We start from the raw sequence: 111,304 nt of genomic DNA, 5'->3' as shown, positions 1-111,304 counted from the left end.
TGCTTCACCGCTGAGACTGCGAACGTCGACGCCATCGAACGTGATCGTGCCGGTGACCTGCGATCCCTCTGGTTCGATGTGCAAGATGGAGCGTAGGGTCATGGACTTGCCACTGCCCGATTCGCCAACAAGGCCGACTGCTTCGCCCGCAGCGACAGCGAGCGACACTTCGCGCAGAATCTGCAGATCAGGGCCAATCGTGAGCGAGAGGTTGTCAATGTTAAGCATCAGGCTTTCCTCCCTGCGGCGGCACGGCCACCGAGTCGTTCTCCGACGTAACCGAAGGCGGCCACGGTGATGACGATGCTGAGTCCCGCGAGAACGCTTTCTGCGGGGTAGCCGTTCAAGAGTGATTGCTGTCCACTCGACACCATGAGTCCCCAGTCGGCTGCCGGCGGTTGCACGCCGAGGCCAAGGAACGAGAGTGCCGCGAGCTCGATCATCGCGAACCCGAAGTTGATGGTGGCGCCGGTCACGATGAGCGGTGCGACGTTCGGCAGTAGGTGCCGCGCGGTAATCACAATTCCGGGGATGCCCTGCAATTCAGGAGAGCGGATGTAGGGCAGGTTGCGCTCCCGCATCGCCATACTGCGAACCACGCGAGCGGAATACGGAATGTAGGCCACCGACAGCGCCAGTGCTGCTGTAGTGAGGCTGGGACCGAAGACCGCGATAGCGAGCATGGCGAGCAACAGGTTGGGGAAAGCGAAGAGAAGGTCGAGTACGCGGCTGAGGAACGAGTCAACGATGCCGCCCCACCAGACGGCGGTGAGAGCGATCAAGGTTCCGAACACCGCAGTGACAGCGACGACGATGAGTGGCCCGGTGAGGCTTGACCGTGCTCCCCAGAGCAGGCGCGAGAAGATGTCGCGGCCGGCCTGGTCGGTTCCGAACAGGTGCTCGAAAGACATTCCCTGGTAGCGCTGGGTGACAGATCCGATGGTCGGGTCGTAGGGCGCAATGAGAGGGGCAAAGAGCGCACCGAGGACGACTACGGCGATAACTCCACACGCAATGAGGCCTAGTGTGCCCATTCGTTCAGCGAATTGTTTCATCGGTTCGTCTCCACTTTCACTCGCGGGTCGATGGAGGCGTAGAAGAGGTCAACGAGAAGGTTGATGATGCCGAACGCAGCGACCAGCACGATGGCGATGGCTTGCACGACGGCGAAGTCTTTTCGCTGCACGGCGTGAACCAGCAGCGTGCCGATTCCGTCGAGGGTGAAGGCGTATTCGACAACGAATGACCCGGCAATCAGCCCGGCGATGTGAACGCCGACGATGGTGCTCACGGGAAGCATCGAGTTGCGGATGACGTGGCGTCTCATGACGAGACGTTCGGCTACTCCACGAGCTCGAGCCATTACCGAATGCTCGGAGTCGCGTTCCTCACGAATAGAGGTGCGAGTGATGCGCGCCACGACGGCAGACGAGGGGAGGGCGAGGGCGAAGGCGGGCAAGGTGAGATGCCACACCCGGTCGATGAAGCCGTCTCCAGATCCGAAGACAGGGAACCAGCCGAGGCCAACGCTGAAGATGCTCATGAGGATGAGGGCGGCGAAGAAGGTGGGAACGGCGAAGCCCAAGTTGGAGCCGAGGAGGATGATCTTGTCGACGATGCCACCGCGGGTTCCGGCCAGAATACCGAGGCCGACGCCGAGCACGATGATGATGAGGGCGGCCAGTGTGACCAGCATCAGTGTGGTGGGCAGTCGGGCGGCCAAGAGATCGCCCACATCCTGCTGGTTGGCAAGCGAGCGACCGAAGTCGCCATGAAGCACGTTGGTGAGCCAGTTCCAGAATCGCACTAGGAACGGGTCATCGAGGGAGTACTGCGCTCGAATGGCTTCGAGCACTTCTGGGCTTACCGTTCGTCCTTGAACGAGAAAGTTTTCTGGGCTTCCCGGCGCCGCATACATAGCGGAAAAGACCAGGAAGCTGGATGCGATGAGGACGCCGATGAGCGCCGCCAGTCGTCGAAGTATGAAGGTCACGGAACGAGCCTTTTCATTGGAGCCGAACCCCGGGGGCCGCGCGCGTTAGCCACGCGACCCCCGGGCGTGTGAACTATTCGCCCGAAGCGCCGAGGTCGGCAGCCCAGGGGTAGTACAGGTAAACGAAGGATGCGGGAGCACCCGTTACGCGGTCATTCATGAACAGTCGAACGGCAGGGTCGACGATCGGGATCCAGGTCAGATCCTCCATCACGAGCACTTGGGCTTCGTTCACGAGTTCAGCGCGCTCGCTGTCATCGGCGGTTGCAGCGGCCTCGTCCAGCAACGCGTCGATGGAGGAGTTGCTGTAGTCGTTGTAGTTCTGCGATCCACCGGTTCCGGCGATTGCGCGGAGGAACGCGAGCGGGTCAGGAACGTCCATGTAGTTGTAGGTCACGAACGCGTCGTGTCCTTCGCGGGCTGCAGGGTCAGAGAAGAATGCACCAAACTGGGCGCTGGGCACACCTGCCGGCTCAACGGTCAGGCCAATGGCGCGGGCGCCGTTGGAGATCTCGGAGATGATGTCGGCGTAGTAGGTGCGCTCTGACGGGTACACGATCTTGATCGGCTCGGTGAGGTCGACCTCGGCGTCCTTCAGAACTTCCTTGGCACCTTCGATGTCGATTTCTGTCGGGGCGAGTTCGTCGCGGCCAGCAGTGAACTCAGCGTCGCCGTATGACCAGCCGTTGTCGGGAACGAGAGAGCGTGACGCGCTCGCCGTGCCTTCAAAGACTGTCGCGGCAATGGCATCCCGGTCGGTCGCCATCATGAGTGCCTGGCGTACGGCGGGGTCGGCGAAGATGCCGTTTCCGGTGCCGATGATGCCGACGATCTGCAACGAGTTGCCGAGGTAAAGGGATCCCTCGGTCGAGCTCTGTAGCGACTTGAGCGCACCGAGCGGCACGTCGTACGAACCGTCGATCGCGCCCGTGTCGAGTGCGGTGGCGATAGCGGCGGCGTCAACGATGAAGTTGATGTCGACCTGAGCCGTCTGAGCCTGCTTGTCACTGTTCCAGTAGTTGTCGTTCTTGATCAGCGAGATCGACTGGCCCTGGTCCCAGTCTCCAACGGAGAAGGGACCGGTGCACATGACCTTGCCGGTCGGGTTACCGAAGGTGTCGCCAGCTGCTTCGCGGAAGTCCTGCTCCACGATCGTGCCGACGGGGGTCACCATGTAGGAGTTGAAGGCGGCATCAGGCTTCGAGAGCGAAACGGTAACTTCCCAGTCAGCGGTCTTCTCGATCGAAGCGATGTTGCCGACGAGGCCGCCGGCCCAGTAGCTTCCTTCGTCAGCATCCAGGTGACGACCGAGGCTGTACACGACGTCATCGGCGGTCATTTCCTGGCCATCCCAGAATTCGACGCCCTCGCGAATTGTGTAGATGTAGGTGAGATCGTCGGGGGTTTCGACCTTTTCGGCCAACCCGGGTTCGATCGTGAAGTCGGGCTGCAACTGCATGAGTCCTTCACACAGGTTGGCCACAACGGTGTTCTCGGCGTAGTTGAACGACTTGATCGGGTCGAGCGATGCTGGCTCGCCGAAGGGAAGGTTCCACGTCACCAAATCGAGCTCGCCGGTGGCGGCAGGAGTGAGGGTGAGGAGGTCGTTGTTGTCAACGCTGGATGAGGTGTCGCTGCTGGTGCCTGCTGCGCACCCGGTCAGTGCGAGGGCAAGAATGCTGCCGATCGCTATTGCTTTTTTCTTCATTGAATTGCTCCTAGGTAGATCGAACCTGAACGCTAAGACGCTTGATGTGTGTGAAAACCTAGTTGACCAAAACGTTTTGGGGGAAAAATACCCAAAACGTTTTACATGCCGGAAACTCAGGTAGCCTGCCAGAGTGACCAATAACCAGCCACGCAGACGAGCGACAATTCACGACGTCGCCAAGCGGGCCGGGGTCTCGATCACCACCGTTTCTCACGCCCTCAATGGCAAGGGAGTCATTGCGGATGCCACTAGGCAACGAGTCGTCGAAACGGCCGCTGATCTGGGATATAGCCCCGATGCGATCGCTCGCGGACTCCGCAGCCGTCGCCTCGGAATCCTGGGACTCGTCATCCGCCCGCTCGACACTCTGGGCTCCTACCAGCCGGAGGGTGTTGACTACTTTTTGCGGTTTGCGGGAGCCGCCGCAGTCGAAGCATTGGATCGCGGTTACGGGCTTGCGTTAATGCGGGACCCCACCGTTGGTAATGCCCCCGGCATCGCTCTGGCCGCCGATGGTTTCATCATTTCTGACCCGGTGGCCAGCGATCCGGTTATCGAATTGCTCACTCGAAACGGAATCGCGGTCGTCGCGGTCGGGCGTGATATTGAGCGACCGGAATTCAGCGCCTGGCTCGGCGCAGGCACTCACACCAACACGGATGCTGTTATCCAGCACTTTCTCGAACGCGGTGCCATGCGCATCGCGATTGTTACTGGCGAGGACAACAACTCGTGGAACGCCGATAGCGAGTTGACGTACCGGGCGTGGGCTGCAGAATGCGGGCAAACCCCGCTCGTGTTCCACCAAGATGAGGGCTTGGGTGAGGCGGGTGGTCGCGCACTGGCTGAACAGCTGCTGGCCTCAGGCGAGCCGCTTCCGGATGCCATCTATTGCCTGACCGGGCGGCACGCTGCGGGCATGCAAGCTGGGCTGCAAGCGGCCGGCTATCTGGTTCCCGACGACATCATGATTGCCTCAGGGTCTGACTCGGAGCAAACCAGAAACAGCGCTCCGCCCATAACTTCGATCGATTTGGCGCCCGAGGCAACGGCGAAGGCTGCGGTCACGTTCTTGGTCGAATTGCTCGATGGCGTGCCCGATGCCGATCCGGGCGCCGACCCTGACAGCGACGGCGGTGGCGACCCGGTTCCTCCGGAGGTGGACTACCGGATCAGAGACCGTGCATCGACTCGCTCAATCGGCTGAATGACAGCTCGTGCCCGAGGATGTTCTCGGCCGCACGATGACCGGAGCGTAGCGCCGCGGTGACGGTGGCTGGATCATCCGTCCACGTCGCTTCGCCCGCAAAGTGCAGCACGTTCTCGACCGGTGTGGCCATCAGGTCGTGGTCGTCGGGCGTGGACCCCGGGCGCATGTAGGCGTACGACCCGTACGAGTAGGGGTCGTCTTGCCAGCGCGTCACGAGCACTTCGTCGGGGTGCTCGACGCGCTCGCCGTAGAGCCCGCGCAGAGCATCGAGAACGGACGAGCTGATCTGTTCGTCGCTCCAGTCGCGCGCTTCGATGGCGCTGGGGCCGGCAGCGAACGTGAGCAGGGCGGGAACGCCGTGCAGATCGGTGAGGTCGTACCAGGAATGCCACCACTTGCCCGCCTCGCCCTGCTGGCGAATCGCGTAGACGCTCTCATCCCAGAAGCGAGTGGGGAAGCGCAGAAAGACCTTCTCGAAGTTGTTCATCTCGAAGCCGTCAATGGCGTGGGTGAGCCATTCGGGCAGCGCCGGCTCGAACGCGAGATCGCCGCTCTTGAGCACCCCAATCGGCACCGTTACGACCACGCGATCCGCGGTGAAATCGCCCTGCGCGGTGGCGACCGTTGCGCCCTGCTTTGACCAACGGATGCCGGTGACCACATGCTCGAGGCGAACGTCGAGTCCCTGTGCGAGATTCGTTGCCAGCTCGTCATAGCCGTCGGGGAACACCACCTCGTCGCCCTCGACCGTGTCATCGTCGAGACCGTGCGCATCGAGCAGCCCGGCGTGCACGCCGTACTGCTCCTCGGAGCGGTGCAGCACGAACTCGCGCACGCGCTCTGCCCGATCGGGGTTCCAGCCGAGCGTGGAAAGCGCGACGCCCATCGCCTGCTCATAGCTTGTGCCGAGAGTGGAAGCCTGCACCGCCGTCGCAAGGTGCGCGTCGAACGTGCGTACGTCATCCGCGAACTGGGCGACAGCGTCGTCGCTGAGGCGCTCGCCGGTGGGGCTGTAATAGGCGATGGGGCGGCCGGTGGGCTGGTAGCTGCCAACCGTGAACTCGACCGTGCGCATGCCGAAGGCGTTGACGATATCGGTGAGGGGGTTGTCGTCGACGCCGTGGATCCAGGATGCTCCGCGGTCGGTGGCGACGTCGCCGGAGCGCTCGGTGAAGGTGCGACCACCCGTGCGGTCGCGGGCTTCGAGCACGAGCACGCGCTGGCCGGACTGGGCAAGAAAGCGTGCCGCCGTGAGCCCGGAGACTCCGGCGCCGACAACGATCGTGTCGAAGGGTGTCGCAGTCAGGTCGGCGGTAGGCGCGCTAGCGATGTCGGTCATGAGGTCACAGTAGCAACGCGGTGCCGGGTGCGGCTCACCCTGACGTTTATTTAGGGTGTACCCCACGTGGACGGTTCGCGACCGCGACCGCCCGTAAGCGGAACCTATTACGGTCGGTAGTCGTCGCGGTCTTCGTAGAGTGAGCGAGCGCTGGGATCCGCGCTTCGGCCACCGTTGGCCGCTCCGCCTAACTGGGTAAACACGAATGCCAGGCGTTTAGCGACCCGACCCATCACATTGAGAAAGCGTTTAAACATCGTTGGACCCTTCTCGGTTAGCTCAACTATATTCAGCAACGCAGTTCGACTGCAATGCTCGCCTCCGCATCCTGGAGTGCGAACGGTGTCACGAGCGGAGCGCCGAATGCGCTGATGTCATCACACACGCTTCGGCCACTCACCACGAGACGCCGATGCCGATGCCGAAGTCAGGTGTATCGCACTTCTTCTGACTCAACCGTGCAGAAGCGCCTAACGTCCCGCTTCTAACTCTGCGACGTTAGTCAGGGTGTACTGGGGAAGCGCAAGAAATATGGCGGGGTTGCATGTCTCATCCGACACTACAAAGTCGCTACCCGTTTGGGCGTCGAAGTTCAGAGACCAGCACAAGCTGTACACGCGGGTTTGGGCGGACAGCCCGGAGTCGGCTCGTCCAAAACTGGTCGTGAACACAGCCACCTTTATGCGGTCCTCGGCGATGGAGCTCGACGTGAGCCAACTAGCGTCACCGCTTCTGAACCCGGACACGATCTCGTCATCTGTCCACCCGTAGATATTCAGGCTCACACAGCCGTCGATGCTTTCCGCAAATACTTCCGGGTCAGTCACCGGAGCAGACTCTTCAGCACGGAGTTGAATGCAATTGCGAGCATCTTCGAAAATAAAGGCGGTGCGGCTGAAAGCTGCGTCATCCGCTTGGGCCGGCATGTCATTGATGGAAGTGACGTCGCTGCACCCAGCCAGCGTCGAGATGGTCAAACCGAATGCCGCTAGGTAAGCGGCTGCCTTAGTGAAGCGCAAGTTCTGCCTCCAGTACGTCTGAATGCGAACCCGTTTTTTCTTCGAAAGCGGGGATGGATGCATCGGGTGTCCAGACGTAAGTGGCGTTCCGATACGCGCCGAAAACGCTTAGTTCGCTCTGCCCCGAAGTTGCGACAGGGGAAACCTGATCGTCAGTGATCGCGCCGTCAGCAGGCCAACACAAGTGAGCTCTCACTTTCAAAATCCGAATATTCTTCGCTTAGGGCGAGGCTACCGCTTGTCTTGCTCTTCGGGCAATAGCGCAGGTGTATGGCCGGGGCCGCCCGAGTTGGTGTCCGTCGCCCTCTCTGTTTCGACTCGCGAGCTAATGCCGGGAAGATAGACAGGCCGGCAAAATATGAGACATTATTGATTTCAGTACGTCTCGGCTCGGCAAACCGGTGCTTGAGAAAACCTGGCGCCTGTGCGCCTACTCGAACGGTACGTGGGGACCGCAACTAACTAAGGAGCCTTATGAGACATCTTCTGTCCGCGGCCGTATGTGTCGGAATGCTGATCTCTGTTTCTGCATGCACCGAAGTCGAGCCGCCGCCGCCCGCCGAACCTTCGTCAAGCGCAGCCGCGACTTCGTTGGAGGAGGGCAACGTTGGGCTGTGCCATTCGCTCTCGATCGAACTCATGACGGTGAACGGCGTGGTCTCGGGGTATGAGGCCGGCGAGTTGAATAGGGAATCGTTCGATTACATGATTGCCACTATTGCCGACGGCTTCCCGATCCTTGGAATCTTGCACAAGGACGCGCTTTTGAGCAGCCAAGTCGACGACCTACGTTCGGCAATCACGGAGCTAGGCGCCGACGGTGCCGAACCGGCCGTAGGGGACGCGTCAGCGTTGGGAGAAGCGACGACGGCGCTCGCTGTCGAATGCGATGCAGTCGGCGCACCTTTGAGCTTTTACCAGTAGCCACAGGCGAGTCGCCCTCGCGATGCCGATGCCGATGCCGATGCCAGGCGTGAGGTCACAGTAGTAGTGCGCCACCGCATTCGGCTGACCCGCTCGCGATAAAGTGGCGATCACATGAAGAGCTCAGTGAGTCAGTTGCGCGGTCGTGGATTCTTGCGCGACGAAGACCTCGATGCGTCCCGCCATCTGTCGGCGGCCGAACTGACGCGACAGTTGGATTCCACTGACGCTGTCGAGCGATCAGCCGCAGTGCGGTTGCTTTCCCGTCCTGCGGGACCGGATGTTGCGTTGGATCAGCTTTTTGTGGAGCGACTCACACGAGAGACCAAGCTCTATACCAAGCTCGAACTGTGCGAAGCGCTCCAAGCGGGCGGCCAAGAAACCGCCCAGCTGCTCATTCCGCTGCTCGGTGCTATCGGGCGGAATCAGCACACCCAGCCCGCTGTCGAAGCGTTCAAGAAGACTAGTTACCCGCTTCCGCGAGACATCGTGGCGCGAGTTCTCGCCCGGATGGAACCGGTGGTGTTGCCGTCGTTGATCGCGGCCGTTGTCGACGGATCACGGACGCAGGCAGTTGAGGCGATTGATGCCGTTGGCTTCCTGTGTTTCTACTCAGTGGTGACAACGCCGGATCGGCTGGCAGCGCTGAACGCACTCACCGAGAAGCTTCGGGGCAGCCCCGATGACGAGCTCATGCAGTGGAAGATTGTGCGTGCGCTGGAGAGTTTCAATCATCCCAATGCCACGCTCATCCTCGAGCGAATCGTCGCGGGAAACGCCAATCCGGTGATAGTCCAGGAAGCCCAGCGGTCACTCGCATTGGTTGTCGAACAGCCAGCGCTGCGTGCTTCGTTCGACACCGAGCTGCGCTGATTGCGACGTCGAATGGCGAGGTCGACAGTGCGCCAATCCTGAGGCACGAAAGAACCGCGACTCTTGCTATCCGGCGAATTTTCTAGAAACTACGTCTAGACGTAGTTTCTTAAAGAGGCTCTCCCAACATAGGATCAGAACATGGGAATGAGAGCAGCAACAGGTCGCACGCACACCGCACGCACGACGATGATCGCGGCTGCAGCATCCGCCCTTCTGCTCGGTCTCGCTGGCTGCACTGCGGTGTCGGATGCGGGCGCCACGACTGACCCGAACGACGACCGCCCTGTCGTGCTCACGACCTTTACGGTGCTCGCCGATATCGCCGAGAACGTGGCCGGCGACAACCTGCGGGTGGAATCCATCACCAAGGTGGGGGCCGAGATCCACGGCTACGAGCCCACGCCCGGCGACATTGCCAAGGCGGCCGAAGCCGACCTGATTCTCGACAACGGGCTCAACCTTGAAGCCTGGTTCGCGCAGTTCGTCGACGGTCTCGACGTGCCGCACGTGGTGGTCTCTGACGGCGTCGACACCATCAACATTGCGGAGGATGCCTATGAAGGGCTGCCCAATCCGCACGCGTGGATGAGCCCCCTCAACGCACAGATTTACGTCGACAATATGGAGGCTGCGTTCGCTGAACTAGACCCCGAAAACGCTGCCGACTACGCCGCCAATGCCGAAGCGTACAAGGCCGAGCTGCAGCTTGTGAACGACGAGCTCACGGCCGAACTTGCCGAGTTGCCGACGTCACAGCGCGCTCTCGTCTCGTGTGAAGGAGCATTCTCGTACCTGGCACGCGACGCTGGGCTGAGCGAGCATTACCTGTGGGCGGTCAATGCCGAGCAGCAGTCGACGCCGCGCCAGATCGCGTCGGTGATCGAGTTCGTGCGAGACAACGACGTGCCCGCCGTGTTCTGCGAATCCACAGTCTCCGATCGCGCGATGCAGCAAGTGGTCGAGGCCACTGACACGACCTTCGGTGGAACCCTCTACGTCGACTCGCTGTCGGAAGAAGGTGGCCCGGTGCCGACCTACCTCGAGTTGCTGCGCCACGACGCCGAAACCATCATCGCTGGATTGACCGGGGCCACGGAATGAGTGTGCCCGCCATCGACGTGCGTAACGTCACCGTTCACTACGGCGACGTGCTCGCGCTCGACAACGTGAGCCTCAGCCTCTCGCCCGGCCGCATTTATGGCCTTATCGGAATGAACGGCTCGGGCAAGTCCACGCTCTTCAAGACGATTACCGGGATGCTGCGCCCCGACCACGGAACAGTCACGTTGGCCGGTCGGCAGCCTGCACTCGCTCGCAAGGCCGGAGCCGTCGGCTACGTTCCGCAGAGCGAAGACGTGGACTGGGCGTTCCCGCTCTCGGTGCGCGATGTGGTGATGATGGGCCGCTATGGCCACATGGGTTTCTCGCGTCGCCCCAAGGCCGCCGACAAGGCCGCCGTCGCCGAGGCTCTCGAGCGCGTTGAGCTGACTGATCTCGCCGACCGCCAAATTGGCCAACTCTCGGGCGGCCAGAAGAAGCGCGCGTTTGTGGCCCGCGGAATCGCTCAGGGCGCGACGATCCTGCTTCTCGACGAGCCCTTTGCCGGCGTCGACAAGCGCTCCGAGGGAACGATCACGACACTCTTGCGCGAGCTCGCCGCCGAGGGTGCCACGGTTCTCGTTTCGACCCACGACCTCAATGCGCTGCCGAAACTCGCCGACGAAGCAATCTTGCTGATGCGCACGGTGCTGCTGCAATCCACTCCGGCTGAGGTGCTGAAGCCCGAGAATCTTGCACGGGCCTTTGGTCTCGATGTCACGGCGGGAGACGCAGAATGAACCCCCTCGATTTCCTTCTCGAACCCCTGAGCTATGACTTCATGGTGCGGGCGCTCGCCACGAGCGTGACCGCCGCGATCGTGTGCGCGGTGCTGTCGTGCTGGCTCGTCCTCATCGGCTGGTCGCTCATGGGTGATGCTGTTTCGCACGCCGTGCTCCCGGGTGTGGTGCTCGCCTACGTCGTCGGCGCCCCCTTTGCCCTTGGTGCGGTCATCTTTGGTTTCCTTGCCGTCGCCCTCATCGGCATCGTGAGAAACACGAGCCGCATCAAAGAGGATGCCGCGATCGGCATTGTCTTCACGACACTGTTCGCCCTGGGAATCGTGCTCATCTCGGTGACCCCGTCGCAGACCGACCTCAACCACATTATCTTCGGCAACCTCCTCGGAGTCTCCTGGGCCGACCTCACCCAAGTGCTCATCCTCGGCGCGATCACACTCACGATCCTGCTCGTGAAGCGCCGCGACTTCACCCTCTACGCCTTCGACGCCACCCACGCCCACGCGATCGGCCTTAACCCCAAGGTGCTCGGCGCTGCGCTTCTCGGGCTCCTCGCCCTTACCGCTGTCGTCGCGCTTCAGGCTGTCGGCGTCGTTCTCGTCGTGGCACTGCTCATCATCCCCGGCGCCACCGCGTACCTGCTCACCGATCGCTTCTCGCGCATGCTCGTGATCGCCCCAGTGATGTCGGCGCTCGCGGCAGTCACCGGGCTCTACCTCAGCTACTACTTAGACACGGCATCCGGCGGCATGATTGTGCTCGTCGAAGGCTGCATCTTCGCGCTCGTTTACCTGTTCAGCCCCACGCAGGGCGTGATCGGCAAGCGACTCGGTGCGATGAAGCGGCAGCGGATGCTCGCCGCCCAGTAGCTCGGAAGACACCGCCAGCGCACCGAACCCGCGCGGTGCGCCTCAAGTCATTCGGCGAGGGTGCCGCCCGATACGTAGAGTGCGTCGGTCGCGCTCCGGCCCAGGCTAATCGGCGCAGCGGATTGGCCTGCAGCCTCACCGCTCGCGCCGCCAGCATCACCAACCACAACAACCTCGAGCGCATCCGAATACGGTGCCCCGGCATTCACGCTGAGCTTCGCTTCGAATCCGATGCCGCGCTCTTCGAAGAACTTGAGTAGCTCGGGGTCGTCGTCGGAGATGCGTTCGACGACGACGGTGCTGCCGGGGGCGACGCGGGTGAGCTGCACGGCATCCGGGATCGTAATCACGCCGTCGGCGCTGGGGATGGGATCGCCGTGCGGGTCACGGGTGGGGTGTTCGAGAAACTCATCGATGCGTTCGACCATGAAGTCAGAGACGGCGTGCTCAAGGTTTTCGGCTTCGTCGTGCACTTGATCCCAGGTGTAGCCGAGCACGCTGACGAGAAACGATTCGATGAGGCGGTGGCGGCGAACCATCGCCACGGCGTGCGCGCGACCCACGTCGGTGAGTGCAATGGAACCGTAGCGGGCATGATCCAGAAAGCCTTGATCGGTGAGGCGACGCACGGCATCCGAGACGCTCGACAGCGTGTAGCCGGTGCGTTCGGCGATCACGGTGGCGGTGACGGGGGCATCTGACCATTCGGAAAGGCTCCACACGGTCTTCAGGTAGTTCTGGGTGCTGACCGAGAGCTCTGTGACCGACATGCGCCCAGTCTAAAGCCGAAGATTGAAGTACGGGCAGACGTAGTTAACGAAACTTGCCCCCGCCCGGAGAACATCAGGCGGGGGCAAGCGGGTGAAGAAAGTTAGTTGAAGATTCCGTTCAGGCCGAGGTCACCGGTGATGTCACCGACGATGTCGTCTGCGTCAACAACATCGTCGAGAATGTCGTCGACATCAACAATGTCAGTGACGTCGGTCACTACGTCAGTCGCGTTGTCTACAACGTCGGTTACCTGCGTTGCGTTGTCGACGACGTCAGAGACGTTGGCGTCGTTCGCTACGTCAGACACGTTCGCGGAGTCGCTCACGTTGCCGACTGCGGTGTCGTTGCCCGAAGCTACGGGGGCGTTGACCTCGTTGCCTGAAGCAACAGCGTTGCCGTTGAGAAGGTCGCCGTTGAGGATGCCGCCACCGAGGATGTCTCCACCCAGAAGGTCAACGTCGCCGACCTCGGGTGCTACAACGACGGGAATGTCGGTCTGCTTGGGGGAGGAGTAGGAGTATGACTTCGTCGAGGTGTAGCTGTCGCCGGTGGCTGCCATGGCGGGAGCTGCTGCTCCTACCGCGATGAGGGCTACTGCGGTAGCGGTTGCGCCGAGCGTTGTCTTCTTCGTAAATGCGTTCATGACTGAACTCCTTCTTACGTGGTCGGCCTCCGTAGAGGCTCTGCGTCTCGAGGCTTTCCCGAGGCGCAATGAGTACTCCGGAGTGCGGCCGTAACCGGTTTGGGGGTCATGTCAAAAAAGTTGAAATTCGAGCAATCTGGGGTGCGGATGCGGGCTGCCAGGGGCCTCGGATCCGCATGTTTCTGGGGCTGTTGGCGCAAGCTGGCAGTCGACTGAGTGGATTCTGGTGAAGTGCCCAGTGGTGCATCCAACGGCTGATTCGAGCTCGCCGGGCGCGCCAAAAACAGCCGCCGCATAGGCCGCCGGGAGTTCTTACTCCGCCGCCGCGGCCTTCACGGCCGTGTACGCCTCGAGGGCTTCGCGGCGGGTTTCGGCAAGATCCACGATCGGTTCGGGATACGCGTCGGTGCCGAGTTCGGGGATCCAGTACGAGACGTAGTCACCCGTGGGGTCGAACTTTTTCTGCTGCAAGACGGGGTTGAACACACGGAAGTAGGGGGCGGCATCCGCACCGGATCCGGCAACCCACTGCCAGTTGGCGGGGTTGCTGGCTTCGTCGGCGTCGACGAGGGTGTCCCAGAACCACTGTTCGCCGGCCCGCCAGTCGATGAGCAAGTTCTTGATGAGGAAGCTCGCGACGACCATGCGTACGCGGTTGTGCATCGTGCCGGTGTGCCAGAGCTCGCGCATCCCGGCATCGACGAGGGGGATGCCGGTGCGGCCGCGGCGCCACGCGTCGACTTCGCTGACACCGGCGGGTTCGTTCACGTCGCCGAGTTGGTCGACGGTGTAGCCCCAGGGAAAGGCGTTGTAGGCGGGCCGGTAGCTGTCGGTCGCGAGGCGCGGGTTGTCGAAGAGCAAGGCGGTGGAGAATTCGCGCCAGCCAATTTCGCTGAGGAACTTGGCGACGTTCTTGCGGGCGGCGGCGGGCACGTCGGCGGAGCCGTCACCGGCGCCGCTACCGTTGCCGCGCAGCCGGTTCCAGACCTGAGTGGGGCTGATCTCGCCGAACCGCAGGTGCGGGCTGAGGCCACTCGTGGCATCCACGGCAGGTTCATCGCGGCGGTGATAGTCGGCGAGGCGTTCGGCGACGAAACTCTCAAGGCGAGCGTGGGCGCCGTCTTCGCCGGGAGTCCAGGTCTCGCGCAGTCCTTCGGCCCAGTCGGGGCGGGTGGGCAGCAGATTCCAGTCGGCGAGGTCGTCGCTCGCGGGGGAGTCGGCAGGCCAACTCAGCTCGGCTGCGGTCGGCGCCGACAGTGCATCCCGCACCGGACGATCTTGCGCCGCACGCCAATACGGAGTGAAAACCTTGTACGGCTCGCCCTGCCCATTGCGGATATGCCACGGCTCGTTCAACAGATTGCCCTGATGGCTTTCGACCGAGAGCCCCTGCTCGCGCAGGCTAGTTTTGAGGCCAGCGTCAATATCCCGGGCGGCCGTGTAGCGGCGGTTCCAGTGCACCGAGGCGGCGCCGAGCTCGTCCACGAGCGCCGGCAGCACCTGCGCGGCAGGGCCGTGACGCAGGGTCAGCTGGCCGCCTAGATTCTGCAGGGCGGCATCCAGAGCAGTGAGGCTGTGATGCAGCCACCACTTGCTTGCCGCACCCAGCGGGCGGATGCCGTCGCCGGTTTCATCATGAATGTAGACGACAACAAGCGGTCGGCCTTCGCTCGCGGCCGCAGTTAGCGCAGGGTTGTCGGCTAGTCGCAGGTCGTTACGCAGCCACACGATGGAGGGCTGATTCTGGTTTCCGCTCACGGCTCAACTCTAGGGTCGGCGGCTGACTATTTAGCTGAGCAGGTGAAAGTGCTCACATTGCCACTGCTGGGTGTTCTGGGCTTGGCGATTGCGGGTGTCGGCCCAGGGCGGGTACACGCGAAAACCGCGCTTGCCGCCGCGGCCGCCATCCGAAACGATGCCGCGGACGATCAGGACGCTGAGCGGAAAGACGAACGCACCAAAGCCGTTGCTGTCGCGGGTGGCGACGACGAGGTGCTGGGTGCCATCGTCGCTGGGGAATGGTTGCGTGGTGCCGTCAGTGTCTCGCCGCCAAACGGTGACGAAGAAACCCGGCTTAGTGGGGGTCAGTTTTGCGACCCGAAACCGGGTTGCAGCAGGAAGCGTGGTGACGGCCCCGTACTCGGCGTTGTCGGGCTCGGCCACGAGTTGATCGTGCTCGGGCAGTACGTCACCGAGAGCATGGATGGCGCGGGCTACATCCGGTTGCAGCGGGGCAGTGGTCACGGTCATCCGTTCGATTCGGCGGTCGTGTCAGCCTAGGCCGAAGCGCGCGCGATCGCCGCACGTGTGGGCTGGTGGAGCAACGCTTTCTGGGTAATACTCTGGGAATGACCGCACGCACGGCAGGCCCGCTGAATGAACGACATGAGGTGCTGGGCATTCTGCTATTCGTCTTTGCGGGGTGTGGATTTGTGGTGCTGAGCGCTCTGGCGGGCACTGCGACCATCATGGCGAGTGGGGTGCCCGCTGTGGTCCCTGTGGCCTGGAACGGTCAGTCGTTGGTTGTTGCTGGTGCCGCGTGGTGGATGGGGTTGGCGGCCGCTCTGGCGGGGCTGGCGATCTGGATTATCCGAGCCAAGGCAAAAAGGACACTGTTACCGTGGGCGATTGTTGACTGTGCCCTGATGGCCGTTCTTATAGTGGTGGTGTGGCTTTTTGCCCTGTAGCGGTGCCCGTTAAATGAGGTGGTTGACGCCTGCGGGGTGGTGTTGCTGGGGGCGTAGACTCGCGCAAAACAGTCGTCGGTGTCGATGGCGGCGTTTCGACTGAGGGGTTACCGTGCGATGACAGGATCTGGTTTTCGGCAGGAGTCGGTCGATTTCGGCGATGTGATTGAGCGTGTGGAGAACATTTTCTCCTCCCTATTTCTTTCCCTCCCCAATGTGATCATCGGCATTGTGGTCTTCCTCATTTTTTGGGCCCTGTCGTGGGTCGTAGCCAAGCTCGTGGGGCTGGCTATGCAGCGGGCCGGCCGGCCGCGCGGGCTCCAGATGGTGCTGAGCCGCCTTACTGCTTGGAGCATTCTCACGTTTGGGCTGCTTGTCGCGCTCACGGTGATCTTTCCGACCATCACCCCGGCGTCATTGTTCGGAGCTCTGGGCGTTGGCGGTGTCGTAATTGGCTTCGCCTTCCGCGACATCTTTCAGAATCTGCTTGCCGGCATCCTGATTCTGTTTACTCGACCATTTCGCATCGGTGACCAGATCGTGTCGGAGAATCATGAGGGCGAAGTTGTGGACATTTTGGTGCGTGCAACGCTGCTGCGCACCTATGACAACCGGGTGGTGGTGATTCCCAACAGCGAGCTCTACACGAAGCGGGTCGTCGTGAACACGGCGTATGAGAACCGCCGGCTCAGTGTGGAGGTGGGGATTGGCTATGACGAAAGCATTGCGGATGCTCGTGCCGCCATCCTTGAGGCGATTGCGACCTTGCCGGGCATCGTCACAGACCCGACGCCGGAGGTTCTCGTGAATCTGCTCGGCGACTTCAGCGTGATTCTTGAGGTTCGCTTCTGGATTAGCCCACCGGATCGTCGCGAAGCGGTTGAGGCACAAGATCAGGTTCTTGAGGCGATCAAACGGGCACTCACGGCGGCCGACATTGAGATGCCGTTCCCGATCCAGAAGATCATGCTCGATCCGCGGGAGCCCCGCAGCGAGGACAGTCTCTAGCCGCAGGCGTCGTGACGAGGTTCGCGGTCAATTGCTTGATTGTGGAAGTTTGCTGGGGTGCCCGCTAAATAGTTCGAGGGCCGGTTTCAGAGGCATGAAACCGACCCTCTCCCTTTGCACCAAGAGTGTCCTGCAATCACATTCCGCAGTAGCTGCCACAGCAAACAACTTCTGCTCTATGAATGTATAACGGAAACATAACGCTGTCTAGTTACCATTCCGTTATTTTTGGCAAATTTCCAGAAAAGTCTGTCTACCCCCTACGTTTCTGGGCAAAATGGGCCGAAATCGGATGTTTCCGCGCAGATGAGCAGCGACGTTCGGTTGCCGCTCGATGTGCCGCTCGCTCCGGCAGGAAAGCTAATTCAGCGCCACGATCTGGCCGACCGCGGTGTCGAGCTGCACCATGCTGCCAAAGGTTGCACCCTTAAGCGTCATGACGTAATTGGAGCCATCTGCCGAGGGGGCATAGTTGACCACGGTGCCTTCGGGCAAGATCGTGAGCGCGTGCCCGTCCGGTGTCGAGAGGGTGCCGCCGGGGGTGGCAAGGCTGAGGCTGGCGGGCTTGCTCTGCGGCGCGATCTGCTTCAGCACGAACTGCACGGTGCCAAGATGTTGAATGAGCGCCATCCGTTCTTCGGCGGCGGACGCGAATGACGCAGGCGCGGCGACCGGCGCTGGTGTGATGATCTCGGTGGTCGGGCCGGTCCCGCCGTTAGCCGCGCTTTCGGCGGGCGTCGACAGGGCTAAGCCTTCCGAATCAAACGTGAATTCTGTCTGCGCGACCTGAAATGTCAGGGGAGAGTTGAGGGCCGACCCGTTGAGATAGAAGTTGGCGACAAGTGCGGTCATCAGAAGCGTTCCGAAAGCTCCCAGAAGGATGCCAATGATTGGACTTAGCCGGGCGGTGGCCTCCCGGTAGTGGCGAAGTCTGAGGGCGTAGAAACCGTAGGCGATCGCGGTGATTCCCGCCGTGGAGGCAATGTATCCGTTCCCTGCTCCCGCCGAGGCGACGGGGAACAGGGCAAGCCCGGCAGCGATGATGCCGAAGAGCAGCGAGATTCGTCCGGGCCCGTTGCGCACCAACTTCCGCGGGGCGAATGTGGTCGTCGACTTATTCGACGGGTAACGGTAGCTATCTGCCGGACGATAGTTGTTGTTCTCGGGCGGCGACCAATCCCGTGGTCCAGCTTGCTTCATCAATTCCCCTCGACTCGCACCCCCGCGCGAGCATCACTCAATTCTGGCAGCCTAGTGTCAGGCGGGGACAACCCCAGAAGGGGTGGTCGACTCGGCCGGTTGCGACGGCCGACAGGTGTTCCTTGCCCCACGTTTCCTGCGCAAAGCGGGGAGGCGGCTGACCCCGACCGCGGGTCAATACCGCGAACGCTTCAGAACGCCAGCCCGCCAGCCCGCGACCCACCCTCATTCGCGGGCTGGCGGGAGTGCGCAAAGTGACGCATGCTCGACAGATGATCCTCGGCGCTGGCACTGATAAGTACGCGGCGTTATTCGCTTACGTGGGTGCCACTGCGGTCATGCTCTCCGGTGCCTATCTCAGCTCGCCCGCCGGCGACGAATTCGTTGTGTTCTTTGGCTTAGCTATCTTCTTTGTGCTGGGCCCTCTCGGTGTCATTACGTTTTCCACGCTCGCGCTTCCGATTGTCTTCGTCCTCTGGAACGCCGCGTTACCTTCTGTGCTGGGTCTCGCCATTGTCATCCCTCTATCCATGGGCACCGCACTGCTCAATGTTGTTGTGGTCTTCGGCTGGATTGCCCACCTGCGCAGCGGGGTGCGAGTCGCCGACCGGCGTGCCGGTGACACCGTGTTGGGTCGAGTAGCCGCGGCAGTCTTGTTCGTCGTCGCGGGGTTTGTGTTCATCGTGCTGTGTGTAGTGGCGGGATACCTGGCTCTGAGCTCTGGCCAGGGAACAGCCCAACCCGGTGCCGGACCTTACCTGGCATCGTTCTTGTTCGCTGTCTGGTTGGTGGGGCTCGCCGCAGCGCTCGGCGGTCTTGTGCTGTGGGTGCTGAACGAGGTCCGAGGGAGGGGCAGCCTGTCTTGGGCGCTTGCCGACGCCCTTCTCCAGCTCGCACTCCTGGCGACGCTGTTGTTCGGGTCGGCTGGAGTCTCGCATCTCGGATAGGAGAAACCGCTCAAGCCGTCGTGGGCTACCCGCGGCGCGACATGAGCCACCCTCATTCGCGGGCTGGCGGGCTGCGGCCGTGTGCCCCATGATCAACTAATGACTCTGATCGACAATGCCACGCGCACACCGAAGAAGCGCAAATACATTGTTGGCGCCGGGGTGATGACCGTGGTGGCATTCTCGCTAGCAGGCCCAGGCGTTGTGTTCTCGCCGATCGCCGAGTTGGCCCTAGCGATCTATTTGGGTCCTCTAGGACTTGTCGCGCTCTTCTTGGGAGCGCTCCGTCTTCCCGAGGTGTACGGGATTTACGAGTGGATCACTGCTCTGTTTAGCCTAGTAATGGCGGTCGGCATTGCGTTCGTCAATGTCGAAATTCTTGCGCGGTGGCGCAGGCCTGCACCTCCGCTGGAGAGGCCGTTTGAAGCGGAGGAGCGTCGGCACGGTTGGCGCCAGCAGCTCGCCGCCGTTCTGTTCGTGGCGGCTGGGCTCGCGTTTATCTTTCTCTGCTTCTTCGCCGGGGGTACGGCGGGAACCGCCGGCGGGATTACGGTTCGTGTGCCGGTCGAACGGGCGAACCATCTGATCTTCCTGTCGGCGATCGTGTGGGTGCCGGGTCTTGTCGTGGCGATTGCAGGCCTGCGGCTGTGGATTGTGAATACCCGTCGCGGGGAGCCCGTGCTGCGGTGGGCGATCGCGGACCTCGCGATCATGCTGACGCTCATCGGCATTCTGTGGGCCGACGTCACGCAGGGCGCTGCGCCCTAATTCTGCGCCCTCGGTGCACACTGCGCGCCGCGAGGGGCGGATCGGGCTGAGCCTGCCGCAAGGGTATGTTGGGTTACGCTCACTATATGACTCTCAGTGCCGTCGTCGATCGCTGGGCTATTCAGCTTGAGAGGTGGCCTGTCACGGTCGGCTATATCGCCGGGGCCGGGGTGCTGAGTGCACTGCTCATCTGGATCTCTCAGTTCGACCTGCGAACTCTTCCGCTGCTGATGATCCTTTACCTTGGACCGCTGGGGCTTGCGGCCGCTGCCCTTCTGGCATTCCCCGTCACCGCGGTGTTTGCTCTAGCGAACTCTGCTTCAGACGTGGCGATCGCGGTCGCGATGGGAGCCGCGGTCGCGATGGCTACCGCGTCACTCAACGTGATCATCGTGAAGGGCAGACGTCGCCGACGAATCGCCGCTGCCACGCCTTCCTCTGAGGGGCTGAGTGGGGACGAGCCGGACGTGGCGCGGAGGTATGGGCTAGCGTTCAGCAAGCTGCTCTTCGCGCTTGCCGGTTGGGCCTTCATCGCGCTCTCAGTGATCGCGGGAGGCGTCATCCTGCTGGCGGATGGAATGTCGTCCGGCGTCTCGGTAGACGAGGCCGACCCGGTGAAATGTGCAGCTGCCGTCATCTGGTGGCCGGGTTTACTGATTGCTGTCGCCGGTCTTGTGACGTGGATTATTCGCGTCGATAAAGGAAGACCCGCTACCGCGTGGGCAGCGATCGATCTCGTGGCAATGCTCGTGCTCATCAGCGTTCTCTTAGACGTCAGTTCCCGCTAGTGGGCGGCGATTCGCGGCACATTATTGATCGTCGGCCCGCGCAGATCGGCTACATCGTCGGCGTGGGTGTCGTCGCGGTGATTGCTTCATCCCTCGGCCTCGCCGGCATCCTTCAGGGCTGGATGCTCGTTCTTCTCGTGGTGGTCTGCTTGGGGCCGCTCGGTCTCGCTATTTTTATCGTGGCCAGTTCGATCGCTCTTTTTGTGACGGCGGTTCCTGGTTGGGCGATTATTGGTCTCGCCGCTGTCGTTTCCCTCGGCGTCGCATCCGTCAATGTCGTCAGCACCCGCCAATGGAGGGCCAGGCGGCTAATCGAACCCGATGCCCTCGCTCCCCGACACTTTCCGCGTGGCTGGGACCAACTCTATGGAGGCATCCTCTTTGTGTTGGCGGGCGGCGCGTTCATCGTGCTCTCCATCGTCGCAGGCTACGCGGCAGGTACCGCGGGTTATAACGTCCTCGCGTCCAATCTTGCGGATCGTGCTGACGAAGTGAAGTTTGTCGCCTCGGTCGCGTGGTGGCCCGGACTGCTCATCGCAGTAGTGGGTCTCTTGTGGTGGAGAATGCGCGTGGGGCAACGGCGGCGAATCTTCTCGTGGGGGGCCCTCGACTTGGCCGCAATGCTGGGGTTAATCGCCGCGGTCGTGCACGCCTCGCGCTAGCCCTCTGCGCTGTGTCGGGGCGGCGGCAGGCGACCGCTAGTGGGCCGTGTCGACGAGCTTGAGCCCGACAATGCAGCCGATGAGTCCCGTAATGAGCAGCACCTTGATCCACGAGATGGGTTCGCCGCCGAAGACCATGGCGTAGGTCACGGTCAGCGCAGCGCCGATGCCGACCCAGATCGCGTAGGCGGTGCCGATGGGGATCTCGCGCATGGCGTAGCCGAGACCGCCCATGCTTACGAGAATGGCAACGCCGAAAATCACGGTCGGCCAGAGCTTCGTGAAGCCCTCCGACTTGCCGAGGGCGGTGGCCCAGACGGCTTCGAGCACGCCAGAAAGAATCAAAACAAGCCAATACACAAGAGTCTCCTTGGCCAGTCTTTTCGCGTACCCGGTACTGATCCGTCGTCGGGAGCCGACTATTGCGGCTACAGATTCAGCGTATCAAACGGGGCATGACTTGGCGGGGCAGCGCTTATTCGAACGCCCGAACAGACTCAGGCACGCGGATGCCGGAGCGTAGGTCAGGCGTGGCAACAACCTCCACGGCTCGAGCCCCAAACCGCACCTGCCCGCCCCACGCGTCACCGGCGATATCGTCGTCGGTGTCATCGGGCCAGTCGTCGGAGGTGCGCAACGACCATTCCGCGATCGGCAGCGCAAGCACGAGGGTGGCGGCGAGTTCCTTCTTGCTGTTGGGGCGCACTTCGGCCAGACGACCGGGAATCATCTTCTCGGTGATGGCGTTGACGGCGGCAGCTTTTTCCTCGCCCTCGAGCACGCGAAAGGAGCCGAACAGTACGGCGCTGCTGTAGATGAGCGACGACTCGAAGGCGGAGCGCGCCACCACGATGCCGCCGACTGCCGTGACCGAGACTGCGACGGGCGCTCCGGAAACCAACCGCATCCAGCGCGAACCGCTCGACCCGTGCACGATCAACTCATCGCCGAGGCGAGCAACCGCGGTCGGCAAAACGCCGGGGGTTCCGTCGTCGTGAACATAGGCGACGTTCCCGACGATCTCCGAGTCGAGCAGCGCGTCGAGGGCTTCTCGATCCCGTGACATCTTCTCGGGCATCCGGGTGGCATCAGTCGTTGTCATCCGGTCAGTGTGACACGCGCCAGCGCTGAACCTCTACGTCGAGCGAGAGTGGTTCTCTGCACCCGCAGCGACGGCGCGAAGAGCCGCTAGATGAAGTCGGGGCTGGGGGTCGAGGCGAAGCGCACCGAGACATCCGGATGACGGTCGTAGCGGTACCCGATGCCACGAACCGTACGAACAACATCTTCGTACGCGCCGAGCTTGGAGCGCAGGCGACGAATGTGCACGTCGATGGTGCGTTCGTTGGGCGCTTCGTCGTCTTCTGCTGACCACAGGGTGGAGATGAGCTGCGCGCGGTCGATGGTCTGCGATTCGCGCAGGATGAGGAACTGCAGTAGTTCGAACTCTTTGTAGGTGAGGGCTGCGGGCGCGTCATCGATGAGCACGCGCTTGCGGGAGAGGTCAACGACCACACCGCTCGCGGGCTTCTCTTCGGGCTCTTCAACCTGGCGGTGCTTGGCGAGAGCGGAAGGGTCCTGCAGGGCGAGGCGCACGACGTCGACGTCGCGTCCACCAGCGCCCACGGGGGCGAGGGCAACGGCGGCGTGAGTTTCGGCGTTCGGTACGAGCTGCTGCGTGAGGAGCTTGAGCTGTTCGACGATCGCGCTCAGGTCGGTGCCGGCTGCGGCGGCCTTGAGCTCGTCGATGCCGACGTAGAGCACGAAGCCACGAGCTTCGGTTCCCTGCGGAACAGCGCGCAAGTGCGGTGCGTCAGCGGCTGGCGCGGCGGGTGCCGGTGTCGGCGTTGCGGGGCGCACGCTGCGAGCGGGCTGCACGGCAATCGACAGGTCGCGGGCCGGCGGAGTGTAGGTCGGTGCCAACGCGGGAGCCGCAGAAGCGAAAGAGGTGCGAGTGGTGCGTTCGATTGTTGCAAGTGACATGGGTCCAGAAATCCTTGGATAAGGGGTGAAGGGCCTCTGATGATGAGGGTGTGATCCTTCGGAAAAAAATAGTGTGTCGAGCTAGATAGTCGCCGTTATGAGGACGAAGATCTGAGGGGCATCCCATCTGGTGAGAATGCCCGGCGCAGGTAGGCCGACTAGGCACACATTCGACAACACGAAACGTCGCCCGCCACCGCAGTGCTCGTAAGCATCGCGCTAGCGGTCCTGGAAGCCACGAGGGCGGTCAGGTCGCGAGTTTGTACAGTCATGGTTGCAATGATGTTTCATGCAGCGCGCCTCTGTCAAGTTGCGCGCGACAATTGTGCTGCTAGACGAGACCGTACAGTCGGTCGCCAGCATCGCCCAGGCCGGGCACGATGTAGCCGTTCTCGTTGAGGCGTTCGTCGAGCGCGCCGAGCACGATCGTGACGTTTTGGCCTTCCATGGCCTTTTCAACAGCGGCGAGACCTTCGGGGGCTCCGAGGATGCAGACGGCCGTGACATCCGTAGCACCGCGGTCAAGCAGGTACTGGATGGCCGCAATGAGCGAGCCACCGGTGGCCAGCATGGGGTCGAGAACGAAGCACTGGCGGTTCGACAGATCGTCGGGCAGGCGTTCGGCGTAGGTGTCTGGCTTCAGCGTTTCTTCGTTGCGCACCATGCCCAAGAATCCGACTTCAGCGGTCGGAACGAGCTTGACCATTCCTTCAAGCATTCCGAGTCCGGCGCGAAGAATTGGCACCACGAGCGGCTTGGGCGAGCTGATTGCCACACCCTTCGTCGCGGTAACGGGGGTCTCAATGTCGACCTCTTCGACGCGCACCGAACGGGTCGCTTCGTACGCCAAAAGCGTGACTAGCTCCTCCGTCAGCGCCCGAAATGTGGGGGCGGCGGTGTTCTTGTCGCGCAGCACGGTGAGCTTGTGCGTGATGAGCGGGTGGTCGGCAACGTGAACTCGCATAGGCTAAATCTACTTGAGGTACGGACCACTTGGAGAACCGATCGTGACAAAGTTCGATCAATGGATGACGCTGGCCATCGCTGAGGCCAAGCTCACAGCCAACTCTGCCGACGTTCCTGTCGCCGCTCTCGTCTTTGATCAGAACGACAATCTCGTCTCCGTTGGGCGCAATGAGCGGGAGCTCACGGGCGACCCTACGGCGCACGCCGAGGTTGTGGCAATCCGGGCAGCGGCCGCGGCCACCGGTTCGTGGCGCCTCGACGAGATGACTCTCGTGGTCACCCTTGAGCCGTGCACGATGTGCGCTGGCGCGATTCTGCAGGCCCGCATCCCGCGCGTGGTGTTTGGGGCGTGGGACGAAAAAGCCGGCGCATCAGGCAGCGTTAATGATTTGCTGCGTGACCGCCGGCTTCCGCACAAGGTCGAGGTTGTGGCGGGCATCCAAGAGGCTGAATGCGCCGCACTGCTGACGGACTTCTTCGAAGCTCGCCGCTAGCGCGCTAGGCCGTGCTTAGTGCCAGAGCACCGCAACGAACACGTTGATGAGGGCGCCCATGCCCGCAAGGTGCAGGAACGGCAGGGTGGCTTTCTTTTCGCTGGTGCCAGCGCTGAGGGCCTTGGCCTGGCGTGAGCGCGCGATCATGACGGCGACGAGCACAACGATCGCGAAGATCAGCTTCACGGCGATCTTGGCGTTGTTGACGTCTTCGTCGTTCATCTGCACGAGGCCAACAAGGATGAGTCCGGTGACGAGCTGCGTGATGGCACCGATCAGCATGGTGCCCAGTTCGAAGCCTTCTTTGCGGCGCAGCTGGAGCGCGAACGAGCCAATGATCAGAGCGAGTCCCAGAATGTGTAGCGCGAGCACGGTGTGAATGATTGGTTCGAAGTTCATGGTTTCGGGTTCCTTCGTTAATCGTTGCCCACGATGACGATGGCATCGGTGGGTGGGGCAGCTTCGGGAGGGCGACGGTAGACATCGGGCTCGATATAGATGACGCGGGCCATCGGCTCGGCCTCACGAATCTCTCGTTCGACACTATCGATACTGGCAGCCACGTCGCTCACCCGGGTCTGCGCTCCGAAGTCGATCTTGGCCGCAACCATGAGTTCTTCTGGCCCGAGGTAGAGCGTCTTCATGTGGATGAGCGAGCGAACGTCGGGGTGGGCGTTGATCGTGTCGCGGATGAGGTTGCGCTGCTTCGTGGTTGCACCTTCGCCGACGAGCAGGCTCTTCGTCTCGATGCCGAGAACGACAGCGACCAAAATGAGCAGGATACCGATGGCGATCGTGCCGATGGCATCCCACATTGAGTCGCCAGTAACGATCGTGAGACCGACACCGAAGAGGGCGAGAACGAGGCCGAGGAGAGCAGCGACATCTTCGAGCAGCACGACGGGCAGTTCGGGGGCTTTGGCGTGGCGCACGAAGGCAATCCAGCTCTGCTTGCCTCGCACGAGGTTCGACTCTCTTACCGCGGTACGCAGCGAGAAACCTTCCAGCACGATGGCAATCAACAGCACTGTGATCGGCAACCACGCTTGCTCAAGAGGGTGCGGGTCTTGCAGTTTGTTGATGCCCTCGTAGAGCGAGAACACGCCACCGACCGAGAACAGAATGATCGAAACAACAAAGGCGTACACGTAGCGCTCGCGACCGTAGCCGAACGGATGCTCGGCATCCGCCTGCTTCTTCGCCTTCTTGCCGCCGAGCAAGAGCAACGCCTGATTGCTGGTGTCCGCTACCGAGTGCACGCTCTCAGCGAGCATCGCACTGGACCCCGAAATCAGAAACGCAATGAATTTAGTGACAGCGATTCCGCCGTTCGCCACCATTGCAGCGATGATTGCCTTAGTTCCGCCTGACGCGCTCATGGCATCAATCCTAGGATGTTCACGTGACTACTTCTCTTCCTAGCATTGCAATTGTCGGCGCCGGATCAATGGGGGGTGCCATCCTGCAGGGTTTGCTTGACCCCTCGGTGACTGTAAGCGGGGGCATCCGCGTCACAAATCGCACCGAGGCTAAGGCCGCTGTGGTGCGTTCTGAGGGCGTGGAGTCCTTTGCGCTGGAGAATACTCCTGATGGCAATGCGCGCGCTGTGAAGGGGGCAAAGGTCGTGATGCTGGGCGTCAAGCCCGCCATGATCCCCGACACCCTTACCGCCCTCGCCCCATTCTTGGAACCCGATGCGATCATCATCAGCGTTGCTGCGGGTGTGACAACCGCGCGCATGGAGGGCATCGTCGACAACGTCGTGTTGCGTGCCATGCCCAACACTCCCGCTATCGTCGGCAAGGCCGTGACCGGACTCAGCGCCGGATCGCGCGCCACCGCGGATGACCTCGCGCTCGGCCGCGCCGTGTTCGAAACGGTCGGCACCGTCGTCGAAACGCCGGAATCGCAGATTGATGCGCTCAGCACCATCTCGGGTTCCGGCCCGGCCTACGTGTTCTTGATTCTCGAAGAGTTTTCTCGCACTGCGGTCGACATGGGGTTCACGCCCGAGCAGGCACTGACCTTGGTGGCGGGAACGTTCGAGGGATCGCTCGCCCTGCTGGCGTCATCCGATAGTTCTCCGGCGCAACTGCGTAAGCAGGTTACGAGCCCCAAGGGCACGACCGAGCGTGCGGTTGAACAGCTGCAGGCTGCCGACCTGAAGGCTATTTTCGACAAGGCGACCGCTGCGGCGCTCGCTCGGGCCACGGAGCTCGCTGCGGGCTAACGCCACCACCGGTTCACGCGGCCTCGTTTATGCGGCTGCGCGACCGCTTTTAGAAGCGGCCGTGCAGCGCGCGCGAACGACGAGACATCGAGTCGATGATCACGGCGAGCAGCAACACTGCTCCCGTGACCATGTAGCGCACCGATGAATCAAGGCTCAGCAGTGTGAGGCCGCTCGAGATCGACTGAATCACGACAATGCCCAGCAGGGCAGACCAGGCGCTTCCGCGACCGCCAAAGAGGCTTGCGCCGCCGATCACGGCTGCCGCAATGGCGGTGAGGTTGGTGTCGCCTCCGCCGCTGCTCTGGTTGGCAGCGGCAAGCCGTGATGCGGCCAAAACACCACCAAGAGTGGCGAGCATTGCGCTCACCATAAACACCGAAATGTAGACGCGATCCACTCGGATTCCGGCACGCCTGGCTGCTTCAACGTTGCCTCCGATGGCATAAATTGAGCGCCCCCACCGCGTGCGCTTGAGCGCAAAGTTGACGGCCATCACGAGCACGACAAAGAGCAGGAACATGAGGCCGATGCCGCGGTCGGTGTTGAGGTACCAGGTTCCCAACAGGAGCGCGACGAGCATGAGCCCGCCGCGAAGCAGGATCGCGGTGCGTGACTCGGGCAGCAAGCCAGCGCGGATGCGGCGGTTGGCCAGCGAGAGATGCGTGCCAACGTAGGCGAGGCTTGCGAGCGCGGCGAGCAGGTAGGAGAGCCACGCAGGCAAAAACATGAGCTGGGCGAATTGCACGATCCATGAATCAAACGGAATATTGATCGAGCCGAGCTTGCCAAGCACCCACAGTTGGAGCCCAAGCACGCCGAGGAGGCCCGCGAGGGTGATGACGAAGCTGGGAACGCCAAAGCGGGTCAGCAAGAAGCCATAGAACCATCCGAACAGTGCTCCGGCGGCGAGCGCGGCGAGGATGGCGAACGGCAGCGGCCAGTTCAGCTGGGTAAACGTGACCGCCAGAATCGCGGCCGCGAGCCCGGAGAGCGACCCAACCGAGAGGTCGATTTGAGCGAGCAGCAATACGAGCACTACACCGAGCGCGATCGTGCCGAGCGCGGCGGACTGCATCGCAAGGTTCACGAGGTTCGCACTCGACAGGAATGTCGGGTTCAAGATTTGGAACACGGTCCAGATGAGGGCAAGACCCACGACAACGGGAATCGCCCCGAGATCGCCGCCTTTCACGCGTGACCGAAACCCGGCCCAGGACTCTGCGAGACCTGACGCGGGCGGCAACTCGACGGCTGGCGAGTTGTTCGTGGGCGGTTGCGGGTCGGAGGTGCTCATGAGCTGAGTCCTTCCTTGATGCGGGTGAAGGTCGCGCCGGTCAATCCAGCACGGCGACTCACCGCGTTGTCCGTTGCGCCCGTAATCGCCGCGATGATGTCTTCGTACGTCACGTCGGCCACCGCGAAGTCACCGTTATTGCGGCCGAGCCGCAACACCACAACGCGGTCAGCCACGGCCTGCACGTCAGCCATGTTGTGACTCACCAAGACGATGCCGTGACCGCGCTCGCGGAGGTGCTCAATAAGGTTCAGCACCTCAGCAGTTTGAGCGACGCCGAGGGCGGCGGTGGGCTCATCCAACACCACAATCGACGGATTGCCGATGAGCGAACGCGCAATGGCGACGGTCTGGCGTTGCCCGCCCGAGAGCCCGGCAACGGGAGTGCGCACGGAAGGAATCTTGGCCGAGAGCTGCCGCAAGAGCGCCCAGGTCTGTTGCTCCATCTCGACCTCATCGAGCGCTCGAGTGCCGAGTTCGCGACCCAAGAACAGGTTCGACACCACATCGAGGTTGTCGCACAGTGCTAGATCTTGAAACACCGTCGCGATGCCCAAATCGCGGGCATCCGTGGGGTTCGCCAACGACACTTCGTCGCCGCGATAGGTAATAGTGCCCGAAGTGGCCGGATGCACGCCAGCGAGCACCTTCACGAGGGTCGACTTTCCCGCACCGTTGTCGCCAACGATCGCTACGACCTCGCCGGGATAGATGTCGAGCGACACATCGCTCAGTGCCTCAATCGCACCGAACTGCTTGCTGATTCCCCGCAGCGAAAGGATTGGCTCATCGTCTGAGTTGGCCGGAGTGACATTAGTCATTGTGGCTCTCTTCCTTGAGTTCGTTGACCGTGCTGGTGTCGTGGGGCATTACTGAATCCCCGCCGCCGCACACGCTTGGGCATATTCGGTCGTGCAAATTTGCTCGACGGTGTAGAAACCATCAGCGACGACGGTCTCCATAATGTTGTCGATCGTCACGATTACGGGAGTGAGCAGTGTTGTCGGAACGCCGTTGGTTTCCTCGCTCTGTCCCACGAGTTGCTTGCCGTCGAGCAGGGCCACCGCGTGTGTCGCCGCGATCTCAGCCTCGCGCTTCAGATCCTTGTAGACGGTCATGTACTGGTCGCCGCTCACAATGCGTTGGATGGCGGTGAGTTCGGCATCCTGACCGGTGACGGGTGGCAGCGGGGTCACCCCGCCAGCCTTGAGCGCAGCGATAGCTCCGCCAGCCGTTGCGTCGTTAGCGGCATAGACGCCAATGAGACTGTCGCCGAACTGGGTGACCTGGCTCGCCATCCACTCCTGGGCTTTGTCTGGGCTCCAGTCGGGAGTGTCGAATTCGGCAACGACCGTATAGGCGCTGCCATCGATCACACTGTGCGCGCCCTTCTTGAACAGGCGCGAATTGTTGTCGGTGGGGGAGCCGTTGATCATCACAATGTTGCCCTCAGAGAGGCCCTGATCGGCGAGACGCTCGACGAGCGCTTTGCCCTGCAACGAACCCACTTTTTCGTTATCGAACGACACCCAAAATGCGAGTTCGGGGCTGCCAATCAGGCGGTCGTACGAAATCACGGGAACCTTGTAGGACTGGGCCGTCGCCACGATCGTCACCGCCGCTGACGAGTCGACGGGGTCGAGCACGAGCACGCTAATGCCCTGCGCAAAAGCAGACTCGGCCTGCTGTTGCTGCTTCGCCGGGTCCTGATCGGCATTCGCATAAATCACGTCGCACTCAGGGCACAGCTCGGCAACCTTCGCCTCAAAGAACGGGCGATCATAGGCCTCGTAACGCGCCGTCTTCGATTCGGGCAGCAGCAGCGCGATCGTGCGGGAGTTATCTGCCGACGCGTTAGGGGAGATCATCGCGCAGCCGCCGAGGGCGAGAACCGTCACGAGCGCGGTCGCCAGCAGTCGCACAATTCGAGAACGGGCGGATGTCACGAGGCCTCCGTTATCGAAGGCTCGGCGCTCAGCGTGGCGTCGGCTCCAATCGTGAGCTGATCAATCGCAAAGGCGATCGACCCCAACAGCTCGCTGCGCGGCCCCAGCTGGCTCTGCACAAGATCAGCAGCCTGCCCAGAGCCCACAATGACCGAACGTTCCATCGCGTGCCGCATCGGGCCCAACAGCAGCTCACCCGCCTGCGAGAGTTCGCCGCCCACAGCGATGCGCTCGGGATCAAAGACGTTACTCAGATTGCCGGCGGCGATGCCGAGATGGCGTCCCGCATCGGCAATGGCCCGGATGCACGCGTTATCCCCGGCGATTGCGCGCACCACCACATCGTGAAGCTTGAGACCGCGACGGCCAGTGCGCACCGACTCAACGATGGCTTGGCCACCGGCGAGGGTTTCGAGACATCCACGATTGCCGCAGCGGCAGAGCGCGCCATCTTCGTCGAGAACCATGTGGCCAAATTCACCGGCAGTGCCGTGGTGTCCACGGAACACCGCGCCGTTCAGGATGAGGCCAGCGCCAATACCGTCATCGATGCTGACGTAGAGAGAATTGGGCTTGCCGCGCAGCGCGCCCGAGCGGTACTCGGCGAGCGCCCCCATGTTGGCGTTGTTGTCGACATACACCGGGCTATTGAGGCGGATGCCGAGAGATTCTGCGACGGGAACGCCGTCCCAGCCGCGCATGATCCCCGTGCGCGAAATGATGCCCGTCGATTGATCCATGGGGGCGGGCATCGCGAGGCCAACCGCCAGGATCTCATCGTGCGTGGCATCGACCGATTCGAGCATGTCGGTGATGAGTTGGGCAGCCCGATTGAGCTCGTTGTCGGCGCGGTGGTCTTTCGCGAGCGGCATGTGGTGCTCGGCGACTACCGTGTGGGCGACATCCGAGAGCGCTACGCGCATGTGGCGTTCCGAGAAGTGAACGCCAGCGACGAGGCCGAGGGCGCGAGCAAGCGTGATCTGGTGGGCGCGACGACCACTGCGCGTGCTCATGGTGGTCGCGAGCACTCCGGAGGTGACGAGCTCTTTGACAATGTTGGAGACGGTGGCTGGCGAAAGACCGGTAACCCCGGCCAATTCGATCTGTGTGAGCCCACCATGGTGCTTGACCGCGTCGACAATGCGAGCGCGGTTAGCTTCGCGGAGCGAAGTTTGCGACCCCGGGGTCGCCCGTTTTTTGCTCACGGAATCAAGATACAGGTAGCCGGTGCGCGCAGATCAGTCCACGAACGGGGCTACGTTGCGAGTGTCGCGAACTTTTCGATGTCAACGGAGTTGCCGCTGACGATCACGAGGTCGTGATTCGAGATCACCGTCTCGGGAGTGGCGTAGGTAAATTCCTTACCGGGCGACTTCACCCCGACCACCGTGATGCCGTACTTGCGGCGAACTTGCGATTCGCTCAGCGGAAGGCCGCGGATGGGCTTCGGCGGGTACATCTTGACGATGGCGAAGTCGTCATCGAACTCGATGAAGTCGATCATCCGGCCAGACACGAGGTGCGCGACGCGCTCGCCGGCCTCAGCTTCGGGGTAGATCACGTGGTTGGCGCCGATGCGGTTGAGGATCTTGCCGTGGGAGCGGCTGATGGCCTTGGCCCAGATCTGCGGAATCTTGAGGTCGACAAGGTTGGCCGTGATGAGCACGCTGGCTTCGATCGACGAGCCGACAGCCACAACAGCGATCGAGAAGTCTTGCGCGCCGATCTGCTGCAGAGCGTCGAGGCTGCGAGCGTCAGTTTGCACGGCGTGAGTGACGCGCTCCGACCATTTTTGCACGAGGCTGAGGTCAGCATCGATCGCAAGAACTTCGCGGTCGAGGCGCTGAAGTTGACCGGCAGTGGCCGCACCGAAGCGACCAAGCCCGATTACTAGCACCGGGGCATTGTGGGCGATCTTGTCAACCAACGATGGGCCTCTCTTCTGCTCTCGTGAACAATTGACGGCGCTGACTGGCCGCAAGGGCTGCCGCCAGCGTAACCGTTCCCACTCGCCCGGCCCACATTGTGGCGGCGAGGATGTACTTGCCGCCATCGGGCAGGTTCTCGGTCAGTCCCGTGGAGAGTCCACAGGTGGCAAAGGCAGAAATGACATCAAAGAGCACCCGGTCGAGCGGTTCTTTGGTTATCTGCAATATTGCGATGGTGGAGATGGCGACGATCGTTGCGCCCCACAGCGTGACGCTGACGGCGAGGCGAAGCACGTCGGTGGGGATGCGGCGCTCGAAGGCGTGCATGTCGTTGTCGCCGCGCGCTTCGGCGAGGGCGGCCAAGAACAGCACGGCCAGAGTCGTGACTTTGATGCCACCCGCAGTGGAAGCGGAGCCGCCGCCCACAAACATCAGCATGTCGAAGACAAGCAGCGTCGACCCATTGAGCTCGTTGATATCGATGGTGGAGAACCCACCCGAGCGCGTCATGGTCGATAAGAAGGTGGATGTCAGGGGTCTCGAAATCAGGCTTTGCCCACCAATGGTGTTGGTGTTGTTCCATTCGAGAATCAGCACCGCTAGCGCCCCGGCAAAGATCAACAACACCGTCGTGAAGAGGGTGAGACGGGCGTGCACCGAGAGACGAGCGCCGCTCTTGAGGTTGCGAACCACCGCGAAGATCACGGGAAACCCGAGGCTGCCGAGGAAGACGCCGACACCGATCGCTCCGAGCATCCACGGGTCTTGAGCGAAGGCTTCCATGCCGCTGACCGCGGGCACAAAGCCGGTGTTGGTGAATGCGGATGCCGCGAAGTAGAAGCCCTGCCAAATGGCGGGCCACACGTCGTAACCCTCCACGAGCAATCGCGGGATGATCACGAGGGAGAGCACGATTTCAATGGCGAGCGCGCTGATCGCGACCGTCGCGAGAAGACCACCGATCTCGCCAAGCCGGATCGCTTGTGATTCAGAAACCGGCCCGACGTGGATGCGCGAGGGGTTGGTGTCGCTCGCGGCGATGAGTCGTTGGCGAAGGCCTAGGCGACGCGACACAACGAGGCCGAGCATGCTCGCCAGGGTGAGAACGCCGATTCCGCCCACTTGAAGACCAATGAGAATTGCGGAGTTGCCGAAGGCTGACCAGTGCGTCGACATATCGACGGTGGTGAGGCCGGTGACGCAAATCGCGGATACCGCGGTGAAGAGCGCGTCAACGAGGGGAGTTGCCTGACCGTCCCGAGCCGAGATCGGCAACACAAGAATCGTCGTGAGAACGACTACGAGCGCCGAAAAGATGGCGATAGCGAAGCGCGCGGGGGTTGCCGCAGCGAAACGATCGATCACATCACGAACGCGGGCGAGGATGCTGCGTTCACGAGGGTGCGCACGCATAGGTGCCCAAGAACTCATAAAATTATCTCCCCACGCACAGGAGGCCATGGTACTCCTCAGAAACCCCCGGTACCCTATTGCAATGGCCGACATCTTTGACGTAGTAGCCGATTCAACCCGGCGTAGCCTTCTGACCGTGCTGCTTGAGCAGTACATCGCCTCGGATTCTCCGAGTGGCGAGCTGAGCGTAAGTGAGATTGTCGAGAAGCTCGATTTGAGTCAGCCGACCGTCTCTAAGCACCTCAAGGTGCTGCGCGATCACGGGTTGGTGTCGGTGCGTGAAGACGGCCAGCACCGCTATTACCGTCTCGACTCTTCTCCTCTTGAAGAGGTTGAAGACTGGCTGATTCCGTTCTTGAGTGCGGACTTCCAGGAAGACTTCGATGAAGAGCTGCTCGCGTCGACCGGCGCTTTCTCGGCCTGGTCGGGAGCGGATGTCGGAGACAACTTGGGTCGCCAAGTCGCCGATCGTGCTTACCAAGCTCGCACCGCACTTCACGATGTTGCGGAGGCTGCAAAGCACCTCCCGGGCACCGTGCGCTCTCGCATCTTCCGCAAGGATTAAGCGCGAGGCGCGCCGGGGGAGCGCGTTTAGGGGTGGACAGCGAGTCACACCAGCCCCTATTGTTACCGATTAGCACTTCAGTCACATGCTGGGTGCTTTGTGCAGTCGCTTTGTGCGTTCTGCAGTTGGTGAAACTAAAGGGGCTGGTCCGATGTCACGGGATCTATCTGAGATGCGCTTTCTCACCGTCGCTGAGGTGGCGGACATGATGCGCGTCTCAAACATGACCGTGTATCGTCTCGTTCACTCCGGTGAACTCCCGGCTGTTCGTTTTGGTCGCTCATTCCGCATCCCGGAATCGGCTGTAGCGAGCGCCGTTGCGCCCCCAATCTCCGAGGTTGGATAGCGGCGAATCGTCGCTGAGGGTTCATTCCCAGTTCATCGAGACTTTTAAACCCGCCCGGTGCGGTAAACTCTTCCGGTATGTCTTTCCGCGGTTCTGAATCGGACCGGGTCGGTTCGTTCAGAAATCAGTGAGGTTCCTATGGGTTCAGTCATCAAAAAGCGTCGCAAGCGTATGGCAAAGAAGAAGCACCGCAAGCTGCTTCGTAAGACACGCCACCAGCGTCGCAACAAGAAGTAACTAGTCCCAATGACTAGCGGCCGTCTTTCGAGACGGTCATAACTCGAACACCCGAACGTTCATCTGAACGATCGGGTGTTCGGCGTTAACGAGCGTTTTTGCGCACGATCTTGGCTTGCCGCTTCACGCGGCGCCGGGCTTCTTTGAGGCCGGCGCGGCTCAGCGGCAGTACTGGCCAACCCATTTTTTGGGCATAGTGCGTGAGTTTCACATCCGCGTTCACGGCAACACGATTACCCACTGCACTCAGTAGAGGGATGTCGTTGCTGGAATCGGAGTACGCCCAGCAGTCAGCGAGGTCGGCGCCCAGTCGCCCAGCTAGCTCTGTGGCGACGGCAGCCTTTTCTGGGCCGTGAAGCACGTGCCCGTCGAGTTCTCCCGTGAGAAAGCCGTCTTCGGCGCGCACGCGGGTGCCGAGGGCCCCGGTGAGGCCGAGTCGTTCGGCAATCACTTGTGCCACGAACTGTGGCGTCGCAGTGATGAGCCACACTTCGTGGCCCTTCGCGAGGTGCTCTTTGGCCAAGTCGACGGTTTCGGGCCACAGGTTGGGCAGAATGTCACGCTCATAGATGGTCTCAGCCAGCTCAATGAGGGTCTGCAGGGAATGTCCGCCCACGATCTCAAGCGCCCGCTCGCGCGCGGATGTCATGTGTTTGTGGTTTTCTCCCACAGCGACGAACCGAAACTGGTGCCACGCAAAGCGACCAATATCTCGCCAGCCCACGATTCCACGCCGCCAGGCTTCCTTGCTCAGATAGAAGGCACTGGCCCCTCGCATGAGCGTGTTGTCCACGTCAAAGAAAGCCACAACGGCGTTCTGGCTGGGTGGGGGCGACGTTACCTCGTGCATTCGCATTATTCTAGGGTCGTGCCCACGAAACGTCTCACTTTAATCGGCAAGCCGGGATGTCATCTTTGTGACGATGCCCGCGAAACGATCAATCAGGTCATCGCGGCACTGCCCTCAACCATCGAGATCGAACTCACTGAGCAGTCGATTCTCGAGGATGAGCAGTTGAATGCGAAGTACTGGGACGAGATTCCTGTTGTGCTCATCAACGACCGCGTACACACCATTTGGCGTGTCGAACCCGAGCGCCTCAGCGCTGCCCTTCTGGAGGAAACAGAATGATCCGTCACGTTGTTATGTGGAAGCTCATCGCCGAAGATCCGGCAGACCAGAAGATCGCTGCGGATGCCATGGCGGCGGCGCTCGAACCTCTCGTCGGCAAGATCGATGGTCTCGAAGCGCTAACAGTGCGCCCGGACGTGGCAACAGTCGCCGGAAATTGGGACGTCATCCTCGTGTCTGACCACACCTCGGTTGAGGCCCTAGCGGCCTACGGAACTCATCCACTGCACGTGGAAGCAGGCGCCGTGGTGAAAGCAAACACGCGCGAACGCGCCTGCGTCGACTTCGAACTCTAAACCGGGGAGCGACACCGCCTCTTGCGGGCTGCTCATACCTCCGCATTAGGATGTGGGGCACTTACCGCGCTCTCGCGTGGTCCCGAAACGAGGATCGAAAGAGGAAACTATGAAGTTTCAAATCGTCAAAGGCAAGAGCGAGACGCAGCCATTCTTTTGGCGCATCGTTGCCAGCAACGGCCAGACTCTTGCGGTGAGTGAGAATTATGTCGCGAAGGCATCAGCCAAGAGTGCTGTGGAGTCCGTCATCAAGAATGCCGGCGGGGCCAGCATCGAAGATCTTTCGTAAAACAGGGTGTCAGTGCTCGCGGGGCATCCTCGCGAGCACGACCGTTGTGATTGCTACTTGCTGACTTCGATCGGACCAGTCATGTGGTCCTTGATGGAGTCGCGCTCGGCAGCCAATGACGCGAGCGTTCCGCTGTCGAGTCCTGGCTGCAGCATGTCGTCGAAGGGATTGCCCATTCCACTCTTGGAGTGCACTACTTCGGCATAAGCCGTTGCTGCTGCCGCTACCTTGGCGCTCGCACGCTGGGCCTTCTTCAGCGAGACAGCACTGCTGCCTACGACCTCAGCATGCTTGTTGAGTGCCTTCTTCAGATCTTTGAGTGCGGAATCAATTTTCTTTGACATGGGGTCATCCTGCCTTAGTGAGCTATGCGCTGGCTATGGGTTCGGTGTGTCGAACTGTGAGGCCCTCGCGAGCCCCACAAGGCGGCTACGGAGTGAGGCGGGTTGGTCCCCGGAAAAGATAGGTGGCTTCCCGCAAGTTCGGAAGGCCGAGCAACAGCATCAGGACTCGACCGAGGCCCATGCCGAAGCCTCCGTGCGGCGGTACGCCGTAGCGGAAGAAGTCGAGATAGAAGTCGAGCTCTGCAGGGTCCATGCCCTTGTCGCGGATCTGCGCCTCCAACACATCAACGCGGTGCTCGCGCTGGGCGCCAGTGGAGATCTCGACGCCGTTGAACACGAGGTCGTAGCTGTTCGTGAGGCCTGCATCATCCGCGTGACGCATGTGGTAAAACGGGCGGATGCTGGCGGCGTAGTCGGTCAAGAACACGAAGTCGTGATCGAAAGTTTCTTTCACGTAGGCGGCGATCTGGCGCTCGCCCTCAGGGTCCATGTCGGCGTCGGCGCGCGGCACCGTGTAGCCGCGGTCGCTGACGATCTGCTTAGCCTCGGCGAGCGGGATGCGGGGGAAGGGGCGAGTCGGCACCGTCATCTCGATGCCGAATAGCTTCTCGATCTCTTCGCCGTGCTTGTCTTTGACGGCCTGGAAGCCGGCAACCATGAGCTCTTCGTGCAGGTTCATGACGTCTTCGTGGCTGGAGATCCAGCTGATCTCGCTGTCGACCATGGTGAACTCGGTGGCGTGACGCGAGGTGAAGCTCGGGTCGGCACGGAAGCTCGGTGCGATCTCGAAGATCTTGCCGAAGCCAGCGGACTGAGCCATCTGCTTGAAGAACTGGGGGCTCTGCGCGAGGTAGGCCTTGGTGTCGAAGTAGTCGACTTCAAACAGCTCAGCCTTCGATTCGCTCGCGCTGGCCATGAGCTTGGGGGTGTGAATTTCGATGAAGTCGTTCTCAACCCAGTAGGTGCGCCAGGCGTGCTCAAGCGTGGTCTGGATGCGGAAGATCAGGTTGTTGCGCGGTACGCGAAGGTCGAGGAAGCGCCAGTCCATGCGCTTGTCAACACTGGTGTCTTCTGCAATTGGCGTCTCAGGGATGGCCTCGGCGGCGATCTCGATATCGGCAAGCTTGATCTCAACGCCGCCGAGCTTCACGCGCTCGTCGTGCTTCAACTCACCGGTTGCGGTGAGGAAGGTGCCCTGAGCGAGCCCGGAAATGATCTCGGCGAGGGGATCCTCTGCCGGGGTGCCGTCTTCGTTGAACGAGCGGGGGTGAACAAGCTGCACCGCACCCGACTCGTCGCGCAGCACAACGAACTGCACCTTCTTTTGATCTCGAACAGTGTCGACCCAACCCGAAACGGAGGTCTCTCCATCGCTAGCGGCGGCCAGGTTCTTAATGAGGGTGCGTGTAGTCACAGCGCCGAGTTTACAAGGGATCACGGGAGAGAAAGTGCGGGAGGGCTGCCGACGTAGACTGAATACCGTGCCAGCAGACCTCATCCATCTTGTCCGCCATGGTGAAGTGCACAATCCTGACCGCATTCTCTATGGCCGTCTTCCCGGGTATCACCTCAGTGAACTCGGTCATAAAATGGCGGATGTCGCCGCCGCAAGCTTCGCGGATCGACCCCTCACTGCCCTCTACGCGAGCCCGCTGCAGCGCGCCCAAGAGTCGGCGCAGCCCTGGTCGGAGCGCTATAGCTTCCCCATCACGACCGAAGAGCGCATCATCGAGCCGTCCAATTGGTTCGAGGGAGGTCGACTGCGCTTTCCGCAGGTTCTCGGCCAGCCGCGCGCGTGGCCGCACCTGATCAATCCGTTCAAGCCCAGTTGGGGTGAGGCGTACGTGAGCATTGAAGCCCGGATGCTCGCTGCCATTGACGAGGCATGGTCCGCGGCAGACGGCGGCGAAATCGTCATGGTCAGCCATCAGCTGCCCATCGTTGTTGTAGCCCGTTCCGTGAAGAAAATGCGGCTCGCCCACGACCCCCGCCACCGCCGCTGCACCCTGTCTAGCATCACGACGCTCGCCCGCGAGGGAGACCATTTCGTCGAGGTTGACTATCAGGAACCTGCGGGAGACTTGCTGGCAGCATCCATCGATTTAGGAGCCGTGTGAATCGCCGTCTCATCGCCGCTGTTGTGGCGAGCCTTGCTCTGTTTACCGTGTCGTGCTCCGGCGCCACTGAAAGTCTCGCGCAGCAGTACGAGAACGGATCAGAAGAGGGCTACATCTCGGGTGACGGTTCGACCGTTGAGATTCCGGCCGACAGCCGCGATGAACCCATCACGTACGACGCAACCCTCGACACGGGCGACTCCGTCTCAAGCAATGACTTCGTCGGCTCCGTTTACGTCGTGAATTTCTGGTACTCGAGCTGCCCGCCGTGCCGCCTCGAAGCGCCTGACCTCGCCTCCCTGAGTGAGGAATACCCCGAGGTGCCGTTCTTGGGCGTCAACGTGTCTGACACTGCCGAAACGTCGCTCACCTTCGCTGACGAGTTCGGCATTCCGTACGCCTCCGTTGTGGATGCCAGGACCGCGGGCGTGCAGCTGGCGTTCGCGGGCTCCGTGCCTCCGAATGCGGTGCCCACCACTCTCGTGGTCGACCGCGAAGGGCGCGTTGCCGCACGCATCAGCGGTCTGGTGCGCGACCCCAGCATCCTCGCCGCGATGATCGACTCCGTCATCGCCGAGGAACAGTAGTGTCGAACCCGGTCGGGGAGCTCATTCTCGGCGGCAACCTCCTTCTGGCGATTCCGATTGCGCTGCTCGCGGGCCTCGTCTCGTTCGCTTCACCGTGTGTACTGCCTCTCGTGCCCGGCTACCTCGGCTACATCGGCGGGTTCACGAACAGTGAGGAGAAGGGGAGCACGAAGCGCCTCGTTCTCGGCGTGAGTCTCTTTATCCTTGGTTTCACTGTGGTCTTCGTGGCCTTCACGGTGCTGTTCGGCACAGCCGGGTTGTTGCTGCGCCCGTGGCTCGATCTGATTACCCGCATCGCCGGGGCGCTCGTGATCGTGATGGGCGTCGTGTTCATCGGGCAAGTTACCTTCGCCCAGCGCACGATCAAGCCGAAGTTCAAGGTGGCGACCGGTCTTGCTGGCGCGCCGTTGCTCGGCATTGTCTTCGCCTTGGGCTGGACGCCCTGCGTAGGCCCCACCCTCATCGCCGTCGGAAGCATGGTGCTGGATGGCGGAGACCCCGGCCGTGCCGCCATCGTCGGCATCGCCTACAGTCTCGGTCTCGGCATCCCGTTCCTCTTGGTGGCGCTTGGACTCAACTGGGCAACCGGTTCGGTGGCGTGGATGCGCCGCCACATCCGTCTTATTAATCTGATCGGCGGAGCGCTGCTCGTGCTGATCGGTCTACTCATGGTCACCGGTGTGTGGCGTGCAATCGTGACAAGTTTGGGGGCGGTGATCGGTGGCTTCGACACACTCCTCTGATTCAGAAGCTGGCGATTCGGTAACTGGCGGGGATGCCACGCGTCCCAGCGACCACATGGACGCGCCGACGCCTGCGCCGGAAAGCAAGATCACGCAGCCGAAGCTCGGCTTTGTGGGCTACGCGCGGTTCTTCTGGCGCCAACTCACGAGCATGCGCACCGCACTGTTCTTGTTGCTTCTCTTGGCCGTGGCGGCGATTCCGGGTTCTCTCGTGCCGCAAATCACATCGGACCCCAACGGTGTCATTGCCTACCGCAACAATTATCCCGACACTGCAGCGGTGCTCGACTTCTTCCAAGTCTTCAACACCTACTCCTCGGTGTGGTTCTCGTCGATTTATCTTCTGCTCTTCATTTCACTCATCGGCTGTGTGCTGCCGCGCACCAAACACCACTTCGATGCGCTGCGCGCTCGCCCACCCAAAACCCCCGCCCGCCTTTCGCGGTTGCAGGGCTTCACGACCCGCACGACCGAGGCGGATGCCACAGCCACGATCGACTCGGCTCGCCGCCTGCTGCGCTCGCAGCGGTACCGCACCGAACTGTATGGCGATTCGGTCAGCGCCGAACGTGGCTACCTGCGGGAGACCGGAAACCTCGTCTTTCACGCCGCGCTCGTCGGCGTGCTCGTCACGGTGGGGATCGGCGGCGGCTTCGGCTACACGGGCCAGCGCGTCGTTGTTGAGGGGTATGCGTTTAGCAACTCTCTCGCCAGTTACGACTCCTTCAACCCGGGGCGCTTCTTCACGGATGACTCGCTCGATCCGTACACCGTTGCGCTCGACTCGTTCGAGCCGGTCTACGAAATCGAGAACCAACAAGCGATCGGTCAAGCGATTGACTTCACTGCGAATGTCACCACTACGGTGCGTGGCAGCGAACCGCAGCAGTCCCAGATCAAGGTCAACGCGCCTCTGAGCCTGAGCGGCACCAATCTGTATCTTCTCGGCAACGGCTATGCCCCGATCATCACGGTGCGTGACGCGGACGACAAGGTCATCTGGTCGCAACCCACTCCGTGCCTCCCGTTCGACGCCAACCTCGGCAGCACCTGCATCATTAAGGTTCCCGACGGACTCGATCAGCAGATTGGGATGCTCGGGTTCCTGTACCCGACCACGGGAACCCTCAGCTCTGGCGCACTTGCTTCCGTGTATCCCGACCTGGTCTCACCCGTGCTCACACTGGAGGTGTACGAGGGTGACCTCGGCCTCGATAACGGGCAGGGCACCAATGCCTATTCGCTCAACACCGACTCGCTCGATCAGATCGCGGGTCGAAACTCTGAAGCTGAAACCTTGCGGCTCACTCCCGGCGACAGGCTTGAACTGCCCGACGGTTTGGGCAGCGTTGAGTTGACGAGCATCCCGCGATTCGTCTCCATTGATGTGCACCATGACCCGTCGCAGCTGCCCGTGCTCTTGTTCTCGATGTTGCTGTTCGGCGGGCTCATCACGAGTCTCTTTGTGCCGCGCCGTCGCATGTGGGTAGCAGCCACAACCGACCCGTCGGGTGTGACAACGATTGAATACGCCGCCCTAGCCCGCGGCGACGACCCCAACCTCGAGTCAGCGGTCGCTGACTTCGCCGATAAGCATTCCCAGCAACTGAGAGTTAGGGTGGAATCGTGACTGAGACCTTCGTGTCGTATTCGCTGATTGCGGTCTATTCAGCGATGGCGATCTATACCTTTGCGTTCGTAATGTTCGCCGTCGACTTGGCGCGCCGCTCGGCGGAGTCGAGCGATGCTTCCGCAGCGAGTGCAACCGGGTTGGCTACGGCATCCGCCCAGCAGGCATCTGTATTGCAGGCGGCGGGTTCTGGCCGTACGGCAACGCTGACCGCAGGCCCCGCTTCAACGGGTGATGCTGCTGTTGCGCACTCGCCTAAGTCGTTGCGAATCGCCATGGCGCTGACCGTCATCGCCTGGGTGCTGCACGTGAGTGCCGTCATTTTCCGTGGAGTTGCCGCTGGCCGCGTTCCGTGGGCGAACATGTTTGAGTTCACGCTCACCGCAACAGCCCTGATCGTCGGCGTCTTCTTACTGGTGCAGTTCTGGCAAGACTTGCGCTTCCTCGGCTCGTTTATCACCGGGTTTGCATTGCTCGCGCTCGGCGTCGGCACCTCAAGCTTCTATGTGGATGTCGTGCCGCTGCCGCCAGCGTTGCAGTCGGCCTGGTTGGTCATCCACGTCTTCGTCGCCAGCCTCAGCACCGGGTTCTTTGCCCTCGCCGCCGGGCTCTCGATTGTGCAGCTCATGCAGTCGCGTCGCGAAGCGGGCAAGGCACTCAAGCTGCGCTTTCTCGACACCCTGCCGGCCGCTGACCGTCTCGAAACTCTTGCGTACCGACTGACGGTCGTTGGCTTCGTCATGTGGACCTTCACTCTCATCGCCGGAGCTGTCTGGGCCGAGCGGGCTTGGGGCCGTTACTGGGGCTGGGACACCAAGGAAGTCTGGACGTTCATCATCTGGACCATCTATGCCGGTTACATTCATGCCCGGGCAACCCGCGGATGGCGCGGCTCGCGTTCAGCGTGGCTCGCCATAGTTGGATTCGCCGCCATCATCTTCAACTTCACCGTCGTGAACCTCTTCTTCAAGGGACTTCACTCCTACTCAGGCCTGTAGAACTAGGCTCAGCGAGGCGCGTCATCAGCGCCTCTGTTTCGCCGTGCCCAGAGGGCTGGGCGCCCGACGTCCTGGCGGAAGAAAAACGCTGGGGCCGCACCGAGCTGAACCCCAGCGTTTGATCGAGGAGAGCCCCAAGGGCTCAGTGTGGTGCGCCGCGTTAGCCTGCTGCAGTGAGCTGAATTGGCACAGTGGGCTTTCCCTCGCCGGTGCTGAACTGCAACAGCGGACCTTCGGCGCCGCATTCATACGGTGCCGAGTTGATGGGCGCGCTGGATAGGAAACTATTCGTGAGGTCGGCGCCATCCATCGTGACGCCAGACACAGTCACCGTGACGGCAATATCGCTCACTTCTTGAGAGGTCGTAATCACTGACTCGGTGGCGCTGTATTCCCCGCTGATGCCGCCGGTGATAGCGCCGGTTCCTTCGGTGCCTGCGACCTGCAACAGGATCGCAAAGTCGGGAGTGTAGGTGTAGCTCGTGGCGGTGAAAGCGAGCCCGGTGCCGCCCTCCACCGTGATGTCGAGTCCTTCGTTGGTGCCGCTGACTGCGGAGTAGAAGCGCTGCATCTGATCCTCGGCAATGTACCAGTCACCGATGAGGCACTCGGGGCCGGTGGCGGCTTCTTCTTCCACTTCCTCGGGGGCCGTGGCATCCACTGCGGCATCGGTCGCGGTCGGCTCGTCGGACGGTGACGCGCAGGCCGTGAGGGTGGCGAGGCTGAGCAGGCTGACGGCGGCTAAGGCACGCAAACGGCGCGACTCAATACTCATTCTTGCTCCTCGGATGTGCTTGCCGGTGGCGGCAACCAGTGATTCCACCCTACTGAGCGTCCGCGTTACTGAGGTGAGTAGTTTTTACCTAGTTCGTGGCAGCGAACGACGCGATCGCGCCACCACTGCGTGCGTTCAGGGTTTGCGGCCCAGCGCGTGAGCAGCGCCTCATCGGCCTCGATGCGACGCACTTCGAGGTGGCCGTCGCGAGCGCGCAGGGGGGCGGCGGTGACATCGGCGGCGAGCAGGGATGCCGTGGCAAGTCCACAGTCGTAGTCAAGGGGGTCGATGGCGGCGGCGAGATGCGCGCCCATCGCAAGCCCCACGGAGGTCTCCAGGGCGCTCGAGACCACGACGGGCAGCCCGGCATCCTTTACGATTGCCAGGGCTCGAGAGACGCCTCCCAGCGGCTGAGCTTTGATGACGAGCAGGTCGGCGGCACCCGCCCGAGCAACCGCAAGCGGGTCGGCGGCTTTGCGCACACTCTCGTCAGCCGCCACAGGAATCCCCATGTACGCGATGCGGGTGCGCAGCTCGCCCAGCTCGTCGACGGTCGCGCACGGCTGCTCGACATATTCGAGGTCAAATTTGGCGAGGGCATGCACGGCACGTTCGGCCTCATCGACTGTCCACGCGCCGTTGGCATCAATGCGGATGCGGCCGGTCGGCCCCATGACGCGACGCACTTCGGCGACGCGAGCAATGTCATCCTCAAGGGTCTGATCAGGCTCGGCGACCTTTATCTTGGCAGTGCGGCAACCATGGAAACGTTCGAGAACCGCTTCGACAAGGTCGGCGGGAACAGCGGGCACGGTGGCGTTAACCCAGATGCGGTCGCGCACGAGCGGCGGCATCTCATTCCAGGCGTAGTCAATTGCGGCCAGCAGCCACGGGGTCGCTTCGGCATCGTCGTATTCCACGAATGGTGAGAACTCGCTCCACCCCTGAGGGCCGCGAAAGAGGAGCGCTTCACGCTGATCGATGCCGCGAAAGCGTGAGGTCATGGGCAGAGACACCACGTGCGCGGTGTCGAGAATGTCGTTCACTGAAGGGAACATGTTCCCAGTCTGACAAGTTCCTCTGTCAGTTAGGGTAATTGCGTGACTAATCCGGGGGATATCGAGCGCGTAGCGACCAAAGTCGTGCCGTACTACGTCGTGGGCGTCGTCGACGACGAAGAAACTGAGCTGCCCACCGACGGCGAGCAGGAGCCAGCCCCCGACGCCGAAGAGGGTCCGGTTGCGCGGCGATCACGCCCGCGGTGGCTGGGGTTTATTGCCGCAGCACTGGGCATCGCCACGCTTGTGTTGTTCATCATCGCGATGATCGTCTCTGCTGGCGGGGACTACCCGAACGGCACCGCTCTGGCGTATGCCGCAATCGTGGTCTCGATCTCGGCCGTAATTACCGCCATGCTGTGTCTCATTTTCGGCCTGCAGCGCCGCTGGGCAGCCTTTGGGCTTGCCGTCGCTGTTCTCGCAAACCCGCTCATCGTTTTGTACGTCTTCCGCTTCTTCGGCAGCTAAAGGGTTCGTCGCGACGAACGAAAGCCGAACATCCCCGGTTCGGCATCAGCCCGCTCTGCACCCCGATGGTTAGGGTGGAGCCATGGCGCCTGTTTCTGAAATTTTTGACGAGAAGTTGTGGCGATCGGTCGCCGGGTTCGATGACCTCACCGACATCACGTACCACCACGATGTGACGGGCACGATTGCGCGCATTGCGTTCGATCGCCCCGAAGTGCGCAACGCCTTCCGGCCGCACACCGTCGACGAGCTGTATCAAACCCTGGACGACGTGCGTCAGAATCCACGCATCGGCGTCGTGCTTCTCACCGGCAACGGCCCGAGCGAGAAAGATGGCGGCTGGGCGTTCTGTTCGGGCGGCGATCAGCGCATCCGTGGCCGTGCCGGTTACGAGTACGAAGGCCAAGAGGGGGCGACGAACCCCACGGCGGCCGGTGTTGCCGCTGCGAATGCTGATGCCCAGCTCACTGAAGCAGACGCTGCTGCTGCCGCAGGAAAGCGCCGTGCCGCCGCCGGTCGCCTGCACATTCTCGAAGTGCAGCGCCTCATCCGCTTCATGCCCAAGGTCGTTATCGCTGTCGTGCCCGGTTGGGCAGCGGGCGGAGGCCACTCGCTGCACGTCGTCTGCGATCTGACGATTGCCAGCGCCGAGCATGCCCGCTTCAAGCAGACGGATGTCGACGTCGGTTCGTTCGACGCCGGTTACGGCAGCGCCTACTTCGCTCGCCAAGTCGGCCAAAAGTTTGCACGTGAAGTGTTCTTCCTCGCCCGCGAGTACGACGCGCAACGCGCCCTCGACGCGGGAGCGATCAACGCTGCCGTGCCCCACGCCGAACTTGAAGCAACCGCCTATGAGTGGGCGCAAACCATCATGACGAAGTCGCCGACCGCGATCCGCATGGTCAAGTTTGCCCTCAACGCGGTTGACGATGGCCTTGTTGGCCAGCAAGTTTTCGCGGGCGAAGCGACCCGCCTCGCCTACGGCACCGACGAAGCTGTCGAAGGCCGCGACTCATTCCTGCAGAAGCGCGAACCCGATTGGTCGCCTTTCCCCTGGCAATACTAGGCAACGGAGCCATAGCAATGACACGAGAACTCTGGTCAATTGACGCGCGCGATCCCCGCAAAGTGTGGGCGGCGCTGAAGCCAGCACTCGATGGTTTGGGAGCCGCGATTCTGCCGCACCCGGCCTCCCCCTCTGGACTGCCAGAAACAGTGCCCGCGAACGTTGCGGTGATCGTAGAAACGAGCGGATCGACCGGCCGACCAAAGCGCGTGATGCTGAGTGCTGCCGCGCTGAAGGCGAGTGCTGCGGCATCCGATGAGCTTCTGGGTGGCCCGGGGCAGTGGCTTCTTGCTGTGCCTGCGCACTACATCGCCGGAATCAATGTGTTGGCGCGTTCGCACTGTGCGGGTACCGAGCCGGTCATGATGGCGACTCGAGACTTTAGCGCCACCACGTTTGTCGAGGCAGCAGCGCAGCTCACGGGGGAGCGTCGCTTTGTGTCGCTCGTGCCCGTGCAATTGGCGCGACTGCTCGAGTCAGAAGAGGCCGTTGCGGCGCTTTCCACCTTCCAGCGGATTCTGGTCGGCGGCCAGTCGATCCCGGTAGCGTTATTGGCGACGGCCCGCGCTCGCGGTCTTGCCGTATCGACCACCTACGGGTCGAGCGAAACCGGCGGCGGCGCTGTCTGGGACGGCAAGCCGCTACCCACCGCCCAGGTGCGTCTCGTGGATGACCGCATTGAACTAGCTGGCCCCATGCTTGCCGAGGGATACCTTGACGACCCACGCCGCAGTGCCTTCTCTTTTCGGGTGCAGGATGGCGTGCGCTGGTACCGCACCGACGACGTCGGTGAACTCGTGGATGGCGTGCTGCGCGTACGCGGTCGCGCCGATGACATGATCATTTCCGGCGGAGTGAAAGTCTCGATCGCGGAGGTTGAGAACGCAGTGCGCTCGTTGCCCGGCCAGGATGCTGCTGTCGTTGTCGCCGCTCCCCACCCCGAGTGGGGTGAAGCCCCCGTGGTGATCACGACACGGGCGATCGACCTCGACGTGGTGCGTCAATCGGTGTCGGCCCAGCTGGCTTCGGCCGCGGCAGCGCCCGCGCGGATCATGCTGATCGATGAGATTCCGCTGCTGTCGACGGGCAAACCCGACAGACTCGCCTTAGCCACAGTCGTGCTTAAGTAGAATCCCTCCGTGGCCTCTCCTAAAAAGCAACGCATCGACCCCGCAACCGTTTCCGCCTCCGCGGCGAAGAAAAAGGGCGGACGCCCAGGTCCTCGACCGCCGAAAGCACCCAAGATTGCCAAAGCCACCGCGCGCGATTGGATCAGCGGTGCCCGCATCCAAACGTTGCCTTTGGCTTTTGCCCCCGTTGCGCTGGGTACAGCGGCGGCCTACGTGCTTCCTCACGAAGAGGATGGCACCGGCTGGCACTGGGCCCGCGCACTGCTCTGCCTGATCGTTGCGGTCTCGCTCCAAATCGGCGTCAACTTCGCCAACGACTACTCCGACGGAGTGCGGGGAACAGATGACCACCGCGTTGGTCCTCGTCGCCTCACTGCCTCTGGCGCTGCCCGCCCGCGCACCGTCATCACTGTCGCGTTCGTCTGGTTTGGCATCGCCGCCATCGCCGGACTCATCATCGTCGTGCGAAGCGGACACTGGTGGATGCTCGCCGTCGGTGCTGCGGCCATCATCGCCGCCTACTTCTACACGGGAGGCAAACGCCCCTACGGCTACCTCGGCCTCGGTGAAGTGTTCGTCTTCATCTTCTTCGGCCTCGTCGCGACCGCCGGCACCACGTTCGTGCTCGCCGGCACCGTGAATCTTGAGTCGTGGTTGGCGGCCGTTGCTGTCGGGTTGTTCGCCGTTGCAACGCTCATGGTCAACAACATCCGCGATATCGCCCAAGACAAGATCGCCGGAAAGCGCACCCTGGCCGTGCGGATGGGCAACCTGCCATCGCGCATCTTCTACGTCGTAGCGATGCTCGTGCCGTTCGGCATCTTGGGCGTCTACTCGTTGCTGTACTTCAACGCCTACCTGGTGAACTTCGTACTGCTCGTGGCGCTGCCCGCCTGCGTGATCGTGCTCACCGCAAAGACGCCAGCCGAGCTGATCTTGGCGCTGCGCCTCACCGGGCTTACCGCCCTGTTGTTTGGGCTAGGGCTCGCGGCAGCGATCGTGTTCTAGACGTCGTTACGGGGAGTCGTTGCGAGGCGTAGGCGTCGTGCCCTGCTCGGTGGGTGACGCGCTGGCTTCCGTTTCGGACTCCGTGTCTGCCTCAGCGTCTGCTTCGGCAGCGTCGTAGTCGGCGGCGGCATCCTCAGCGTCACGATCAGGATCGTGGGCGGGGCGTCCGCGACGGGAAGCAAGGTCGAGAGCCACGGCATCCCGCAGCTTGGAGAAAAACACATACGAAATGGCGAATCCCAGAATTGCGGCGATGAGGGCGGCGATCCACGGCTCGACGTTCGCGATCATCAGCACGGTAAAGGCTGCGGCGAAGACTCCGACGCGGAGAAGAGAGTAGGCGATCCAAGGTTTCACGGCAACAGTCTAGGCTCGCAACCCGCGTGCAGACTGCGAGCGGTAGAATGGTGGCATGCCTCGCCTATTGGTCGTCCTCGCTTTCGCGATCGTCGCGGTAGACGTGTTCTCCATTGTGGATGTGATCCTTACCGAACGCAGCCGGGTTCGCGCTATGCCGAAGGTGTTGTGGATCATCGTGATCCTGCTGCTGCCGGTTATCGGAGTGGTGCTCTGGTTCATGCTCGGCAAGGCACGTAGTGCCAATTCTGGCCAGACGCGCACTGTTGCACCCGACGATGATCCTGACTTCTTGCGCAAGATGCGCCGTCAGGAAGAACAAGATGAGCGCATTCGCCGCCTCGAACAGGAACTTGCAGATCTCGACGATGACGATAAGACCAACTAACTCTCCAGCCACCAACTTCTCGGTAGCCCTTCTCGAAGAGTTCGTTCGTCTCGGCGTTCGAGACGTTGTGCTGAGCCCAGGCTCGCGCTCGCAGGCTCTCGCGCTGGCTGCTGCCGAATTCGAGAAGCAGGGCTTGTTGCGGTTGCGCGTGCGCATCGATGAGCGCGTTGGTGCCTTCCTCGCCTTGGGGCTTGCCGTCGAAACAGGCTCGCCCGTGCTCGTCGTCACCACCTCTGGCACCGCCGTCGCCAACCTGCACCCTGCCGTTCTTGAAGCGCACCACTCGGCAGTTCCTCTGATCATCATTAGCGCCGACCGTCCCGACTCCTTGCGCGGTATTGGCTCCAACCAGACCACGCAGCAGCCGGGTATTTTTGGCACCGCGGTGCACCAGACGTGGGATGTTGAAGCGCCGACCGGCGCTGATGGTGAGATGGATGCCGCAGCGCAACTCGCTCGCGATGCTGTCGCCGCGGTCAATGGCCCCGTTCACCTCAATCTGTCTTTCGATGATCCGCTGTCTGCGCCCTTCGTGTGGGAACCCGGTGACAGAGATGTCGCCCCCGAACCGGCGGGCACCCGCGAGCCCGTCTTTCCCGATCTCTTCAGCGACCTCGATCCTGTGATTGAAACCACCACGCATCAGTCGCCGGGCGCTCCCACAAATCTCGCCATCTCACCGTCGCCCGCCACCGTCGTTATTGCGGGCACCGGCGCTGGCCCTCGCGCCGAGCAAGTAGCCCGCGAGCTCGGCGCACCGCTCATCGCGGAGGTCGCGAGTGGAGCCCATTTCGGGCCCAACCTCGTGGTCGCCTACCGCGAGCTGCTGAATGCCGCCAACTTCGGTGACCGGGTGGCACGCGTGATCGTGTTCGGGCATCCGACTCTCAGCCGAGAGATTCCCGCGCTCATTCAGCGTCGTGGGGTGCAAACCATTGTGGTGCGGCATCCGTCGGCCGACGATTACAACCCCGGTCGGTGCGTTCGACTCTTTGTCGATGAGGTTTCAGTCTCGGGCGAAGCCACCGATCGCGCGTGGTTGGGTCGCTGGGTGATGTCGAGCCGCCAGTTGCTCGAAACTGAGAGCATCGCCCCTGACATCGAAGCGGATGCCGGAACCCACGCTAAGTCAGAACTCGCGATCGTGCGCACCCCCGTTGACCGGCGGATGCTCGCCGAAGCCGTCTGGCGTGCCACGTGGCCGCACGATCGTCTCGTCCTTGGCGCGTCACGACTGATCCGCGAGGTCGATCGTGTGGTGCCGGGCAAGAAGATTTCGGTGCACTCCAATCGTGGCCTCGCCGGTATTGACGGCACGATCTCGACCGCTCTCGGAATCGCGCTCGCGAGCCAAGCCGAAGCTGGCAACGAGGGAGTCACTCGTGTGCTCCTTGGTGATCTTGCGATCTTCCACGATGTGGGCGCGCTGATGTTTGGCGTTGGCGAACCTCGACCGCGCATCCAAGTGATTGTCGGCAACGACAACGGCGGCACCATCTTCGACGGACTCGAGGTGGCGAGCCAGGCTGGCGACAGTTTCGACCGGGTGCTGCTCACGCAACAGAACGCCTCCATCGAGGCGCTCGCTGTCGCGTACGGCTGGCGGTATGTTTCTGCGGCAACGCGGGGCGAACTCGATCAAGCATTGTCTGCACACCCCGAGCCGACCATCATCGAGGTTCCGCTCGGCCGCTAATGTCGATGCCGTGGCCGCAATCGGGCCCGGTACCCCTAGCGCTGAGAAGCGTGCCGAGTAGCCTTGAGGCATGAGCACACTCACGCCTGTCACCGCTGATTTCGAGCTTGCCAGCATCGATCCGTCATCCACTCCTGAGTTCGATGGCAACAAGAAGGATGCCGAAAAAGCTCTCGAGAAAAACGGCGAACGTCTCGCTGCGCTTCAAGAGCGGCTCTTCGCCGAGAGCAAGTTCGGTGGCGAGCGCCGCGTTTTGCTCGTGTTGCAGGCGATGGATACCGCGGGCAAGGGCGGCATCCTGCGGCACGTGATTGGCGGGGTTGATCCGCAGGGCGTGCAGATTCATGCCTTCAAGGCACCGACCGATGAGGAGAAGTCACACGACTTCTTGTGGCGCATCCGCAAGGAGCTCCCAGGCCCCGGCTTCATCGGAGTCTTTGACCGTTCGCACTATGAGGACGTGCTGATCCACCGCGTGCGGGGGTTCTCGACGCCTGAGACGGTCGAAGAGCGCTACGGCATCATTCAGGAGTTCGAAAACGAATTGATCGCGCAGGGCACGACGATCATCAAGGTCATGCTGCACATCGGCGCTGACGAGCAGAAAGACCGCCTGCAAGAGCGACTTGATCGCCCCGAGAAGCACTGGAAGTACAACCCGGGCGATGTCGACGAGCGACTGCTGTGGGATGACTATCAAGAGGCTTACGAGATCGCGCTGCGCCGCACGACGACCGAGAACGCTCCCTGGTACGTGATTCCGGCGAACCACAAGTGGTACGCGCGCTGGGCTGTTCAGCAGCTTCTGCTCGAAGCGTTGGAGAGCCTTGACCTGCAGTGGCCGAGCGCCGACTACGACGTCGAGGCTGAGAAAGTGCGACTCGCGAACAGCTAGTCGGCTGGTGCGGGCTGGCCGTTCGTGAACGGAAAATGAATCTGCTCGCTAACACTCGAAAATACATAGACGTTCATCTATGCTTTGAGTGTTCAAGCGAAACGAGGAATCATGCGCACCCCATCTTCTGGTCAACTGCCGCTTACTGACCCCAACGACGTTCTTCGCCGCGGCGCTGAACGTCTTGCGGTGCAGTACGACGGCCTCGTGAGCGAGGAAACCATCGAGAGAGTTCTCTTCGAGTCCTACGCTGCGCTTGCGCGCACCGCGAAAGTTTCGACGCACCTAGCGAGCCTCGCCTACCGCTTTGCGCACGACCGCCTCGCTGCTCTCGCTCAGGCGAAGGGCGTGATTCCGAAGACGGTGCCTGAGGTGCTCTTTGTCTGTGTGCAGAACTCCGGGCGCTCGCAGATGGCCGCAGCGTGGCTTCGCGAGCTCGGCAAGGGGCGCGTTCACGTGCGCTCCGCCGGATCAGAGCCGGGCGCGAGCATCCTGTCTCTCGTCGTCGACGCGATGGCAGAAGAGGGCATCGCCCTCACCGACGACTTTCCCAAACCGCTCACCGACGACGTCGTGCGTGCTGCGGATGCCGTGATCACGATGGGCTGCGGCGACGCCTGCCCGATTTATCCGGGCAAGCGCTACCTCGATTGGCAGCTCACTGACCCTGCCGACCTCGACATCGACGGAGTTCGACGGGTGCGCGATGAGATCCGCGCACGTGTGGAAGAACTACTGCGCGAGATCGCGCCCTAGCTTCCGGCGACGGCAGCAGAGGAGGCGGCAGCGGCGGCTTGCCCGCGTCGCTACCCGAAAGCTTCGACGATGGGGCGGAACTTCAGTTCGGTCTCGGCGAGTTCCTTCTTGGCGTCAGAGCCCGCCACGATTCCCGCTCCGGCGTAGGCCGTGATGCGCGTGCCGGTCACTTGGGCGCAGCGCAACGCAACAGCCCATTCGCCGTTGCCGTGGGCATCCACCCAGCCAACCGGGCCGGCGTAGCGTCCGCGATCGAAGCCTTCGAGTTCATCGATGATGCGGATGGCATCGGGCGTTGGGGTGCCTGCGACGGCCGCGGTCGGATGCAGAATCTCGATCAGGTCGAGCGCACTCGCGTGCTCCCGGAGCCGGCCATCGATGTCAGTCGCGAGGTGCCACAGGTTGGGCAGCTGAAGCGTGAAGGGTGCGGATGCCGCATGCAGTTCACTGCTGAGCGGTGCGAGGGCATCCATGACGCTGGCAAGCGCGAGCGCATGTTCTTTCTGATCTTTGGGGGAGTTCATGAGGCTTCCGGCGGCTCGCCCGTCGGAGATGCGGTCTCCGCCGCGCGCGGCACTGCCGGCAAGCACGCGGGCGCTGACGGCACCGTTGTGCACTCGCACGAGCGTTTCGGGGCTCGATCCGATGAGGCCGTCGACGGCAAACGTAAAGGTGTCGGGGTAGCGCGCAGCAAGGGCGCTGAGGGGGATGCGCAGATCGGCGTTCTCGGGCAGGTCAGCGTGTTGGTCCCGCGCGATAACGATCTTGGCTGCCGCACCGTGGGAGATTTCGCGCAGGGCCGCTTTGACGGTCTTGGTGAAGCCTTTTGCGCTCATCTCACCGGGGGTGAAAACGATGTGTACGGGGTCCCCGGCGGCTTCTCGAGGGTCAGCGGGAAGGCCATCGGAGGTGACAGGCAGGCCGCTGGCTTCTCCGGCGGTAATGGTGGTGACCCACTGGATGCCGTCGCGGCTCCCGACAACAATGCGGGGAACGATCAGCACACTCACGGCATCCGAAGAATCGGCGAACGCGAAGCTGCCGAGGGCGATCAGGCCGGTGCCAGCGCGCTTCACGCTGTCGTGGATGATTGCGGTGCGCGAGAGTTCGTTCCAGGCGGCCGCGGCGTCGGTGAATCGGGTGGCACCTCGGAACTCGAGTCGCAGCAATTCGCCAATACCAACAAGGCCTTCGCCGTCGCGAATGAAGCCGAGAGGATGCTGCGGGGTGATCCAGTCGAGTAGTCGATCGACGGCTGCGGTTGGGCGCGTAACACTGCTCAGGACGGCATGGGTGCTAGCCATGGCACCTTCTCCGATTCTGCCCGTGACCGGACGGCTTTTGCCCCAACAATGTCTCCCAAGTATCAGAGTACCTGTCAGTTGCGGGCAGGAAAGTGAGCATCCGCTCTGAGCGCCCTAGACTAGTGATGTGGGTAAGGCTGACATGAACAAGCGACCGGAAGACGTAGCCGGAATGTTCGATGGTGTCGCAAAACACTACGACCGCACAAATAACGTCCTTTCCGCCGGCAATGCGGTGCTGTGGCGCGCTGCAACAGTGCGCGCGGTGGCCCCAGAAGCGGGCGAACGCATCCTCGATATTGCGGCTGGCACGGGCACAAGCTCGGCAGCTTTGCACCGCAACGGTGCCCGCGTTGTCGGTCTCGATTTTTCGACAGGGATGGTCGAACAGGCTCGCAAGCGTCACAAGAAGATCGAGTTCATTCAGGGCGACGCTCAGCAGTTGCCGTTTGGCGACAATGAGTTCGACGCCGTCACGATCAGCTTCGGTCTGCGCAACATCAACGATCCGCGCGCAGCGCTGTCGGAGATGTACCGCGTTCTCAAGCCCGGTGGCCGTCTGGTGATCACCGAGTTCTCCAAGCCCCCCGTCGCGATTGTTCGCGCCGGATACTTCACGTACTTGAACCGTGTCATGCCGATCATTGCTGATCGTTCAAGCTCTAACCCTGAGGCATACACCTACCTCGCCGAGTCGATTCGCGAGTGGCCAGACCAAGGCGAACTCAGCCAGTGGATTCGGGCTGCCGGGTTCACTCGCGTCGCGTACCGCAATCTCACCGCAGGCATCGTTGCCATGCACCGTGGCCACAAGCCTGTTGATGAAACAGTGCTGGCCTCCGTCGCTAAGCGCAAGGGCAATGCCACTCGTCCGATCAAGACGATCACTATGCCCAAGACGCCCAAGACCTCTTCTGACAGCACACCGAAGCCGTAGCGCTTCGCAAAAGAAACCGGTTGATAGTGAACCCGAGTGTTCCGTCTGCTCGCCGCAGCAACACCCTGAGCTCCTCACTGGGCTTGGGCGAGAAGCTCTTTGCCTCGAGTGATGAGCGTCGTTTTGCTGCCGCGATTGAGGAAGGTCTCGACCAGGTCGAGGCCGGACTCCTGGCCCACATGGCCTTCGCTGACGACGTTGCGGATGCCACGAGTCGCTACTTGCTCGAAGCGGGCGGCAAGCGCGTGCGTCCGGTGCTTGCGCTGCTCACGGCTCAGCTCGGTGAGGGCAATAACGCTGAGGTGGTGACGGCGGCTCAAGCCGTAGAGATCACTCACCTCGCGTCGCTCTACCACGACGATGTCATGGACGAAGCGCAGTTGCGCCGCGGAGTTCCGAGCGCTCAAAACGTGTGGGGCAACTCGGTCGCGATCCTCACGGGCGACCTGTTGTTCGCGCGGGCAAGCAAGCTTGTCGCGGGTCTCGGCGAAGAGGCCCTGATGTTGCAAGCGAACACGTTCGAACGGTTGTGCCTCGGCCAATTGCACGAAACTTTGGGCCCGAAGCCGGGCGAAAACCCAGTTGAGCACTACTTGCAGGTGCTGGCCGACAAGACGGGGTCGCTCATTGCGACCGCCGCCGAGGTTGGCGTGATGTTCTCGAATGCGCCGGTGGAGTACACGAAGCCGGTTCGCGAGTTCGGCGAAAAGGTCGGCATCGCCTTCCAGCTCATCGATGACGTGATTGATCTGTCTGATGAGACCGGCAAGACGGGCAAGCAGGCGGGAACCGATCTGCGCAGTGGCGTTGCCACGCTGCCGCTGCTGTACTTGCGCGAGCTCGCCGTCACCAACAGCGATGCTGCCGAGTTGTTGACCCGCATTGAGCGCGACGTGAATGCCAACTTCTATGGTGAAGGCGACGACGAAGCTCTCGATGCTGCCGTGACCGAGCTCCGCGAGCATCCCGTCACGAAGAAAACGTTGGACGAAGCCCGTCGTTGGGGTCGCGAAGCTGTTGACGCTCTTGCGCCGCTGCCCGATGGTCCCGTCAAGAAGGCACTCACGCGCTTCGCCGAAAACGTCGTCGAACGCTCGAACTAACTACTCCATACTCGCCCGCGCCCCGGGCGCCCCGAGATGAACGGAAACGACAACTGATGAGCAAACTGCGACTCGCCATTGTTGGTGCTGGCCCCGCCGGAATCTATGCTGCCGACATCCTGCTGAAGGCGGAGCGACAGTTCGAAGTGTCGATCGACCTGTTCGAGCAACTGCCGGCACCATACGGTCTTGTTCGCTACGGTGTTGCGCCCGATCATCCACGCATCAAAGGCATCGTGAATGCGCTGCGCGACGTGCTCGACACCGGCAACATCCGCCTCTTCGGCAATGTCACGTACGGTCGCGACATCACGCTCGACGACCTCAAGAAGCACTACAACGCCGTGATCTTCTCGACCGGTGCTGTGCGGGATGCCCCGCTGCCGATTCCCGGAATCGAGCTGCCAGGCAGCCACGGTGCCGCCGACTTCGTCAGCTGGTACGACGGTCACCCCGACGTTCCGCGCGAGTGGACTCTCGACGCGAAAGAGACCGCCGTCATCGGCAATGGAAACGTCGCCCTTGACGTCGCCAGAATGCTCGCTAAGCACGCGGATGACCTGCTGCCGACAGAGATCCCCGCCAACGTCTACGAGGGCCTTAAATCGAGCCCCGTGACCGACGTGCACGTCTTCGGCCGCCGTGGACCGATGCAAGTGAAGTTCACGCCGCTCGAACTGCGGGAACTCGGCGAACTCAACGACGTCGACCTCGTCGTCTACGAAGAAGACTTCGACTACGACGCTGCCTCGAAAGCGGCCATCGAATCCAACAAACAGATCATGGTGCTCGACCGCATCTTCACGAAGTGGCGTGGCGAAGAAAAGGGCACGGCATCCCGCCGCTTGCACTTGCACTTCTATGCTGGCCCCGTTGAGGTGCTCGGCACCGATCGCGTTGAAGGCTTCCGTTACGAACGTACGAAGCCCGATGGTGAAGGTGGAGTGGTCGGCACCGGCGAGTTCCGTGAGGTTGCGGTTCAGAGCCTGTATCGCGCTGTTGGCTACTTTGGATCGCCGCTCGACGGCATCCCGTTCGACGACCGCCGTGGTGTGATCCCCAACCGTGAGGGTCAAGTCATCGACGACAACGACGAACAGGTCAATGGCGTTTATGCGACCGGGTGGATCAAGCGTGGGCCAGTCGGTCTCATCGGCCACACCAAGTCTGACGCGATGGAAACCATCAGCCACGTCATGAATGATCAGGCCAACTGGTGGGCTCCCGAGCATCCCGATGAGCAGTCCGTCATCGACCTCCTCACGAGCCGTGGTGTCGAGTACACGAACCTGCAGGGGTGGCAGTCGCTGGATGCCCACGAGATCGCTCTCGGTGAGCCTGAGGGCCGCGCGCGCATCAAGCTCGTCGACCGCGACGAGATGATTGCGGCATCCAGAGCCACTGACTCGGAATAGCAGTTCAAGGCCGATCGCCCACGGAAAGCCGAATGCGGCGTGACGTGCCGCTGTCGTTACTGAACGGCGGCGGTGAGCCGCGCGAGGTTATCGAGCACCTTTGACCGTCGTGGTCGTTCCATCCACTCCTCAAGGGTGAGTTCGCGGCTGACACCGCGATACTCGGACTCGAGCTCGCGCATCTCAGCGATGAACTCCGGCCCGCGAACCATCACCGAGATTTCAAGGTTGAGGCTGAACGAGCGCATGTCCATGTTGCTTGAGCCAATCACCGCGACTTGATCGTCGATGGTGAAGTGCTTGGCGTGCAGCACCGTTGGGGTGGGGTAGAGCCAGATTCTTACCCCGGCACGAAGCAGCGTCTCGTAGTAGCTGCGTTGCGCGTGATAAACCAAAGCCTGGTCGCCCACCTCCGAGACGAAGAGCTGCACATCGAGACCGCTCTGCGCGGCAGTAGTGATGGCGTAGAGCATCGAATCGTCGGGCACAAAGTACGGGCTCGTGATGATCACGCGCTCTTGAGCGGCATAGAGCAACGAGTTGAACAGCCGCAGGTTGTTCTCTCCCTCAAAGCCAGGGCCGCTCGGCACAACCTGAGCATCGAGGCTCGCTGTGGATGCGGTGGGAGGTGCCAGCGACGCCTCACGCACTAAGAGTTCGTTCGTTTCGCTGTACCAGTCGGTGATGAAGAGTGCATGGATTCCCGCAACGATCGGTCCCTCAAAACGCACCATGAGGTCTTTCCACTGCAACCCGCGCTTTTTGTTCACACGCTTGTTGTAGGTGGAATCGACCATGTTCTGAGAACCCGTGAACGCAAGCTTGTTGTCGATGACGAGCAGCTTGCGGTGATTGCGCAGATCGGGGCGCTGGAACTTCCACTTGAGCGGCTGGAGGGGGAGCATGACCTCCCACTGCAAACCGATTTTCTTGAGGCGACGGATGGTGGTGAGGTATCCGGGAGCGCGAAGCGATGCCAGATGATCGAGCAGAACGCGCACCCGAACACCGCGGTTGTGGGCGGCTTCCAACGCGTCAAAGAATGGCGCAGTGGTGGGGTCGAGACTCAGAATGTAGAACTCAACATGAACGTAGTTGTTGGCATCGTTGACCGCTGCAGTCATCGCCTCCAACGATTCTTGATAGTCGGAGTAGAGCGTTGCAGAGTTGCCGCCCACGAGAGGCATCGCGCCAAGCGTGCGATTGAGCTCCACCACGGGAGCAAGCCATAGCGGCCATGGTTGATCCTGTTTGACCTGGTCCATGCCCTCCGTGGACTCGAGGATGAACTGGTTGATTTCGGACTGCTTATCGCGTCGCCCCTTGGGGAGCTTGCGGCTGCCGAAAATCAAGAACAACAGGATGCCGACATAGGGAATGAAGAAGATAGCCAGCAGCCACGCCATGGCGGTTTGCGGTCGGCGATTGCGAGGAACGTAGATGAGCGACAGCACCCGAATCGCGAAGTCGAGAAGCACAAGAAAGGCAGCTAATACCGCTGTAAAGCTGAAGTCGATGCCGCTCAGGTCCATGGGCGAAGTCTACCGAGTTCTCGCCAGTAACCGACTGCCTGGTCGCGGCGACGCGGCGGCTACCAGCGCGGGGGAGGGCCCTGCCAAGCGGGGGTCTCATCGGGCGTGACGAACGATCGAGCCACCACGACATCCGTTGACGAATGGGCGACGATCGACATCGCAATCGTGAGCGCCACGATGTGGAAAATAAGGTCGCCGGCCGGGATGTCGGCCGAGACCACGACGAGCACGTACACGACCGACGCGAACCCCTTGGGCCCGAACCACATGGCGGCAACCTGTTCACGCATGGAGAGGCCGGAGCCGAGGAACGAGAAGTACAGCGCGATCGGGCGAGCAGCGATCAGCGCGAGCACGGCGAAGAGCCAGCCCGTCCACGCGATTTCGCCCAAGAACTTGAACGACAAGAGAGCGCCAAAGACCATGAGCGCCAAGAGTTTCAGAAGCTCGGAAATGATCTCGCCGAACTCCTCGAAGGCTTCGCGCTCCTTTTGCCCCACCGTTGCCACCATCACACCAGCGGCAAACGCAGCCAAGAAGAGGTTCGCGTGGGTATAGCTTGCCAGCGCGAACACCAAGAGGCCGATAGCAATCGGCACGATCGGCTCGAAGACGCCGGCAGCAGCAAACAGCCGAGTGTGGAGGGCCTTGATGACGATCCACGGCACCGCAATACCGATGGCGGTGCCCGCGAGAAGTTCTATTCCCAGCTCGCCCAAGTGCAAATCTTCTGAGCCCGAGCTGACAGCCAAGAACACGACCACAAAGGGCAGCGCCAAACCGTCGTTGACGCCCGACTCCACATTCAGCAGCTGACGCAACCGCTCCGGCACCTGTTTGTTGCCGACAAGGGCGGCCGCGAACACCGGGTCTGTGGGGGCAAGGATCGCGCCGATCAGTAACGCTTCAGGCCAATCCAGCCCCAGCATGAAATGCGCCAATACCGCTGTGATGCCGAGAGTGAGAGGCAACCCCCACCCGAGAGCGCGACCGGGAAGTCGCCACGCCTTGCGCAAGTCACCCCAGCCCATCTTCATGCCATCCGTGAAGAGCACTACAAAGAGTGCGATCTCGGCGATTGTCGAGACCTCGGTCGACGACGAATCGATATCGAGGATGCCCGTTGTCTCCGAGCCGATCACAAAGCCGACAACCAAAAACAGCACAGCGGCCGACAGTACCGTTCGCCCCGCGAGCGCAGAGAACAGCACCGCAACCAGCAGGGTCGCAGCAAAGATCAGCAGGAAAACATCCATGCTGGGGGAGTCTTAGCGGAAGTTCACAAACTGGAGAGCGACTTCGATGTCTTTGCCCTTCAGCAGTGCCATCGTGGCCTGAAGGTCGTCGCGGCTCTTCGACTGCACGCGCAGTTCGTCGCCCTGAATCTGCGACTTGACGCTCTTGGGAGCTTCGTCGCGGATGATCTTCGAAATCTTCTTGGCGTCTTCTGACGAGATGCCGTTCTTGAGGCTGATCTCGATGCGGTATTCCTTGCCGCTGGGGAAAGGCTCGCCGGCGTCGAGGCTGCGCAACGAGATGCCGCGCTTGATGAACTTGGCCTCGAGCACCTCGAGAACCGCTTTCACGCGCTCTTCAGCGCTTGCCTTGAGGAGGAGGCTTTCGCCAGTCCACTCCACCGAGGCGCCTACGCCCTTGAAATCGTAACGCTGAGCAAGCTCTTTTTGCGCCTGGTTGACGGCGTTTTCCGCCTCCATTTGGTCAACTTTGCTCACAATGTCAAACGAAGAATCAGCCATGCGCCCATGCTACCCGCGGTCGGCCGAGAACTCCCACCGACCAGTTTTCGGGAAGTGGTCACGTGAAGCCCAGATTCCTTGTATTCTGGTTCAGCGCGTTCGGTCAGATGAATACATGTGGCCGGAGGCGTCTCGGCGAGTTACCCAAGTGGCCAAAGGGATCTGACTGTAAATCAGACTGCATCGCATTCGAGGGTTCGAATCCCCCACTCGCCACCGAGATACCGAAAGGCCCCGCGCGCACAGTGTGGGGCCTTTCGTGAATAATAGGCGCGTGACTCTAACTTCTTCTCCCGAGAGCCCGTCTTTTCGTCATCGGTTAGCGCAGTTCGTTGACTCAGCCCCAGTGCAGAACTTCGTTCTCGCCGTCATCATCGTGAACGCCGTGGTGATTGCCCTCGCTACCGCGGCCGAGGAGGGAACGACCACCTACAGCGTGCTTCATGCCCTCGACAGCATTGCGCTCGTGGTGTTCGTTATTGAGTTGCTGCTCAAGCTCGTCTCCTACGGTCCGAAGCGCTTCTTCACCGACGGCTGGACCGTTTTCGACTTCATCGTTGTTGCGATCGCCCTTGTTCCGAGTTCTGGGCCGCTTTCGGTGCTGCGGGCATTGCGCGTGCTGCGAATCCTGCGCGTCGTGAAGTTCCTGCCTCAAGTGCGCATGGTCGTGGAAGCGCTACTGCGCTCATTCCCCGGCATCGGCGCCATCGCACTGTTGATGTCCCTCGTCTTCTTCGTCGCATCCGTCATGTCAACAGAACTGTTCGGCGATGCGTTCCCCGAATGGTTCGGAGACATTGGAAAGTCGACCTACTCGCTCTTTCAGATCATGACGCTGGAAAGTTGGTCGATGGGAATCGTTCGCCCCATCATGGAAGTGATGCCGCTAGCGTGGCTCTTCTTTGTGCCGTTCATCCTGATCGCAGCCTTCATTACGCTCAACCTCTTTATTGCCGTCATCGTCGACACCATGCAATCGCTGCGTGTGGAGCGCGAAGAGGCAGCAGGTGCTGAGGCGGAAAAAGAGAGTCCGCGCCTGGCCTTGGAACTGGACGACGACGAGCTCGCCCTGCTATCCACCGGCCTAGCTCGATTGTCGACGACAGACTCTGCTCCGGACGAAGTTCTTCAGGTGTGGGGTATCGAAACTTCCGCAGCGTTGAAAGAGGAAGCGCAGCGACTGCACGAGGCGCTCGCCGGGCACAAAGAGCTATCGCACGCAGACTGGGCGCGAACGTTGTTCGCCGCCGATATGGCACTAATTAGGGGTCTCTCTGATGGGGCTGCTGAACAGCGCGCCGCCGACGATCAGGCTGCCCTCGCTCTCTCTCGTTCCATTCGCGCTCGGATCAATGCGCACGGTGCGCTGACTTCACCTGCGATCGGATGACATCTCGCCGCTTGTAGGCGCGGCACTGTTGCCGGGGTCCTGTCGTGCGGGTCTCGCATCCTCCGCTGAGCCCTAGGCTTAAGTCATGCCTCATGACGAACTCCTCGACCTTGCCCGCAGCGTTGCCACGCAGGCGGCAGAGCTCGCCGCTCGGCGCCGCATCGAAGGTGTCGCCGTTGCCGATCGCAAGACATCGTCAGTGGATGTCGTGACCTTCGCCGACCGCGAAAGCGAAGAACTCATCCGCAGCCTGATCGCCGCCGCGCGCCCCAACGATGGATTCTTGGGCGAAGAAGGCGAAGCGAATACGGGCACGAGCGGACTGACCTGGGTTGTTGATCCCATTGACGGCACCGTGAACTACCTCTACGGCATCCCGCACTACGCCATCAGCGTTGCCGTTGTCGAAGGCGACCCCGACCCTTCGACCTGGCGCGCGCTCGCCGGGGCTGTCGTGAATCTCGGCGCTCAGGAGACCTATACCGCCACGGCCGGCGGCGGTGCGTTCCTCAACGGCGAACGACTTCAGGTGGCCGAAGCAGTAGACCTCTCGCAGGCTTTGGTAGCGACGGGGTTCTCCTATTTGCAAGAGCTGCGAGTGAAACAAGGGCGAGTGGTTGCAGGACTGCTTCCCCAGGTTCGCGACATTCGCAGAATGGGCACCGCATCCCTCGACCTCTGCATGGTGGCATCGGGGCGCGTGAATGCGTACTACGAAGAAAGCCTGAACCCGTGGGACCATGCGGCCGGTGCGCTCATCGCCCGCGAGGCTGGCGCTACGGTGAAAGGCCGGGGAACGCAGGCTGAAGGCAAGGACTTTATCTTGGCTGCGGAACCAGCCGTTGCCCAGAAACTTGAGGCAGTATTAATGCAGCTAGACGCGTGAACTAGACCACTTTAAAAAGGTGTGGCAACTAGACCACTTGCGCGCTAGCCTTTATGAATCTGTTACCTGCGTGCAACCCGTACGCGCGTAGGTTCATACCCGAATTATGCATTCACACCTAGCAGGTGAATCGCGTGGAGGAGAAGAATGTCACTGACGAGCGCCAGCGCCGCAGCGACTCTCTCCTCCCGTCACGCCGGTCTCGCTCTATGAGCCAAGACCACCTGTTCCCACAGCAACCGGGAACCGCGGGCAACGCTCCGCTCACTCGAAAGCAACTGCGCGAGCTCGAACGCGTGGCTCAGCTTGACGCTAAGCAGAAGCACGGCACGAAGCAGCGCAGCACGAAGCAGTCCGCTGCTACCCCGTCGGTGGAGGCGCCGACTACTCCCGTGCTCGCTGACCTGTTTACGCCGCACTCGATGGATGAGCCCACTGCCGACCACGCGCCGGTAGTGGTTGAGCGGGCACCCGCCATTGACGTGGCTGTTGTCGTCGAAGCGGCTCCCGTAATCACTACGGCCCCGGTGGTCGAAGCTTCGCTGCCCAGCCGACGCTCTTTGCGCGCCCAGCAGGCCAACGCAGCGGCAGTGCCGGCGATCCCCACAGCGCCCGCCTCGGTTTCGGCGTCGGTGCTCGGCGCCACTGCGCCAGCAGCGGGAGCCCCAACCGTTTCGGAACGACTCTTCACCGCGCCGATCGCGACGGTGCCCGCATCCACCGCGTCGGTTGCGTCAGATCTGGTGGCTGAACAGGCTTCGTCCGACGAGCCGCTCAGCATTTTTGGCATCACCCCTGATCCGGCTATCGCATCCACTTCTGTGGCTGTCGCTCCGGCTGCGCGCGTTGCGCACGATCTGCCGAGAAAGAAGCGAGCGAAGTCGGGCAAAGCTGCCACGAGTGCTCGTGCGCCGAAGCCGACGAAGGTTGCCACGGCTCCGGCTTCACGCGCGCCACGTGGCTCCGCCGTGAAGTCGAAGCGCGTCTGGGTTTCGAGTGCAGCATTCGCACCAAGTGGAACGCCCCGTCGCCGCACGAAGGCCGCCGCATCCAAAGCCTTCTCCTTCGTCGCCATGCTTTTTGCTGGGGCGATCCTGGTGGGCGTCTCGGTGCCCTCGAACGCGTTCGTGGATGGCGACGCTGCGATCACGGCAGCTATTGCCCCGGAAGCAGATCTCGCGGCCCTCAGCAACAACGTTCGCCCGTCGCAGTCTTTGGCGGTGTCGGGTGAAGTCGAAAGCGAACTCGCTGCCCACGACAGCATCAAGGTCATCTCCTACGCCGAAGTTCTGGCGCTGCAGTATGCGGGAGTCGACTACGACTACAACGCGACTGTCGGTGCTGTGCGCTGGCCGTTCCCCTATACGGTCCCCATCACTGATGGTTTCGGCGATCGCGTCGGCGGCTTCCACAAGGGAACAGACTTTGCGGCCGCATCCGGTACGCCCATCTATGCAATCGCAGACGGCACTGTTGACCTCATCCAGGCCGACTGGTCGGGCTACGGATATCACGCGATCATTAGCCACGTCATCAACGGGCAGCAGGTCGAAAGCCTCTACGCCCACATGATCACCGACTCCAGCCCGCTTGTGGTTGGACAAGAGATTAAGGCCGGCGATTTTATCGGTCTCGTTGGTGAAACTGGTATCGCCTACGGCGCACACTTGCACTTCGAAGTACACCTCGATGGTGTTCCCGTTGACCCCTATGCTTGGCTCACGACGAATGCTGTCGACTAATCTTCTTGTAGGGTCGATTTTGACCCAAAAGCGTACTTAGAGGCCCTAAACGGGTGCTAGTCTCTTACGGTGCCAATTGCGCGTTCAGCGCTTTTGTGTGCCCCCTTAGCTCATTGGTAGAGCACTTCCTTGGTAAGGAAGAGGTAGTGGGTCCGATTCCCACAGGGGGCTCGCTTATCCAGTAATTGGATGATGCGGCTGAGTAGCTCAGTTGGTGAGAGCGCACGACTCATAATCGTGAGGTCGCGGGTTCGAATCCCGCCTCAGCTACAAGTTAAAAGTGCTGGTAAACCCGTGGTTTGCCGCAGCTTCACCCCCTCGGGAAGTGACCTCACGAGTCGCACCGTTCACGGTCGCTCTAGCGGCTAGCGCCGCTTCGGTGGACGACGAGCGCGTATACAGCTCAGTCGTAGTGATCGAGGCGTGACCGGCGATCTTCTGTACCTGCGTTGGCGTAACGCCAAGGCGGACGAGCCGCGTGAGGAACGTGTGCCGCAGATCATGGAATCGCAGGGGAGCGCCGTCGGCGAAAGTCGCGATGTTGTCGCGCAATGAGAACCACCTCACGGCACGCGCGAGGTTGCCGCTGTCGAACGGTCCACCGCGAACACCGGTGAATACGTGAGGGTGCCCGGCTTCGCGTGCCGAATCGAGCCACGGCTCGAGGTCATCGAGAATTGGCACGTCGCGGAGGTGGCCGCTCTTTGTGGGCCGCGTTTCGAGGCGACCGCTCCCGTTAGGGGAGAGCGTGCGTCGAACGGTTATCAGGCCGCGTGAAGTGTCTACATCCTCCCAACGCAGTCCAACCAGCTCACCGAGGCGAAGGCCAGTAAAGACCAGGCCTGCCAGTGCACGTTGGCCGTATGGGTGAAAAGCGGTCAGCTCCAACATCCGTCGTGTCTGCTGCTCGCTGATAGCGCGAGCCAAGGGGTCTGCATCTGTCGACTTCTGGCGGCTACGTGGTAGCGCGCGGCATGGGTTCGACGGGAGGCGCCCATCCAGCACGGCAAAGTCGAGCAATCGCGAAAGCAGGGCGAAGGCATCCTGTTTCGTAGACGCTGCGCCGTCCCACTCTGCGCGTGCGCGCATGATGACAATCGGGCGGAGTTCAGCGAAGGGAAGGCGACCCAGTGAGGGAGCGAGCCGCAAGCGCCATGCGCGGTCGTAGGCAGCGACTGCGTTGGACGTCAGTCCTTCGTAGACGAGTGATGAGTAGGCAGCGTGAAACGCGCCAACCGTCTCCGCTTCGTCTACTCGCATAATGCGGGACTAGCGGGAGTTTGGCGCTACACGCAAATTATGCGACTACGAAGTTTTGTTGTGCTCGAACCGCTCAGCCATTCCGGCTAGGAATGCCGCAGGGTCGACGGTGATGCCGGGGAACTCGCACACGTCCGGGTGCTCCCCGAATGCCTCACGAAACAGGGCTACACGGCGGTACATCTGAGACTTGCTAATCCCGAGGGCCTTCTGGGTTCCGTCGAAACCGCCGCTTATTTGCCACATGAGCCAGAATCCGAGCAAGTCGAGGATACGAGCACCGGTATGACCTCTGAGTGCTTCCCGCAGCTCTGGAAAGGCGCCGAACAGCCGTTTGTTGAAGGCTGTGTTCCGCTTGTAATACGACTCATAGGCCGTTTCGAGGGCGGCCTTGGCGCGCCCTTCGCCTTCGGGCGTGGGCATGCGCTCAGATCGAAAATCCGCCATCTTGTCCTCGTCCCGTAGTTCTACAATTCGCGACTACAGCCTACGACGCAAGCACTGTCATTCCAACCGTGTGGTGTTCTCCCGAAATCTTCTATACAAGATCAAGAAGACGCCTCACGTCGGATTCTGTGCACACGAGCGGAGACCCCAGACGCGGCGGGGATGATCTTTAGTTCGTGTAAGCGTTTCGGCTCACGTGCACACTGGACGTCCCGGCAGACCTCTCCGAATAGCCTGACACTCTCAGTCAACTCTTGCAGGAGGTTGATATTCCGAATTATCGTGTTCGTTCCCATGTTGAGATTGACATGCTGTAGCTCTCCACCGATCGACTTAGTCTTGAAAGCGGTGTCGGGGACTCGTTCGCCAGTGTCAACGATTTCCCAACCTAATGACCAATCAGCATGCGCGATGTCGTTGCGGAAGGAAATTTGGGCGGAGACGCTGTTGCGCAGCGTTCTCCTTATCGCCTTCCCGCGTTCGTCTAGCTCCGCAACTGACCCCGTCATGGCGAAGAATGCGTCCGAGATGGGTTTAGCAGTCATCGAAACGAACAATATGCGCAGAAGCGGGTCAGGCTGCACAAACTCCATGTCAGGCGGAGCGAGGAACGTCTCGAGGGCATTGCGCATGCTCGAGATCAACTCTGAGAAGTTAGTTGTGTAGCCACCGATCGACCTGTGCAGTTGTTGTACTTCGGGGTAACTCTCATATCCGACGGCAGGGCCAGCCATATCTAATCCAATCGACGAATCGACACAAGCTTGGGCTGCCGCCGAGCTTGAACATCGCGAACTCTACTTGCGATTTACCGCAGCGTAAATCTCGCGGACAACTTCGTTGAGTGCGAGCTGTGTTTCGATCGTGTGCTTCATGTGAGTAGGAGTCTCAGACTCCGCTGTTGTAAGTTTGGCGCGCAATCCCGCGTCGTCGTAGCCGATCCGTCTCTTCCACAGGATTGGGAGTCGGTCTTCCCCGATCAGGCCGACTAGGGCCATCGTCTCCGCCCCAAGTTGCGCGCGTTCTAGATCGTCCGTTGATCCACCCCGATTCTGGTTCTCGAGAAGCCTGAGAAGAGCTTCTAGGTCGAACATCAACTTTGCCTGTTGCAGCGCAGCTCGTCTATCCTCTGACGCGATGAGACGGGCATTGACTCGGTCACGCCAAGAAATGAAAAGCGCGACAATCGACGCGACGACCGCGACGACAATCGCACTCGCTTGAATCCAAAGAGTTAGTTCTTCGCTCTCCATGACACCTTCTCCTTGATTCGTCGCATCATTGGCGAGGTAGACGAAAGGCTCCCAATTCGTGCAACCGAGAGCTGCGGCTTCATCGTGGCCCAAAACCAATAGTTGCTCACGATCCTAGTGTTGGCACCACGGCTCAGGAAGCCTACTAGCGTCGAAGTTCTCCCACGTGGATGTTCAGGGTCCTGAGGGCGTAATCGATATCCGTGAGAATCGCCCGTTGGTCGCCTAAACCGGCAGTCGTTCTAGACCCTTCCTGCGGCATCGGCGCAGCGGCGCCGATAGTGCTGGAATTGAAACTGAACTCAGTACGATATTGCTTCCCAAGCTCGTCCGAATAGGTGAGAACCAAGGTGTGCCCCTCAGGCGCTCCGACAGAGAAGGCTGGCGTGCCGCTCCGCTTTATTTGAGACCGCCAAACAACACGCTTTCGAGCCCCAGGTACCAGCGTCTGGGGCTCCTTGAGGAAGCGGATTAGATCTTCAGAGACGTGGTCATCCTTGCCGCCGCGGGGCCAGACATCGAACGCGAACTTTGTGTCGAGTGCGATGCTGCGCCCCGAATTAGAAATAACAAGATCCCACGATCCGCCACCATGCATCCCCGGTACAACATCCGCCGTAACGTATGGTCTGCCATCGCGCTCAGCCTGCTCGCGGAGCAGCTGCAATTGCGTGTTTGTGCCGCCTAGCGCCCTCTTGGCAACCCACCAAAGAAGCGCGGTGAACGCTGCAGTGGCTAGAGTGCCAATTGCAGTTACAGCGGCAAACATTACAGCCGTGAGTGTTCCAAGAGCTGAGACCCAAAGCAAGATGTTGTCCATCTTCACATTCTGTACTAGTTAAGCGCTGAGGCGACTGCCGCCCTTCGCGCTACGGCTGCACTTAGAGTCGTGGTTGGCTCCCCGGCGTGGCGGGGTTGATGGCCCGCCCTCTCATGGCCGGATACATCCACCGCTCAGTTCGCGAAAAGTAAGCGAGCGTCAGTCGACCGTTTACGTTGCGAAAGTAATAGTCGCCGTTGACAGCATGAACCTCGTAAAGGGACAGGATCGAAGCCTCAGCCTAAACGAAAAGAGACCAAATGCTGGCTGCGGCACCACAGACTAGACCGCTGCTAACAAGCCACAAGTCCAGCCTGACTTTATGCCACTCCCGAACCGGCCTACTAGAAGCATTATTAAGTCCCCCGACAAAGTCAGCAGCGCTTATCCTAGTTCCCCCATTGCGCCCGCCAACGTGAATGAAGGGTTGCGTGGTGTCTTCGTGCTTTCGAATTTCGGAACCTGCCTCTTCAGCGCTCTTGTAAGTCCCAATCGCTATCCGCGCTAAGCCAGAAATAGGCAACAGCGCGGCAAGGACGTACAAGACGATAATGATCGACACACTAAAGATGCTCCACATATCGATTATCAAAGCACAAAGCGTGAGGCGCTCTTGCGGAGACGGGCCGTCGGGCGGGAAGGCTATAGATTGAAATGATCCATATGCACAGCTGCCGCCCTACGCGCTTCGCGCTACGGTTGCCCTTGGATTCGTGGTTGGCTCCCCAGCATGGCCGGGTTTATGGCCCGGCGTGCAGGCGGGTGGCCGTGCGGGGCCGCGCGTTCGCCCCTCCGGGGCAACCACGCGCGACACCCGCCCAGCCCGCCACCTTCATGACCGGCTACATCCGCCAGTCAGACGCAGTAAGCGCACAACTCGCGCCCAAACGCGTCACGCTCACAATCAATCGCGGGGGAGTGAATGCCGCCCTATCCGAGCAGCGCTAGGCCTCTCGTCGGTCTAGCGAACCCTTAGGCCCAATAAATGGGGCTTAGGGTATTGAGGGAAAATCGGTAACCTACGAGTGTGATTGCGATTCGTGAAACTGTGCAGGACTCCATTTATTGGCTGGTTGCCACCGTCTTGGGAAACCCAATAGGTATAGCGCTTGTGTGTACGTGGGTGGCCCTTATGTTCATCGTCGGAGTTATTTCGTCAATGCGGTGGACTGGTCGCCAGTTTCGCAAGCTCGGACGGAAACCTCGTCGGGCACAGGCGCTGTATCTACCTAGTGGTCTGGTGCCGCCTACGCTCCCGCCGACCCCGGAGCAAGTTGCGGTTCCTGTTCCGATCCGTAACGGACCCGGACCCCGCGACTGGAAGCAGCACTTATAGGTGCGCTTCGCCCACAGCTCTGGTGCCAGAGGGATCTGGTTGACAAACGCAGACGGTCACCACTGATAACTCGAGAACCCAGCGGTTCAAGCGCAGTAAGCGCACAACTCGCGCCCAAACGCATCACGCCCACGATCAATCGTGGGGTTGCCGCACTCGTCGCAAGCTAGAAGGCCCATAAGGGCACACATCTCACAATTTGGCTTTGCCATAGTCATCACCTCCCCTCCCTCTCACGGAACCGCCGCCGCGCACGGGGCAAGTTCTCGTCGGACACGCAGCGAGCGGCCCTCGACGGCCTCGATTTGTTCCGAGGGATGCGCCGCAGCAGCAGGAGCTTCGACGTTCGCAAGAAACCACTCGAGCCGCAGTCGACGCTGCACGGTTCGAGTCAGGCCAGTGAAGGACCAGCCGGGGCGGTGCTTCGTGCGGCGCGACGCGCTCACCACTTGGGAGCGTGCGCCGTAGCGCTCATGCACCCGGCCACGGCAGAACTCAGGTTCGCAGTCCGGCGCGCAACGCATCGCGCGTGCTGCTTGCTCGAGCGCGAGCAGATGCGACCACACGCGAGGGTGGACGGTTTCGCCCTGGTGGACGACATCCTTCATGACGTAGTTCAGCGCTTTGGAGAGATACCAGATCGTTTTCGCGCCGTCACCGTCAGCCCGGAAGGCGTCGCACTTCGCTTGTGCGCCCCACTCGACCCGCGCGCCGTCGATCTTGGAAAAGGCGACAGCCGAGCGCGCAGCGTCACGCAAGACGGCAGCATCGGGCGCTTCGGAACGTGCGATGCGAACCAGCACATGAACGTGCAGCACGCCACGGTCTTGCCACTCCCGCACGATGAAGTACTCCACCGAGTCCCAGCGATCCCGCAACCGCCGCCGCGTGCGATCCCAGAGCAGGCCCGCGTCACGGTTCCACGCTGCCTGCCCCGCGTAGTCATAGGTCGAGGGGCGCAGCGGCACACCGCGCAAGCCCGCATCCTGCACCGAGTGCTGCACACCACAGCCGCACACCGGCGCAGCTTTCTTCTCGCTACGCGGCACACGATGGACGGCGCCAAAGGAGGGAGCCGTCAGCGTCAACAGGTAGAAGCGATAGTTCTGTACCGGGCCGTCGAAAACTCCCGAGCGAGCGATGGATGCCCAGTCGCCCCGGTACAGTTCCGCGCACGAGCCGCAGCTGCTTTTGATGCGAGAACCGCAGCGCACCCAGATGCCGGTGGAGGTCTTGATGGGGCGCACGCAGCCGCGCGCGATTACCTCAGCTGCGCCGGTTTCGGTGGTGGAAGTGTTTGCTCGCATAACGAGCGGCTACAACGGATACACGTCTCATAATCGTGAGGTCGCGGGTTCGAATCCCGCCTCAGCTACAGTTGGCGGTTTCATTGTGTGAAGCCGCATTCTTCATTTGATCGATTGACCGCGAAGATCTTGAAGAGATCTGTCTCCTCGCCGTCCATCGGGACTGCTCTTTTGGCCGCGGATACTGTTCGGGCCAGAGGGCGCTTGTTCTCGGCTTTTCGACGGCGTGCCCGGATGGGCTTCTCGATGGCCCGGCCTCTGAGCTTCAGGAAGAATGTGGCTATCGAGCGCAGGTTGAATGAGCTGATAGCGAGCGCGGTCACGAGATCGGTCGTGGCGTCCTTGCCGTCGCGATTATTACCGCGACAATGTGGATGAAATACAGTGCTCAAATCCCGAATGGGGGGTACAGTTTCTTCACCAGACTCGATCTGGCTTTAGGTCTGAGGTCGTCGAAGCGTAACGAAAGGGAGCAACACCATGGCAACACTTCTCTGGATCATTGCGGCAGTTCTCGTTATTTCTGGCATTGTCGCGCTCGTTCGCCGCCAGCTACTCTGGGGCATTGTTCTCATCGTCGTGGGACTGCTGGTTGGTCCAGGTGGTGTGAGTCTCTTCACCTAAAGTCGCGGCCAGCGCGGTGTGGAGCGCACGCAGAGCCCTCTAGTTCCTGCTTCCTCTTTGCCGCGCCCAAGGCCCTGCTGGGGGCGCTTGCGTCGAACCCCTCAATCGGACAGGCTTGCGCGTCGTTAAGTGAAATACCTTCAACTTTAGGGGCGTTCTCTTGGCTGTTTCATAGAAAGCTGTGGTTTTCTATCGGAATGGACCTGCAGCGGACATTCAGTGGGTTCTCACCACGAGCCAACCCGCCCCGACCGAATGAGGAAATCGCTTGATGAAGCTGAGCCTTCGCCCACGCTTCGTGCGCGGTCCGTCAATGGACCGAACCATTAACGCGCCGACGCTGGTCACCGACCGTCTCACCCTGCGTCCACACCGCGCTGATGACTCCACACGGTGGTACGAAATTCAGTCATCGCCTGACGTACACAAGTTCACGTCGTGGCCCCAGCGCGATCGCGCGGAGTCCTATGCGCACCTGCTTCACCGCACAAAGCATGTGACCTTGCGACAGGCGAACGACTTTCTAGCCCTCGGCATCGAGCACGAAGGGCAGCTCATTGGTGATGTAGCACTTCATCTTCGGTCGGTCTCGCTCTCGAGCCGGACAGCCGAAATCAGTTGGATCTTGCATCCGGATGCGTACGGCCAGGGCTATGCCCGCGAGGCTGCTGAAGCGATCATGGAGTTCGCCTTCACCGAGGTGAATATCCAATGGCTCGTCGCCGTTATTGACGAGAGCAACGAAGCATCGATCGCCCTTGCGAAACGCCTTGGCTTCCGCGCAATGTCCCGCGACGGCAACGATCTGTCGTTCGTGGCCGGCAGCTTGCGGGAATAGGCTCGCGCGGGTGAGCCGCACCTTAGCTAACGAGAAAGCCGCCTAGCTCACTCCCTTCGGAGCAAACTAGACGGCGTTCGTCTGTGCTGCGCAGTACTAGCCGCGGGCACCCATCAGGTGCTCCATCGCGAGTTGCTGGAGGCGAACGAAGCCGAAGCCTTCGCCATCGAAGAAGCGCTCAGGCTTGAAGTCTTCGAATGATGCGCGGTCTGCGAGGAAGTCATCGTACGACTCGCCCTCACCGAGCGTGGGAACGCTGAGCTCAGCAACCTTTGCCGCAGCCAGAGCTTCCTGCACCTCTGAATCAGCACGGAAAGCCGCAGCGCGCTCCTTGAGCATTAAGTACATGCTCATGTTGGCCTTAACAGATTCCCACACGCCCGTGCTGTCTTCGGTGCGCGAGGGTTTGAAGTCGAAGTGACGGGGGCCGTCATAGGAGGGGATGCCGCCGGGGCCACCGTTTTCGAGCAGGTCGACGAGCGAGAACGCATTCTGCAGATCGCCGTGACCGAAAACGAGGTCTTGGTCATACTTGATTCCGCGCTGACCGTTGAGGTCAATGTGGAACAGCTTGTTGGCGTGCAGCGCTTGGGCGATGCCGTGGGTGAAGTTGAGTCCAGCCATCTGCTCGTGACCCGTCTCAGGGTTCACGCCGACCAGCTCGGGGCGTTCGAGGGTGGCGATGAAGGCCATCGCGTGACCAAGAGTCGGGAGCAGGATGTCGCCGCGAGGCTCGTTCGGCTTGGGCTCGATCGCGAACTTGATGTCGTATCCCTTGTCGGTGACATAGTCACCGAGTAGGTTCACGGCTTCGCGGTAGCGGTCGAGTGCGGCACCGATGTCCTTAGCGGAGTCGTACTCGCTGCCTTCGCGGCCACCCCACATAACGAAGGTTTTTGCTCCGAGTTCGGCGGCGAGGTCGAGGTTGCGCATGACCTTGCGGAGCGCGAACCGGCGAACGCCACGGTCGTTGGAGGTGAAGCCGCCATCTTTGAAGACGGGGTGGCTGAAGAGGTTGGTCGTCACCATGGGAATCACGATGCCGGTGTCAGCCATGGCCTTCTGAAGGCGGTCGATCTCGTGCTGGCGTTCGGCATCCGTTGCTTCGAACGGAAACAGGTCGTCGTCGTGGAATGTCATGCCCCAGGCGCCGAGCTCCGAGAGCTTGTTGACCGCGAAGACGGTGTCGACAGGCGCGCGCGTCGGGCCACCAAAGGGGTCGGCTGCGGCCCATCCGAAGGTCCACAGACCGAACGAGAACTTATCGTCGCGAGTGGGGGTGGGTACGGACATGGTTACTCCTTGAATAGTGGTGACGAGTGGAAAGAACGGGGGCGTGGTTAGCGCTTATTGCGGGCGGCAAAGCGTTGCTGCAGGAGAACTGCCAGCACGATGATGACGCCCTTGGCGACGGCCTGAACCGACGTGTTGAGGTTGTTCTGGGTGAACACGTTAGTGAGGGTCGCGAAAATCAGGACGCCGAATACGGTGCCAACAATCGTTCCGCGACCACCGATGAGCAGGGTGCCTCCGACAACGACGGCAGCAATAGCGTCGAGTTCATACAGAGTGCCGTGCGTTGAGGTGCCGGCGGTCGTGCGTCCGAGAATCATGACGGCCGCGATACCTGCGGTCATGCCAGCGATCGCATACAGGTAGACGGTGTGGCGCTTGACCTTGAGGCCGGCGAGGCGAGCTGCTTCACGGTTGCCACCGATCGCGATCGTGCGGCGACCGAACGTGGTGCGGTTGAGCAGGATCCAGCCGAGCGCCGCAACCACGATGAAGATCCAAATCAGGATGGGGATGCCCAGAAAGTCGGCACGGAATACTTCAATGAATTCCTGCGATCGCACGATCTGAGTTGAACGGTTGGAGAAGATCTCCGCAAACCCACGCGCAGCAACGAGCATGGCGAGAGTCGCCATGAAGGCGACAACGTTGCCATAAGAGATCACGATTCCGTTGACGATTCCGGCGAGGGTGCCGACCAGAATGGCGACGACAACCATCACGATCCACGACGTCTGCTCGGCGAAGGTCTGGATCACCGAGAGCGTCGAAATCACGCTCGCAAGCCCCATGACGGAACCCACCGAAAGGTCGATGCCGCCACCGATGATCACGAAGGTCATGCCGATGCTGAGCACACCGATGATCGAGGCGAACCGGATGATAGTGAGAATGTTCTCAAAGTTGGTGAACCGTTCGCCAGCGGTGAGGGCCCCAATCGCGAACAGCACGAGTAGCGCGATGACGAGCCCGAGGTTGCGGCCGGCGCTGCTGGACATGACGCGCGAGAACCAACTGCGGCTGCTCGGGGTCACGATGTCGGTGGATTCCGTGGCCGGGTTGGGGTGCTCGGCTGAGGGAACGGTGGGCTGCTCGCTCACGCGGCACTTCCTTTCATCACGAGATCGAGCACTCCGTGCTCGTCGATCTGGGTGGCTTCTGTTGTGGTGAGTACGTGACCGTCGGCAATGACGAGCACGCGGTCGGCGAGACCGAGGACTTCCTCGATCTCGCTGGAGACGACGATGATGGCGGTGCCGGCGGCGGCCAGGCGACGAATGAGGGCGTAGATTTCGGCGCGGGCTCCGGCATCCACTCCTCGGGTGGGTTCGTCGAGGAGCAGCACGGAGGTTCCGTGAACGAGCCAGCGGGCCAGCAGAATCTTTTGCTGGTTACCGCCAGAGAGGCTGCCTGCGGGATTGTCGGGGTCGGCCGGGCGCAGTTCGAGTGCCTCAATTTGTTCGACAGCGGCAGCCCGTTCGGCGTTCTCATTGAGGAACCCGAAGCGAGCAAAGCGGGCAAACGAGGAGAGGGTCACGTTGGTGAAGATGGGCTGGTCGAGGAGCAGGCCCTGGCTCTTGCGTTCTTCGGGGGAGAGCCCAACGCCATGCTCGACCGCATCCGTAACGGAGCCGGGGGAGAGTTGTGAACCGCTGACCCGCACGGTGCCGGTGCTGGGCTTGCGGGCGCCGTAGATAGTTTCGAGGATCTCAGAGCGGCCCGATCCGACGAGGCCAGCGATGCCCAGAATCTCGCCCGCGCGCACACTCAGGTCGACGCGATCGAAGACGCCTTTCAGTGAAAGGTTCTCGACCGTGAGCACTTCAGGGGAGCCCGCGGGCACGGGCACTCGCGCCGGGAACACGTTGTCGATGTCGCGCCCCGTCATCAGGCGAATGAGTTCGCTCGTCGACGTATCGGCGACGGGGAGGCCATTGGCGGTGCTGCGGCCATCCTTGATGACGGTGATGCGGTCACCAATTTCGCGAATCTCCTCGAGGCGGTGAGAGATGTAGACGACAGCAACGCCGGATGCCGTGAGCTCATTCACGACCCGGAAAAGGTTCTTGACTTCCTCAGAGTCGAGCACCGCCGATGGTTCATCCATGACGATGAGTTGAGCGTTGCGAGACAGGGCGCGGGCCATGCTCACGATCTGTTTGTTCGCGGGGGAGAGTGATCCCACCTCGCGGCTGGGGGAGAGGTTTCCATGACCGAGTCGATCAAGCAGCTCGGTGGCGCTCTTGTTGGCGCGGGAGCGTTGGGAGAACCCACCGGTAGCCATCTCGTGGCCGAGGTAGATGTTTTCGGCGATGGTGAGGCCATCGACGACATCCAGCTCTTGGTACATCGTGGCGATGCCGAGTTCGAGGGCAGCAACAGGGTTGCTGATGGTGACGAGCTCACCGTGCCAGCGCAGTGTGCCTTCGTCGGGAGTGTGTACGCCGGCGAGCATTTTGATGAGGGTGGATTTGCCCGCACCGTTTTGGCCCAGGATGACGTGCACTTCGCCGGGAGCAATGGAAATGTCTACGCCTTTGAGGGCGCGCACCGCACCGAAGCGTTTGGTGGCGCCGCGCACCTCGAGCAATGCGGGCTCATGGTCGACTTTGATCATGGTGGCAACATATCAGACGTTGGAGCCGCGGGGAATGGGAATTTTGCAGACGTAGCGCCCCGGAATGCCGGGAATTCGTCATTCCCTACGGGTCATCTTTATCGAACGAAGTTGCGAGCACTGCGGGGGAAATTGCGGGTCACCCACCCGCCAAAATACCTGTTGACGCGGGATGCATCTCTGTTATGTTGTTCCAAACGTCAATGTGGACACAGCCAAACCCCTCCTTGTGAGATCCGGTTTAGCTAACGCACCTCCCGTTGGCGAACACCACTGCATTTCACTTACCTAGGAGGACGTACATGTTGGCAACTCGCATGAGCCGCAAGCTGCTCATCACCGCGGGGGCATCGATCGCCGTCGCAGGCCTACTCGGAGGCTGCACGGCTGGCACCGCAGAAAACAACACCACAACCGGTGGAACCAGTAGCGAAGAAAACGAAGCCGCCGGTGACACCATCACCATCGGCTTCTCTGGCCCCGCCGCCGACCACGGCTGGCTCGGCGCCATCAACTCAGCCGCGATCTCAGAAGCGGAAAAGTACGAAGACATCAACCTCGTTGTTGCCGAAGGCACCAACGACGCCAACCTGCAGATCAGCCAGGTCGAGACCTTCATCAACGACGGTGTTGATGCAATCGTTCTGCTGCCCACCGACGGCGCAGCGCTGACCGAGGTAGCCATCAAGGCGATGGAAGCCGGAATCCCCGTGATCAACGTTGACCGCGAGTTCTCCAGCACGTTCGCCGCTCGCGTCACCATCCTCGGTGACAACTACGGCATGGGCGTCAGCGCCGGAACCTACATTTGTGAGCAGCTCGGCGACAACCCCGACGCCGTGATCGCAGAAATCGCCGGCATCGACTCGCTTCCTCTTACTCAGGCGCGCAGCGAAGGATTCGCCACTGCACTCGACACCTGTGGCCTCGAGGTTTCTAACCGCGTTGCTGCCGACTTCACCATCCAGGGCGGCGAAGCAGTGACCTCGCAGTTGCTCTCCGCGGCCCCTCAGATCGACGCGATCTGGAACCACGATGACGACCAGGGAATTGGCGTCCTCGCTGCCATTGCTGCCGCAGACCGCGATGAGTTCTTCATGGTCGGTGGCGCCGGATCCGCAAACGCAATGCGCGAGATCCAGTCGGGCGATGGCGTGCTGCAGGCGACGGTAATTTACCCGTCGACGCAGGCCGCTGACGGCATCCGTCTTGCTCGCCTGATTGCTCAGGGAAAGTCGCTGAGCGACATCGTTGAGGTCGAGGTGCCCAAGCGCATCGTTCTCAACGCACCGGTAGTCACGAGCGACAACGTCGACGAGTACCTGCCGACCGCGTTCGAGTCCTAAACCGCATGAATGGAGTGCCCGCCCGGATACTCTGGGCGGGCACTCTGGTCGGTATCTCGCACGCGATAGCTGACCAAAGAACCACACAACGAAGTGAAAGGGTCACGCACGATGTCAGATAAGCGCCACCTGAAGGTTGCAATGATCGGTTACGGCTTCATGGGAGCCGCTCATTCACAAGGCTGGAGGGTTGCGCCCCGATTCTTTGATCTGGATGCCCAACCAGACATGCAGGTGCTGGTCGGACGCAATGCCGAAGCCGTGGCGGATGCCGCAACTAAGTGGGGCTGGGCAGAAACCGCCACCGACTGGCGCGAAGTTATCGCTCGCGACGACATCGACATCGTAGACATCGTGACCCCGGGTGGATCGCACGCTGAAATCGCGATTGCCGCTCTCAACGCGGGTAAACACGTGCTGTGCGAAAAGCCGCTCGCTAACTCGGTAGAGGAAGCAGAGCTGATGGCGGCGGCCGCGAACGCTGCGGCCACGAACGGGGTGATCTCCATGCTGGGGCACACCTACCGTCGCCTTCCGGCAACAACGCTGGCCAGGGATCTCGTGGCCGCGGGCAAGATCGGTGAGATTCATCAGGTGCGGGCTTGCTACCTGCAGGACTGGCTCACCGACCCCGAGACGCCGCTCGTCTGGCGCCTCCAAAAGGACCTCGCAGGCTCAGGATCGCTCGGCGATATCGGCGCCCACATCATCGACCTCTCGGAATACATCACCGGAACCCACCTCGTTGAGGTCTCCGGAACGATGGAAACGATCATCAAACAGCGCCCCGTGCTCGAAAGCACGGCCGGGCTCGGCGGCACCGGCGGAACCGAAATGGGCGACGTCACCGTCGACGACGTCGCACTCTTCACCGGCCGCTACGACAGCGGAGTGCTTGGATCCTTCGAAGCCACTCGCTTCGCGACCGGCCGCAAAAACGGTCTGCGCATCGAAATCTCCGGATCCCTTGGCGCCATCAGCTTCGACCTCGAACGCCTCAACGAACTGCAGTTCTTCGACGCGACAGCGCCCGCAGAGACGCAAGGCTTCACCACCATTCTGGTGACCGAGCCCGAGCATCCGTACATCGCAGCCTGGTGGCCCGCCGGGCACATGCTCGGCTACGAACACGCGTTCAGCCACCAAGCCAAAGACTTCGTTGACGCCGTGACCAGCGGCACCCCCGCATCGCCCTCCTTCGATGACGGAGTTCACGTGCAACGCGTGCTCGCCGCCGTCGAAGAAAGCTCCAACGCCCGCAGCGCGTGGACAACCATCTAGCAGAACTGGAGAAAACCATGACTCGACCAATTACCCTCTTTACCGGCCAGTGGGCTGACCTCCCTTTCGAAGAAGTTGTTGAGCTCGCCGCAGGGTGGGGTTACGACGGACTAGAAATCGCCTGTTGGGGTGACCACCTGGACCCCAGCCGCTGGGATGACGCCGCTTACGTTCAAGGCAAGCTCGACCTGCTCGAAAAGCACGGCCTCAAGGTGTGGGCCATCTCTAACCACCTGCAGGGACAGGCGGTCTGCGACGATCCCATTGACCAGCGCCACGAAGACATCCTGCCGCCGGCAATCTGGGGCGACGGGGATGCCGAAGGTGTGCGCCAGCGTGCCGCCGAAGCCATGAAGAACACGGCTCGCCTCGCCGCGAAACTCGGCGTGAAGACCGTGATTGGGTTCACCGGCTCGAGCATCTGGAAGTATGTCGCGATGTTCCCGCCCGTGAGCCAAGAAGCAATTGATGCCGGCTACCAAGACTTTGCCGACCGCTGGAACCCCATCCTCGACGTCTTCGATGAGGTCGGTGTGCGGTTCGCTCACGAAGTGCACCCCTCCGAGATCGCGTTCGACTACTGGACAACAGTGCGCACCCTCGAAGCCATTGGCCACCGCGAAGCCTTCGGTCTCAACTGGGACCCCAGCCATTTCGTGTGGCAAGACCTCGACCCCGTGAGCTTTCTCTGGGACTTCAAAGACCGCATTTACCACGTGGACTGCAAAGACACGAAGAAGCGGATGGACAACGGCAAGAACGGTCGGCTCGGCTCGCTTCTTGCCTGGGCTGATGGCCGTCGCGGTTGGGACTTCATCTCCACAGGTCACGGAGACGTGCCGTGGGAGAGTAGCTTCCGCATGCTCAACCAGATCGGCTATGAAGGCCCCATTTCGGTGGAGTGGGAAGACGCTGGAATGGACCGCCTGATCGGAGCACCAGAAGCTCTCGAGTTCGTGCGCCGTCTCGCTTTCGACCCGCCAGCAGCGGCGTTTGACGCAGCCTTCAGCTCGAAGTAACTATGCTGAACTGTCGAAAGGAACGTGAGTGAACGCGGACGTACGAGCTGAGCTCCGAGGGAACAACTTTGATGTTGTTCGTCGCCGCAACCTCTCCATCCTTCTCGGCCGAGTGCATGCGCTCGGGGGTATCTCCCGCGCCAAGATGACCCACGAGACAGGGCTCAACCGCTCAACAATCGCCGACCTCGTTGCCGAACTTGTGCAACTGGGGCTCGTCGTTGAAGCCGGTCCCGACCAGACCAGTCTGGTCGGGCGGCCCAGCTCTGTCATCGTTCCGAGCGAACACATCGTCGCCATCACCGTGAACCCGGAGGTGGATGCCGTCACGATAGGGCTCGTAGGGCTCGGTGGTCGCGTCATCCGCCAAGTTCGCTACGACACCGGGCGCCTTCTCAGCGCACGCGAAGCAGTAAACATTTCTGCCGCCGTCATCGCCGGGATGAAGGGTGAGCTCGATTCGAACTACCGCACCGTAGGGATCGGTATCGCCGCTCCTGCCCTGGTGCGGGAGAGCGATGGAGTGTTGGCGCTGGCCCCACACCTGGGCTGGATCGACGAACCCATTGCCGACATGATGCGCGAAGCTACCGGCTACCCCGTTTATGTTGCCAACGATGCGAGTCTCGGTGCCGTAGCCGAGTCGGTGCGTGGTGCCGGCGTTGATGGTCAAGAGCTGATCTATCTCAACGGTGGCGCGAGTGGTATCGGTGGAGGCGTCATCACGGGCGGTGCGCTGATGACCGGTACCACGGGCTACGCCGGAGAAATCGGTCACACTCTCGTCAACACCAACGGTCTTGATTGCCACTGTGGGGCCATCGGATGCCTCGAAACCGAGGTGCGCCAAGAGCCGCTTCTTGAGGCGGTCGGTCTCGACCTCTCGCAGCCCGACCAGCTGGATGCCCTGCTCAAAGAGCGCTACGTCGCCGGCGACCCAGCAGTTGTCGCAGTTGTCGACTACCAGATCAGTTTCCTTGCCCGTGCGCTCGCCAATGTCGTGAATATTTTCAACCCCGAAGTCATCGTGCTCGGCGGGTTTTTGGCGTCGTTGCTTGCGGTGGCCGAAGAGTCACTGACCCGGCAAATGCGACGGTCAGCGTTGGAGGAACCAGGACTCGCAGTGCGTTTTGCGCCGGCGACCTTCGGCGACGAAATCCTCACGCTCGGTGCCGCTGAGCTCGTCTTCTCGCACCTCATTGCGGACCCAGCGGCGACGATGCGGCCCACAGTCGAGCGCTCTCTGCCCGACGCGGAAGCGCATCCGGCGTAATTTACCTCCTGTTTACAGGGCCGGAATCCCCGCGACTAATTCGTGTCAGTGGTTGTGTCAGACTTCTGCGAACACCATGGTTGGCACGCTCGACGGATACATCGGTTCGGTAGGTTCATGCCCAGAAATGATGCTCGGCCCACGCTCGAGTCGCCTCTGCGTGTTCCGAGCATGCGCACCGAGCGATTGGTACTACGCCCGCATCGGTTGGCAGACGCCGAACGGTGGCACGAAATCCAGTCAAGCCCACACGTGCGCCAGTACACGACGTGGCCGCAGCGCACCGCGCGATCCTCCTTGCGGCAGCTGAAATTGAGAACACGGCAAACGCAGATGCGCCGCGTGGATGACGTGCTGGCGTTGGCCATCGAACACGACGGCGAGCTGGTGGGCGAGATCACCCTGCAACTGCGGTCGCTCACGGCCGCTGCGCGGTGTCTTGAGGTGAGCTGGATTGTTCATCCCGCGTATCAGGGCCAAGGAATCGCGTACGAAGCGATGCGTCCCCTGCTCGCCTATATGAGAACCACTATTGAGGCGTTACTGCTCGTGGCGGTCGTGCACCCCGCCAATGCTGCTTCGGTTGCGCTCGCTCACAAACTGCACCTTCACCCTTTGCCGGGCACCGCCGATCGCACGGTATTTGTCGGCAGAAATGGGCCCCTCGCCGCGCTACCGTGAGGGAAGGGAGCGACCGCGCTAGAGGACTCGTTCGCTGGTGCGGCCGGTGCTAACGTGGCAGCCACCGTCGAAGGGAATATCCCGTGTCAAAGAAGACCTATTCACCGGAACAACAAGTCGACCGACTGCGCGTCTACAACGTTGTGGCGGGCAGCTTGCACCTGCTGCAGGCAATCGGCTTTGCGATTGTTCTCACAATGCTCAGCACTCAAGTGCTGTTCGCCGTTACGGCCGACTACTTGGCTGGCCCTCCCGGAGCGCCCATTCCGCCCGAGCGGGTGACCGTTTTTGAGGTCAATATCGGCGTGGGCGTTGTGGCTTTTCTCGCGCTCAGCGCGTTCTTCCACTTTCTGGTTTCGAGCCCGTGGTTCTTCGGGCGCTACAAGAAGGGCCTTCTCGAGAGCCGCAACTACTTCCGGTGGACGGAGTACTCGCTCAGTTCCTCGATCATGATCTGGCTCATTCTCGCGATCAACGGCGTCACCGATATCGCCGCACTATTCGCGGTCTTCGCCGTCAACGCCGCGATGATTCTGTTTGGTGCTCTGCAAGAGAAGTACGAGAAGCCAGGATCGGGCGGGATGCTGCCCTTCATTTTCGGATCGATGGTCGGCGTCGTGCCGTGGATTCTCATCCTTATCTACTTCTTGCGACCGGGAAGCGCGAACGAAGTTGCCGCCCCCAGCTTTGTCGTCGGTATCGTGATTTCGCTCTTCGTATTCTTCAACACGTTCGCGCTCAACCAGTGGCTGCAATACAAGCAAGTGGGAAAATGGAAGAGCTATCTGCAGGGGGAGCGCACCTACATCACGCTCAGCTTGGTCGCGAAGACTGCGCTCGCGTGGCAAGTGTTCTCGGGCGCCATCATCCCGGCACTCACGAGTTAGCGCGCAGAAGGCCTCCAGATTAGTTAGACCACTTGGCGGGGGAACAACGCTGACCGCGCTGGGCCAATAGGGTTAGTCGGGTCGGTTCTACTCACGCTCTGCGTCGACGATTTCAACCACGTGCGTGTGACCCGAACTGATTGTGGATCTGATGATGAATAGTGCTGCCTCTAGCCCCGCGCCGATTGCCGGCCGGCCCGCGAACAGGATGGGGCGAATCGCCGCAGTCCTCGTCGCGTCTGCTCTGGTTGCGGCTGGTTCCGCTATCGCCGCGACCCCGGCCTATGCCTTCCCCGTCTTGATCACTCAGGATGGGATGACGTTTGAGGGCGACGACTTTGACCCGGCTGCTGGTGCAACCGTCACCGCCTACAACCCCACAGCCGCAAGCGGCGGCACCGATGCCGATATCCCTTCGTCAGTCACGATCTCGGGCGACACTTACCCCGTGGTTGCTATTGGTTACGCCGCGTTCCGGGATGAAGGGCTCACGTCGGTCGTTATTCCGAGCAGTGTTAAAGTCATCGGCAACTCCGCGTTTCAAGCCAACTTCTTAGATTCTGCAGTGATCCCCAACTCGGTGACGTCTATCGGCGATTCTGCTTTCAACTACAACAGATTGACAACCGTGACTATCGGGAATTCGGTAGAAACTATCGGAGATGACGCGTTTGAGGACAATGATCTAGAGACGGTGGTGATTCCGGATTCTGTCACCACGATCGGCGAGTACGCGTTTTACGAGAACTCCCTCACGTCGGTGACATTGGGCAGTTCCCTCGTAACGATCGAAGAGTCTGCTTTTGAGGACAATCTGCTCACCTCAATCACTTTTCCCGCGTCTATCGCGGCCATCGGGGCTGGCGCGTTTGAGGGCAACGATTCGCTGTCCGACGTTGTATTTCTTGGCGCCGCTCCCACAATGTTCGTTCCGGCGGGTCTAAACGGGGCCTTAGGCGCGTCTTCGCCAACCCTTGTGCACTACGGCAGTGCCTTCGCTGATCCTGCAGCTGCAGCGGGATTCACTACCCCCACCTGGCAGGGCTACAACGCCGTCCCGAACCCCATCGTGACTTTTGACCTCTCCGGCCGTGGCGTGGCGATCGCACCGAAAGAAGCAGTGTTCCGCACCGCCATTTCGGCCCCGACTGCGCCCACAGCAGCCGGCTATACCTTCGAGGGCTGGTACACGGATGCTGCGCTGACGACTCTTGCCGATTTCTCCACGCTGATCACTGCCGACACCGCGCTGTTCGCCGGTTGGAGTGCGGTCGCTGCAACGGATGCCGAGCCGATGCTGGCGGAAACGGGCAGCTCAGCTCCGCTTCTGCCGATCGGTGCACTGGCAGCGTTGCTTCTCGCCGCCGGAATTGTGTTGCGACGTCGGATGGCCTGACTTGCGCGTTAGTTAAGAAATGCCCCGCAGCGTCAGCTGCGGGGCATTTCTATTTCACGCGAGGTGTGTGGTGTGTGCCGTTCGGGTCGGCCGTCGCGAAACGGTTAGAGGCGAACGATCGCCTTGCCGGTGTTTGCACCGTTCATCATGCCGTTGAAGGCGTCGAGCGCGTTGTCGATGCCATCGGTGATGGTTTCGTCGTAGGCGATCTTGCCTTCGGAGAGCCATCCCTGCATTGCCGCACCGAACTCGGGGGCGAGGTGGAAGTAGCTTCCCATGGTGAAGCCCTTGATGGTCAAGCCACGGGTCACGATGTTTGCACTGTTCTTGATGCCCTCATCCTTGCCATTGATCAAGGACATGACGCCGCAGACTGCCACGCGGCCGCCATCCTTGAATGCTCCGAGGGCTGCCGAGAGGTGCTCGCCACCCACGTTGTCGAAGTAGACGTCGATGCCGTCGGGGGCTGCAGCATCCAGCTGGCCAGCAACGTCGCCATTCTTGTAGTTGAAAGCGGCGTCGTAGCCGTACTTGCTGGTGAGGAGCGCAACCTTCTCATCGGTGCCGGCCGAACCGACGACGCGTGCTGCACCGAGGAGGCGGGCAATCTGGCCAACCATGGTGCCGACTCCACCTGCTGCACCAGAAACGAAGACGGTGTCGCCTTCCTTAATGTGCGCGATCTGGGTGAGTCCGGTCCAGGCGGTGATTCCAGTGATGCCGAGAACGCTGAGGAACAGCGAAGGCGAGATGCCGGGAACGTTCGGGAGCGCCTTGAACTGGCCAGCAGGAGCTTGCGCGATGTCGCGCCATCCGAGCTGGTGCTGAACAAGAGTGCCGACAGGCAGTGATGCGTCGTTCGACTCGATGACTTCACCAACGGCTGCGCCGCCCATGGTCTCGCCGAGGTTGAAGGGGGCAACGTACGAGCGGCCCTCGTTCATGCGACCACGCATGTAGGGGTCAACGGAGAGGAAGGTGTTACGTACGCGAACGTCGCCGTCAGCGAGCTCGGGGAGCTCGATCTGAACCTTCACAACGTTGTCGGTGGTTGGAACGCCGGTGGGGCGTGAGGCGAGCTGCCATTGGGTGCTTGTAACAGTTGTCATGAAAATCTCCTTGAAATTGATGAAGTGTGAAAAGTGGGAAGTGTGTGGTTATGACTTGTCGGCGACGATGCGCTCGGCAACGGCGACGGATGATGCGGGGTTCTGACCGGTGTACAGCGCGCCATCAACGACGACGTACGGGGCGAAAGGCTCTGCTGCCTTCGAGTAGTCGGCACCCAGCTCAACGAGGCGGGTTTCGACGAGCCACTTGACCTTGTCGGCGAGACCACCGAGTTCTTCTTCGGTGTTCGCGAAGCCCGTCATCTTGCGACCCTTGAGGGCCCATTCGCCGGTTGCCTTGTCGTTCGCGGCCAGCAGTGCTGCCGGAGCGTGGCAGAGCACACCGAGTGTCGTGTTCGATTTCACGGCTTCAACAATGAGCTGGCCGGAGTTGTCGTCGACGGCGAGGTCTTCCATGGGGCCGTGGCCTCCGGGGTAGAAGATCACGTCATAGTCACTCGCGTTGACGGCATCCAAGCGGAGCGGATGCTGCAGCACAGACTGGAGGTCGACGATGCGGGCCTCAAAGTCAGCGAGGCGCTCGGCGGAACCGACGCCACCTTCGCTGAGGCTGATCGCATCAAAAGTGGGGGCAACTCCTGCGGGGCTGGCTACCTGAACCTTCCAGCCAGCTTCGGTGAAGATGCGGTATGGCTCAAGGAACTCTTCTGCCCACACGCCGGTGGGGTGCTGTGTTTCGTCAGCGAGCGTCAGGGAGGACGCTGCCGAGAGGACCATCAATACGTTTGTCATGCTGACTCCTTACACAACCATGGTGCTCGTTTCCGAGCCCGTTGGTTTCTTATCAAACCAATTGGTTCGACAGTACGTCGGCGTGTAGGCTAAGTCAAACCAACCGGTTCGATTAGGGGGTGTTTGGTGGTTTCGACAGAAATGCCGCGTGATCAACTCCGCGGCCGCGAAACAAAACAGCGCGTACTCGAGGCAGCTGCGGCTGAATTTGCCGAGTACGGCGTTGCTGGTGCGCGCATTAACCGCATCGCGGAAACGGCGAAGGCGAGCAAGGAACGTATCTACGCCTGGTTTGGCGACAAAGACGCCCTCTTCGACCACGTCATGCAGACCGGGCTCGACCGCCTCGCTCATGCCGTGCCGATCGATGCTGATCTCGTGGAATACACCGTGCGACTGCACAACTACTTCGTCAACGACCAGAGCGCGCAACGTGTCACCATGTGGGCCTGGCTGCACGACGCCGAAACGCTCGGATCATTCTCTGAAGGGCGCGTCGAGGGCTACAAGCACAAGCTCGAAGTGATCGCCGACGCCCAGCAACGAGGGGTCGTCGATTCCTCGTGGAAGCCCGAAGAGCTACTCGCTCTGTTGCTGGCCGTTGCCAGCAACTGGGAGCGCGCACCAGCAGAACTGCGCTCCATCGGATGCCCCGAGTTCGCGGGCAGCGAGAAAGCCCGGTGCGACTCCGTGCGCGAAGCCGCCCGCCGGCTCGTAGAGCCCCACTCCTAGTAGCCCGGCGACGGCATCCGTGGGGTGTCCGGGTTCGTTCGGGATCATCCAAATCGCACGGGGGCAGTGCTCGCAGGGGGTGTACTGAACCCTAACGAATAAACCCGTGAGCACCGACAGGGGCGGCATGACAATACACACCAGCGACGATAAACGAGCTATTTCCGCCATCCTCAGCGAGGCAATGATGCAGGCGGATAGCCGGCTCGTTACCGCATCATGCGTTGCGCCCGACCTGGTCGCGATCATCGAACGCACCGATGTCACTCGCCTCAAGGGAATCAGCAAACTGGAATTCGCTGCCGTCACCTCTGAGCTGCGCCGAGCGCTTACCGCCTATAACGCGGACCACCATGCGATCGCGCTCGAGGTAGCGGAGAAAGCGCGACACCTGAAGAACCACGATCGAGGACGGATGCTCGCTCAGAGCCTGCTTGTGGCTCTTGCTGTGGGCGGATTCTTCGTCGTTCCGTTCGCGATGGTCTTCTCGCTCGTCATTCTTGTCGGAACGTTCGCCATGCGATCGGTGTGGATCGCTCGCCTCGGGGAACGCGCCGAAGCGCTATCCCACGCCTTCGAAGGTCCCGAGGCAGAGCTGCGGGAGAAGCTAGGCACAACCCCCGCGCAGGCGCGACAAACGATGTGGTCGAGCGCGACAGGCCTCTGCGCGCGCGCCGACGCTCTCTATCTCGAGTCGCTCGAACCAGCGCAGCGAGCGTCAGAACTCGCGACGCGCCATCAGGACGCGCAGCGCTGGGCCGATCGTCGGTTCGCGCGGCAGTTCGGGAGCGAGCGATCGCAGGACGAACGGTCGGCGACCTCTCCGGGGCTCAGCGTCGCGTGTTGAGTGCTGGGCCGTCGCGGCGGCTGATTTCGGACAGGCCAAGCCTGCCGAGCAGGTGAATGATGGCGAGAGCCGTGTAGCCGGTGATGAGCTTGTCGGCGAGTGAGATCGAGATGCTGACGGTAAAGACCGACGCCCACAGGCCGTCGCCAATCGCCCGCAGCGTCGCAATAAAGTCGTCACCGGCGTGACCGGCAACGCCTCCAAACACCAGCACGGTGATGGGGACAGCAGTGATCGTGCAGGCGAGCGCGACTAAGACGTTGAGCAGCAAAAAACGTAGCCGGGTCTTATCGAGGTGCCAGAGTCGCACCCCGTAACCCCAGACGAGCGCCCCCACAACATTGACGATCGCGTAGGCGAGGGTCGCGGGCACCGTAGAAAAAACCCCGACGACGTTGGTCGAGAGCCCGACGAGGGCTCCCTGCCAAGGCCCGAGCACGATCGCGACGACTGCGGTTCCGATCATGTCGAGAAAGATGGGCAACTCAAACTTTGAGACCACGCTGCCGCCGAAGAGGTTGAGGCCGACAGCCGCGACCATCAAAACGACGACAAAGGCGAGCCGCGAATCGGAGTTCGAGGTGGGGTTCAGCGGCGCGTTCGGGGTCTGCGCTTTCGCCGTGACGCGAACCGCAAGACAGCGAGTTCGCCAGGCTTCTGCCTCACGGTCGTCGCGGCCAAGGGCGATGACAATTTCGGCCACAAGCTCGGCATTGATGCGGCTTCGTCCGGTGCGGAAGATGTCGAAGACCGTCGAACGAGCGACGCGCGCCGCGGCAGGACTAACGCCGTTTTCCTCACGGCGATGAGCGATGCGCGATGCAAGCTCGGAGTACGACACTTCTCCGGCGGCGATCCGCAGTCGTTGCAGGTCATCCGCTATCTGATCGAGAGAGTCGGCAGGCAAAGACGAGTGATCTCTCCCAGTGCTCACGTCTGCCCCCAGACTCTCGACGCCTGCAATAGGCCCATTCGATTCTGATTGTGCCACAGCGAAACGAGAGAACAGCCCGAGGTAACCCGAACTGGGTGGGGCTACTCGGGTGGACGGCTCGTGCTCGACCGCACGATGAGCTCGTAGTCGATCGGTGAGTTTTCGGGGATCTCGGGATGCTTGCCAGGCACGAGCAGGTTCATCAGGATCTCGACGGCATGCTCGCCCTGAGCCTGCGGGGACTGCGACACCGTGGTGAGCCCGAAGAACTCGGAGAGTTCGTGGCCGTCGATTCCCATGATGGAAATATCGCGCGGCACTACGAGGCCAAGGTCTCTGGCGGCCAAGATGCAGCCGATGGCCATCTCATCCGATGAGGCGAAGATTGCCGTCGGGCGCAGTAGCGGGTTGCCAAGCAGCTGCTTGGCGGCGTGATAGCCACCCTGAATGGTGAAGTCGGCGGTGGCAAAGAACTCTGGTCGTGGCTCAATACCCGCTTCGCGCAGAGCAGCTTCGTAGCCGTGGCGCCGATTCGTGGGGATGTGAAATTCGAGATCGTAGTCTTCAGAGCCACCGATGTGAGCGATCTTGGTGTGGCCGAGCGCCAACAGGTGGCCGGTGGCGAGGCTCGACACGGCGTCGTCATCCAAGGTCAGAGTGCGCACTCCGTCAATGGGGCCACCGACTCCGACCGCTGGCCGGTCGAGGGCATGCAGTCGCTGCACTTCAGTGGGAGAGAGCTTGAGGGAAACAGTAATGATGCCGTCGATGCGCTTGCGTTGCAAGAAGACGTCGAAGACCTTCTCGCGTTCGGCGACGCTGCCCGAAAGGTTGTAGAGAGTGACGTCATAGCCGTGGCGCATCAATGCTTGCTGGGCGCCTTCCACCACGGAGGTGAAGAACCAGCGGGTCAAATACGGCACCATCAGGCCGACGTTTTTGGTGCGACCCGATGCCAAACTCGACGCGCTCGACGAGACGACATAGTCGAGAGCAGCCGCAGCCTCCGTCACTTTGAGACGCGCAGCCGCCGATACGGGGCCATTGCCGCTGAGCGCCCGAGATACGGTCGCGGTGGACACACCAGCGCGCTGAGCAACATCTTCGATGCTAGCCATCAGTTGCCCTCCGTTGGATTCTGACGAGAATGAATGCCGCCCTACAGCGGTCGCGCCGCTGCTGATTCTATCGACCGGCATCCATTCGCGAGAATTCGGTGCCGCGTTGGTCTATGCCCTCAGCCACACTGTCGTGTCTGCCGGCAGTTGATCGTCGGCCAAGGGGCCGCTCGACAGCAGCACGTCGCCGGCCGGGAGAACCACGCCGGTGTCGCCGGTGTTGGCAAAGACACGTACGTCGCCGGTGCGGAAACCGAGCACGGTGTCGGTGCCGGTGTCGAACCATTCGAGCTCGTTGGTTGCCAACTCATGAGCGCGGCGAAGGGCGAGAGCGTTGCGGTACAGCGAGAGTGTCGAGGTGCTGTCGTCGCGTTGGGCGTCGCGGGCGAGAGTTGCCCATTCTGCGGGTTGCGGCAACCACGAGGCATCCGTGGGGCCGAAGCCGTAGGAGGGGGAGTTCGCCTCCCACGGGATTGGAACGCGGCAGCCGTCGCGGCCGTAGCGCTCACCATTGGTGCGGAACCACGTCGGGTCTTGGCGAGCCTCATCGGGGAGGTCGATTACTTCGGGCAGGCCGAGTTCTTCGCCCTGATAGAGGTAGGCACTACCCGGCAGGGCCAGCATGAGGGCGGTCGCGGCGCGGGCACGACGAAGACCCAGCTCGGGAATCGGGAGGCCGGCTGACTTCGGTCCGATGCCGTGACCCTGCGGGTTCTCGGCGGTCAGCGCGAGGCGCGACGCGTGACGGACAACATCGTGGTTCGAGAGCACCCACGTGCTCGGTGCTTCTACGGCAGAAAACGCGCTAATCGACGCATCGATCACGGAGCGCAGCGGGCCGGCAGCCCACGGTGTCTCGAGGTAAGGGAAGTTGAAGGCCTGGTGCATCTCATCCGGACGCACCCACTTGGCCATCTCGGTGAGCGGATCGACCCACGCTTCGGCAGCCAAAATGCGCTCGCCGTCGTAGCTGTTCAGAATTTCGCGCCACTCGCGGTAAATCTCGTGCACGCCATCTTGAGCCCAGAACGGTGCGCGGGATGCGGCAAGCTCGGCGTCGGTCGTGCCGGCCCCGCCCATGCTGCCGCCGGCGACCGGGGGAGTCCAGTCGGGCAGATCGTCGGCTTTGATCATGCCGTGGGCGACATCCACCCGGAAGCCGTCAACGTCGCGGTCGAGCCAGAAGCGAAGGATGTCGGCGAATTGGTCGCGCACCCAGCGGTTCTCCCAGTTGAAATCGGGTTGGGTGGTGTCGAAGAGGTGCAGGTACCACTGACCGAGCGTGCCATCGGGGTTCGTTGCGCGGGTCCACGCATCGCCACCGAATACCGACTGCCAATTGTTGGGTGGCAGCTCACCGTTGTCGCCGAGACCGTCGCGGAACATGTACCGGTCGCGCTCGGGGCTGCCGGGCTCGGCGGCAAGCGCGGCCTGGAACCACCGGTGGTCGCTTGAGGAGTGATTGGGCACGAGGTCGACGATGACCCGCAGTCCCAGCTCGTGGGCGCGACTCGTCATGGAGTCGAAGTCGTCGAGCGTGCCGAACAGGGGGTCGACGTCGCAGTAGTCAGCAACGTCGTAGCCGGCGTCGCGCTGGGGCGAGGTGTAAAACGGCGAAAGCCAGACGGCGTCGATGCCGAGCTCAGCTAACTCGGGAAGGCGGTCGCGGATGCCGAGCAAATCGCCCATCCCATCGCCGTTTGCGTCGGCAAATGACCGCGGGTAGATCTGGTAAATAACGGCGGAGCGCCACCATTCGGTGTCCTGAAGCACGGAAGTCATAGCCGCCACACTATCGCCATCGGCACTAAAAGCTAAGCGCTTCCACATTGTTCTTCCCATTTCTCTTGCCGTAAATGCTGAAAATTTTCGAACAGGCTGTTGCCGAACCCCGCCTATAGGAGGTATACATGGAAGCGCTTGCAGTTTGCAATGCTTTCACTGACGAAAGGCAGCACCAATGAGGGTGAACAACAAAGGACTGTGGGCCGTAGGCGCACTCACAGTTACTGCATCGCTAGTACTGACCGGATGCACAGCAGCATCCGACACAGCAGATAACAGCGCCGGAACCGGCGAAGCACTCACCGTGTGGGTCGACGCCGACCGCGCAGCCGTGCTCAAAGACGCCGCAGCAGACTTCACTGCCGAGACCGGTGTCGAGGTCAAGCTTGTACAAAAAGAATTCGGTGACATTCGCGACCAGTTCATCGCCCAAGTACCCACCGGAAAGGGTCCCGACGTTGTCATCGGCGCCCACGACTGGCTCGGAACCTTCGTGACCAACGGTGTCGTTGCTCCCGTCGAACTCGGCGACAAAGCGGATGCCTTCCAAGACGTCGGAATCACCGCCATGAGCTACGAAGGCCAGGTCTACGGCGTTCCCTACTCGATCGAAAACATCGCTCTCGTACGCAACACGGCCCTCGCGCCGAGCACCCCAGCGACCTTCGACGAGATGGTCACGATGGGCGAAGCAGCCGGAACCGAATACCCGTTCTTGGTAGGGCTCGACCCTGAAGCGGCCGACCCGTACCACCTGTACCCCTTCCAGACCTCGTTCGGTGCACCCGTCTTCGGCACCGCCGCTGACGGAAGCTACGACGCCGACGCTCTCGAAATCGGCAACGACGGTGGCGACAAGTTCGCGGCGTGGCTCGGTGAACAGGGCGCTGCAGGCGTACTCAACACCAACATCACTGGCGACCTCGCCAAGGAAAAGTTCATCGCCGGAGAATCGCCCTTCTACCTGACCGGACCGTGGAACGTGCCCGCCGCCGTCGAAGCAGGCATCGACGTTGCGATCGACCCGATCCCCTCCGCCGGTGGCGAAACCGCACAACCATTCGTGGGAGTGCAGGGCTTCTTCGTCAGTTCTAAGAGCGAGAATGCGCTCGCCGCAAACGAGTTCATCGTGAACTACATGGGCAGCGAAGAAGTGCAGACCGCACTGTTTGAAGTTGGCGGACGCGCACCAGCGCTCACGGCATCCTTCGAAGCAGCAAGTGCTGACCCGATCGTTGCCGGATTCGGTTCCGTCGGAGAAAACGCTGTTCCCATGCCGTCGATCCCCGCAATGGGAGCCGTCTGGGAGTTCTGGGGTGTCACCGAAGCCGCCATCATCAACGGCGGCGACGCAACGTCGCTCTGGCAGAAGATGTCAGGCGACATCGAAACCGCTATCGCCGGATAGCTCACGGTGGCCGCCCGTCTGCATGCGGGCGGCCACTTCCTTACAGCACCACCGAGCCGGGACTGCGTTCTCAGAACGCAGTCCCGGTTCGCACCGCTCGACTGACCTGCACGCCTTCAATGGAGAATCCCCGTGACGACAACCCCCGAGACTGATCCCGGCCCCATCCGGCAGTCAGCCCGCGCGAAACGTGCGACCAGAATTGCGGATGCCGCAGCCGGTGGCTGGAAAATTGTCGCCGTCAAGATCTTGGGTCTCGGTGTCGTTGACGCGATCGCGATCTACGCGCTGTTTGTGCTCGTGCGCAGCGAATCGTGGCTCGTGGCTGGACTCGTCGTTGCGGTCACGCTGCTCGTCAACTGGATCTACTTCTCCCGCGGCAAGCTGCCCGCCAAGTACCTCGCGCCGGGCCTGATCTTTCTCGCGATCTTCCAAATTTTCGTCTTGCTCTACTCGGGCTACATCGCGTTCACGAACTACGGAACCGGCCACAATTCCACAAAAGCGGATGCCGTCAATTCGCTGCTGCTGTCATCGCAGAACCGCGTCGCCGATTCGCCAAACTACCGTCTGACGGTGCTTGAGCAATTGGGCGAAATCTCCTTCCTCGTCACCGAACCCGATGGCAGTGTGAGCATTGGCGGAAACGAACGGCCACTCAAAGAGGTGCAGAACGCCCAGCTTGAGGGAGGCGTCGCGGTTGGTCTTGATGGGTACACGAGTCTTGGCTTCCAAGACATCCTCGGCAAGCAGACCGAGATCGCCGCCATCAGCGTCCCACTGACCGACGATCCCAACGACGGAATGTTGCGCACCCCCGACGGGTCGAGCGCCTTCCTCTACACTTCGTCGCTCGATTACGACGAAGCCGCCGGCACCATGCGCGACAAGAATTCCGGCATCACGTACTCCGATATCGGCACCGGTGCCTTCACCTCGGATGCCGGCCAAGAGCTGCTGCCGGGATGGAAAATTGAGGTCGGGCTCGACAACTTCGTTCGCGCGTTCACTGAGGACTCCATCCGCGGTCCGCTGATTAGTGTGACGGTGTGGACCTTCGCGTTCGCGTTCCTCTCGGTGTTCACGACCTTCGCGCTCGGACTGTTCTTGGCGATTGTGTTCAATGACAAGCGGATGAAGAGTCGCAAGTACTACCGGATCATCATGATCTTGCCGTACGCCTTCCCTGGCTTCCTGTCGGCACTGGTGTGGGCCGGAATGATGAACCAGGAGTTCGGCTTCATCAACGTGGTGCTGCTCGGCGGGGCCGAAGTGCCGTGGCTCACGAACGAGTGGCTGGCCAAAGGTTCGATACTGTTCGTGAACCTGTGGCTCGGTTTTCCGTACATGTTCTTGGTGACGACGGGGGCGCTGCAGGCCATCCCTGAAGAGCTCACCGAAGCTGCGACAGTGGATGGCGCGAAGCCGTGGGCCATCTTTAGATTCGTGAAGCTGCCCCTGTTGTTGGTCTCGGTTGCGCCGCTGTTGATCTCGTCGTTTGCGTTCAACTTCAACAACTTCAACCTCATTTACATGCTCACCAATGGTGGGCCACGCGATGTCTCCGCTGGGGTGAATGTTGGTGCCACGGACATCCTGATTTCGATGGTCTACAAGGTCGCCTTCGTGGGAGCCAACCGCGATTACGGGCTCGCGAGCGCGTTCGCGATCATCATCTTCATTCTGGTGGCGGGCATCGCCATCATCAGTTTCCGTCGCACCAAGTCGCTTGAGGAGTTGAACTGAGATGACTGCAACAACTCAGAAGCAGAACCCGGATGCCGACGTGCGCTCGGACGTAGTCGTCGGTCACCCGAGGCGGCCCTTCAAGCGCTACTTCCGCGAGACCGGCTGGCGTCACCTCATCGGAATCGCCATGTCGATCTTCGCGGCGTTCCCGTTGCTCTACGTGTTTAGTGCGTCGCTGAACCCCGGCGGCACCCTCGTGACCGCCAACTCGCTGTTCTCGAACTTCAGCTTCGAGAGCTACGTCGATCTCTTCAACCGCCCGCAACAGCCCTATGCGGCGTGGTTCGGCAACACCCTGTTGATCGGCGGTATCTCCTCGCTCGGCACTGTCTTCCTCGGCGCGCTCGCGGCATATGCCTTTTCGCGCATGCGGTTCATTGGCCGTCGGGTCGGGCTGCTTACTCTGCTGCTTGTTCAGATGTTTCCGCAGTTGCTCGCGGTCGTCGCGATCTTCTTGCTGCTCTCCGGCATCTCCGAGATCTTCCCCGCGATCGGGCTCAACAGCCAGATCGGGCTCATCATGGTCTACCTCGGCGGCGCGCTCGGAGTGAACACCTACCTGATGTACGGGTTCTTTAACACCGTGCCGTCATCCATTGACGAGGCGGCGAAGATCGATGGCGCAGGTCATGCGCGCATCTTCTTCACGATCATCCTGCGCCTCGTTGCTCCCATCTTGGCGGTCGTCGGTCTGCTCTCGTTTGTGGGCACAACGAGCGAGTTCGTGATCGCGAGCATCGTGCTGATCGACCCTGACAAGCAGACCCTCGCGGTAGGGCTGTACCAATTCGTGTCGCAAGAGTTCTCGCGCAACTGGAGCATTTTCGCCGCCGGCGCCGTGCTCGCCGCCATCCCCGTGATGACCCTGTTCTTGTTCCTGCAGAAATACATCGTCGGTGGTCTCACCGCAGGAAGCGTGAAGTAATGGATGCCCTTCTCCCGCACCACGATGGCTCGGCGTTGCACGTCTCCACCCAGACTCCCGCGCTCGGCGACACCGTCACGCTGCGTCTTCGGGTGCCGGTCGGCTACGGCCCGCTGAAAGCAGTGCGGGTGCGCGAGAATCCCGACCACGAACCACGCTGGACGGATGCTCGCTTCACCGGAACCGCGGCCGGTTGGGACTGGTGGCAGGCCGACATCGTGGTCGAGAACCCGCGGCATGGCTACCGCTGGTTGCTTGTGCACGAGGCTGGGGCGCCAGCCGATACGGTCGAGATGAAACCTCGTCACGCCACCTCTGGTCGGGCTAACGCAGGACACGGCAATGCCGGCCGCATCGAGTGGCTCAACCAGAGCGGGCTTCACCCGATCGAAACGCTCGACTCCGAAGACTTTGCGCTGCTCGCGACCCCGGCTGCTCCCAAGTGGTTGGCGGAGACGGTGATGTACCAGGTGTTCCCCGATCGCTTCGCCCGATCATCCGCCGCCGACTCTCACGCCAAGCCCGAGTGGGCGATTGCCGCGCGCTGGAGCGAGCCGGTTGACCCGGTGCTGCCCGGCCGCTCGCAGCAGTTCTATGGGGGAGACCTCGACGGCATCACCGAGCACCTCGATCACCTGACCGCGCTCGGTGTGACGATGCTGTATCTCACGCCAATCTTTCCTGCCCGTTCGAACCATCGCTATGACGCGTCGAGCTTCGTGGATGTCGATGAACTCTTGGGCGGGCGCGAAGCTCTGATCCGTTTGGTGGGCCAGGCCCACGCGCGCGGCCTCAAGGTCATTGGCGATCTCACGACGAATCACTCGGGTGACGCGCACGAATGGTTCCAAGCAGCGCTTGGAAAACCGGAGGCGCCCGAGGGGGACTTCTACTACTTCACGAACGACGAGCACACCGAGTACGTGGGCTGGCTGGGCACGCCGAGCCTGCCGAAGTTCAACTGGAACTCGATCGAACTGCGTCGCCGTTTCATTGAGGGCGACGATTCGGTGGTCGCGCACTGGCTGAAAGAGCCCTACAACTTCGACGGTTGGCGCGTGGATGTCGCGAACATGACCGGGCGGATGGGGGCCGAGGACCTCAACGAGGAGGTGCGGCAGATCATCCGTCGCACCATGGAAGACGTGAACCCGGACACGGTGCTGTTGGCGGAGTCGACGAACGATGCCGCGAGTGACCTGCAGGGCGATGCGTGGAATGGCGCAATGACGTACCCCTCGTTCACGCGGCCGGTGTGGGGCTGGCTCACCGAACCCGGTGACACCTCGCACGTGACCGCGGATGGTTCGGTCGACCCCGAGGCGTGGTTCTTCGGGCAGCCCATCGGCGGCATCCCGAACTACAGTGCGCGCGACTTTGCAGAGATGACGGTGCGGTTCACGGCCAGCATTCCGTGGCGCATCCGGCTGGGCAACATGAACGCGCTCGACACTCACGACACCGCGCGGTTCCGTACCCATGCGCCTGCCGAGAACGTTCCGCTCGCTCTCGCACTCTCCGTAACGCTGCCCGGAGTGCCCGTCGTCTTCGCGGGCGACGAGTTCGGCCTCAGCGGCGACGACGGCGAAATGTCGCGCACGCCCATCCCGTGGGGAACCGAAACCGACGCTGCCGTTGCGCCGACTCTCGACGTTTATCGCCAGCTAATCGCGCTGCGGCGTGAGCTGCCGACGCTCTCGCACGGCGGTCTGCGCTGGCTGCACGTTGCCGATGACGCGCTCGTCTTCGTTCGCGAAGATGCCGCCGCCACGGTGCTCGTGGTCGTCGCGCGCTCGCCGCTGACCGTGACGCTGCGGCCGGCGGCAATCGCGACATCCGGTCTGGCTGCGGATGTCGCAGCTCCCACGCTCCTCTCCGGCAACGCGACTCTGACATCCGCCGCCGCCGGGCTCACGCTCTCGGCGGCCGCCCGCACTTGCGCGATCTGGACTCTGCCCGGGGTCGAGCAGCCCGCCACTTCGGCAGCAGGATAAGCGTTCCCGGTAAGAGCTTCCTAGGGTGTTGGCGGGAGGGCGCGCGCCTCTTCGTCAGCACCAAGCCCGGATGCGCGAGGTCGGTCTCTGCCGCGTGAAAGCTCATCGTCGAGGGTTCGCGTGATTGTTTCGCGAAGGGGGCGAAGCTTTCCGCCAGATGCTCGGTAGCGTGCGTTGTTGCGTTGGGCGAAGCCTGCATCGATCGCAGGGATCCAGAGCGGGAGTGATCGGGGCCCGGCCCAGTACCGGATGTCGTGTTCGGTGAGCCATGCATCATCGCGTTGTTCGAAACTCCCGTCGAATTCAGCAACGTCAGCGGTGAGTTCGAGGAACTCTTCGAGCGGGAGCGCGTCGCCGACGGCGTTGATCGTTTCGTTAGTCCCCGCGATCCCGGCCTGCACGATCCACGCGGCAAGGTCATCGACGTCGATCACTTGCACCCAGCGGTCTGCAAAGGTCGGGGTGAGAACGCGACCTCCACGGTGGAGTCGTGCCGGCCAGTAGCCGAAGCGGTCGGTGGGATCGCCGGGGCCGACGATCAGCCCGGGCCGTGCGATGAGGAGTCTTTCGCCGCGGTGGCGGGCGCTCGCTCTCTCGGCGGCCACCTTCGCCTGCGCGTAGTCGTCCATATCAACGGGCTCCACAATGTCGGCGCTCTCGTCAGCACCCGGCTCATCGTTGCGTTCATAGACGGATACCGTCGACACGAAGGTCCAATGAGTGGCCTGTGCCGCCAGCGACTGCAACGCCGACTCCACTTGCGCTGGGTCTCTCGAGAGCTCGATGACGGCATCCCAGTGGCCGCGAACCTCGTCATAGGCGCTGGGTCGGGTGCGATCGGCACGGATGAGGTGAGCACCTTCAGGTGCCGCACCAGATTCTCCGCGGGCCAGGCACGTAACGTCTGCCCCACTCTGCCTGGCGATGTGCGCGATTGCTCGGCCCAGCCATCCAGTTCCACCAAGAATCAACACTCGTCTCATGAGCCTATGCAACAGCACCGGTGAGAGTATTTCTACCGTGTTCGCCGCCGGCAGATGCACGAAACCGGCTGACCGTTGGTTACACGGATCAGGGCCGCTCCGGTGTTAGATTCTGCGTGGCACTGTGTGCCCTGCCGTCGTGCACCCGCGCGCCGATTAGGCCGCTGCAGAGAGTGGGGTGAACGCGTATCGCCGCGACTGCAACTCCTGCTCGTCCTCACGTGCGCGTTCTGCGCCCTCTTGTGATCGAGCTTCTGTGGCTTCTCGGCGCGCTCGGTCTCGCGCTGCTTGTCGTCACCTATCTGGCCGGAACACCAGGCCGCGGCGAGTTGATGTTCCTCGACGGCGACTCGATGATCGTCCCACTGTTCTCGCGGTCAATCCTCGAAGGCACCGCGAGCAACTGGGCGATGTCGGCCGTACTGTTCGTGCCGGAGGTCACTGCGTTCCTCGTGCTCTCACTGCTCGGCTGGGACATCCACGAAGCACAATTTCTTTCGGCGGTCGCTAACTTTGCTGGGCTCTATCTCGTGTTTCGAGTTGCCGCCGTCACGGTAGCGAAGGGCAACCGGGCGGCGCTCGCAGCGACCGCAGGTTTTGCAGCCGTCTGCATCCTCGCCAGCACCGAAAGCGCCGGCAATGGAGACAGCCCAGAGCTCGCCTCTCTCTTGGCGGTGACCACCTACTACGCCGCAACGGTTCTCGGTGTGCTGCTCGCCGTGGGCATCACGCGCCGCATTGTTGCTAGCTCATCACCTCGACGCATCCTCGTGATTGCCCTCTTCGCCATCGCGGCGGTATCCGTAGTCACCAACCCGCTTTATCTTGCCTGGGCCACCGCGCCGCTTGTCCTCATCGTGATCATCGTCTGCGCTGGCGCTGGGAGGGGGCGTTCAGCGCTGTGGTCAATCGTCGCGCTCGTCGGCGGCTCTGCGCTCGGGTACCTGCTGCGGATTCCGCTCGCGCCGTGGATCGTTGCGAACCCAGACAACTACTTTCAGCCACACCGCTCCCGGGCATCCTTCGGGTACTACTGGGCCCTGCTCCTCGAAAGGCTGTCGAGCCCCGGCGGTGTGCTCGCGGTCGCTATCGTGGTCGCGCTCACGCTGCTCGGCGTGTGGCTCACACTGCGCTCTTTGCGTCACGGAGCAATCGGCTCTGCAGTGGTCGCGGCCTATTCGTGGTTTGCGCCAGTGGCGACCACGGTTGGCTTCATTCTGCTGGGCACCGAAGCCTCGCGTTACCTGCAGTTGTGGGCGTTCGCCCCGGCACTCGCCCTTGTCGTCCTGATTGCGGATGCGCGGCGCGCGGCACCCACCGAGACTCCCTGGCGGCGGCTCGTCGCTTTCGCTGCCATCCCCGCGTTGCTCGGTGGTGTCACGTTTATCGCGGTGCTACCGGCGGCCGCCCAACGAGCAACCGAGCACGACACCTCGCTCGACTGTGCGGTGGACTGGGTGAACGCATCAGGCGCGGTAGGTGCTGGTCAGTTCTGGAGTGTTCGCGCCGTCAAGACTCATGTGGATGACCAGGCTCAGCTCATCCAAACCGATTTCGCCCTGCGCGACTATGCGTGGTTGGTCGATCGTTCAGATTTTGACGAGCACGAGGTGTCGTTTCTGATCGTTGACGATCAGAGCGCACCATTCACGCTTCCCGCCGCAGCCGAAAACCTGCCCTCGACCACGATCGACTGCGGCCGTTTTCAGATTTTCGATTACAGCCCGGCGAGCATTACGCGACCGTAACGTCGATCAGCACCTTGCCGACGGCTCCGCTCTCAACGAGAGCGTGAGCATCCGCGGTCTGCTCGAGCGAAAAGCGGTGCAGCGGCAGGCCGGTCTCTTCGCCGATGCCGAGCGCCCCATCCTCAAGAGCGCGGTTGATGGCGTCGGCCGCGGCACGAATCGCATCAATGCCCACGGTGTAGAGCAACACAAATTGGTAGCGCACGTTGAGGGCGAAGTGGCGGCGCACATCAAGAGTTACGTGGTCTCCGCCGTTGTTGGCGTACACAGAGATCGAGCCTCGATTGCGAATGACCGCAAGGTCGAGATCAGCATTCTGAGCGGGCGCGACTTCAACAATCTGGTCGACGCCTTCGGGCGCAATCGCCCGGATCTGATCCACGATGTCGGCGTCGGTATAGGTGAGCACGTGGTGGGCGCCCGCGGCAGCGGCAAGGGCCGCTTTCGCCGGTCCGCTCACGGTCGTGATCACGGTTGCGCCCGCCCAGCGAGCAAGCTGAATCGCGGCATGGCCGACGGCACCGGCTCCACCAGCAATGAGTACGACCTTGCCGCTGAGAGCGGTCGGATGCAGTTCGTCGGGGCCGTCTTCGGCCACGGTCAGCGCGCGGTAGGCGGTGACCGCGGGAACCCCCATGCTGGCGCCTTGGTCAAAGCCTGCGCACGCGGGCAAAGCAAAAACACGTTCGGCGGGCAGCACGGCCTGCTCTTGGCTCGAGCCGCTGTTCGAGCGCTGGTACGCGGCGAGGGCAAGCCACACGCGGTCGCCGACGCTGACATGCTGCACGTCAGCGCCGACCGCCTCAACGATGCCGGCACCATCTTGGCCGGGTACAACCTCGTCAAAAGGCAAGGCCTGACCGGATGCCGCCCCACGGCGTGACTTCCAGTCGGTCGGGTTCACTCCGCTCACGACGATGCGGACGCGCACCTCATTCGGCCCGGGTTCGAGCACGGGCCGCTCAACCAACTGAAGTACGGAGGGGTCGCCGGTCTCGCTGTAAACGATTGCTTTCATACCAACTCCAACGTTGTCGTGAGGGGGAACAATTCCCGGCCGCCAGCAGTGGCGGCACTAAAAATCTAGTGCCCGGGGATCGCACTCCACGGTGCCCGCATGGTGCGCACGAAGGAGTACATCACGAGGGTGGGGTGGTGGTGTTCGAGGGCGTAGAAGATGCGTTCGCCGCTGAGGGTGACGCCGATGGTCTCCCACATCTTCGCTTCGGTGCCCTTCTCAAGTTGCAGCAGGTCGGCGTACTTGTCGTCGAGCAGAGCAACTCCAGCGGTCACGATTTCCCACGCGATGCCTTCACCCCAGAGCTTCTTTGCCGACTCGTAGACGGGGTCGGTGGGGTCGATCGCGTCGTGTTCCCCGGCGGGCAGCGGGATCGTGTATTCGGCGACCATCGCGGCCTGCTCGTCGGCGTACCAGCGCAGCACGATCTTCACGGCGCGGTTGGTGCTGAGCGGTGACAAGAGGGGAGCAAGATCGGCGGGCAGCTCGATCGTTTCGGCCGTCAAGATTTCGACCGACGGCGTGTAGCCCATGCGCGCGAGCACCTCGCCATAGGAGACGCTCGCCTCAAAGCGTGCGCTCAAACGCAGAGCAACCGGGTCAACAACAGTGGCGGCACCCTGGCTGCGAATCACAATTCCCTGACGCTCCAACTGCGCGAGCGCCACCCGAACCTGCGGGCGGCTGCAGTCCAACCACTCGGCAAGCTTGAGCTCGCCGGGCAGTAGAAAGTTGGAGTCGCGGGCTGCTTCGCGCACATGACGAAGCACTCCACTGAGGATGCGCTCATCCTCCGTGAGTGAACCGGTGACGATGCGGCCTTCGGGGACCGTGATTTCCATGTGCGCTCCTATGCGGCGATCGACTCTCGTGCGGCCACAAAAGCCTCAACGCAACGGCTGATGTCCTCGCTTGAGTGTCCAGCCGACAACTGTACGCGAATACGAGCTTTTCCCAGCGGCACGACGGGGAACGAGAAGGCGATCACGTAGACGCCGAGCGCGAGCAGGGCATCCGCCATCGCTACTGCTTCGTGCTCGTCGCTGAACATGACCGGAATGATCGGATGCTCGCCCGGAAGCAGAGTGAACCCGGCCTCAGCCATTCCGGCGCGGAACTGTTCGGCGTTTGCCTTCAACTTGGCGCGGCTCTCGGCCCCTTCTGCCACGAGGTTGAGCGCTTCGATCGAGCCAGCAACAACGGAGGGCGCAACAGCGTTTGAGAAGAGATACGGGCGAGCGCGCTGACGCAGCAGCTCTACGATTTCGGCGTGGGCGCTGATGTAACCACCGGATGCTCCGCCCAGCGCCTTGCCGAGCGTGCCCGAGATGATGTCGACGCGGTCGGAGACGCCGCAGTGTTCTGGGGTGCCGGCTCCGGTCTCGCCGACGAAGCCGACAGCGTGCGAATCATCGACCATGACCATCGCGTCGTACTGCTCCGCCAGGTCGCAGATCGCTTCGAGCGGGGCGAGGTAGCCGTCCATCGAGAAGACACCGTCGGTGACGATGAGGCGGCGGCGGGCATCCTTCGCAGCAATAAGCTGTGCTTCGAGGTCGGCCATGTCGCGGTTCTTGTAACGGTAGCGGGCTGCCTTGGAGAGGCGGATGCCGTCGATGATCGACGCGTGGTTGAGCTCATCAGAAATCACGGCATCCTCAGCGCCGAGGAGCACCTCAAAGATGCCGCCGTTCGCGTCGAAGCACGAGGGGAACAGGATGGTCGCCTCCATGCTCAGCAGTGCCGAAAGCCGGTTCTCGAGCTCAACGTGCTGGGTCTGGGTGCCGCAGATGAAGCGCACGCTCGCCATCCCGAAGCCCCACTCGTCGAGGGCATCCTTCGCGGCAGCGACGAGGCGCGGGTGGTTGGCCAGACCGAGGTAGTTGTTGGCGCAGAAGTTGAGTACCGGCTTGCCACCCGACTCAACGTGGGCAGCTTGCGCAGTGTCGAGCTGGCGCTCGGTCTTGTAGAGGCCAGCGGAGCGGATCTCACTCAGGGTCTCGGTGAGTTGTTCGCGAACTGTTCCGTACATGGTGTTCTCCTAAAAAATATGGGGTGGGGCCGGTAGCGAGAGCGACGCGAGCTACGACCAGTCGATGATGACCTTGCCGCCATTTCCGCGGCGAGCGGTCGCGAAGGCTTCTTCCCACTGTTCAGCGGGGAAGCGGTCGGTGACAACGGCGGAGACATCCAAACCGGTGTGCACCATGGCATTCATGGCGTACCAGGTCTCGAACATTTCACGACCGTAGATGCCCTTGATGGTGATCATGTGGGTCACGACGGTGGCCCAGTCGATGCCGATCGGTTCGGCGGGCAGGCCGAGCATGGCGATGCGGCCGCCCTGGTTCATGTTGCTGATCATCTCGGGCAGGGCGGTGGGGTGACCGCTCATTTCGAGTCCGATATCGAAGCCCTCTTTCATGCCGAGCAGCTCTTGAGCTTCAGCGATGCGCGTTGTCGACACGTTGATCGCGAGGTTCACGCCCATGTCGCGGGCGAGTTGCAGCCGCTCTTCGTTCACGTCGGTCATCACAATGTTGCGGGCGCCGATGTGGCGCGCGACCTTGGCGGCCATGAGTCCGATGGGGCCGGCGCCGGTAATGAGCACGTCTTCGCCAACCATCGGGAACGACAGTGCGGTGTGCACGGCGTTGCCGAGGGGGTCAAAGATGGCAGCAAGCTCGGGGTCGATATCGGTGGGATGCGCCCAGACGTTCTGTTCGGGAATGACGACGAATTCGGCAAAGGCACCGTCGCGGTTTACACCAATGCTTGAAGTGAATTTGCAGAGATGACGACGGCCGGCACGGCAGTTGCGACAGTGGCCGCAGACGACGTGACCTTCGCCCGAGACGAGCGCGCCGATCTCGACCGAAGTGACTCCTTCGCCGAGCTCCACGACGTGGCCAGAGAACTCGTGGCCAGGAATCAGGGGAGCGTTGATGGCGCCGGCGGCCCACGCATCCCACGACTCAATATGCAGGTCAGTGCCACAAATGCCGGTGCGGGCGACCCTGATTTTTACCTCCCCGCGACTAGGAGTTGGTTCGGGGCGTTCGGCCAATATGAGGCCGGGTCCGGCCTTGTCCTTATAGAGGGCCTTCATCGTTGATTCCTCTCAGGCGGCGCGACACCGGCGCATGGTCGCGCTTGTGGCGCGCCTCATTTGACGTGTCCGCTGCTGTGTTTCAGAGTACTGTCACTTGTTTACAAGTGCCACTCTTCTGCTAGCGTCGTACAAATCATAAGTTGAAGGAGCCATTCGTGACCGAAATATCCCAGCGCATCGAGGGAATATCGCTATGGGATGGAACGGCCACACACGGCATTGGCTCCCTCAGCTGGACAGGTGACCGGATCGACGCGGTAGAAACCGTCGCCGACAGCACGGCCACCGATTCGGATGCCGCAACCACGACATCCGAATACAGCGTGATCCCGGGCCTCATCGACACTCACGTTCACCTCGGCGGCTACGCCGGACCGAACACGGTCGACTGGGTTTCGTGGCCGCTCATGACGCCGTGGGAAGAGCAGGTCTTCCACATCGCGGCGAACGCCCATCAGGCAGCCCGCAACGGCGTGACCACGCTGCGCGATCTGGCCGGCGACGGACGTCAACTGGCCGTCAAGCGCGCCTTCGATCAGGGCATTCAGCAGGGGCCGCGCATTCTTGTGCACGGCCCCGTCGGTATGACGGCGGGCCACGGCGATCTCTTCATCCCGCCGCACTACCCGCACCGCACTCCCACCGCCGACAGCCCAGACGAGTGTCGCAAGCTCGTGCGCGAATACGCTCGCGCCGGTGTTGACGGCATCAAGATCTTCACGAGTGGCGGCGTTCTTTCGACCGGCGACAAGGTCGGCTGGCGTAACCAGACCACCGCCGAAATCGAGACAACCCTCGATGAAGCCCACGCTCTCGGCCTCAAGGTTGCCGCGCACAGTCACTCCACCGAGGGCAACCAGATTGCTCTGGATGCCGGAGTCGACTCCCTCGAACACGGCACTGGGATTACCGAAGAGCAATGGCCAACGCTGCTCGAGCGCAACATCTCGGTTGCTCCCACGCTCATGATCAACGACGTGATCGCCGAAGCTCGCATCCCTGTCTCGGCCGAAGCGCAAGAAAAAGCGCAGGCCGTTGTGCTCGAGCGCAACACCAACTTTGCTGCAGCAGGTCGCGCCGGGGTGCGCTTCGTGCTCGGCACTGATGCCAATGGCATCTTCGTGAAATTCGGCGATCAGATGGAAGAAGTGCGTCTGATGGCCGAGATGTTTGGATGGAGCGCCGAACGTGCGCTGCAGTCCGCGACCTCGGATGCCGCCGACGCGATCGGCCTGGCACACAAGGTCGGAACCCTCGCGACCGGATGGGGCGCTGACTTTGTCGTGCTCAAGGGTCGTCCGTGGGAAGACATCACTCAACTTCGAACCGAAAACATCGTCGCGGTTGTCTCGCGCGGTGTTGTCGTGTTCGGAGAACTCCCGCAGTAATCGCGTCACCAGCTCAACCAGCACCACCCGCGTTACCAGTACGACTACCTCCAGTAGTAAGTGCAGCACCAGCACCACTCGCAGCATCCGCATCACATTCCGCAGTACCACCGCAACGCTCACCACGTTGCGTCGACAGCACTGAAAGGACCGAGTATGAACTCCCCGAAAAACCGAGTACTTCGCTGGGGCATTGCCCCCATCGGAGCGCTTGCCGCACTGGGCCTGTTGGCCTCTTGCGCGGCAGGGCCAGCCGCTTCGCCCAAAACGGATATCACGATGGCAGTCACGGGCGACCCCGTCTGCCTCGACCCCCAGCAGGTCACCCTCACCACCGCGCTCAACATTGGCCGCCAGGTTGTTGACTCGCTCATTGATCAGGATGCTGAAACCGGTGAACTCGTCCCGTGGCTCGCAGAGAGCTGGGAAACCAACGATGACCTCACCGAGTTCACTTTCGAACTGCGCGATGACGTCACCTTCAGCGATGAGACCGCACTGACGGCAGACACCGTGGTCAAGAACCTCGATGCTCTCTTCGAGATGGGTTCCACCGCATCCCTCGCTTCGCAGTACCTCGCCGGTTACGAAGGCAGCACCGCTGTTGACGAGAACACGGTGACCGTGAACTTCGAGTCGTCGAACGCCCAGTTCTTGCAGGGCGCAAGCACCATCACGCTCGGCCTCGTCTCTGACGCCACCACCGAACTCAGCGCTGAAGACCGCTGCCAGACTGTTGTCGGCACCGGCCCGTTCACGATCGACTCTTACGTGGCTAACGACTCCGTCGTGATCGCCAAGCGTGTCGGCTACGACTGGGCATCCGAACTTCGCGGCCACAGCGGTGAAGCACTCGTTGACACCGTCACGTTCCCGATCACGCCTGAGGCAGGCGTGCGCACCGGTGGACTCCAGACCGGCGAATTCGACATCATCCAGGACCTTCCTGCCGTAGACGAGACCCGCTTCGACACCGCGGACTACAACATCTACGCTCGCGGAAACCCCGGAATGCCCACGAGCCTCGTGCCCAACACCACACGCCCCGTCGTCAGCGACGAGATCGTGCGCAAGGCAATGCTGCTCGCCACCGACCGTGCCGAAATCACCGCACTCACCGGTTCGTCGCAGTCGCAGCCCGCATCGAGCGCACTCAGCTCCGCGACTCCCGGCTACAGCAGCCAGGAAGACGCGATGGCCTACGACCTCGATGCAGCCACCGCGTTGCTCGACGATAACGGTTGGGTAGTCGGCTCTGACGGCATCCGCGAGAAGGACGGCCAGCGTCTCACCATGAGCGTTACCGCCTTCTACGGCCAGGATGTTCTTGAGGCAACTCAGATTCAGCTCGCTAAGGCTGGCATCGACCTGCAGCTCAACATCGTGACCGCCGGAGACTTCTTCGGAGCCATCGCGACCGGTGACTACGACTTCTTGAGCGCCAGCCTCACGCGCACTGACCCCGATGTTCTGCGGGTCACGTTCTCGAAGGATGCCGTCTCGAAGTGGGCCATCATCGATGACGCTGAACTGGAGTCGCTCCTCACCGAGCAGGCCACTACGGCAGACACCACCGAGCGCACGGCACTCATCGCCGAAATTCAGGAGATGATTATTGACCGTGCGTACCTGATCCCGCTTCTCGAAGTTGCTCAGGTGCACGCCTCAACCGCTAACGTTTCTGGTCTGACCTTCGACTCGTCGTCGCGCCTGATCATGTACGACGTCAGCGTTTCGGAATAACTCTCACGGGGTGATGTGACCAGCATGAATGAGCCTCAGTCATGACACAGGTGAAAGCCTGGGCCAGCTACCTGCTGCCCAAAATCGGACAGTTCCTGTTCGTTGTCGTGGCTACCTACACGCTCGTTTTCGTGCTGGTCCATTTCCTGCCCGGTGACCCGTTGATCGCCGCCCTTGCAGCAAAGGGCGGCGCATCAACGGTCATCGATCCGGCCGAGCTCGACGCCCTGCGGGTGCAGTACGGGCTCGACGGAACACTCTGGCAGCAGTACTTCGGCCACCTCATCGCGGCGGCTCAGGGAGACCTCGGTGTCTCCATCTCCACTGGAGTTCCCGTGACCGAGATGATTGCGCGAGCGTTCCCCTTCAGCGTGCAGATCGCCTCCCTCGCCCTGCTCTTCGGCGTGACATCCGCCGTTCTCATCACTTTCTTGGCCTACGCAGCACCGTGGCCGTGGCTGCGCCAACTGCTGCTGCAGATTCCGCCATTCGGGATCGCGGTGCCCGCCTTCCTGAGCGGTCTGCTGCTGATCAGTGTCTTCGCTTTCGCTCTCGGCTGGTTGCCCTCCGCCGGCGCTCGCAGCTTCGACGCCGCAATCCTGCCCGCGATCACGCTCGCCCTGCCCGTCGGCGCCCTCTTCTTCCAGGTCTTCTCTTCTGCCGTGCTCGAAGCCCAGAACAGTCCCTATGTCTTTACGGCCGTCGCGAAGGGTGTACCTCCGCGCCGCATCTTCACGAAGCACTTGCTGCGCAACGCGATGCTGCCCTCCATCACCATTCTCGGTTTACTCATCGGGTACTTGGCGGGCGGAACCGCTGTTGTCGAGACCGTCTTCTCGCGCGACGGAATCGGCCGCATGACCGTCAATGCCGTGCTTGCTCGCGACATCAACGTCATCCAGGGCGTCGTGCTGGTGGTGGGCGCGATCTATGCGCTCGTCAACTTGCTCGTGGATGTCGCCTACGGCTTCATCGACCCGCGCACCAGAATCGGTGGCGGCGTTCCCTCGCGCGCACGGTTGGGGGCAAAGAAGTGACCAATCTGCGCAAGCCCGGCTTCGTTCTCGGGCTCATCATTATTGCGTTGGCGATCGTGGCCTCTCTGGCACCTCAGTTGCTCGCGACCCACGATCCTTTCGAGTCGGTCGCCACTGATCGCCTGCTGCCGCCGAGCGCTCAGTACCTGTTCGGCACCGATAACTTGGGCCGCGACCTCTACTCGCGCGTCATCTATGGAGCCGCCCTCTCGCTGCTCTCGGCATCCCTCGCCGTCGTCGTCGGCGTTGTTGTGGGTGCCGTTGTCGGCCTCATTTCCGGTTTTGTCGGCGGCCGCACTGATTTCATCATCATGCGCTTCGTGGATGTGCTGATCGCCGTTCCCGGAGTTCTGCTCGCCCTGATCGTCGTCGCCAGTCTCGGTTTCGGCCCGGTCTCGCTCGCCCTCGGCGTTGGCCTCGGAGCCGCGGGCAGTTTCGCTCGCGTCATGCGATCGCAAGTGCTGCGCATCCGCAGCGAAGAGTATGTCGAAGCGGCTCGGACCCTCGGTGTTCGCTCGCCCGCGATTCTCGTGCAGCACGTGCTGCCTAACGCCGCCCGCCCCGTGATCGCGATGGCGGCGCTCGAAATGGGCACTGCGATTCTCTCGGTTTCGGCTCTGACTTTCTTGGGCTTCGGCGCCCCGCCGCCCGCACCCGAGTGGGGCGCGCTCGTCTCGGCCGGTCGCGACTACGTGGCGACCAACCCCGGCCTCAGCATCATTCCGGGTGCCGTAATTCTTGTGGTCGTGCTTGCCGTGAACCGGGTAGCACGATCGATCGGAGGCGACGAATGATCGAGCAGAAGACAGACGACAAGACGGCGGCCAACGACAACATCCTCGTCGTGCGCGACCTGCACGTCTCCTACGCGACCCGCTCCGGCTCGGTGGCGGCCGTGCGCGGCATCAGTTTCGTTGTTCCGCGCGGCAAAATCGTGGCGATCGTCGGCGAATCGGGCTCGGGCAAAAGCACTACCTCGCAAGCGCTGATTCGGCGCCTGGCATCCGGTGGCCGCATCGACAGCGGCTCCATCGAATTCGAAGGTCGCGATCTCGGCCCGATGTCGGAGCGCGAGCTGCGCTCCATTCGCGGTGGTCGTATCGGCTTCGTGCCGCAAGACCCCAGCAAGTCACTCAACCCGCTCATGCGCGTCGGCGACCAGATCTCCGAAGCGCTGCGCCTGCACCTCAAGCTCGACAAGGCAGCAGCCGCAGCCGAAGCCGTGCGCATCCTCGACGAGGTCGGGCTGCCGGATCCGGAGGCTCGCGCCACCCAGTTTCCGCACGAACTCTCGGGCGGCATGCGCCAGCGAGTGCTCATCGGAATCGCCTGGGCCTGCAACCCTCAACTCGTTATTGCGGACGAGCCAACCAGCGCCCTCGACGTGACCGTGCAACGCCACGTTCTCGACAACATCGACGAACTCGTGCGCCGCCACAACACCTCCGTCGTTCTCGTCACCCACGACCTGGCCGTCGCCGCCGACCGCGCCGACTACGTCGCCGTCATGAGCAATGGTGAGATTGTGGAGCAGGGAACGACCGCACAGGTGCTGTCGGCCCCTACCCACGAGTACACGAAGAAACTCGTGGAATCCGCTCCGGGGTTGGCGAGCAGGCGCCTCACCCCGTCATTGACGGCTCTCGGCGAACAACAGCAATCGAGCGCGGGAAAGCTATTCACCCACACCCGCCCGGCGCAGCCTGCGGGCTCAGCCACGGCATCCGGAGCCGTCGCTGCTTCCGCCGCCAGCAACGGGGCGGATGCCGCTGGAGCCACCAACATTCTTGAGGTCTCGAACCTGGTCAAGACCTTCGCTCTGCGCCGCCAAGGCGGAGGCTCGCAAGTGTTGCGCGCCGTGGACGATGTCTCGTTTGTCGTTCCTCGCGGCTCGACCTTCTCGATCGTGGGGGAGTCGGGTTCGGGTAAGACGACGACCGCCCGCATCGCGGCTCGTATCGCGTCGGCCGATTCGGGCACCGTCAGCTTCGACGGCACCGATGTCACCTCGCTCTCGGGCGAGGCGCTGCGCCAACTGCGTCGCCGCGTGCAGGTCGTCTACCAAAACCCGTTCGGCTCGCTCGACCCCAAGATGTCGATTGAGCGGATCATCGCCGAGCCCTTGCGCGCGTTCCGAGTGGGCGACCGCACCCACCGCGCTGAGATGGCGCGCGAGCTTCTAGAGCACGTGAGCCTCAGCCCCTCACTCGCACAGCGTCGCCCCACCGAACTCTCGGGCGGCCAGCGCCAGCGCGTCGCCATCGCGCGTTCGCTTGCGATCGGCCCCGAACTGATCGTGCTCGATGAGCCCGTCTCCGCTCTGGATGTCTCGGTGCAAGAGCAAATCCTGCAACTGTTGGTCGACCTTCAGGTGCACTTCGGGCTCAGCTACCTCTTTATCTCGCACGACCTCGGAGTCATCCGCCAGATCTCTGACCACATTGCCGTGATGCGCTCGGGCAAGGTGCTCGAAGCGGGCACCGCCCACGATGTGATGTCGAATCCGCAGCATGAGTACACGCGGGAACTGCTCGAGGCGATTCCGGGCCAGCGCGCGGTCTAGGCTCCACAACGCCCTCTATATACTGAACCGGTGATGGGAACTGCTCGGATGACGCTGATCGGCGTGCTTGCGATTGCGATTCTTGCGAACGTCGTGCAGTTTCAATCGATCGACTCCGTCGCCCCGCAGAACTATCAGGCGGTGAATCGCAATATCAGCTCTAACATCGTCGAGATTGTGAGCCAAGACACCGCGGTCAAGAACATCTACGGACCGTACT

Annotated in this window: 115 protein-coding genes, 3 tRNA genes and 1 riboswitch (2 of these 119 only partly in view); of the genes, 64 read left to right on the top strand and 54 right to left on the bottom strand. The window is 61.8% G+C overall.

Features of this window, described 5'->3' with window-relative positions; all coding sequences use genetic code 11:
* The 4 genes from I6E81_RS12870 to I6E81_RS12855 form a co-directional block, all read right to left on the bottom strand.
* Positions 1-228 carry the beginning of an ABC transporter ATP-binding protein gene (locus I6E81_RS12870; RefSeq protein ID WP_197108414.1) on the bottom strand. Its footprint begins 570 nt before the window's first position, so only the first 228 of its 798 coding nucleotides appear in the window; the start codon lies at positions 226-228; the stop codon falls past the left edge of the window.
* A complete protein-coding gene (locus tag I6E81_RS12865) occupies positions 228-1,055 on the bottom strand; it encodes an ABC transporter permease (protein ID WP_197108412.1) in 828 nt (275 codons plus the stop codon). The genes I6E81_RS12870 and I6E81_RS12865 overlap by 1 nt, the downstream gene beginning before the upstream one ends.
* Positions 1,052-1,993, bottom strand: a complete 942-nt coding sequence (locus tag I6E81_RS12860; protein WP_197108410.1) for an ABC transporter permease — start codon at positions 1,991-1,993, stop codon at positions 1,052-1,054. Before I6E81_RS12860 ends, I6E81_RS12865 begins: the two co-directional genes overlap by 4 nt.
* Positions 1,994-2,066: 73 nt before the next feature.
* Positions 2,067-3,701 (bottom strand): ABC transporter substrate-binding protein, encoded by a 1,635-nt coding sequence (locus I6E81_RS12855; protein WP_197108408.1) that lies wholly within the window; start codon positions 3,699-3,701, stop codon positions 2,067-2,069.
* Between the two features lie 133 nt (positions 3,702-3,834).
* On the opposite strand from I6E81_RS12855, the gene I6E81_RS12850 reads away from it, so the two are divergent.
* Complete coding sequence (locus I6E81_RS12850; protein WP_197108406.1) at positions 3,835-4,911, top strand: LacI family DNA-binding transcriptional regulator; 1,077 nt, start codon at positions 3,835-3,837, stop codon at positions 4,909-4,911.
* Here the strand turns inward: I6E81_RS12850 and I6E81_RS12845 are convergent.
* The 3 genes from I6E81_RS12845 to I6E81_RS12835 all read right to left on the bottom strand — a co-directional run bounded on the left by I6E81_RS12845 (position 4,877) and on the right by I6E81_RS12835 (position 7,272).
* On the bottom strand, positions 4,877-6,253 hold the full coding sequence (locus I6E81_RS12845) for an NAD(P)/FAD-dependent oxidoreductase (RefSeq protein WP_197108404.1): 1,377 nt from the start codon (positions 6,251-6,253) through the stop codon (positions 4,877-4,879). The genes I6E81_RS12850 and I6E81_RS12845 overlap by 35 nt on opposite strands.
* A gap of 107 nt (positions 6,254-6,360) precedes the next feature.
* On the bottom strand, positions 6,361-6,510 hold the full coding sequence (locus tag I6E81_RS12840; protein ID WP_197108403.1) for a hypothetical protein: 150 nt from the start codon (positions 6,508-6,510) through the stop codon (positions 6,361-6,363).
* 213 nt (positions 6,511-6,723) lie between these two features.
* A complete protein-coding gene (locus I6E81_RS12835) occupies positions 6,724-7,272 on the bottom strand; it encodes a hypothetical protein (protein WP_197108401.1) in 549 nt (182 codons plus the stop codon).
* A 474-nt stretch (positions 7,273-7,746) separates the two neighbouring features.
* Between I6E81_RS12835 and I6E81_RS12830 the strand changes: the two genes are divergently transcribed.
* The 5 genes from I6E81_RS12830 (at position 7,747) to I6E81_RS12810 (ending at position 11,779) form a co-directional block, all read left to right on the top strand.
* On the top strand, positions 7,747-8,196 hold the full coding sequence (locus I6E81_RS12830) for a hypothetical protein (RefSeq protein ID WP_197108399.1): 450 nt from the start codon (positions 7,747-7,749) through the stop codon (positions 8,194-8,196).
* Positions 8,197-8,310: 114 nt separating this feature from the next.
* Complete coding sequence (locus I6E81_RS12825) at positions 8,311-9,069, top strand: hypothetical protein (RefSeq protein ID WP_197108397.1); 759 nt, start codon at positions 8,311-8,313, stop codon at positions 9,067-9,069.
* Between the two features lie 141 nt (positions 9,070-9,210).
* Positions 9,211-10,173 carry a metal ABC transporter substrate-binding protein gene (locus I6E81_RS12820; protein ID WP_197108395.1) on the top strand — a complete coding sequence of 321 codons (963 nt, stop codon included), beginning with the start codon at positions 9,211-9,213 and terminating at the stop codon, positions 10,171-10,173.
* Positions 10,170-10,910: a metal ABC transporter ATP-binding protein gene (locus tag I6E81_RS12815; RefSeq protein ID WP_197108393.1), complete on the top strand. Its 741-nt coding sequence runs from the start codon at positions 10,170-10,172 to the stop codon at positions 10,908-10,910. Before I6E81_RS12820 ends, I6E81_RS12815 begins: the two co-directional genes overlap by 4 nt.
* Positions 10,907-11,779: a metal ABC transporter permease gene (locus I6E81_RS12810; protein WP_197108391.1), complete on the top strand. Its 873-nt coding sequence runs from the start codon at positions 10,907-10,909 to the stop codon at positions 11,777-11,779. Before I6E81_RS12815 ends, I6E81_RS12810 begins: the two co-directional genes overlap by 4 nt.
* A gap of 47 nt (positions 11,780-11,826) precedes the next feature.
* Here the strand turns inward: I6E81_RS12810 and I6E81_RS12805 are convergent, their stop codons facing one another.
* From I6E81_RS12805 to I6E81_RS12790, 4 genes are all read right to left on the bottom strand, one after another.
* Positions 11,827-12,549, bottom strand: a complete 723-nt coding sequence (locus tag I6E81_RS12805) for a metal-dependent transcriptional regulator (RefSeq protein ID WP_197108389.1) — start codon at positions 12,547-12,549, stop codon at positions 11,827-11,829.
* A gap of 101 nt (positions 12,550-12,650) precedes the next feature.
* The gene (locus I6E81_RS12800) at positions 12,651-13,193 is read right to left on the bottom strand and encodes a hypothetical protein (protein ID WP_197108387.1); all 543 of its coding nucleotides are present in this window, start codon (positions 13,191-13,193) and stop codon (positions 12,651-12,653) included.
* Between the two features lie 312 nt (positions 13,194-13,505).
* A complete protein-coding gene (locus I6E81_RS12795) occupies positions 13,506-14,951 on the bottom strand; it encodes a deoxyribodipyrimidine photo-lyase (RefSeq protein WP_197108385.1) in 1,446 nt (481 codons plus the stop codon).
* 30 nt (positions 14,952-14,981) lie between these two features.
* A complete protein-coding gene (locus I6E81_RS12790; RefSeq protein ID WP_231604181.1) occupies positions 14,982-15,443 on the bottom strand; it encodes a MepB family protein in 462 nt (153 codons plus the stop codon).
* 98 nt (positions 15,444-15,541) lie between these two features.
* Here I6E81_RS12790 and I6E81_RS12785 point away from each other — a divergent pair, with 98 nt between their 5' ends.
* Entirely contained in the window at positions 15,542-15,880 is a 339-nt protein-coding gene (locus I6E81_RS12785; RefSeq protein ID WP_197108383.1) for a hypothetical protein, read from the top strand.
* Between the two features lie 117 nt (positions 15,881-15,997).
* Positions 15,998-16,888, top strand: coding sequence for a mechanosensitive ion channel family protein (locus I6E81_RS12780; protein ID WP_197108381.1), 891 nt, complete (start codon positions 15,998-16,000; stop codon positions 16,886-16,888).
* A 360-nt stretch (positions 16,889-17,248) separates the two neighbouring features.
* Here I6E81_RS12780 and I6E81_RS12775 read toward each other — a convergent pair whose 3' ends face one another.
* Positions 17,249-18,088 (bottom strand): hypothetical protein, encoded by an 840-nt coding sequence (locus I6E81_RS12775; RefSeq protein ID WP_129072924.1) that lies wholly within the window; start codon positions 18,086-18,088, stop codon positions 17,249-17,251.
* Positions 18,089-18,360: 272 nt separating this feature from the next.
* Here I6E81_RS12775 and I6E81_RS12770 point away from each other — a divergent pair, with 272 nt between their 5' ends.
* From I6E81_RS12770 to I6E81_RS12755, 4 genes are all read left to right on the top strand, one after another.
* Positions 18,361-19,035 carry a hypothetical protein gene (locus I6E81_RS12770; protein ID WP_129072925.1) on the top strand — a complete coding sequence of 225 codons (675 nt, stop codon included), beginning with the start codon at positions 18,361-18,363 and terminating at the stop codon, positions 19,033-19,035.
* A gap of 99 nt (positions 19,036-19,134) precedes the next feature.
* Positions 19,135-19,803 carry a hypothetical protein gene (locus I6E81_RS12765; RefSeq protein WP_129072926.1) on the top strand — a complete coding sequence of 223 codons (669 nt, stop codon included), beginning with the start codon at positions 19,135-19,137 and terminating at the stop codon, positions 19,801-19,803.
* 86 nt (positions 19,804-19,889) lie between these two features.
* Positions 19,890-20,591 carry a hypothetical protein gene (locus tag I6E81_RS12760; protein ID WP_197108379.1) on the top strand — a complete coding sequence of 234 codons (702 nt, stop codon included), beginning with the start codon at positions 19,890-19,892 and terminating at the stop codon, positions 20,589-20,591.
* Entirely contained in the window at positions 20,591-21,253 is a 663-nt protein-coding gene (locus tag I6E81_RS12755) for a hypothetical protein (RefSeq protein WP_197108376.1), read from the top strand. The genes I6E81_RS12760 and I6E81_RS12755 overlap by 1 nt, the downstream gene beginning before the upstream one ends.
* Positions 21,254-21,289: 36 nt before the next feature.
* Here the strand turns inward: I6E81_RS12755 and I6E81_RS12750 are convergent, their stop codons facing one another.
* From I6E81_RS12750 to upp, 4 genes are all read right to left on the bottom strand, one after another.
* Positions 21,290-21,613, bottom strand: coding sequence for a multidrug efflux SMR transporter (locus tag I6E81_RS12750; RefSeq protein WP_197108374.1), 324 nt, complete (start codon positions 21,611-21,613; stop codon positions 21,290-21,292).
* A 9-nt stretch (positions 21,614-21,622) separates the two neighbouring features.
* Positions 21,623-21,687, bottom strand: a riboswitch (guanidine-III (ykkC-III) riboswitch).
* 41 nt (positions 21,688-21,728) lie between these two features.
* On the bottom strand, positions 21,729-22,355 hold the full coding sequence (locus I6E81_RS12745; RefSeq protein ID WP_231604178.1) for a pyridoxamine 5'-phosphate oxidase family protein: 627 nt from the start codon (positions 22,353-22,355) through the stop codon (positions 21,729-21,731).
* 86 nt (positions 22,356-22,441) lie between these two features.
* On the bottom strand, positions 22,442-23,236 hold the full coding sequence (locus I6E81_RS12740; protein ID WP_197108372.1) for a winged helix-turn-helix domain-containing protein: 795 nt from the start codon (positions 23,234-23,236) through the stop codon (positions 22,442-22,444).
* 331 nt (positions 23,237-23,567) lie between these two features.
* Positions 23,568-24,200, bottom strand: a complete 633-nt coding sequence (gene upp, locus I6E81_RS12735) for a uracil phosphoribosyltransferase (protein ID WP_197108370.1) — start codon at positions 24,198-24,200, stop codon at positions 23,568-23,570.
* Between the two features lie 43 nt (positions 24,201-24,243).
* On the opposite strand from upp, the gene I6E81_RS12730 reads away from it, so the two are divergent.
* Complete coding sequence (locus I6E81_RS12730; RefSeq protein WP_307783977.1) at positions 24,244-24,696, top strand: nucleoside deaminase; 453 nt, start codon at positions 24,244-24,246, stop codon at positions 24,694-24,696.
* Positions 24,697-24,711: 15 nt separating this feature from the next.
* On the opposite strand, the gene I6E81_RS12725 is transcribed toward I6E81_RS12730, so the two are convergent.
* Entirely contained in the window at positions 24,712-25,095 is a 384-nt protein-coding gene (locus I6E81_RS12725) for a hypothetical protein (RefSeq protein WP_197108368.1), read from the bottom strand.
* Between the two features lie 17 nt (positions 25,096-25,112).
* A complete protein-coding gene (locus I6E81_RS12720) occupies positions 25,113-26,075 on the bottom strand; it encodes a cation diffusion facilitator family transporter (protein ID WP_197108366.1) in 963 nt (320 codons plus the stop codon).
* Between the two features lie 23 nt (positions 26,076-26,098).
* On the opposite strand from I6E81_RS12720, the gene proC reads away from it, so the two are divergent.
* Positions 26,099-26,926: a pyrroline-5-carboxylate reductase gene (gene proC / locus I6E81_RS12715; RefSeq protein ID WP_197108357.1), complete on the top strand. Its 828-nt coding sequence runs from the start codon at positions 26,099-26,101 to the stop codon at positions 26,924-26,926.
* 49 nt (positions 26,927-26,975) lie between these two features.
* Here proC and I6E81_RS12710 read toward each other — a convergent pair whose 3' ends face one another.
* From I6E81_RS12710 to I6E81_RS12685, 6 genes are read right to left on the bottom strand one after another with little or no spacing between them, the layout of a single operon-like run.
* Positions 26,976-28,223, bottom strand: a complete 1,248-nt coding sequence (locus tag I6E81_RS12710; RefSeq protein ID WP_197108347.1) for a sugar ABC transporter permease — start codon at positions 28,221-28,223, stop codon at positions 26,976-26,978.
* Positions 28,220-29,044 (bottom strand): ATP-binding cassette domain-containing protein, encoded by an 825-nt coding sequence (locus tag I6E81_RS12705; RefSeq protein WP_197108345.1) that lies wholly within the window; start codon positions 29,042-29,044, stop codon positions 28,220-28,222. Before I6E81_RS12705 ends, I6E81_RS12710 begins: the two co-directional genes overlap by 4 nt.
* 48 nt (positions 29,045-29,092) lie before the next feature.
* Positions 29,093-30,169 (bottom strand): sugar ABC transporter substrate-binding protein, encoded by a 1,077-nt coding sequence (locus tag I6E81_RS12700; RefSeq protein WP_307784165.1) that lies wholly within the window; start codon positions 30,167-30,169, stop codon positions 29,093-29,095.
* Positions 30,166-31,374, bottom strand: coding sequence for an ROK family transcriptional regulator (locus I6E81_RS12695; RefSeq protein ID WP_197108337.1), 1,209 nt, complete (start codon positions 31,372-31,374; stop codon positions 30,166-30,168). The genes I6E81_RS12700 and I6E81_RS12695 overlap by 4 nt, the downstream gene beginning before the upstream one ends.
* A gap of 50 nt (positions 31,375-31,424) precedes the next feature.
* A complete protein-coding gene (locus tag I6E81_RS12690) occupies positions 31,425-32,096 on the bottom strand; it encodes a TrkA family potassium uptake protein (RefSeq protein ID WP_197108335.1) in 672 nt (223 codons plus the stop codon).
* The gene (locus tag I6E81_RS12685) at positions 32,089-33,528 is read right to left on the bottom strand and encodes a TrkH family potassium uptake protein (protein ID WP_231604176.1); all 1,440 of its coding nucleotides are present in this window, start codon (positions 33,526-33,528) and stop codon (positions 32,089-32,091) included. Before I6E81_RS12685 ends, I6E81_RS12690 begins: the two co-directional genes overlap by 8 nt.
* Before the next feature lie 64 nt (positions 33,529-33,592).
* Between I6E81_RS12685 and I6E81_RS12680 the strand changes: the two genes are divergently transcribed.
* The 3 genes from I6E81_RS12680 (at position 33,593) to I6E81_RS12670 (ending at position 34,658) form a co-directional block, all read left to right on the top strand.
* Positions 33,593-34,075, top strand: a complete 483-nt coding sequence (locus I6E81_RS12680; RefSeq protein WP_197108333.1) for a helix-turn-helix transcriptional regulator — start codon at positions 33,593-33,595, stop codon at positions 34,073-34,075.
* A gap of 151 nt (positions 34,076-34,226) precedes the next feature.
* Entirely contained in the window at positions 34,227-34,421 is a 195-nt protein-coding gene (locus I6E81_RS12675; protein WP_129072959.1) for a helix-turn-helix domain-containing protein, read from the top strand.
* A gap of 138 nt (positions 34,422-34,559) precedes the next feature.
* Positions 34,560-34,658 (top strand): AURKAIP1/COX24 domain-containing protein, encoded by a 99-nt coding sequence (locus I6E81_RS12670; RefSeq protein ID WP_003792170.1) that lies wholly within the window; start codon positions 34,560-34,562, stop codon positions 34,656-34,658.
* Positions 34,659-34,743: 85 nt separating this feature from the next.
* Here the strand turns inward: I6E81_RS12670 and I6E81_RS12665 are convergent, their stop codons facing one another.
* Entirely contained in the window at positions 34,744-35,508 is a 765-nt protein-coding gene (locus tag I6E81_RS12665; protein WP_197108331.1) for an HAD family phosphatase, read from the bottom strand.
* Between the two features lie 18 nt (positions 35,509-35,526).
* On the opposite strand from I6E81_RS12665, the gene I6E81_RS12660 reads away from it, so the two are divergent.
* From I6E81_RS12660 to I6E81_RS12650, 3 genes are all read left to right on the top strand, one after another.
* Positions 35,527-35,790 (top strand): glutaredoxin family protein, encoded by a 264-nt coding sequence (locus tag I6E81_RS12660; protein WP_197108329.1) that lies wholly within the window; start codon positions 35,527-35,529, stop codon positions 35,788-35,790.
* Complete coding sequence (locus I6E81_RS12655) at positions 35,787-36,086, top strand: Dabb family protein (RefSeq protein WP_197108327.1); 300 nt, start codon at positions 35,787-35,789, stop codon at positions 36,084-36,086. Before I6E81_RS12660 ends, I6E81_RS12655 begins: the two co-directional genes overlap by 4 nt.
* Positions 36,087-36,195: 109 nt before the next feature.
* The gene (locus I6E81_RS12650) at positions 36,196-36,375 is read left to right on the top strand and encodes a YegP family protein (RefSeq protein WP_197108325.1); all 180 of its coding nucleotides are present in this window, start codon (positions 36,196-36,198) and stop codon (positions 36,373-36,375) included.
* A gap of 53 nt (positions 36,376-36,428) precedes the next feature.
* Here the strand turns inward: I6E81_RS12650 and I6E81_RS12645 are convergent, their stop codons facing one another.
* The gene (locus I6E81_RS12645; RefSeq protein WP_197108323.1) at positions 36,429-36,719 is read right to left on the bottom strand and encodes a hypothetical protein; all 291 of its coding nucleotides are present in this window, start codon (positions 36,717-36,719) and stop codon (positions 36,429-36,431) included.
* Between the two features lie 85 nt (positions 36,720-36,804).
* Positions 36,805-38,133, bottom strand: a complete 1,329-nt coding sequence (gene aspS / locus I6E81_RS12640; protein WP_197108321.1) for an aspartate--tRNA(Asn) ligase — start codon at positions 38,131-38,133, stop codon at positions 36,805-36,807.
* 67 nt (positions 38,134-38,200) lie between these two features.
* Here aspS and I6E81_RS12635 point away from each other — a divergent pair, with 67 nt between their 5' ends.
* Genes I6E81_RS12635 through ccsB form a run of 5 tightly spaced genes read left to right on the top strand, consistent with a single transcriptional unit; the run spans position 38,201 to position 42,794 of the window.
* Positions 38,201-38,836: a histidine phosphatase family protein gene (locus I6E81_RS12635; RefSeq protein WP_197108319.1), complete on the top strand. Its 636-nt coding sequence runs from the start codon at positions 38,201-38,203 to the stop codon at positions 38,834-38,836.
* A complete protein-coding gene (locus tag I6E81_RS12630) occupies positions 38,833-39,423 on the top strand; it encodes a TlpA disulfide reductase family protein (protein WP_197108317.1) in 591 nt (196 codons plus the stop codon). Before I6E81_RS12635 ends, I6E81_RS12630 begins: the two co-directional genes overlap by 4 nt.
* Positions 39,423-40,166, top strand: coding sequence for a cytochrome c biogenesis protein CcdA (locus I6E81_RS12625; protein WP_197108315.1), 744 nt, complete (start codon positions 39,423-39,425; stop codon positions 40,164-40,166). The genes I6E81_RS12630 and I6E81_RS12625 overlap by 1 nt, the downstream gene beginning before the upstream one ends.
* Positions 40,144-41,796 (top strand): cytochrome c biogenesis protein ResB, encoded by a 1,653-nt coding sequence (locus I6E81_RS12620; protein ID WP_307784163.1) that lies wholly within the window; start codon positions 40,144-40,146, stop codon positions 41,794-41,796. The genes I6E81_RS12625 and I6E81_RS12620 overlap by 23 nt, the downstream gene beginning before the upstream one ends.
* Positions 41,793-42,794 (top strand): c-type cytochrome biogenesis protein CcsB, encoded by a 1,002-nt coding sequence (gene ccsB / locus I6E81_RS12615; protein ID WP_307784162.1) that lies wholly within the window; start codon positions 41,793-41,795, stop codon positions 42,792-42,794. Before I6E81_RS12620 ends, ccsB begins: the two co-directional genes overlap by 4 nt.
* Positions 42,795-42,954: 160 nt before the next feature.
* Here ccsB and I6E81_RS12610 read toward each other — a convergent pair whose 3' ends face one another.
* Both I6E81_RS12610 and I6E81_RS12605 read right to left on the bottom strand, forming a co-directional pair.
* Positions 42,955-43,569 (bottom strand): hypothetical protein, encoded by a 615-nt coding sequence (locus I6E81_RS12610; RefSeq protein ID WP_197108313.1) that lies wholly within the window; start codon positions 43,567-43,569, stop codon positions 42,955-42,957.
* 65 nt (positions 43,570-43,634) lie between these two features.
* A complete protein-coding gene (locus I6E81_RS12605) occupies positions 43,635-44,627 on the bottom strand; it encodes an o-succinylbenzoate synthase (RefSeq protein WP_197108311.1) in 993 nt (330 codons plus the stop codon).
* A gap of 42 nt (positions 44,628-44,669) precedes the next feature.
* On the opposite strand from I6E81_RS12605, the gene I6E81_RS12600 reads away from it, so the two are divergent.
* The 4 genes from I6E81_RS12600 (at position 44,670) to I6E81_RS12585 (ending at position 48,299) form a co-directional block, all read left to right on the top strand.
* On the top strand, positions 44,670-45,095 hold the full coding sequence (locus I6E81_RS12600) for a 1,4-dihydroxy-6-naphthoate synthase (protein WP_197108309.1): 426 nt from the start codon (positions 44,670-44,672) through the stop codon (positions 45,093-45,095).
* 82 nt (positions 45,096-45,177) lie between these two features.
* Positions 45,178-46,161 (top strand): 1,4-dihydroxy-2-naphthoyl-CoA synthase, encoded by a 984-nt coding sequence (locus tag I6E81_RS12595; protein WP_197108307.1) that lies wholly within the window; start codon positions 45,178-45,180, stop codon positions 46,159-46,161.
* Positions 46,162-46,178: 17 nt separating this feature from the next.
* The gene (locus I6E81_RS12590) at positions 46,179-47,291 is read left to right on the top strand and encodes an AMP-binding protein (RefSeq protein WP_197108305.1); all 1,113 of its coding nucleotides are present in this window, start codon (positions 46,179-46,181) and stop codon (positions 47,289-47,291) included.
* A gap of 9 nt (positions 47,292-47,300) precedes the next feature.
* Positions 47,301-48,299 (top strand): 1,4-dihydroxy-2-naphthoate polyprenyltransferase, encoded by a 999-nt coding sequence (locus tag I6E81_RS12585; protein ID WP_197108295.1) that lies wholly within the window; start codon positions 47,301-47,303, stop codon positions 48,297-48,299.
* Between the two features lie 6 nt (positions 48,300-48,305).
* Here I6E81_RS12585 and I6E81_RS12580 read toward each other — a convergent pair whose 3' ends face one another.
* On the bottom strand, positions 48,306-48,656 hold the full coding sequence (locus tag I6E81_RS12580; RefSeq protein WP_197108286.1) for a DUF4229 domain-containing protein: 351 nt from the start codon (positions 48,654-48,656) through the stop codon (positions 48,306-48,308).
* 55 nt (positions 48,657-48,711) lie between these two features.
* Between I6E81_RS12580 and I6E81_RS12575 the strand changes: the two genes are divergently transcribed.
* The 4 genes from I6E81_RS12575 to I6E81_RS12560 all read left to right on the top strand — a co-directional run bounded on the left by I6E81_RS12575 (position 48,712) and on the right by I6E81_RS12560 (position 52,391).
* Positions 48,712-49,044: a PLD nuclease N-terminal domain-containing protein gene (locus I6E81_RS12575; protein ID WP_197108278.1), complete on the top strand. Its 333-nt coding sequence runs from the start codon at positions 48,712-48,714 to the stop codon at positions 49,042-49,044.
* Positions 49,025-50,740: a 2-succinyl-5-enolpyruvyl-6-hydroxy-3-cyclohexene-1-carboxylic-acid synthase gene (gene menD, locus I6E81_RS12570; protein WP_197108276.1), complete on the top strand. Its 1,716-nt coding sequence runs from the start codon at positions 49,025-49,027 to the stop codon at positions 50,738-50,740. Before I6E81_RS12575 ends, menD begins: the two co-directional genes overlap by 20 nt.
* A gap of 70 nt (positions 50,741-50,810) precedes the next feature.
* Positions 50,811-51,635 carry a polyphosphate kinase 2 family protein gene (locus tag I6E81_RS12565; RefSeq protein WP_197108274.1) on the top strand — a complete coding sequence of 275 codons (825 nt, stop codon included), beginning with the start codon at positions 50,811-50,813 and terminating at the stop codon, positions 51,633-51,635.
* A gap of 111 nt (positions 51,636-51,746) precedes the next feature.
* Positions 51,747-52,391 (top strand): arsenate reductase ArsC, encoded by a 645-nt coding sequence (locus tag I6E81_RS12560; RefSeq protein ID WP_197108272.1) that lies wholly within the window; start codon positions 51,747-51,749, stop codon positions 52,389-52,391.
* 50 nt (positions 52,392-52,441) lie between these two features.
* On the opposite strand, the gene I6E81_RS12555 is transcribed toward I6E81_RS12560, so the two are convergent.
* Positions 52,442-53,695: an isochorismate synthase MenF gene (locus I6E81_RS12555; RefSeq protein WP_197108270.1), complete on the bottom strand. Its 1,254-nt coding sequence runs from the start codon at positions 53,693-53,695 to the stop codon at positions 52,442-52,444.
* Between the two features lie 127 nt (positions 53,696-53,822).
* Here I6E81_RS12555 and ubiE point away from each other — a divergent pair, with 127 nt between their 5' ends.
* From ubiE to I6E81_RS12540, 3 genes are read left to right on the top strand one after another with little or no spacing between them, the layout of a single operon-like run.
* Positions 53,823-54,632, top strand: coding sequence for a bifunctional demethylmenaquinone methyltransferase/2-methoxy-6-polyprenyl-1,4-benzoquinol methylase UbiE (ubiE, locus tag I6E81_RS12550; RefSeq protein WP_307783970.1), 810 nt, complete (start codon positions 53,823-53,825; stop codon positions 54,630-54,632).
* Positions 54,633-54,658: 26 nt separating this feature from the next.
* Positions 54,659-55,735 (top strand): polyprenyl synthetase family protein, encoded by a 1,077-nt coding sequence (locus I6E81_RS12545; protein WP_197108268.1) that lies wholly within the window; start codon positions 54,659-54,661, stop codon positions 55,733-55,735.
* Positions 55,736-55,791: 56 nt separating this feature from the next.
* Positions 55,792-57,150 (top strand): FAD-dependent oxidoreductase, encoded by a 1,359-nt coding sequence (locus I6E81_RS12540; RefSeq protein WP_197108266.1) that lies wholly within the window; start codon positions 55,792-55,794, stop codon positions 57,148-57,150.
* Positions 57,151-57,206: 56 nt separating this feature from the next.
* On the opposite strand, the gene cls is transcribed toward I6E81_RS12540, so the two are convergent.
* Genes cls through I6E81_RS12525 form a run of 3 tightly spaced genes read right to left on the bottom strand, consistent with a single transcriptional unit; the run spans position 57,207 to position 60,442 of the window.
* Entirely contained in the window at positions 57,207-58,682 is a 1,476-nt protein-coding gene (cls, locus tag I6E81_RS12535) for a cardiolipin synthase (RefSeq protein WP_197108264.1), read from the bottom strand.
* Positions 58,683-58,741: 59 nt separating this feature from the next.
* Entirely contained in the window at positions 58,742-59,941 is a 1,200-nt protein-coding gene (locus I6E81_RS12530) for a sodium:proton antiporter (RefSeq protein WP_197108262.1), read from the bottom strand.
* Between the two features lie 12 nt (positions 59,942-59,953).
* Positions 59,954-60,442: a YajQ family cyclic di-GMP-binding protein gene (locus I6E81_RS12525; RefSeq protein ID WP_197108252.1), complete on the bottom strand. Its 489-nt coding sequence runs from the start codon at positions 60,440-60,442 to the stop codon at positions 59,954-59,956.
* Between the two features lie 134 nt (positions 60,443-60,576).
* On the opposite strand from I6E81_RS12525, the gene I6E81_RS12520 reads away from it, so the two are divergent.
* The 6 genes from I6E81_RS12520 (at position 60,577) to I6E81_RS12495 (ending at position 64,730) form a co-directional block, all read left to right on the top strand.
* A tRNA-Tyr gene (locus I6E81_RS12520) sits at positions 60,577-60,658 on the top strand.
* 58 nt (positions 60,659-60,716) lie between these two features.
* Positions 60,717-61,832, top strand: a complete 1,116-nt coding sequence (locus tag I6E81_RS12515) for an ion transporter (protein WP_307784160.1) — start codon at positions 60,717-60,719, stop codon at positions 61,830-61,832.
* Positions 61,833-61,917: 85 nt separating this feature from the next.
* Entirely contained in the window at positions 61,918-62,718 is an 801-nt protein-coding gene (locus I6E81_RS12510; protein ID WP_197108248.1) for an inositol monophosphatase family protein, read from the top strand.
* Between the two features lie 134 nt (positions 62,719-62,852).
* A complete protein-coding gene (locus tag I6E81_RS12505) occupies positions 62,853-64,460 on the top strand; it encodes a peptidoglycan DD-metalloendopeptidase family protein (protein ID WP_307784158.1) in 1,608 nt (535 codons plus the stop codon).
* Positions 64,461-64,559: 99 nt separating this feature from the next.
* Positions 64,560-64,631 (top strand) — tRNA-Thr (locus I6E81_RS12500).
* A gap of 25 nt (positions 64,632-64,656) precedes the next feature.
* Positions 64,657-64,730, top strand: a tRNA-Met gene (locus I6E81_RS12495).
* Here I6E81_RS12495 and I6E81_RS12490 read toward each other — a convergent pair.
* From I6E81_RS12490 to I6E81_RS12460, 7 genes are all read right to left on the bottom strand, one after another.
* Positions 64,728-65,720, bottom strand: a complete 993-nt coding sequence (locus I6E81_RS12490; RefSeq protein WP_197108246.1) for a site-specific integrase — start codon at positions 65,718-65,720, stop codon at positions 64,728-64,730. The two genes, I6E81_RS12495 and I6E81_RS12490, sit on opposite strands and share 3 nt — an antisense overlap.
* 45 nt (positions 65,721-65,765) lie before the next feature.
* Positions 65,766-66,167: a hypothetical protein gene (locus I6E81_RS12485; RefSeq protein ID WP_197108244.1), complete on the bottom strand. Its 402-nt coding sequence runs from the start codon at positions 66,165-66,167 to the stop codon at positions 65,766-65,768.
* 101 nt (positions 66,168-66,268) lie between these two features.
* The gene (locus I6E81_RS12480) at positions 66,269-66,901 is read right to left on the bottom strand and encodes a hypothetical protein (RefSeq protein ID WP_197108242.1); all 633 of its coding nucleotides are present in this window, start codon (positions 66,899-66,901) and stop codon (positions 66,269-66,271) included.
* 63 nt (positions 66,902-66,964) lie between these two features.
* The gene (locus tag I6E81_RS12475) at positions 66,965-67,420 is read right to left on the bottom strand and encodes a hypothetical protein (protein WP_197108240.1); all 456 of its coding nucleotides are present in this window, start codon (positions 67,418-67,420) and stop codon (positions 66,965-66,967) included.
* 145 nt (positions 67,421-67,565) lie between these two features.
* Complete coding sequence (locus I6E81_RS12470; protein ID WP_197108238.1) at positions 67,566-68,240, bottom strand: hypothetical protein; 675 nt, start codon at positions 68,238-68,240, stop codon at positions 67,566-67,568.
* A 1,569-nt stretch (positions 68,241-69,809) separates the two neighbouring features.
* Positions 69,810-70,883 carry a replication initiator gene (locus tag I6E81_RS12465; protein WP_197108236.1) on the bottom strand — a complete coding sequence of 358 codons (1,074 nt, stop codon included), beginning with the start codon at positions 70,881-70,883 and terminating at the stop codon, positions 69,810-69,812.
* A gap of 80 nt (positions 70,884-70,963) precedes the next feature.
* The gene (locus I6E81_RS12460; protein ID WP_197108234.1) at positions 70,964-71,275 is read right to left on the bottom strand and encodes a hypothetical protein; all 312 of its coding nucleotides are present in this window, start codon (positions 71,273-71,275) and stop codon (positions 70,964-70,966) included.
* An 88-nt stretch (positions 71,276-71,363) separates the two neighbouring features.
* On the opposite strand from I6E81_RS12460, the gene I6E81_RS12455 reads away from it, so the two are divergent.
* Positions 71,364-71,507: a GPGG-motif small membrane protein gene (locus I6E81_RS12455; protein ID WP_197108232.1), complete on the top strand. Its 144-nt coding sequence runs from the start codon at positions 71,364-71,366 to the stop codon at positions 71,505-71,507.
* Between the two features lie 271 nt (positions 71,508-71,778).
* On the top strand, positions 71,779-72,345 hold the full coding sequence (locus I6E81_RS12450; protein WP_197108230.1) for a GNAT family N-acetyltransferase: 567 nt from the start codon (positions 71,779-71,781) through the stop codon (positions 72,343-72,345).
* A 96-nt stretch (positions 72,346-72,441) separates the two neighbouring features.
* Here I6E81_RS12450 and xylA read toward each other — a convergent pair whose 3' ends face one another.
* From xylA to I6E81_RS12435, 3 genes are read right to left on the bottom strand one after another with little or no spacing between them, the layout of a single operon-like run.
* Positions 72,442-73,638, bottom strand: a complete 1,197-nt coding sequence (gene xylA / locus I6E81_RS12445; protein WP_197108228.1) for a xylose isomerase — start codon at positions 73,636-73,638, stop codon at positions 72,442-72,444.
* Between the two features lie 47 nt (positions 73,639-73,685).
* A complete protein-coding gene (locus I6E81_RS12440; RefSeq protein WP_307783962.1) occupies positions 73,686-74,738 on the bottom strand; it encodes an ABC transporter permease in 1,053 nt (350 codons plus the stop codon).
* Positions 74,735-76,255 carry a sugar ABC transporter ATP-binding protein gene (locus I6E81_RS12435; protein ID WP_197108226.1) on the bottom strand — a complete coding sequence of 507 codons (1,521 nt, stop codon included), beginning with the start codon at positions 76,253-76,255 and terminating at the stop codon, positions 74,735-74,737. Before I6E81_RS12435 ends, I6E81_RS12440 begins: the two co-directional genes overlap by 4 nt.
* 302 nt (positions 76,256-76,557) lie before the next feature.
* On the opposite strand from I6E81_RS12435, the gene I6E81_RS12430 reads away from it, so the two are divergent.
* From I6E81_RS12430 to I6E81_RS12400, 7 genes are all read left to right on the top strand, one after another.
* Positions 76,558-77,601: a substrate-binding domain-containing protein gene (locus tag I6E81_RS12430; RefSeq protein WP_197108224.1), complete on the top strand. Its 1,044-nt coding sequence runs from the start codon at positions 76,558-76,560 to the stop codon at positions 77,599-77,601.
* A 111-nt stretch (positions 77,602-77,712) separates the two neighbouring features.
* Positions 77,713-78,882, top strand: a complete 1,170-nt coding sequence (locus tag I6E81_RS12425; RefSeq protein WP_231604170.1) for a Gfo/Idh/MocA family protein — start codon at positions 77,713-77,715, stop codon at positions 78,880-78,882.
* Positions 78,883-78,899: 17 nt separating this feature from the next.
* Positions 78,900-79,901 carry a sugar phosphate isomerase/epimerase gene (locus I6E81_RS12420; protein WP_197108222.1) on the top strand — a complete coding sequence of 334 codons (1,002 nt, stop codon included), beginning with the start codon at positions 78,900-78,902 and terminating at the stop codon, positions 79,899-79,901.
* Positions 79,902-79,929: 28 nt separating this feature from the next.
* Positions 79,930-81,174 (top strand): ROK family protein, encoded by a 1,245-nt coding sequence (locus tag I6E81_RS12415; protein WP_307783961.1) that lies wholly within the window; start codon positions 79,930-79,932, stop codon positions 81,172-81,174.
* 117 nt (positions 81,175-81,291) lie between these two features.
* On the top strand, positions 81,292-81,855 hold the full coding sequence (locus tag I6E81_RS12410) for a GNAT family N-acetyltransferase (RefSeq protein WP_197108220.1): 564 nt from the start codon (positions 81,292-81,294) through the stop codon (positions 81,853-81,855).
* A gap of 83 nt (positions 81,856-81,938) precedes the next feature.
* A complete protein-coding gene (gene heR / locus I6E81_RS12405; protein WP_197108218.1) occupies positions 81,939-82,742 on the top strand; it encodes a heliorhodopsin HeR in 804 nt (267 codons plus the stop codon).
* A gap of 151 nt (positions 82,743-82,893) precedes the next feature.
* Complete coding sequence (locus tag I6E81_RS12400) at positions 82,894-84,138, top strand: leucine-rich repeat protein (protein WP_197108210.1); 1,245 nt, start codon at positions 82,894-82,896, stop codon at positions 84,136-84,138.
* Between the two features lie 104 nt (positions 84,139-84,242).
* Here the strand turns inward: I6E81_RS12400 and I6E81_RS12395 are convergent, their stop codons facing one another.
* A complete protein-coding gene (locus tag I6E81_RS12395) occupies positions 84,243-85,247 on the bottom strand; it encodes an NADP-dependent oxidoreductase (protein WP_197108208.1) in 1,005 nt (334 codons plus the stop codon).
* 48 nt (positions 85,248-85,295) lie between these two features.
* A complete protein-coding gene (locus tag I6E81_RS12390; RefSeq protein ID WP_197108206.1) occupies positions 85,296-86,000 on the bottom strand; it encodes a type 1 glutamine amidotransferase domain-containing protein in 705 nt (234 codons plus the stop codon).
* A gap of 126 nt (positions 86,001-86,126) precedes the next feature.
* Between I6E81_RS12390 and I6E81_RS12385 the strand changes: the two genes are divergently transcribed.
* Together I6E81_RS12385 and I6E81_RS12380 are read left to right on the top strand one after the other, a co-directional pair.
* Positions 86,127-86,732 (top strand): TetR/AcrR family transcriptional regulator, encoded by a 606-nt coding sequence (locus tag I6E81_RS12385; protein ID WP_197108203.1) that lies wholly within the window; start codon positions 86,127-86,129, stop codon positions 86,730-86,732.
* A 127-nt stretch (positions 86,733-86,859) separates the two neighbouring features.
* Positions 86,860-87,579 (top strand): hypothetical protein, encoded by a 720-nt coding sequence (locus I6E81_RS12380; protein ID WP_197108201.1) that lies wholly within the window; start codon positions 86,860-86,862, stop codon positions 87,577-87,579.
* On the opposite strand, the gene I6E81_RS12375 is transcribed toward I6E81_RS12380, so the two are convergent.
* The 3 genes from I6E81_RS12375 to I6E81_RS12365 form a co-directional block, all read right to left on the bottom strand.
* Positions 87,563-88,513, bottom strand: coding sequence for an ECF transporter S component (locus I6E81_RS12375; protein ID WP_197108199.1), 951 nt, complete (start codon positions 88,511-88,513; stop codon positions 87,563-87,565). The two genes, I6E81_RS12380 and I6E81_RS12375, sit on opposite strands and share 17 nt — an antisense overlap.
* A gap of 101 nt (positions 88,514-88,614) precedes the next feature.
* Complete coding sequence (locus tag I6E81_RS12370) at positions 88,615-89,631, bottom strand: LacI family DNA-binding transcriptional regulator (protein WP_197108197.1); 1,017 nt, start codon at positions 89,629-89,631, stop codon at positions 88,615-88,617.
* Between the two features lie 111 nt (positions 89,632-89,742).
* The gene (locus I6E81_RS12365; protein WP_231604168.1) at positions 89,743-91,413 is read right to left on the bottom strand and encodes a glycoside hydrolase family 13 protein; all 1,671 of its coding nucleotides are present in this window, start codon (positions 91,411-91,413) and stop codon (positions 89,743-89,745) included.
* 178 nt (positions 91,414-91,591) lie between these two features.
* On the opposite strand from I6E81_RS12365, the gene I6E81_RS12360 reads away from it, so the two are divergent.
* From I6E81_RS12360 to I6E81_RS12345, 4 genes are all read left to right on the top strand, one after another.
* Complete coding sequence (locus tag I6E81_RS12360) at positions 91,592-92,824, top strand: maltose ABC transporter substrate-binding protein (RefSeq protein ID WP_197108193.1); 1,233 nt, start codon at positions 91,592-91,594, stop codon at positions 92,822-92,824.
* 132 nt (positions 92,825-92,956) lie between these two features.
* Entirely contained in the window at positions 92,957-94,570 is a 1,614-nt protein-coding gene (locus I6E81_RS12355) for an ABC transporter permease subunit (RefSeq protein ID WP_197108191.1), read from the top strand.
* Position 94,571: 1 nt separating this feature from the next.
* The gene (locus I6E81_RS12350; protein WP_197108189.1) at positions 94,572-95,498 is read left to right on the top strand and encodes a sugar ABC transporter permease; all 927 of its coding nucleotides are present in this window, start codon (positions 94,572-94,574) and stop codon (positions 95,496-95,498) included.
* Positions 95,498-97,492, top strand: coding sequence for a glycoside hydrolase family 13 protein (locus I6E81_RS12345; protein WP_197108187.1), 1,995 nt, complete (start codon positions 95,498-95,500; stop codon positions 97,490-97,492). The genes I6E81_RS12350 and I6E81_RS12345 overlap by 1 nt, the downstream gene beginning before the upstream one ends.
* Positions 97,493-97,512: 20 nt before the next feature.
* Here the strand turns inward: I6E81_RS12345 and I6E81_RS12340 are convergent, their stop codons facing one another.
* On the bottom strand, positions 97,513-98,475 hold the full coding sequence (locus tag I6E81_RS12340) for an NAD-dependent epimerase/dehydratase family protein (protein WP_197108185.1): 963 nt from the start codon (positions 98,473-98,475) through the stop codon (positions 97,513-97,515).
* Positions 98,476-98,696: 221 nt separating this feature from the next.
* On the opposite strand from I6E81_RS12340, the gene I6E81_RS12335 reads away from it, so the two are divergent.
* Positions 98,697-100,223, top strand: coding sequence for a hypothetical protein (locus tag I6E81_RS12335; protein WP_307784157.1), 1,527 nt, complete (start codon positions 98,697-98,699; stop codon positions 100,221-100,223).
* Here I6E81_RS12335 and I6E81_RS12330 read toward each other — a convergent pair.
* The 4 genes from I6E81_RS12330 to tdh all read right to left on the bottom strand — a co-directional run bounded on the left by I6E81_RS12330 (position 100,210) and on the right by tdh (position 104,350).
* Complete coding sequence (locus I6E81_RS12330; protein WP_197108183.1) at positions 100,210-101,241, bottom strand: NADPH:quinone reductase; 1,032 nt, start codon at positions 101,239-101,241, stop codon at positions 100,210-100,212. The two genes, I6E81_RS12335 and I6E81_RS12330, sit on opposite strands and share 14 nt — an antisense overlap.
* Before the next feature lie 65 nt (positions 101,242-101,306).
* Positions 101,307-102,083, bottom strand: coding sequence for a GntR family transcriptional regulator (locus I6E81_RS12325; RefSeq protein WP_197108181.1), 777 nt, complete (start codon positions 102,081-102,083; stop codon positions 101,307-101,309).
* An 8-nt stretch (positions 102,084-102,091) separates the two neighbouring features.
* Positions 102,092-103,273, bottom strand: coding sequence for a glycine C-acetyltransferase (locus tag I6E81_RS12320; protein WP_197108178.1), 1,182 nt, complete (start codon positions 103,271-103,273; stop codon positions 102,092-102,094).
* Between the two features lie 51 nt (positions 103,274-103,324).
* Positions 103,325-104,350 (bottom strand): L-threonine 3-dehydrogenase, encoded by a 1,026-nt coding sequence (gene tdh, locus I6E81_RS12315; protein ID WP_197108176.1) that lies wholly within the window; start codon positions 104,348-104,350, stop codon positions 103,325-103,327.
* 158 nt (positions 104,351-104,508) lie between these two features.
* Here tdh and I6E81_RS12310 point away from each other — a divergent pair, with 158 nt between their 5' ends.
* The 6 genes from I6E81_RS12310 to I6E81_RS12285 all read left to right on the top strand — a co-directional run.
* Positions 104,509-105,741: an amidohydrolase family protein gene (locus I6E81_RS12310; protein ID WP_197108174.1), complete on the top strand. Its 1,233-nt coding sequence runs from the start codon at positions 104,509-104,511 to the stop codon at positions 105,739-105,741.
* 156 nt (positions 105,742-105,897) lie between these two features.
* Positions 105,898-107,484 carry an ABC transporter substrate-binding protein gene (locus I6E81_RS12305; RefSeq protein ID WP_197108172.1) on the top strand — a complete coding sequence of 529 codons (1,587 nt, stop codon included), beginning with the start codon at positions 105,898-105,900 and terminating at the stop codon, positions 107,482-107,484.
* Between the two features lie 41 nt (positions 107,485-107,525).
* Entirely contained in the window at positions 107,526-108,521 is a 996-nt protein-coding gene (locus I6E81_RS12300; RefSeq protein WP_197108170.1) for an ABC transporter permease, read from the top strand.
* Positions 108,518-109,315 (top strand): ABC transporter permease, encoded by a 798-nt coding sequence (locus I6E81_RS12295; protein WP_197108168.1) that lies wholly within the window; start codon positions 108,518-108,520, stop codon positions 109,313-109,315. Before I6E81_RS12300 ends, I6E81_RS12295 begins: the two co-directional genes overlap by 4 nt.
* Positions 109,312-111,084, top strand: a complete 1,773-nt coding sequence (locus tag I6E81_RS12290; RefSeq protein WP_197108166.1) for an ABC transporter ATP-binding protein — start codon at positions 109,312-109,314, stop codon at positions 111,082-111,084. The genes I6E81_RS12295 and I6E81_RS12290 overlap by 4 nt, the downstream gene beginning before the upstream one ends.
* 30 nt (positions 111,085-111,114) lie before the next feature.
* A protein-coding gene (locus tag I6E81_RS12285) for a hypothetical protein (protein ID WP_197108164.1) crosses the window boundary here: on the top strand, positions 111,115-111,304 show its 5' portion. It continues 365 nt past the right edge of the window; the window shows 190 of its 555 coding nt (coding positions 1-190); its start codon is at positions 111,115-111,117; its stop codon lies beyond the right edge, outside the window.

Source organism: Salinibacterium sp. NG22 (genome assembly GCF_015864925.1).
In the GTDB taxonomy this organism is placed as follows: domain Bacteria; phylum Actinomycetota; class Actinomycetes; order Actinomycetales; family Microbacteriaceae; genus Rhodoglobus.
This window is presented reverse-complemented; position numbering and strand designations above follow the sequence as displayed.

What these genes read in the sequence shown, in the direction of transcription:
- I6E81_RS12825 (WP_197108397.1), top strand. Translation starts at nt 8,311, where the DNA reads ATGAAGAGCTCAGTGAGTCAGTTGCGCGGTCGTGGATTCTTGCGCGAC.
- I6E81_RS12590 (WP_197108305.1), top strand. Translation starts at nt 46,179, where the DNA reads ATGACACGAGAACTCTGGTCAATTGACGCGCGCGATCCCCGCAAAGTG.
- I6E81_RS12575 (WP_197108278.1), top strand. Translation starts at nt 48,712, where the DNA reads ATGCCTCGCCTATTGGTCGTCCTCGCTTTCGCGATCGTCGCGGTAGAC.
- I6E81_RS12380 (WP_197108201.1), top strand. Translation starts at nt 86,860, where the DNA reads ATGACAATACACACCAGCGACGATAAACGAGCTATTTCCGCCATCCTC.
- I6E81_RS12775 (WP_129072924.1), bottom strand. Translation starts at nt 18,088, where the DNA reads ATGAAGCAAGCTGGACCACGGGATTGGTCGCCGCCCGAGAACAACAAC.
- I6E81_RS12765 (WP_129072926.1), top strand. Translation starts at nt 19,135, where the DNA reads ATGACTCTGATCGACAATGCCACGCGCACACCGAAGAAGCGCAAATAC.
- I6E81_RS12320 (WP_197108178.1), bottom strand. Translation starts at nt 103,273, where the DNA reads ATGTACGGAACAGTTCGCGAACAACTCACCGAGACCCTGAGTGAGATC.
- I6E81_RS12305 (WP_197108172.1), top strand. Translation starts at nt 105,898, where the DNA reads ATGAACTCCCCGAAAAACCGAGTACTTCGCTGGGGCATTGCCCCCATC.
- I6E81_RS12790 (WP_231604181.1), bottom strand. Translation starts at nt 15,443, where the DNA reads ATGACCGTGACCACTGCCCCGCTGCAACCGGATGTAGCCCGCGCCATC.
- I6E81_RS12540 (WP_197108266.1), top strand. Translation starts at nt 55,792, where the DNA reads ATGAGCAAACTGCGACTCGCCATTGTTGGTGCTGGCCCCGCCGGAATC.
- I6E81_RS12300 (WP_197108170.1), top strand. Translation starts at nt 107,526, where the DNA reads ATGACACAGGTGAAAGCCTGGGCCAGCTACCTGCTGCCCAAAATCGGA.
- I6E81_RS12370 (WP_197108197.1), bottom strand. Translation starts at nt 89,631, where the DNA reads ATGGCTAGCATCGAAGATGTTGCTCAGCGCGCTGGTGTGTCCACCGCG.
- I6E81_RS12395 (WP_197108208.1), bottom strand. Translation starts at nt 85,247, where the DNA reads ATGACAACTGTTACAAGCACCCAATGGCAGCTCGCCTCACGCCCCACC.
- I6E81_RS12855 (WP_197108408.1), bottom strand. Translation starts at nt 3,701, where the DNA reads ATGAAGAAAAAAGCAATAGCGATCGGCAGCATTCTTGCCCTCGCACTG.
- I6E81_RS12390 (WP_197108206.1), bottom strand. Translation starts at nt 86,000, where the DNA reads ATGACAAACGTATTGATGGTCCTCTCGGCAGCGTCCTCCCTGACGCTC.
- I6E81_RS12705 (WP_197108345.1), bottom strand. Translation starts at nt 29,044, where the DNA reads ATGACTAATGTCACTCCGGCCAACTCAGACGATGAGCCAATCCTTTCG.
- I6E81_RS12685 (WP_231604176.1), bottom strand. Translation starts at nt 33,528, where the DNA reads ATGAGTTCTTGGGCACCTATGCGTGCGCACCCTCGTGAACGCAGCATC.
- I6E81_RS12420 (WP_197108222.1), top strand. Translation starts at nt 78,900, where the DNA reads ATGACTCGACCAATTACCCTCTTTACCGGCCAGTGGGCTGACCTCCCT.
- I6E81_RS12360 (WP_197108193.1), top strand. Translation starts at nt 91,592, where the DNA reads ATGAGGGTGAACAACAAAGGACTGTGGGCCGTAGGCGCACTCACAGTT.
- I6E81_RS12530 (WP_197108262.1), bottom strand. Translation starts at nt 59,941, where the DNA reads ATGGATGTTTTCCTGCTGATCTTTGCTGCGACCCTGCTGGTTGCGGTG.
- I6E81_RS12610 (WP_197108313.1), bottom strand. Translation starts at nt 43,569, where the DNA reads ATGAGTATTGAGTCGCGCCGTTTGCGTGCCTTAGCCGCCGTCAGCCTG.
- I6E81_RS12350 (WP_197108189.1), top strand. Translation starts at nt 94,572, where the DNA reads ATGACTGCAACAACTCAGAAGCAGAACCCGGATGCCGACGTGCGCTCG.
- I6E81_RS12325 (WP_197108181.1), bottom strand. Translation starts at nt 102,083, where the DNA reads ATGGAAATCACGGTCCCCGAAGGCCGCATCGTCACCGGTTCACTCACG.
- I6E81_RS12840 (WP_197108403.1), bottom strand. Translation starts at nt 6,510, where the DNA reads ATGTTTAAACGCTTTCTCAATGTGATGGGTCGGGTCGCTAAACGCCTG.
- I6E81_RS12665 (WP_197108331.1), bottom strand. Translation starts at nt 35,508, where the DNA reads ATGCACGAGGTAACGTCGCCCCCACCCAGCCAGAACGCCGTTGTGGCT.
- I6E81_RS12810 (WP_197108391.1), top strand. Translation starts at nt 10,907, where the DNA reads ATGAACCCCCTCGATTTCCTTCTCGAACCCCTGAGCTATGACTTCATG.
- I6E81_RS12760 (WP_197108379.1), top strand. Translation starts at nt 19,890, where the DNA reads ATGACTCTCAGTGCCGTCGTCGATCGCTGGGCTATTCAGCTTGAGAGG.
- I6E81_RS12845 (WP_197108404.1), bottom strand. Translation starts at nt 6,253, where the DNA reads ATGACCGACATCGCTAGCGCGCCTACCGCCGACCTGACTGCGACACCC.
- I6E81_RS12430 (WP_197108224.1), top strand. Translation starts at nt 76,558, where the DNA reads ATGTTGGCAACTCGCATGAGCCGCAAGCTGCTCATCACCGCGGGGGCA.
- I6E81_RS12340 (WP_197108185.1), bottom strand. Translation starts at nt 98,475, where the DNA reads ATGAGACGAGTGTTGATTCTTGGTGGAACTGGATGGCTGGGCCGAGCA.
- cls (WP_197108264.1), bottom strand. Translation starts at nt 58,682, where the DNA reads ATGGACCTGAGCGGCATCGACTTCAGCTTTACAGCGGTATTAGCTGCC.
- I6E81_RS12345 (WP_197108187.1), top strand. Translation starts at nt 95,498, where the DNA reads ATGGATGCCCTTCTCCCGCACCACGATGGCTCGGCGTTGCACGTCTCC.
- menD (WP_197108276.1), top strand. Translation starts at nt 49,025, where the DNA reads ATGACGATAAGACCAACTAACTCTCCAGCCACCAACTTCTCGGTAGCC.
- I6E81_RS12815 (WP_197108393.1), top strand. Translation starts at nt 10,170, where the DNA reads ATGAGTGTGCCCGCCATCGACGTGCGTAACGTCACCGTTCACTACGGC.
- I6E81_RS12785 (WP_197108383.1), top strand. Translation starts at nt 15,542, where the DNA reads ATGACCGCACGCACGGCAGGCCCGCTGAATGAACGACATGAGGTGCTG.
- I6E81_RS12330 (WP_197108183.1), bottom strand. Translation starts at nt 101,241, where the DNA reads ATGAAAGCAATCGTTTACAGCGAGACCGGCGACCCCTCCGTACTTCAG.
- I6E81_RS12480 (WP_197108242.1), bottom strand. Translation starts at nt 66,901, where the DNA reads ATGGCTGGCCCTGCCGTCGGATATGAGAGTTACCCCGAAGTACAACAA.
- I6E81_RS12710 (WP_197108347.1), bottom strand. Translation starts at nt 28,223, where the DNA reads ATGAGCACCTCCGACCCGCAACCGCCCACGAACAACTCGCCAGCCGTC.
- I6E81_RS12290 (WP_197108166.1), top strand. Translation starts at nt 109,312, where the DNA reads ATGATCGAGCAGAAGACAGACGACAAGACGGCGGCCAACGACAACATC.
- I6E81_RS12470 (WP_197108238.1), bottom strand. Translation starts at nt 68,240, where the DNA reads ATGGACAACATCTTGCTTTGGGTCTCAGCTCTTGGAACACTCACGGCT.
- I6E81_RS12510 (WP_197108248.1), top strand. Translation starts at nt 61,918, where the DNA reads ATGCCTCATGACGAACTCCTCGACCTTGCCCGCAGCGTTGCCACGCAG.
- I6E81_RS12740 (WP_197108372.1), bottom strand. Translation starts at nt 23,236, where the DNA reads ATGTCACTTGCAACAATCGAACGCACCACTCGCACCTCTTTCGCTTCT.
- I6E81_RS12455 (WP_197108232.1), top strand. Translation starts at nt 71,364, where the DNA reads ATGGCAACACTTCTCTGGATCATTGCGGCAGTTCTCGTTATTTCTGGC.
- I6E81_RS12435 (WP_197108226.1), bottom strand. Translation starts at nt 76,255, where the DNA reads ATGATCAAAGTCGACCATGAGCCCGCATTGCTCGAGGTGCGCGGCGCC.
- I6E81_RS12490 (WP_197108246.1), bottom strand. Translation starts at nt 65,720, where the DNA reads ATGCGAGTAGACGAAGCGGAGACGGTTGGCGCGTTTCACGCTGCCTAC.
- I6E81_RS12745 (WP_231604178.1), bottom strand. Translation starts at nt 22,355, where the DNA reads ATGACAACGACTGATGCCACCCGGATGCCCGAGAAGATGTCACGGGAT.
- I6E81_RS12865 (WP_197108412.1), bottom strand. Translation starts at nt 1,055, where the DNA reads ATGAAACAATTCGCTGAACGAATGGGCACACTAGGCCTCATTGCGTGT.
- I6E81_RS12400 (WP_197108210.1), top strand. Translation starts at nt 82,894, where the DNA reads ATGATGAATAGTGCTGCCTCTAGCCCCGCGCCGATTGCCGGCCGGCCC.
- I6E81_RS12605 (WP_197108311.1), bottom strand. Translation starts at nt 44,627, where the DNA reads ATGTTCCCTTCAGTGAACGACATTCTCGACACCGCGCACGTGGTGTCT.
- tdh (WP_197108176.1), bottom strand. Translation starts at nt 104,350, where the DNA reads ATGAAGGCCCTCTATAAGGACAAGGCCGGACCCGGCCTCATATTGGCC.
- I6E81_RS12830 (WP_197108399.1), top strand. Translation starts at nt 7,747, where the DNA reads ATGAGACATCTTCTGTCCGCGGCCGTATGTGTCGGAATGCTGATCTCT.
- I6E81_RS12670 (WP_003792170.1), top strand. Translation starts at nt 34,560, where the DNA reads ATGGGTTCAGTCATCAAAAAGCGTCGCAAGCGTATGGCAAAGAAGAAG.
- I6E81_RS12680 (WP_197108333.1), top strand. Translation starts at nt 33,593, where the DNA reads ATGGCCGACATCTTTGACGTAGTAGCCGATTCAACCCGGCGTAGCCTT.
- I6E81_RS12820 (WP_197108395.1), top strand. Translation starts at nt 9,211, where the DNA reads ATGGGAATGAGAGCAGCAACAGGTCGCACGCACACCGCACGCACGACG.
- I6E81_RS12465 (WP_197108236.1), bottom strand. Translation starts at nt 70,883, where the DNA reads ATGCGAGCAAACACTTCCACCACCGAAACCGGCGCAGCTGAGGTAATC.
- I6E81_RS12650 (WP_197108325.1), top strand. Translation starts at nt 36,196, where the DNA reads ATGAAGTTTCAAATCGTCAAAGGCAAGAGCGAGACGCAGCCATTCTTT.
- I6E81_RS12780 (WP_197108381.1), top strand. Translation starts at nt 15,998, where the DNA reads ATGACAGGATCTGGTTTTCGGCAGGAGTCGGTCGATTTCGGCGATGTG.
- I6E81_RS12565 (WP_197108274.1), top strand. Translation starts at nt 50,811, where the DNA reads ATGAGCACACTCACGCCTGTCACCGCTGATTTCGAGCTTGCCAGCATC.
- I6E81_RS12525 (WP_197108252.1), bottom strand. Translation starts at nt 60,442, where the DNA reads ATGGCTGATTCTTCGTTTGACATTGTGAGCAAAGTTGACCAAATGGAG.
- xylA (WP_197108228.1), bottom strand. Translation starts at nt 73,638, where the DNA reads ATGTCCGTACCCACCCCCACTCGCGACGATAAGTTCTCGTTCGGTCTG.
- I6E81_RS12725 (WP_197108368.1), bottom strand. Translation starts at nt 25,095, where the DNA reads ATGAACTTCGAACCAATCATTCACACCGTGCTCGCGCTACACATTCTG.
- I6E81_RS12675 (WP_129072959.1), top strand. Translation starts at nt 34,227, where the DNA reads ATGTCACGGGATCTATCTGAGATGCGCTTTCTCACCGTCGCTGAGGTG.
- I6E81_RS12555 (WP_197108270.1), bottom strand. Translation starts at nt 53,695, where the DNA reads ATGGCTAGCACCCATGCCGTCCTGAGCAGTGTTACGCGCCCAACCGCA.
- I6E81_RS12770 (WP_129072925.1), top strand. Translation starts at nt 18,361, where the DNA reads ATGATCCTCGGCGCTGGCACTGATAAGTACGCGGCGTTATTCGCTTAC.
- I6E81_RS12805 (WP_197108389.1), bottom strand. Translation starts at nt 12,549, where the DNA reads ATGTCGGTCACAGAGCTCTCGGTCAGCACCCAGAACTACCTGAAGACC.
- I6E81_RS12800 (WP_197108387.1), bottom strand. Translation starts at nt 13,193, where the DNA reads ATGAACGCATTTACGAAGAAGACAACGCTCGGCGCAACCGCTACCGCA.
- I6E81_RS12560 (WP_197108272.1), top strand. Translation starts at nt 51,747, where the DNA reads ATGCGCACCCCATCTTCTGGTCAACTGCCGCTTACTGACCCCAACGAC.
- upp (WP_197108370.1), bottom strand. Translation starts at nt 24,200, where the DNA reads ATGCGAGTTCACGTTGCCGACCACCCGCTCATCACGCACAAGCTCACC.
- I6E81_RS12645 (WP_197108323.1), bottom strand. Translation starts at nt 36,719, where the DNA reads ATGTCAAAGAAAATTGATTCCGCACTCAAAGATCTGAAGAAGGCACTC.
- I6E81_RS12410 (WP_197108220.1), top strand. Translation starts at nt 81,292, where the DNA reads ATGCCCAGAAATGATGCTCGGCCCACGCTCGAGTCGCCTCTGCGTGTT.
- I6E81_RS12655 (WP_197108327.1), top strand. Translation starts at nt 35,787, where the DNA reads ATGATCCGTCACGTTGTTATGTGGAAGCTCATCGCCGAAGATCCGGCA.
- I6E81_RS12720 (WP_197108366.1), bottom strand. Translation starts at nt 26,075, where the DNA reads ATGAGCGCGTCAGGCGGAACTAAGGCAATCATCGCTGCAATGGTGGCG.
- I6E81_RS12475 (WP_197108240.1), bottom strand. Translation starts at nt 67,420, where the DNA reads ATGGAGAGCGAAGAACTAACTCTTTGGATTCAAGCGAGTGCGATTGTC.
- I6E81_RS12365 (WP_231604168.1), bottom strand. Translation starts at nt 91,413, where the DNA reads ATGACTTCCGTGCTTCAGGACACCGAATGGTGGCGCTCCGCCGTTATT.
- I6E81_RS12485 (WP_197108244.1), bottom strand. Translation starts at nt 66,167, where the DNA reads ATGGCGGATTTTCGATCTGAGCGCATGCCCACGCCCGAAGGCGAAGGG.
- I6E81_RS12425 (WP_231604170.1), top strand. Translation starts at nt 77,713, where the DNA reads ATGTCAGATAAGCGCCACCTGAAGGTTGCAATGATCGGTTACGGCTTC.
- I6E81_RS12595 (WP_197108307.1), top strand. Translation starts at nt 45,178, where the DNA reads ATGGCGCCTGTTTCTGAAATTTTTGACGAGAAGTTGTGGCGATCGGTC.
- I6E81_RS12450 (WP_197108230.1), top strand. Translation starts at nt 71,779, where the DNA reads ATGAAGCTGAGCCTTCGCCCACGCTTCGTGCGCGGTCCGTCAATGGAC.